We start from the raw sequence: 115,343 nt of genomic DNA, 5'->3' as shown, positions 1-115,343 counted from the left end.
AAATTTTAGCAGGAAATATTACTGAAAATACAAAACTGTTGAAAAGAAATGTATATATCCTTCAGGGAAATGTATATGTAACTAATAATGCAGTTCTCACTATTGAGCCTGGTACAGTAATTATTGGAGATGCTGTTTCAAAAGGTACTCTTGTAATCACAAAAGGGGCACAAATTATAGCCGCAGGACTGGAAACAGACCCTATTGTATTTACCTCAAACCAAAGCATGAAAAAAGCAGGAGATTGGGGAGGCGTTGTGATTCTTGGTGATGCTCCAATAAATAAATTTGGCAATGCCGGTTCTTATAATATGGACCTTGATGCGGCACTTACTGTATATGGTGGGAACAACCCCGCTTCAAATTCAGGAGTATTAAAATATGTGCGAATTGAATTTGCCGGTAAGAAAGTTAAAGGAATGGATAGTTTTAATGGATTGACGATTGCAGGAGTGGGCAATAAAACCATTTTAGAGAATATCATGGTAAGTTACTCAGGCGGTGATTCATTTGCTTTTTATGGAGGTGATGTGAACCCGGCTCAATTAGTATCCTACAAATCCATCAATGATGATTTTAAATTTACACAAGGGATCCAATGCCGATTATTTAATTCATTGGCCGTGAGATCCTCTTACTTATCGAGCAACAAAGATGGATCCAGATGTCTGGAGGTAAGAACCTATGAAAAGAAAAATGAAACTGACTTCACCAAAAAATCTACATTCGTTAGTGCTTCGAACATGACAATGCTAAACGATAGTGAAAATATTACAGCAGACATTCAGGCAGGTTTAGTTAAAGAAGCTGTTTATGTTGGTGAAAACGCATCTTTGGAATTAAAAAGAAGTGTAGTTTCTGGTTTTAATCCTGCGGTGCTTATAGACAGCAAAACTGAAATCAATGAGGTTACCCTGAAAAAAATCAAATTCGAAGAGATGTTCTTTAATCAATGCAGCGGCAATATCTTTACAGAAAACAAGACTGACAATACAGATTTAGAAAACTGGTACGGTAACAGCATCTTTTTTAATGTTTATTCCCACACGGACAACAAAGAAACTTTTGTTGACCTATATAATGCAAAAAGACCAGATTACAGACTTCAATTAGGAAAAATTACTGCCTCAAGCGGTAAATAAATCCCGATTATTTTGCATAAAAACCAATATAAAAGGAAACAGAAATTTACTCTGTTTCCTTTTATTATTTAGAATTCTTTTAAAATTCATTCTCTCTGGTGTGTGGATTGAAGTCAAGGTATTTTCAAAAACTCGACTATTTTGTTTTAATATACATAGTCATCAAGTTATAGAACAAACCGAATTGAATTGGAAAACTTTAAGGTAACCAAATTTAAATATAAGTACCACTTAAATTATGACAAAAGCATCTCCTGTAAAAAATTGCTTTTCTATTGTATATATTCCCTTAATAACTCAATTCTACATAAACAGGAAAATGGTCGGATGGATATCTTAAGTCTTTTGAATCGCTTAAAACAGCAAATTTTTCTACTTTAAAACCAGCATCTTTAGATATAAAAATATAATCCAGCAATCGTGTTACGGGTTCATTATGCTTAAAACCATTAAAGGTTCCAGAAGGACCAAAAGGTAGTATTTTTGAAATTGCTCAGGTATCTTTAATTTCTTTCTTTAGGAAAAAAATGCCCTCTGACTGCATATCGTAAATTATGCAGATTTTAATAATCCTGCAGGACAAAAAACCATACAGGGAATAAGAGGAGTTTCAGAGTCTGACAATGTATATATTGCAGGCAGCTTATTAGGGCAGAACGATATTGTTCAGGGATTAATTTATGAAGGATCACTGAAAGGAAACGGCAACGACGGAAAATGGTATGTTGTTAATTTTCCGGGTACAACAGAAGCCCCAGTTACCAACACTTCTTGCTATGGACCTAATAACGGACCTCATGGCACCATACAATTTGTGGGGTCCTATAAAATATCAGCCTCTACGGGTAAAGCACCAAGTGGAAATCTCGGATTTTATTACGAAGGGCCTGTTGATGGTTCAGGAACCTGGGTTCAGGTATCACCCAACGCAGGAAATACCAATAACGTATTTGTTCACAGTGTAATGGGCAGCCTTGCTGTTGGAAATTATGATGTTGGAAACGATAAAAATGGATACGCATTTCTGTATGATATTAAAAATAAACAATGTATAGAATTTAAATTACCCAATTCATTAACAACTACTTTATATGGTATTTGGCATAATGGTGGAGACAGTTATACAATGGCCGGAGGATATACCAGCCCTGAATTTGGAAAAATAAGCCAGGCCTTTCTGGTTGATTATAATGCTAAAACAAAACAACAACTTAAAGTCATTTAGTTACAAAAATGAAACCATTTTATCCATGATTACTCATTTTGAAGGTATTACTGTTGCTAAAAATGGTGGCTATAATATGCCATCAGACTGGCTTACTGTAAATGGAGAAAAAAACGGAGCATCATTTGTTACTGTAAACAGAAATTCTGACGGATCATTTGGAGAAGCCAATTGGATTGATATTGATTTTCCGGATTCAAGCGTTACAAGTGCCAATACAGTATATAGAAATAATATCTTAGGTATTTATCTAGTCGTAGATAGTGATGATACAAAAACAGTATCTTCTTTTGTTGCAAAAGTAAAAATTGAATAAAAAAAGTGTAATGTAATTTTAAGTCGCTCTCTCCCTTAAAGATAAGTTTTAAAATCTACATACCTTACTTTGCTCATCAAGCTTTAATTATTACAGGTAACTATTTTATAAAAAATGCATAAATATCTTGAGGCTTTGTGCATTTTTTGTTTTAACATATTTCACTGAGTATACAGTTGGTCCGGTGACTTATAATCTTGGTTTCGTGTCATTTTTTATAATTGATTTTGTACCTGCAGTAATTTAGATTCATGACAATGCTTATGTATTGTTCTAAATACAGGTCGGCGATTATGCCAGGTAAAAAAGGGAAGATTAATATAAAATACAAGAATATGGTTGCAGGCCCTATTCGTAAAACAATTACTAGAGAAAGAAACACTGTAAATTATCCTGACGGCATTAGTTGCCTTAAGAATTAAAGGGGAAGTCCTTTAAAAACAAAAGCTTAAAATAGTGAAAAGCAGTTCTGTAGCATTTAGGAATAACTTTTATATTTGGAATTAAACAACAAACTGCAAAAATTGACCTTTTTACGGCTGCTCTAAAGAAGCTAATACATTGATTAATATCTCACTAAAAATCAACAAATTAACATAACATTTACTACATTAGTACTATAACTTCAAATCCCTTTTAGATATGTATCCTATAAAACGAAAATTATTAGTTATGGCAATTTTACTGAGTTCATTTTATGGAATGGCTCAAAAAATAATTCTGATCAACGATGTTGAAATTTTTAATGGTAAGGATGAAAAAACAACTAAGGGAAATCTTTTGATTGTTAATAATCTGATTAGTAAAATTTCTACATCTCCAATACCAACTGATAGAAGCGCAAATACTACTATTATTGATGGCAAAGGGAAATTCTTAATGCCAGGTCTTATTGATGCCCACACACACATCATGATGGAGTCGATGGGTATTATGGAATTGATGAATAGCGATATAGAATACATTACTGCAAATGCTATTAAATCTGCAGAAAAAGACCTAATGCAGGGCTTTACAACTTTCAGAGACCTCGCTGGTCCTGCCGCAGGATTACAAAAGGCTATTGACAGAGGCTTGGTAATTGGTCCGCGTATTTATCCTTCAGGTGCTATGATTTCCCAAACCGGAGGTCATGGCGACTTTCTAACTCCCAATGCTGTTCCAAGAGATTTGGCAGCAAGCCTTGATTTTACCGAACGTAATAATTTTGGAGTCATAGCAGACGGTGCAGATCAAGTCCTAAAACGTTTACGGGAACAACTTCGCCTTGGTGCCACACAAATAAAACTAGCAGCAGGTGGTGGTGTTTCTTCAACTTACGATCCTTTAGATGTATCTCAATTTACAGAAGCAGAAATGAAAGCCGCCGTTGATGCAGCAGAAAACTGGGGTACGTATGTCACCGTTCACGCCTATACACCAAGAGCCATACAAACTGCTTTACGTGCAGGAGTGCTTTGTATAGATCATGCTCAACTTATTGATGATACAACAGCAAAAATGTTAGCCGATAAAAAGGCTTGGTTAAGTCTGCAACCTTTTATAGATGAAGGCAAAAGCCTTTATGCAGATGGTTCACCCAACCGTATAAAACAACAAACTATGATGAGCGGTACTGACAAAGCTTACCATTTTGCAAAAAAATATAATATTAAAACTGCCTTTGGAACGGATTGTCTTTTTGAGCCTGAGCACTCGGCAAAAAGAGCAGGAGATCTTGTAAAGTTGTTACGCTGGTACAAGCCATATGAAATATTAAAAATGGCTACATCTACAAATGCAGAATTACTTGCCATGAGTGGACCACGTAATCCCTATCCAAACAAATTGGGTGTTATAGAAGAAGGGGCTTATGCCGACCTTATCTTAATAGATGGAAATCCTATTGTAAATTTGAGCATAATGGAAGATTATGACAAAACATTATTGTTGATTATAAAAGATGGTGTCATTTATAAAAATATACTTGACAAATAATATCCTAGATGATAGATTATTTAATAACTTTTTCTATCAATCCCCTACAGGACATCCAAACCAATTTGTTTATGCCATACAAAGACAGGTATTACCAGTAGTGCGCCAATCTCTTCAAATCTTCCATAAAATTTATAGAAATTTGTCCCTTCGAAGTCACAAACAAGTCAAATGGCGCCAATTGAAGACAATTGGCGCTATTTTTTTATAACCTTGCTTATTTTTATTAGTCTAAAGAGCCGGGCTCCTCAGCAGCCCTAGCCCCGATTGCTTGCCAGTTCGCTTCGCTCGTGTGCAGTGAAATCCTTTTATGTCGGGGTTTGGCAAAAAAGATTGAAACCAATAGTGGGAAGAGCTGCTAAAAATAGCTTAAAGCAAATATTTAACCTAGAAACTAAGCGTTGGATCGTAGCATGATCCACAATCAATCCCCTTATCTTCATTATTTCTTCAACATCTCGATAACGTAAAGTAAATCTAAGCTTAAAATATACTGCCTGCAGAATAATAGACCTTGGATAACAATGAGCTTTGGTATTCATTTTTCGATGGGTTTAAAATTATAAAGTTATTCCCAAATGCGAGAGAACCGACATTTTTCATGATCTTCAAAATTAAAAAGTAATCGTCTTTTTCCTGAAAAAATTTCACCAAATAAAAATCTACTTTAAGCCAGATTAAGTTGTTCAAACTTAGTCTGTCATTTACTTTTATTCTAAATAAAAAACACTTATTACACTTTAAGAGACGAATCATTTTATTAGAAAAAATCCTATCCTCTCTTTAGGTTCTCTCATGACTAATAATTCCGGTTTGGTGTCATTTTTTCATAATTGATTTTGCATCTCCAGTAATTTAGATTAGTAAATTTCAATACAAAAGTCAAGGTTATTGTATTGAATCTTAGCATTTATAATACCCCGCGTCGCTGAAAACGGGATCAAAGAGTAAGCAATCCCTAAAAACAAATTCCTATGCAAACCGTGAATCCATTAACCATGTATGTTCCTATTTATCAGACTCCCGAAGCACAGGCTGCGGCTAAATATGCTCAAGCGAATTTTAACAATCCAGTGACTAAGGCTTCTTTAGATAATATGGCAATTGTTCATTATGCCAGAATTGCTCTTGTGCCCAATAGTGATAATAAGGGTATCGCCGGTATATTAGTAATAACCGAATTTGATGGTGATATGAATACGTATCTGAAGGCCTTTTTTGATAATTCGGATACGATTAAAGCTGCCTTTCTTGTTCTTATCAACTTATGGGCAAACAAGCCTGCTGACTTTCCAACCGACCCCAATAAAATTGACTTCGGTCTCTTTTCAAATTTCATTAACGACCGTAATATAAGCCAATCTAGTGATCTTTATTACGCTTATTCACAATCAGTAGAGCAGATTGTAGCTACATTTTCACAAGCAGAAGAAACTGCAGAATAGAACCCATAAAACACTACAGCTGAGTCAAATGACCCGGCTGTTTTTCTATAATTAAAAACTTAATCTCATGATTTATAAAGAATCTCCCCAAGCTGTTAAACCGGATTTACAGGATATACAAGGGCTTATTATTAATGGCTACACGCATCCTTGTTCTGTACATATGCTTTTTAAATTCAGCGATAAACCGAATAATTTAGATTCCATAAGAGGCTTTGTTAGGGATTTGCTTCCACATCTGCAAAGTGCAGAAGACTGGGGACCTTTAAAACCTGAAATAATGCTCAATATTGGTCTCACAGCCGCAGGAATTGCAATTGTGAAACCCGAACTCGATATCTACAATTCAAGTTTTCCACCAACCTTTAAAAAAGGCCCTTGGGATCCTAATGGTGCACAGCAGTCCTTATTCGATGTTGATAATAAAAGCGTTCCCGCTAAATGGTGGAATGAAAAATTCGCAAACACCGATGTACATTGTGTTGTACACGCTTATGCAATGAACCCTACTGCACAGGAAAGAATCGTTGACATTGTAGCTACAGCAGCCCAAAAAAGTAATAAAGCAGTTAGCGAGTTAAAACCAATAAATTCAGCATCAGGTCGATTAGAGCAATATTTGTTAGTACCATCTGATTATGTTCATTTCAGATATAGAGATTCTATTGATGAACCTGAACTTAATGACAATCCTCTTAGTAAAGACCAGCAAGATCTTAATAACTTTCTGATTGGTTACAGTACACTTGAAAATCCTACTCCCGGTCCTCTTTTTGGTCCTGAAGGTAAGTTTGCTAAAAACGGCTGTTATAATGCGTTTCGAATTCTCTACCAGGATGTTGAAACATTTAATGATTTTTTAGAACAACAGGCAGAACTGATCGCTCCAAAGATTAATCAAACAAAAGATTATACAGTTGAATGGCTTGCTGCCAAAATGTGCGGCCGTTGGCGAAATGGTTCTCCGTTAGTTCTTTCTGCGGATAATCCAAGCCACGACACTTCAAAAAGTACTGATTTTGGATATAAGGCAGATGATATGAAAGGCGCTAAATGTCCTTTTTCGGCACATACAAGAGTCTCAAATCCAAGGGATGAAGGCGTGAAAGTTGCCGGTTCAACCCTTGTACCACGCATTATAAGACGAGGAATGCCCTACGGAGCACCAATGTCTGTTGATCCAAAAGCAGACCGCGGTTTGATTGGTTTATTCTTGTGTGGCGACATCAGCAGCCAGTTTGAAACCATTTACGGATGGATTAACAAAAACAATTTTAGCCCTGTATTTAATCCAAGAGCCAAAATAGCTCAGGATCCTTTAATCGCCAACCGCATTAAAGATAACAGTTTTGATCCCAACTTCACCATTCCTATGGAAGACGGTACAAAAATAGTGGTTCGCGGCCCTTTACCTCAATTTGTGGTCACCCGCGGAACGGCTTATTTTCTCCTGCCTTCTATTTCATCTCTTAAAGAAATTGCAGGTGTTATTAACCAAATCCCTGCAGAATAATTTTCTGAATACCCTTTTTCTGAAAAAAAATAAACAAACAAATCTCTAACCCCTTAACACCAATGTAAATTATGGAACCCAATTCACATTCGAAGCTCTTTTTAAAAGTTTCGGCAATTCTTACTGGTTTCACTGAAACCGAACTCAAGGCAACCGGAATGCTGGAAAGTTATTACAACACCATTCGTCAGAATGTAAATAAAGTAGATATAGAATTCTTCTTTATTGATCTTCAAAAACTTTTTTCAGATCCCAAAGAAACGCCACAAAGTATCGAAAGCACTTTAGCTACACAATATTTGCCTGATTCGGCGTACGGCGGACTTACTAAAAACATCATTATACTTTGGTACACAGGAAACTGGAACGGTGATGTTATATCATCAGCATCATACATACAAGGTCTGATGTGGGATGCCGCACATGCACATCCGCCCGGAGCAAAACAACCCGGCTATGGTTCATGGGCAGATCTTCCTCTTTCGGTTAAACAATCACCCCTAAAAAGCAAACCAAATGGAAAATAACAATTATGATGTAGTAATTGTTGGCTCCGGAATTGCGGGGTCAATACTAGCTAAGGTTCTTACCAATGCAGGTAAAAAAGTTTTAATGCTCGAAGCCGGTCTTGCAGCTGGTATAGCAATGGATCAGGAAGCTAATTATAAAAATTATCAGGACTACCTGACCACTTTTTATAATGCTTCGGCAAAAGTACCCAACGCTCCTTATCCCAATATAAAAGATGCTCAATCTATAAACGTTCTGGATATAGAAGTAATCCAAAAAAATGTTCCTGCTACTAAAGGATATCTGGTACAAATGGGGCCAGTGCCTTTTGCAAGTGACAATACACGAGCTCCGGGAGGTACTACTTTGCACTGGCTTGGAACAACACTAAGAATGCTGCCAAATGATTTTAAAATGAAATCAAAATACGGCGTTGGTGTAGACTGGCCTATTAAGTATGAAGACATGTCGCGTTATTACCAAATGGCCGAAAATGAAATTGGTGTTTCCGGCGATGTTAAGGATCAGCACTATCCTATCGAAGAGAAAAACATCTTTGGTAAAGATTATGTATTTCCTATGAAAGCTATTCCGACCAGTTACATGGACGGGGTAATGAAAAAAGTGATCGATGCAAACAGCAAAATTATACTCAATGGCGAACCTTATAAATTGTATTGCATCAGTACGCCACAAGGACGAAATTCAATTCCTAATACAGAGTATGATATTACGGGTGTCAAATGGAACCTTGCTACAAAAACATTAGACATTACCAGAAATGATTTAAAAAACTACAATCCGGTTGGATCAAACTGGGATCCTTATACAGGACAACGCTGCGAAGGAAATGCAAGCTGTGTGCCTATTTGTCCGGTACAAGCCAAATACAACGCCCTAAAATCACTTCGAAAATGTGATATGGGAAATCTGGATATAAAAGTACAAGCCGTAGCTTCGAAATTATTGATCAATGAAACCTCAAACTGGATTAACGGAGTTGAATATAAGACTTATGTAAAAGGCAGTTCCAGCCAATATGAAACCCACCTAGCCAAAGGAACCATATATGTAATGGCCGCCAGCGCTATCGAAAATGCCAAGTTATTACTTGCCTCAGGAGCTGCAAACAGCAGCGATCAAGTGGGCCGTAACTTAATGGATCACATGACGGTTTTAAGATGGGGACTTTCTAAAGATCCTATTTATCCGTATCGTGGTCCAGGTTCTACTACTAATATTCCAACTTTCCGTGACGGGGAATTCCGTAAAAATCATGCGGCATGGATTCTTCCTCTTGATAACTGGGGTTGGGCGTGGCCTACAAATGCTCCGGCAACAAATGTTATTAATGCTGTTAATGAAGGACTTATTGGTAATGCATTACGTAGTCACATAGAAAATATCGTGACGCGTCAGTTCTTTACACATTTTGAGTGTGAGCAGGCGCCAGACCCAAATAACCGTGTTACTATTGATCCGGCTTATAAAGACAATATTGGCAACTACAGACCTGTAATACACTACAGGGCAACCGAATATATGCTAAAAGCTTTTGAAGCATCAGGAATTGTTTCTGAGCAAATGTTCAGCCAGTGCGATATTGAGGATTTCACATCCTATAACCCAACAGATCCTGACTATGTTACCTACAAAGGCAAGGGATACACTTTTGCCGGTGCGGGACATATCGTAGGAACTCACCGTATGGGATTTACTAAAGAAGATTCTGTAGTAGATGCTAATATGCGTACCTGGGACCACGAAAACCTGTTTCTGGTAGGCTGCGGTAATATGCCAACGCTGGGAACTTCTAATCCTACTCTAACAATGTCTGCCTTAACTTTTAAAGCAGCCGAAGCCATTCTTAAACAACTTGAACAATAACATCATGGAAAATAAATTCTTTCAGGAAAACAATCCAAACCGTCAAAAGCTAATTAAGCCACTTACCGATACAAGTATTGGTGCTGATGACATTACCTCATTTATTGCAGAAAATTTAGAAACAACTTCTACCATAAATGCTGCGTTGCTCAAAAGCGATTCTAAAGCTTTCAGTTTAAAAGCAATGCCTCAAAAAAAAGTAGAAAGTTACATCAAAAGCATTGATCACCTTCAGGAATGCCTTAGAACTGCATTGCAATTAGAACTTTCTACAATTCCTCCTTACTTGTGTGGACTTTATACCATCAAGGAAGGCAGTAATGTAGAGGCAGGCGCACTTATCAGGAGTGTTGTAGTTGAAGAAATGCTCCATATGGTTTTGGTTGCAAACATTCTTAACGCCATTACAGATCCAAAAAAGATAGAAGGAAAAAAACTTTTTAATGTAAAAGAAATTATTCCAAACTATCCAACTGCTCTTCCAGGTGGAATTGTTCCCGAAGTGCCAGAAGGATTTCCTGCTTTTAAAGTTCAGCTCCTTAAATTTTCAAGAGAAGCCCTTGATGAGTTTTCTACTATCGAGAGACCTTCTGATCCAAAAGCTCCAATTACCGGGCATTTTGACAGTATAGGTCAATTTTATGAAGCGATTCGTTATGGTTTACTTCGTTTGAATAAAGCAACTCCGGGCGGAATTTTTATTGGAGACCCAAAACGTCAGATAGGCCCTGAACATTATTACGGAAGCGGTGGCAAAATCAATAAAGTCACCAATTATGACGAAGCCGAAATTGCTATTGGAGAAATCGTTGGTCAAGGTGAAGGCATCGACGGAACTATCGCTACTGATCATGTGATGTTTGGTGAAGATATCGAATATGCTCATTACTTTAAATTTCAGGAAATATGCTACGGACGCATGTATAGTGCAAACGATACCAATTTCCAGATGCCGGTAAGAAGCGTTCCTACAGGCCGTCCTTTTACCGTAAGCTGGTCATCTGTTTATAATATGAAGGCAAACCCTAAAATGAAAGATTATGAAGGTAATCCGGAATTATTACAAAAAGCTATCGAATTCAATAAAGTATATGTAGCACTGCTTAACGGCATAAACGATGCAGTAAGCGGTGATCCTGACCTGCTTATAAAAGGAATTACAGTGATGTATGATCTTAAATACAAAGCCCTTGAATTACTAAATATTCCATTAGGAAACGGAGAATGTGCAGGTCCAACTTTTGAATATGTAGAATTATAACAACCCACTTCAATTTTAAATTTTTAACCAATAAAAAACAAAATTATGTATTATCCACTAGAAGCAAAATGGACTATCCTGCCCGGAAATGAAGAAAAAGCTACAGCAGCTTTAATACAACTGGCAAAAGATGTGCAGCAAAATGAGCCTGAAACATTACTCTATATGGTACATGTTCCCAACTTTAAAGAAAAAAGTTTGCCTACACCTGCTCAGGGCGAAGTTCTTTTCTGGGAAGTTTATCAAGACCAAAATGCATTTTTTAAACATGTTAATGGTCCAATATTTACAGCATTTGTAAAAACCTACGGAGACTTGTTTCTGAGTGATTTTAGTACGCCGCCACAAGTTTTCATGACCACTGAGGTACTTACTCAGATTCAAGGATTTAGTCGAAAAGCACTTTAAGGCAAAGCCTTCAAATATTTTTACCACATCAAAAACAAATCAATTTAAAAACAAATCAAATGGCATTAGAGCAAAATAATCCGTTAGCGAATCTAAACCTGTCAGGTTTAAATAAGCTAGAAGCAAAAATAGAAAACAAGGGGCCTCAATCAAAATTTAAAGCTTCGGCTTTAGAAGCTGCGCCTGTTAATCTGGGTGTATTAGAATCTCTTATAGGAACCTGGGTTGGTCCGGGTTTCAACCTGATCGAAGTACCCAACATGAATCAGGCTAAACCAGGTCCGCCACCCACAGACAAATTCAAAATTATATTAAATTCAACAGCAGAAACTTTTACATTCTCTAACATTGGAGGTGATATTATTAACCGCGGAAATGCACAATCAGATATTGCATTTCAGGGATTGCACTATTTACAACAAGTAGATGATGTTAATCTTCCAAGCGGTCAAAACGGAATTCACCTAGAAACGGGTTTATTCTTAAATCTTCCAGGCGGTTCTGATCCTTTGGTACAGCCTAGTATTGCGCGATTGGGTTCAATTCCCCATGGTGATTCACTTTTGGCACAAGGAACTTTTTTTACCGTTCCCGGACCTCCTGTCTTTGAGCTTGCCGATCCTACACCTTTTTTTATTATCGACGGCAAAAGAGTAAATGACGTAAGTGAAACGTATTTGTCACAATTAAAAAATGCCGTTCCGCCTGCGGGAATTCCTGCCGATGCAATCATGGATCCCAACATTCTTCTTAAAAATGCTATCGAGGGACAAAATATTATCGAAACGGTAGTTATTCTTTTAGATGCTAACCCAATAGAGGGAGTGGCTAATACCGGAGTTACAGCTCCTCTTGGTGGTATTACCAATATTCCTTTTGTAAATGTGAACGCCAATGCCAATAGTCTTTCGGCTATTTTTTGGATCGAAACAGTTCAAAATCTGGACAAAACTACTTTTCTTCAATTACAATACACACAAACTGTAATTCTGGATTTTCCTGTTTTTGCTCCTGACGGATCTATTGTCGAAATTAAATGGCCACATATTTCAGTGGCAACACTTCGCCTTCAGGCATAACCACTAAATAAAAAATCAAATGAATAATAATAATAATAATAATAAAGCCCCCATGTTGCTACACAGTACTTATTTTAATTTAGGTACAAGCAATACTGCCGATATTGTAGAGGCTTACATGGCCGAAGCCAGAGAGTACCTTTCTGAATCACAAGGAATGATTTCTTTTTGGATAGGGACAAGAGCCGATGATATGACCAGACCTGAAAATGATCTTAAATATGATATTGCCATGCACCAGCTCTTTAAAGATCAAGCCTCTTTTAATTTATACAATGCCAATGATCAAGCACACAATCAATTTGTCATAGATGTAAACAGATGGGTTCCCGGCACAACAAGACGTGTTATGGACGCAAATGTTAGCCATCTGATTATTGGAGGAAATTCATCTGAACCACAATCTATTGGTGCCGATGGTAATTATCCGCAAAGTTTGTTTCACGATCTGTATTTCTCCCTGAGGGATAAATCAGAAGAAAATATTAAAAAATTTACAGCGATCTGCAAAAAATATCTTTCTGGACATCCAGGCATCCAACAATTTGTAACAGGCGGACTTACTGATATCAAAAGAGATGTATCGGTACGAAATTTTCAAGTCGCTATTTCTATTGTTTACGAAAGCAAAAAAGCATACGACCATTATCTGAAAAGTAAAAAGCATGACGAATTTTTTGCTGCAACTGCCGGAATGATTGCCAATACTTACATTTTCGACTCTTATATCAAATACCAGTCAAAAGTGTATTGCCTTGCCAGATAATCTCTACTATTTCAAAAACATAACCTAAAAAATAAAATTATGATAGGTACAGCAATACAGGAACTAGCCCGTGAATTAAGCGGTTATGTAGTTCAGCCCGGTGATGCCGAATATGAACAAACCGTACATATAGATAACGGACGCATTCAGTTCAGACCTCGCCTTATTATTTTTCCTGCCGTAGTGGAAGACGTTAAGTTTGGGCTCAAATTTGCCATTAACCACAATCTTCCTCTGTCGATAAAAGGAGGCGGACACAGTGCTGCAGGATATTGTCTAAACCAAGGAGGTGTTGTAATTGCCATGAAAAATTTAAACAAAATTACCTTTAATCCTAAAAAGGAAACAGTCGTTGCCGAAATGGGCGTAATATGGTATGATGTTTATAAATTCATGCAAGCCACAGCTACAGGACTTATTCCTGTTGGCGGAGGCTGTCCCACTGTTGCCCCTCCGGGTTTCATGCTTGGCGGAGGATATAGTTTTGTTTCGCGTTCTTACGGAATGAGCATCGATAACCTTGAAAGTTTAAAAATTGTTACTCCCGATGGCGAATTAAGACACATTGGTGTACACAGCAAATCTCAGGATGATATGGATCTCTTCTGGGCATGCTGTGGCGGCGGTGGAGGAAATTTCGGAATTGTTGTCGAAATGGAAATGAAGGTCAGAAAACCATTAAAAAAAAAAATGCTGGTAGGACAAATTCGTTATCCACTAGAAATGGCCGAAGATGTACTGGGCTATTACAATGAATGGGTAGAAACCTTACCAAATGCAATGGCTGTATATGGTTTTATGGGAAATCAAAAAGACTTAATAGATAAAACTACAAATGTAAAAGTATTAGGTCTAACCCCTGTTTTTAATGGTGATGGTGCTGAGGGCATTGATCTTTTGCAAGGACTATTGAAATTAAAACCTATTAATGCCGACCTTTTTAACATGACACTTCCAGACTGGGAATTCTACAATGGTTATACCACAAGAGTTGACGGAAGAAGTTCATATATACGTTCTACTGTTTTACCAAAACACGGAATGAATAACAAAGTAGCCAAGGTAATTATTGAGTCAATGAACAAAGCTCCGTCTGCTGATAGCTTTGCTGTATGGACACATGCCGGAGGTGTTATCGAAAATGTTGCTGCAGATGCGACAGCTTATGTACACAGAAATAGCCGTTTTATTCCTGAAATTAAAGCTATATGGGATCTTAATAAACCAGGCGATACACTCAAAAATGTAGAATGGGCTTACGAATTTTTCGAAAGACTCTCTGATGCCGGAAATGCTACTGGTGCTTATGTAAACTATATAGATCCATTACAGCACAACTGGACAGAGAAGTATTACGGTATTAATTACAAACGACTCTTAGCTCTTAAAAAGAAATTTGATCCCAACAACTATTTTAATTTTCAGCAAAGTGTTGGTTCAACTTTCAACCCAACTAAAGAACTTACCGATATCAGTCCGATAAACAGGACGAGAGTATAATTTAGAGTGGAAACTTAAAATCCCTGATACTTTTGCAACAGCTGTCAGGGATTTAAAATAAAAATGTACTCTTTTGCAACATAAAGTCAACGTGGTTTAACTCTTTAAGTTTACCCCCTAATCTTCGCCACCATCAACACGATCAAATGTCTCTCGCTGCTTTGGTTTTGTAGTATATTTTACAGATACCATTGGGCCGTAGTAAATATCGAATTGAGTTCCATTTCTACCAAGCTGCATCTATCCACTAATTCCTGCTAGAAAAGGAATATTTGGAGTAATTCCTGCTGTACAATAAACAGATAACCTAAAAATATCAAAATTCTCCCCGGCGCAATCTTTAGAAAATTTCAGCATAAGCTCGGCGTAATAGCCTATACTTGGTGCCAGAAAAATCGGTTTGCTTTTACTTTGTAAAAAAAGTATTAATACCTTTCACTTTGATATAGGTTTTATCCAATCTCCAGCCCTTGAATCCCCAACAGGACATCCAAACCAAAATCCTGAAGACATATAAAGACAGTCTCTACATCCAGTAAGCCAATCTCTTGAAATCTTTCATAAAATGTATAGAAATTTGTGCTGTTTCTCTCACCAAAACCAAAAAGGAGCTGTCTTCTATTTGTTCTGAAGACAACTCCTTTTTTAAATTAGGTAATCAAATTCCATATTATTCTCAGCATATATTACTTTAAAAAAAAAGGTCTGTTAAGATTATTAAAAACTACAAGTTAAAATAAAAACAGCTTTAATACTTATCAATATAGCCCGCAACAGTATAGAAATAAATTTACTTTCCAAAAAAAAACAAAAACCTACACTAAAGTCAAAAAAATGGATTTTTAGTTTACAAAATCAAACTTATCCTCAAATATTTTTCCAACGACCGGAATTGGCTTCTTTTGTTCATTTGCTGCATTTATTATTCCGAAAATCCACAAAATTAGAATCGCATAACCCACATAAGACAAAAAAAATAATGCCGGAAGTATCGATACAACTACAGAAAGAATAATATTGGTGATCAATGAAATTAAAAAGATGCCGAAACCTTGTTTTAAATGATAGGTAACCAGATCGCTCTTTGGAGTTACATCTTTGTTCTTTACATAAGCTATTATCCAGCCAATAATGGTGATATAGCTCAGGATTGATAATGTTTTATTGTTCATCGTTTTATTTTATTTTATTTATATAAGTCAAAAGTAGACTCACCCAAACAAAATCACAATAAACACTTTGCCATTAGCTGCTTTCAATTGGTATTTGTCACACTTAAGGACATATATTGCAATTGGGCTTCAAGAAACTATTGATCTTTCATTAACTTAAAAAATTGTTCTTTTTTCCCTCTAGAAATAGGCACAACTGATTTATCATTCATATATATCATTCCTTCACGCGAATAACTCAAAATCGCATTTACATTGATTAGATGTGATTGATGGACACGAAAAAACTCAGGAGCCAATAGGATATCCTCATAATTTTTTAGTGATTTTGATACCATTATTTTTCTTGCATCAGTTAAAAAAAAGGTAGTATAAGATCCTGAAGTTTCGCATCTAATAATTTGATCTAACTTGACCACATACATTGCTTCCTGAGTTGGCAGTACAATGCGGTCAGGAGTTTTAGAAAGATTGTTTCTCAGTTCACTAATTTGTTCTTTTTGCAACACTCTTTGTTTTAAAACTGCAATGCGATCTATAGCCATTTTAAGTTCCTGTGGATCGATTGGTTTTAGCAGATAATCCACAGCGCTGTACTTAAACGCATCGACAGCATGCTCTTGATAAGCAGTTGTGAAAATCAGATTAAATGAGTCAAAGGAAATCTGCTGTAAAACATCAAAGCCAGTTCCGTCTTTGAGCATAATATCCATAAAAACTAAATCAGGTTGTAATCTCTCGATAATTTTTTTGGCTTCTTGAACACTCTCTGCATATCCTATGATCTGAACTGTATCTCCAGCCACCATTTCAAGCATAATAGATAAGGCTTCTCTGAGCCTGTATTCATCTTCAACGATTATTGTTTTATATATCATTAGAGTATGGGAATATTTAAAATTACGATACAGCCGTGCCCCTCTGCTAGAGCATCACGTTCTATAATCTGAAAACCAGCATCGGGATTTTCTTTTTGCATTTTACTTAATCTTTCATCGGTAATTGTTGTGGAAAGCGATTGGTGCGCATTGTCGGCTTTTAATTTTTTTGACGCGGCCAATCCTATTCCATTATCTTTAATGGTGCAAATTAAAATTTGCTGTTTTTCATCCAATTTAAAGTAAATTTCAATCAATCCCCTTGTAGTGCTTGGCATTGGTTTTATACCATGTTCTATTGCATTTTCTATAAAAGGCTGTAATAACAAGGGCGGAATAAGTATATCTTTTTGGATTGCATTATCGCATTGAATGGTATAATCAAAACCATTATTTAGACGAAGCTGCTGGAGTTCTATATAGTTTTTTAAGGTATTTATTTCCTCTTCGAGCCAGATGGTTTCTTCTCTGGACTGCTCTAATACCTGCCGGGTTAACTTTGCAAATTTATTGAGATACGAAACGGCAGGAGCGGTATCTTTCTGCAGGATCATACTTTGAATATTCCCCAAAGCATTAAAAATAAAATGCGGATCCATTTGAGAGCGAAGTAAGCGCCTCTCAAGGGATAATCGAGCCGATAAATTCTCCATTGTATCTTTCTCCATAAGCTGCATTTTCAGGGCGCTGTTAGTTTGCTCTTGCTTTAAGAAATCTTCCCTCTTTTGATAATATCGCTGTCGGTAATAATAAGAACGAAACATAAAAACAAGTCCAATTAGCAGTACTGCGGCAATGATGTAGCCCAATAATTTGTTCTTCTGCTGCAATTCATTCTCCAGTACAAGCTCTTTAATGCGCTCTGCTTTTTTAGATGATTCGTACCTGGCCTCGGAATTTTGCAGCATCGACTCGGCTGAGGCTTTATATTTTAACTGATTGTATTTTGTAAAAAGCGTGTCATAAGCATAGTAGGCCTTAAAATCATTTCGCTTGACAGAAAGATCTTTTAAACTATTATAAAAAGTGGCCAAAATATAATTATCGGTGTAAGGCAGACTTTTTTGGTATTTGATTCCCTCTGCAAATACAACTTGGGCCTGAGCATAATTCCCTTTTTGAGTCAGATAAAATCCTTTAAGGCCTATAGCACTTCGGTAAATAATTTTTATGTTATATTTTTTTGCGATAAGGGTTGCTTTTTCAAGATTCTCCAGAAATGACTTTTCATTAAGTGGCTTGGGCCCTTTTGTATAGAGATCTGCCAGATTGATATAGGCAATTCCCATATTGCTTTTACTGTCTATTTTATCTGCATTTCTCTGGGCGATCCAAACGGTTTGTTCAAAAAAAGCAACAGCATTTCTCCAATCTGTTTGCGTGCCGGTTTCCATTTTATCTATAAGATAACTTCCAAAGGCAAGTCTTGCATAAAGCTCACTTTCAGCATCCCCGGATTTCCTTGCATGTTCGATCGCTTCTCTGGCATACTTTTCAACTTTTGAAGGAGATTCAGGTGAAAAAAGATACGATATGTCTGATGCTATTCTAGCGCATTGATCATGCGCCTTTACTTTAGTAAATAATCTGTAAGCTTCTAATAAATAATTTAACGCCTCAGGCTGATCTTCTATATAAGATTTTAAAGATCCCATCGCAAGAGCAGCATGAGCCTTAACCCTTGTTTTATTCACTTTTTTAGAAAGATAATATGCCCTATCGGCATAATGAATATAGGCTTTTAAATTAATCAAACGTCTTTGAGTCAAAGCCAGATAAGAATAACAAATCACCTGGTCTTCTTTGCTTTTATTTTTTATTGCCAAGGCAAGGGCTTGTTTCTGAATTTTTAAACAAGCAATAGTATCATCAAAACGTTTTGCATACCCCTGACTTGCCATTTTTTCAATCAAAGAAATGTTTTGTGCCTGGATATTGGTGGTCAATAGTATCAAAAAAAACAAATATACCTTCTTAATTTTTTTCTGATTGAATATATAAAATGAGCTCATAAATGGGGTTAAATAATGGCAAAATACAAATTGTGATCAGACTGACCAAATATTTCACAAGGGATTACCTCTATATAAAACACTTAATTACAACCTATTAAAACACAAAAAAAGAACTGAATTTTATAATATAATTCAAAGTGGACCAAATAAAAACCCAAAGCTACCATTTACCAATTGGCAATTGTTATTAGCTTATCTATGGCGTAATCTTGTCTTTAATAAATAAATTTAAAAAACACACTATTATGAATAAGAAAAGTCTTTCATTACTAATAATAATCTTTTGTTTTGTAACCGGATTGTCATCTGCCCAGCAACTAGAAGAAAAACGCTTAAAAATAGAAATCACCGTAAAAGACGGCAATAAATCCATAACCTCTGGGGTTCGTACGGCTACCTTTTCTTTTACCAGGCCTGCTGCTGCTAGTGATACTTCACAAAAAAATTATTTTCTCTCAATTGATTTTGAAAAACAAGATCTCAATTTACTGCGCGCTTTTGCAAAGAGCAAAAATGGTCTTGACGGGCAATTAACAATGGTAGATATCTATGGAAAAGCACCTTCCAGGAAATTTGAATTTAAAGGCGCAACACTAGATGCCTTGAGCGATCAGCTTAATGGAGATTATTCGAGTAGTTATTTTTCCCTTAACTGCAGTCTGGTAATTATCGATGGTATAACAATAGAATAAAATTTTATGACAAAACTTAAATATTTTAAAAAAGATGCAAACCGATATGTCATGAAAAAGGAATATACTTTTGGTTTGATTGTCAGTTTTGGGCTTGCCGGCATTGCTGCTGCCGGCATCTGGATCAATGAACTTGGAATAGCCTGGATTTTGGGCATTTTATCGGTTCTTTGTTTTATTTCGATTTGGATCAAAGATGTAACTATAGATCTGGATAAAAAAGAGTTTATTTTAAAAAGCGGTCTTATTGTTCCTTCTATCCGCGTGAGATTACAAGATTTTCAAAACTTTGAACTCGTTAGAACCAAGCAGTACTTAATTACAACCAATACATCATTAAATATTTGTTATCTAAAAGACGGAAAAGAAAAATACGCGATTTTATCACAGGGTTTTACGACTCAAAAAATGCAAAATCTTGCCAATGAAATTGATGAAATACTACACAATCATGAAGCTCAGCGATAAATATAATTTTCATCAAAAACCAGATTCAATTTCGTTACAGCCTACAAAGTCATTGCAAAAATTATCTCAGTATTTTTTAATTGGCATTTTTATAGCTGCCCTTATTTTACCTTTTTTTAAAGATGTTATAGGAGAAGTGCTGTACTACTCTATCTATGTGCTGCTTGGATACTCTTGCATTCATAGCTTGTATGATATTCTAATCAGGGCCAAAATATGCTATACTTTTGATTTAAAAAATAATGCTGTTTTTAGAGACAGCCCTATTGGTTCAAAGAAAAAAATAATGACATTAGAAGAGGCCGTTATTTTTGTGAATTCAGAAATGGGAAGCTGGCATTATAGATTAGGAGCTAAAAAAAGTCATTTTATAAAAAGTTACACAATAAGTGAGAACTTTGGTTGTGGAAAAAAAAGTGATAACAGGCAAAAAGAATATGAAGATCAGATCCTGGCAAAAATTTATACAATAATAGAATCAGCCTGTAAAGTAAAAATTTAATTAAAAAGTAAAATAGACCTACTGTTTTAAAAAAAAACTAAACTCAAAAGTAAATTTCAAAACAAACTAAAACTATCAAATTCAATCATCTCAAAGCCATTAAAAACACAATTGGGTAGAACTGTAAAAAACAGAAAATATTTGTGCTTCTCAGTTGGCTGCTTTTTTTAATTTTTTAATATCTATTAAGAAAATCATCCTCCCTTTTAATTCAATGAGGCCCGCCTTTTTAAAATCAGACAGCAGTCGGATGCAGCTTTCGGTAGCCGTACCTATCATTCCGGCCAATTCTTCTCTTGACAGCTGGGCTTTTAATGATTGGTCCTGATTTACTCCAAAGGTGTCTTTAAGATATAATAACGTTTCAGCCAGTCTTTCTTTAACTCTTTTCTGGGTCATATCAACCGTATGATCGTCAGCGCGTTTCAAGTCATCAAAAACCAGCTGCATTAAATTCATGGAAAACTGATTGTTATTGTTGAAGAAATGAATAATATCTCCTTTTGGGATAAAACAAACTTCCATATCGGCAAGAGCTTTAGCACTTAAATTGGCCGGTTCATTGCTGATTATCGAACGTTGTCCTAATAGTTCTCCTGCTTTTACCAGTTTTACTATCTGATCTTTTCCGTTGGCACTTAATTTGGAAAGTTTTCCTATACCATCCTTTACACAGAAAACACCATTGGTGACTTCACCTTCCTCAAAAATAGCTTCGCCTTTTTTAATAGAGCGGGTTGTTTTACTATTAGCCAATTGAACCACTTCATCTCTACTGAGCGCCTTTAGGGAAGTAAGCTCCCTCACAATACACTGATCACATTTGTTCATAGTAAAATTATTTTTGTAAAACTTAGTTTGTTTCGAATCGTTACATCGAATGACAGCTCAGAAAGCAAAGAAGAAAATCGTTCTACATAGTGGCTTATAATGATAACTAAATGTCACATCTATAATCTTTGTAAAGTAAAAAACAATTTTATGAATGGGCAAAGTTGTTTTCATTAACCCTATAGAGAATTTTGATCAAATACAGTTTTCTTGCAATGGCTATAAGAGGGATTTTTTTTGATCTTATATTAATCTTAACAATAGAGTTTGCTCCTATCACAACAGTGATGGATGATAAAACAAGCTTACTGATCTTTTCCGCATTGCATTTGCAGAAAAAAACTCAAAGGAAAAATACTAAAAAAAGCAGAGTTAGAAATAGGTAGCTTATCTTTCAAAAAGCTGCTAATTGCTTTTCCTTTACTTAAAAGCAGCATTAGGTTTTTCATGATAATCAGAGTGGAATTTAAGCCGGGTGCAAGTCTTATCTTTTAGATACTTTATCTCATAAGAAAATACACAATATGCTTTTAATCAGTCAAATGTATCGTTTAATTAATAGGTTTAACACAAATGTTTATAAGTTTATTTCTTAAATCTTTCACAAAATAACATAAAACACTACATATCAATTGATTACACATTATCACATCAATCAGAATTAAAAATAAGCACTTAAGTTATTTAAAAATCAAACGGTTCATTTACAGAATGTTTTAAACCTAGTCCTACCTGGTCTAACCATCTGCCTCTTGTTCAGCCGATGCACAACTTCAATTCCACTAAAGGTTGTTTGGCCAATTCAAAACTTTTAAAGCTTAATTCGTTTTCTATACCCGCTTTATAAAACGATAATCCCGTTGCACAATATTGCTAGATATTTACATTGCCAAATTTTAATCTTTGAGAACTCACACTTGTTATAGACTTTGACTGCGCCAGTATTAGAACTACTTTTATCCTTGAGTGGATACATTTTCTGCCACAGAAAGTTAAGGCTGTTAATTTTTAATATTTCCAAATAATTATCAATGTAATAAACAATTCAACTTAATTACACTAAATTATTGAAACCTATTTATTTTAGTGTCATGGATTGATAATAATGTAATTTATTTATCCACTCTTTCCATAAATATTGAGCTTTTTGCTGCAGGTATTCTGATGCCATTTCAAATTCTGTTCGTGTATCAGATGTATTAGAATTGTACGCCGTGTAGAAACTGACATAAAAAGTACTGCGCTCCACTATTTTTTTTGATAGACCTAAAAATCCACTTTCTACATCTTTCCATTCTACAAGTTCATACCTTATACCCAAGTCTTCAGATTTTAAATGAATGTAAAAAAATGAATCGTAAATTTCCTCTGTCTCGCTTCGTTTTTCTCTAAACTCAAAACCAATATACATATCTTTCTCTACCCATGCAGAGGACGAAGGCATTTGATGGTTGGTTACTAAATTTAAAATCTGCTTTAGATATTTAACGTTTTCTTCTTTTGCTTTTAAAAGATAATCAAAAAGTCTTTCAGGCTCAGTTTCATAAAGTGAAACAATTATTTCATCGAAGTTTTGTCCCGCATTTATAATATTCAAATTACTTTTAGCATCGTTAACTACATCGCGTATATAACTTAACTGAGTGTTTGTAAATTTCTCGGTAATTAGTTTGAAATACTTTTGAGCCTCATCTTTATCATTTAACCCCAAATAGGCATGAGCCATAAAATAATAATTAAAAACTTCTGCTTTTTCACTTTGCATTTTTTGATAAGTGGGATTACTAAATAAATTCCGTACATCATTTATGCTTTGATTATGCAGCCCCTTAGCCATTAAAAAATTGAAGTATACAATAGCTGTATCCAGAACTATACTTACAATTGTTTTATGTTCATCTCCTTTTCCCTCAAATTTTTGGATCGTTTGCTCATAGACTTGTTTTGCCTCATCAAATCTTTCTAATTGTCGGTAAGCAGATATAAGATAAAACATCACCTGATACCATTTTTCAGCTTCTAGAATATTTTTGTAATAATCAAAATTAGATAGTACTTCCATACAGAAATTTTCCAGATTCAGTGCACTTTCATTTCTCCAGGAAATTTCCATTCCATTATCTAAGTTTTCCCAAAAAGCAGATATTTGGTAACCCTGCCAATGTATATCTGAAGCGAATTTACACTCGTCATTCAGGTAGCTTTTATGCTGATACCAAGATACTTGTTTTATTACAATACCAAGATTATTACAAAGCATTGCAAAAGTATGTGGTTCATTGTTAATTGATAATCCTTTATTTCCATTAAAGTAATCATCAAATGCATGATAGCCCACTAAACCATATTTTTTGGCCGTTTCATAATACATTTGTGCCGAAAAATGATCGTTTTTATCTTGTGCTTCATTGCCTTTTTCCAGATAGGTCGTTAGTACATGATAGCAAATTGCACCATTAGGATAAATTGGAAAATCGATACTTCGTAAATCAATATCTAAGTCCTCAGCAGTATCATAATATCTTTCAATCGCTAAATCTTTTACCTGCTGAACTATTTGGTAATACTTGGTCAAATTATCGAAACCTTTTTTTGCATTTTTATCATTAAAGTAATAGTTATTACTTAACATCCTCCAGGCTATAGCATTTGCTGGATTCTTTTCAGTTTCAATAATGACAATGGGCAGATATTTTGCTACAAATTCATCTCGGTTCTTGTATCCAAATTCTGTGGGTATTTCGAACGCTGTAGGATAAAATAAATTAAACAAATTCCAATGTTTATTTAACTTCCCTCTGTTAAATAGCACCTCTATCTTTTCTGCATAGTCTTTACACTCAACAGGATCAGCTTCTTCAAAATGCTCTGACAATAATTGTTCTGCCTCATCAAATCTTTCTAATTCAAGCAAAAGCAAACCGCCTTCATAATTTCTAGGCGTTATTTTTGGTGCATGTTTAAACGATTTCAGGTAATAATCAATCGCTGTGGTTTCATCTCCTGCTTGCTGATAGAGATAAGCCAATCGATAATAAGTATCGCCGAAGGCTTGGTCTTGCAAAGGGCAATTATCTTTTATTACACTAATATCAATTAATTTATCTTGTAAGGTTTCAATAGCAAGATCATTTAACGATAGTTTTTCCATGTATATGTAAATCAACCAATCATGCGCCTGAAGCTTATCGTTTATATCGCTACTGGCATTTAGTATAAGATTACAATCATCCTGTATATCAGATATATTGTTAAAAACGGGAAGATTATTTATTCTTATACGCCATAATAATGCTTCGGAATGATGTGGCTCTTTATTTAGTATAGTCTGAACTATTATCAGAATATTTTCGCAGGTTTTTTTATTTTCAATAGATAACAACAAATCATCTTCATTTGAAAAATCAAGGCTATTGTATAATTCTGTGATGTGATTAATCTCGTTTGAAAACTTTTTCATTGATGTGCATTTATTGGTAGACGAAATATAAAGAAATAAATAAAAAGTCTAAAACAAAATCCTGCTTAATTTTATTGCCTATGAAAACAATCAAAATATAATTCTCAATTAACTCCATACCATTTTATAATTTGGAACTGAAGGCGTTTCAATGTAAAACAATTCACGGTCTATCTCAAACTCTACTTCCAGGTTTTCAAGATTACTCGTCCATAACTTGGATAATAATTGTTTAAACTCTTCAAAAAGAAGCTTTAAGGCTCTTGCTTTAATGACAGCTATTGATTAATTTCTTAATGCCAATTCCTATGGCATAATTTGGGTCTAAATAACTATTTTTACCAACTTATATTGGATTTGTATCGATTCTGGTTATCAAAATGGGATGGTCAACCTTCTGTGAGTTTATATATATCGGCATGTGAATAATGCGAAAATACCTTAACAATGAAGACATTTAAATTCTTAAAAAACAAATATAATGTTGAGCTCCTAATTGATATAGGCACTTATAAAGACATTCCCTATTATTTTTTTGAAAGTGAGCTTCATCACACCGATTTTTATGAACTTATATTTTTCTCTAAAGGAAATGGCTATTTAGAACTCGATCAGCAAAGAATTGAAATTTCAGATCATACCGTGATTTTTATTTCTCCATTTCAAAAAAGAAGATGGTTTTTAGACAAGACAAAGGTGGAGTGTTATTTCTTGTTTTTCCAGGATAGCTTTCTCTCTAATTTCTTCTCGGATAAACTATTCTCTTTCAGGCTGCAGTTTTTCTACAACAAAACCAAACCGCTCTATCTAAAGGTTGATGATGACTTCTTCTCAAAGTTGGCCAATATAATTCAGGAGCTTCTGCGTGAGATCAAAACATTTAGATCAGATAGCCAACATATTATTCGGGCGCTGCTCTACTTTATATTAATCAAACTCAATCGAGTCTATTCAGAGCATTACCTTCTGTCCTCGGAAACAGAAAATAATAGCATTGCATTTATGTTCAAAGAGATTTTACAAAATCAGGTCCGCAAAACAAGAAGCATTGACCATTACGCAAAGCAGTTAGGTATTAGCCGAATAACACTAAATAAATGCATCAAAAAGCAGTTCGGGGTAACGGTTTCTGAAATGGTAAATGAATTTATTCTCTTTGAGATAAAGTCTCTGCTGTCTTATACCAAGCTTAATATAAATGAAATTTCATACCTCTTGCAATTCTCCCAGGCAAATCATTTAACGCGTTTCTTCAAAGCGCAAACAGGGCTCTCTCCAAAAGAATTCAGAAATGCTTATCAAAATGGTAGTTCTGTTATCTAACTGGTAATTTATTCTCCTTACAGGTGTGGTAGATTTGTAGCTGAGAATATTTTTATCAAAAGATAGAAAGGCATGCTTATCAAAATCACTGCTCAGTATAGTCTTTTCTCAGTAGGAATCATTTAAAGTATTAGATAATTAAAAAGAGCCTTTCAATGAAAAAGCAAACCAAATTTAGATATCTCTTTATTGTGATCTTGCTCCCATTCTTATTATTGGGGCAGAGACAACAAACCATTGAACTGGCCACTTTGTATAAAAAAGGAAAACTGAAATCTGTAAATAGAGAGATCAAAATCGTCTCGAGTGATAGTGGAGCTTATCTAAAAATATTGGAAAGTAAAAAGGAAGGTATTCTATGGCTGGCTGCTCGGGACTTTAAAAATGGCACAATTGAAATTGAAATGCGGGGAAAAGACGTTTTCCAACGAAGTTTTATTGGAATTGCCTTTCATGGTGTGGATGATATTCATTATGATGCTCTTTATTGTCGCCCTTTCAATTTTTTTGCCAAGGACTCTGTTCGCAGAATTCATGCTGTGCAATATATTTCTCATCCGGATTTTACCTGGGAAAAATTAAGAAATGAAAAAAATGCGGTTTTTGAAAAAGAAATCATTAATCCACCAAACCCCAATGACTGGTTTAGAATGAAACTAGTAATTGACAAGACAAATGTTAAAGCTTACATAAACAATACAACGCTGCCTTCGCTGATAGTGGAAAAACTAAGCAATCCAAACCCAGGAAAAATAGGGCTATTTACAGCAGATAGCAGCGGAGGAGACTTTAAAGTCATTAAGATAAATTATAAAAAATAAACCTATTTCTAAATCCTTAATGGCTTTAAAAGACCCTTTATAATCTTATTTTAGGTTTTAATTGAAAATAGGAGAATTTATATTTAATTTTTTGGAATGAGCTTATTGTGAAAAAGTTCTTGCTTGTGATATATGTGGCCCAACTAAATTGGTAAATAAGGAGTTCTTTAAAAGAGTGGGAAATTCTATGGGTAAGCGGTTATGAATATCATTCATAGCAGTTGTTGCCTTTACAATATCAGAAATAAGAGCGGCGCATCAAAAAAAAATTAAAAAACAGAAATATTAAATGTGAATTAAAAATAAGCAAACTTTACTATTATGACAAAAAGGATACTTTTAATTATCTTGCTTTCTATTCCTCTTTTTGCTGCTCAATCACCCAAGGAAACTTTTAGCATCTGGGGAAGGCTTGTAGATAACGGATTTAGTCCTATTGAATCATTTTCGATTAAGGTTTTCCATCTTAATACTTTTACAAATCAAAAAAAAATAATCCAGGATTTTAAAGTTAAAGATGATAATGGAGAATTTTTAATAAAAAACCTTCATCCGAAAACTTATCTTATTGAAATTACAGTTGAAAATTATACCAGGTACAGCATCATAAAAACGGTTGAAAATAAAAACCAATCAGTTGGAGAAATTGTTTTACAAAATACCTGGTAAAGAATTCCAACAATAGATTCCTATCTATTTTTGCAATGCATACCTTTTCTTGCACAAAAGCCAATATAAAATATTGCTCAATTAGCTGTCCTTTAATTAAAAGTCACCTAAATTTGTCCTTTAGTGGCAAATTAAAGCATTGCTTTACCAATTCTGGAAGCATAATCCCAAAAATCTGTCAGACTTGTATTGGATAATCAGGGATGTTTATCCTTTTAGGGGAAACTTTGGCAAATGACCCAAATGCAGTGGATACCTTTTTTGCCATAGAAAGTTAAGGCTGTTCATTTTTAATATTTATAAATAATTTATCCACTTAAAAAACTATTTCATCCAAAGCAACAGAGATCTTTTTCTTAAAACTAAAATTCTTCTATATGCTTTATGATACGCCTTAGTGTTTTAATGGCAATTTCCTTATCCCTGTCCTCAGGGGTATAGGATTTGCTTCTCATAGAATTATAGGATAAATCTTTTTTGTGTGAAGAAGAAAGATAAGGTACAATGGTTTTGAAAACGCAGTTCAGAGATCTGGCCTTTAATATTCTTGCCTCATCCCCTGCTCTTAATATGAGTCCCATCTGATCTATGGAAAGCGCGCACTCCACTTTATTATCTGGCCTTACATTTTGATCTGGCCCACTGATGCGCTGGGTCTCTGGCAATATTGAGATTTTTCTCTCGATGTAGACAATTTCAGACCTGAACCAGTTCTCCAGAACATATCTTATATTTTCCCTGGCAGGATCAAAGCTTATTTTTTCATTGAATAACAATTGGCTAAATTCTTTATGGTAAAGCAATAGGGCGTTTATTTTACCCTCTAAAGACTCCTGTAAATTAAGTTGGTTCTCAATTCGATGAGTAAAGTTGGTAATATAGGGATGATAGTTAAAGTTCATCTCAATGAGTAGCTGATCAACTGCTGAATAAAAGTTAGAGGAGTCAGATATATCTGCAAGGGCTTCTAAATATTTTAAAAGCTCTTTTTGATAGCATATTTCCCTATAAGTTATCTTGTTTTGCGGTTTATCTGCAATTGAATTATTAATAGCGGTAAACACTATTTCAATTAGAGAACCATCTGTAGTACTTTGCATTTTTTTATTTTGAAGCTCTTGGAGTCTGAGTAAGATTTCTTTTCTGCAAACTACCTGGTAGCGGAGAGGAACGCGCTCATCAAGACTTAAGTAATGCGCGTAACGGCACTGAATAAAAGACAACAATTCATACAAAGTATTAATTACTACATCTAAAATAGCTGCCAGAACTCCGCTAAGAGCAACATCACTTTTTTGGTATTGCATTACCTTATCGAGCAAATAAACAAAAGAAGCGTGGTACTTTTGAACCATTAGACGGATTTGCCTTTTTTGGTGTAAAGTAAATACTTCGTTTTTGAGTTGAATTTGAATCTTATGCGATTCTTTAGAAAGATTATCAGCAATAAAAGCTAAATCTTTCTCTGAGAGATCACCAATATTGGTTTTCTTTGGATCTAAGGTTTCCAATATCAATGAGTCTATCCATTCTAAGGGATATACAGTAATCATGATAGTATGGTTTAATGGACATAATGCAATAAAGTCTAAAGGTTTTTAAACCTTCCCACTGTAATGTTACGATACTGGGAAGGCGACATAGTGGTATATCTTTTAAAAAAGTTACTTAATTTGGAAAGACTGCTGAACTCAAAATCCTGAGCAATTAGTGTGATTGATGATGGTGAGTTTTCCAGCACATTTTTAATCTCGTTAATGATTGCCTGATCAATAAGACTTTTTGTAGTTTTCCCTGTTACCTTCCTCACTACATTATTCAGATAGCCCCTCGTTACAAATAAAGCCCCTGCATAAAACTTCACCCGGTGCTGTTTTTTGCAATGAATGGTCAGTATGGTCAGAAATTGAACCGTAAGGTTCTGGTGCCTGTTAATCTTAAATGGATTTCCTGTTGAATACCTGTTAAAAATAAATTTTAGTTCATGTAAAAACAAGTCAAAACCAATGCGCTGTAACTCTGAATCCTCAACACTTAGCCGGCTGTCTTTATTTACAAAATAAATCAGTTTATAAATCAGCGAGAGTACCTGAAAATCTTTGTCCTCAAGACTGATTTTAGATGAAGAGTCTCCAAGTAAAAAAGCAAAAGAGTCCACGAGTTCTTTTTTCAGGCAATTTTCAAATGCAAAACCTGATGTAAAGCAAATTAAAAACAATTGAAGTTTCCCCTTTACTTCAAATATGCTGCAATAAGAGTCTTTAGACAGGACCATCAGATCCCGTGCTCTAAGTTCACTGGTAAACTCTTTTATCCTGATTTTAAACTCTCCTGATTTTATTAAAACAACAGCATAATTGCGAACTAAAAAGGATTCATTTGAACTAGTTTTAACTACATATTTCTTGATGATGTATATATTGAGACCCTCTTTGGGAAAGTCCTTTAATTCTGTATTGATGAGATCCTTAATCATGTTATGATAATTTCATAAAAGAATAAAAAAGATAAAAGATGTATTGCATGGTTCTACAATTTATCACTAAAGGACTTTTCCATAAAATGATTTTAGAGTATCTGTGATGATTCTTAGTTCATTATATGGGTATTAGTGTTGCTTTCAAATAAAGTTTAGTTAAGCGTAGCGAGCATTGCTATTATGGAGATAACAGCAAGTTGATTTGTCTCCAAAAAAAGTTTAGTGTTTTTGTTTGCTCCTGATTTATCCCAGTCACGGTCCTTGCGCTCATCTGCCGAATAAAGTGAATACCGCGAAATCGATGTGACCGTTAATATCGTTTCTTTGTCATCCTCGCTAAAGGAGCTCTCAGCGATAACTGTATTCTCATAGTTCATTATGTAGCTGCAAGAAATGGAAAATTCTAACTCACGCTTCTCAATTAAAGACTGTAAAAAGTTAATGAGGCTTATTTTTGCAGCGCTGCTAAGTGCACTATTTTGCACCATCAAAATCATGCTCTGATCAGGATCGGCCATGATGGACTCGACAATTTCATCTGTAAAGTATATTAAATTTTTATTGGTACTTGGCCCTTTAAATTGCAATTCCAAAAAACTGACTAGCTGGGTAATCTCCTCCATAGAGTTAGGATACGGATTTTGCAGCCAGTAGAGTGTTAACTCATCATAGTAGCTTTTTCCTTTGAAGTCAAAAGGATTTGAGGGATTCTCTGGATTTGGTAAATTCCTTTTTGATTTAATTATCGAACTTTCCCTCTTATCAGATGCATTCAAATCTGAATCAGTGGAACAAGAAATTAAAAAACATAATAAAATGCTGCATAATGATAAACTTTTCATAATTAGGATTATTTGATGTGAATGAGAATTGCTTCTCAGTTCATTTCATCCGGATTAGCGGAACTTCATCGGGCACGATGCCAGATCTTTTCGCTATTGAATTCATGACAAAGCTATCTTCTGGAAAAATTCCCCGCAAGAGAACTAGTGCGGATTTATTGAATATTCAGTATGGATTTATAATAAATCCACACTACTTTTTCAACATATAAAAAACTACAATTCAAATGTTTGCATTAAATTTGAAACAGATTAAGATAAAAATTAGTGTAACGGCTGTTTTGAAGTGATACAGATGCGTACTACTTCAAAATAGCTCCCCCAAATTATCCTATTATGAATCAAAATCAAACACTTGCAATCTTCCTATTGCTTTGTCAGGCAATCTCAGCGCAAAAAGAGCATCAATTACCAGACTCACTACAAAATAAGAGTTATGATTATCTCGATGATAAAGCCTACCAACTTAAAAAAGACACCTCCAGAGCTATTGTTTATTTAAACTCCTATTTGTATAAGGCAAAAAAAGAACAGAACTGGAAAGAAATAGTGAATGGTTATCGCAATTTATCCAACCAAACTTCTGACAAAATCACTCTTATATACGCCGATAGCGCAATATATGCTGCAAAAAAAACAAACAATAACACTATAATAGGGTCTGCTTTCATATCCAAAGGCATCGCTTATTATGCCCTAAAACAGCATAATTATGCTCTGGATAATTATATTACTGCAAACCGTTATTTAGCTAATTCAACTGACAAATACCTTATACATAAATTAAAGTATCATATTGCGCTGGTCAAATACTACTTAGGCTATTATGATGAGGCCATTTCATTACTAAAACAGTGTATCTCTTATTTCAAGAATGAGAATCCCCAACCCTATTTGAATTCGTTACATTTCTTAGGAGTTTGTTATAACAGAATAGGAGAATATGGACTCTGCGGTGAAACCAATATATATGGGCTGGCAGAATGTAAAAAACTAAAAATTCCTGAAATGGAAGTTTATTTTATTCATTCCCAGGGAATCAACGATTACTTTAAATCAAACTACACCTCGTCCATTAAAAATATTGAATCTTCCATTGAGGGACTAAAAGAAAAAAATGACTTTGGAAATGAATCTGTTGGTTATTTCTACATTGGTAAAAGTTATTGGAAAATGGAAAAATACGAAAAGGCGCTACCCTATTTTGAAAAAGTAGATCAGCTTTTTATAACAAAAGGTTATCTGCGTCCTGATATAAGGGAAGTCTATGAGCTACTAATCGATTATTATAAGACTAAAGATAATCCTAAACTGCAATTGTATTACGTAGATCAATTACTCAAAGCCGATAGAATGCTCAATGAAACCTTTCATTATTTAGTTGGAAAAATAAACAAAGAATATAATACACAGGAATTGCTCATTGAAAAAGAAAATTTAAAAAAGGAGCTTTTTATAAAAAATCATAAGTATTCTGTTTTGATTGGTTTCACTACCTTTCTTTTTTCCGGCTTTATTTTTGTTAGCTATCGAAACTTTAGAAATAAAAAAAATTACAAGAAACGATTTGAGGAGTTGATGTTAGAGTTTAATAATTCGAAAGAGAGAATAAGAACAAAAGAAAAAAATGAGAAACCGGCAATGCCGGGTATTAATACTGAAACAGTTTCAATTATATTAAAACTTTTAGAGAAATTTGAAAATGAAAAAAAATATCTGGAGAGAGATTGGAAACTCTCTAGTCTGGCTGCTTTTTTTAATCACAATCCAACATATCTTTCTGCTATAATTCATCATTATAAAGAAAAAAGTTTCAACCGATATATAAATGATCTTAAAATAGAGTATATAATATCTTTACTCTCGAGTAATAAATTAATCCGTAATTATACCAACAAAGCACTGGCAGGGGAAGCTGGTTTTAGTAGTACTGAAAGATTTGTTAAAGCTTTTAAAGCTAAAACTGGAATTTCAACTGCTTATTTTATTGAGCAAATTAAAAAAGAAAACACTAATGCAAATTTATAGTTATTAGAAAAAAAAAGTAATTCTTTATTATTCTCAGTAATCCAATTATAAATTTCAACCTGGGCGCGTCTTGGTTGATCTATATTTAAAATTTGATCTTATTACAGTGCTTTCTTAACAATATATCTTTAGGTAAAAAATGTATCTTTGCAGCCATATATATTATCATTTATGCTGAAAGAGGAACGTTTTGCAAAGATTCTGGAAATACTCTTGAAAGATGGCAGGGTTCAATTTGATACTACCGCAGTATTATTGGAAGTCTCTGAAGATACGATTCGCAGGGACATCGAAGCTCTGCACAATAACGGATTGCTTTCAAAGGTTCGCGGAGGCGCTATACCGGTAATTAAAAACCCTTTGAGTTTTGTTGACAGAGCCGCTTACTTAACAGGTAAAAAAGAAGTTATTGCTTTAAAAGCGCAGCAGTTTATTGAGGATGACCAGACAATATTTATGGACGGAGGCACTACCAACTGCAGCATCGCCGCAAAACTCCCAATTAAATCCAGACTTACTATTGTAACCAATAATACGGCGCTCATACCTGTTTTAGAAAACCATAAAAATATAAAATTGATACTTCTGGGAGGGTCATACAACACTCAGACTCAAACTACCGAAGGAGTAAAAGCCTGCGATGAAATCAGCAACTATGTGGCAGACAGCTATTTTCTGGGAACCTGTGGTATTGACAGTACATTTGGTGTAACTGCTTCTTTTGCTGGTGATGCGGATGTTAAAACTGCTATGCATAAATTTTCAAGAAAAACTCTGGCACTTGCCGTGGAAGAAAAACTCAATACATCGGAGACTTTCAGAATTTGTCCAATACAAGAGATAGCAGTATTAATTACAGAACTTCCCAGTACAGATCCTCAGTTAGACTCTTACAGAAACAGCGGTCTTAAAATTGTATAATCTATTTACAACCGTAAAATTTTACTGCAGACCAAAGATCTGCAGCATCGTATCAGAAAACCAAATTAAATTCAGATAAAAGCACAATTCTTACTTTCTGAAGCATTATAGACAAGCTCTAGGATATTATACTCCGGATCCAATATTACACTTTCATAATAACCGTCTCCTGTCATACGAGGTTCTCCTTGAACCATATATCCGTTTTGGCGCAGCAGTTCTGTCATTTTATCAACTTCTTCACTGTTTTCCATTTCAAAAGCAAAATGGGCAAATCCCTGACGGCGCTCCAAATAATTTTGGGTCTCTAAAATAACATCGGGTCTGTTCATAATTTCAATTTGGGCTCCGCTTTTAAAACTTAAAAAATAAGTTTGGAGTCCCGTTTTTGGATTTCTATACTTATCATTTGAAACTGCTCCAAAATACTTTATGTAGAAATCTTTCATTTTTTCCAGATCAGCTGTCCAGAATGCTATATGTCCTATTTTCATTTTGTTTTGTTTTAAAATTTTAAACCCTTTATAATTTTTTTCCGGAAGAGAAATTCATCAAATACAAAGGCGCCGCCAAAAAAATCAGAAATGCACATACAGTCAATGCCTTTGAAAGCGATGATGCATGAGCTATGAATCCAATTCCTGCAGGCCCTAAGAGTTGTCCCGAATATCCCATTGTAGTTATAACTGCTACAGCTGCTGCTGTGCTAACATTTTTAAGTTTTCCTGCTTCATTAAAAAAAACAGGAACAATATTAGCTGCCCCGCAGCCTAAAAGAAAAAAGCCCAGTAAAGAAATGGACACCAGCGGCGAGAAAATCCCGAGTAAAAGCCCCGCGGATGCTAAAATTGCTCCTGCCAAAACTACTATTGATGCATTGTATTTTTCCACAATTCCGTCACCAAACAATCGCATACCCGCCATTGCAATAGAAAAAACAGCATAACCTACTCCGGCCAGACTTTCATCAAGTCCTTTATTTTCATGCAAAAAAAGAGCACTCCAATCCAGCATAGCTCCTTCGACCATAAAGACAATAAAACATAAAAATCCTAAAAAGAGAACGCTCCTATTGAGCCACGACCAACTCCATGCTGAAGATTCGCTATCGTTAGCAGGTATATTTTCAAACTCCTCAGAAGCGCTAAATAAATTATTGTATTGAAGAGAGAGTGTTACAATAACCAACAGCGAAATACAAATGGCCGCAACCAAAGGTGACAACCCAATTTTCATTAAAATTCCTAACCCCATTGAACCAAAAAGCCCGCCAACACTAAAAAGACCATGCAATGATGACATAATAGGTCTGCCATAGAGGTTCTGAAGATGAATACCAAAAGCATTCATTGCAACATCTATCGTTCCTATACCCGCACCAAAGAGCAAAAGAGACAGACTCATAAATACAATTCCATCAAAAAAAGCCAAAAGAGGAAGCGTAAAAGCAATAAGCACAGCAGAAATGGTGATAATAATTCTGTTTCCAAATTTTTGACTGAGATAACCGCTGATAGGCATCATAATAATTGCTCCGGTTCCTAAAAGAAGCAGCAGCATTCCGAGTGAAGCATCATCTAAATGTAATCGTGCTTTTGCAAAAGGAACCATAGGAGCCCAACTCGATAACGCCAGACCGCAAACAAAAAAAATACTTCTAATTGCCCAAACTGCTTTATTAACTTTTAAAGTCATACTATATAATCTTATTTTTTATTTTGCAAATTTATGCAAATTTGCAAAATAATGCAAATTATTTTTAAACAAAAAATAAGCCGCCCTAAAGGCAGCTTATTACTATTATTGAGAATTTTAAATATTATTGATATTTCTTTGAGAGCCATTTCCTGACCGGAATATCATATAATTTTAGAAAAATATAAGAAATTACAATGCAGAGAATTAAAACAAGCAATGCAACTCCTAGTGAATCTTCGAGTTGGATATTGTTATTGGATACCCAGGCATAATAGATGTATAAAATTGGAAAGTGTGTAATATAGATCGGGTAGGATATATCACCCAAAAAACTGCACAGACGTTTTGAAACAGCACTTTTAATACTTCCGCTGGCTCCTATATAAACCACTAAAGGGAATAATAGTATAATAGTAAGCGAATCATAAATTCCGTTCCACCATAAATAATCAGAACCTCCTACTCTTGGGAATGACATGATTGCAACAATAAGAAGACTGCTCCATAAAAATGCATTTTTAATGTTTCCTGATTTAAATAATCTGCGAAGCAATATACCCGCCAAAAAAGGAAAAGCTAATCTGGTAAATCCGATACGCAGCTGTTCAGGTTCCAGTGACCACCCTCCTATAATATCTCCGTGCGGACTAAAAACGGCTAACTGTATGAGTGCAAATGCTGAAACCAAAACCAGGATCCACATTATTGTATTGGAAACCTTGCGAAGTATTAATGCGTAGAAAATATTGGCAATATATTCAAAAAACAAAGACCAAGCAGGCCCATTTAAAGGATACATTTCACTCCATCCCCTAATATCCAAGGCTCCTGGTACAGGTATTAGAAACCAGCCCAGTACCATTACCAGAATAAGTTTCAAAAAAGAGGTTCCTTCTATTGCGGGGAACATGGAAGAGGCGGCATAATAAAAACAAACTGCCCCGAGTGTCATACCTACAATAATCATAGGATGCAGCCGTATTAGTCTTCTTTTGAAAAATCCACTTATAGACATTGTATTCCATCTGTCATCATATGCGTGAGCGATTACAAAACCTGAGAGAAGAAAGAAAAAATCAACTGCCAGATAGCCATGATTGATAAGCTGTTGGGTATGATCACCTCCTGAGAAAACTTCAAGAATATGAAAGGCAACCACCAGAATAGCAGCAACACCGCGAAGCCCGTCAAGAATTTCATAATGTTTTTTAGAATCCTTGAAAACGGTTCCTTTTCCTTGCGAAGAAATAATTTCCATTTATATTGTGTTTTTGATTAATAGTAATTGAATTATTTTAGACGGAAATTAATTTTGGCTCTGATATCTGCTGATGAAGCTCCTATTAAAGCCTGAAATTCGCCGGGTTCTGCCACCCATTGATGCTCTTTATCATTGAAAAAACTCAAAGCATCTTTCTCGATTGTGAAAGTCACCGTTTTTTCTTCACCGGCTTTTAGAGAAACTTTATCAAAACCTTTAAGTTCTTTTACAGGTCTTGGAAGAGAAGATTTCACATCAGTAATATATAACTGAACGATCTCTGCCCCATCACGTTTACCGGTGTTTTTTACCTTTACGGAGAATGAAATTGTATCATCCTGATTAATAATTGTTTTGTCTGCTTTTATATCACTGTATTGAAATGAAGTATAACTAAGCCCGTAGCCGAAAGGGAAAAGCGGTTTTATTTTTTCTTTCTCGTGCCATCTGTAGCCCACAAAAATGCTTTCTTTATAAGTAACCTCGTCTCCACCCGGAAAAGAGTTAAAAGCGTGGGCTGCATTATCTTTTAACGTAACAGGAAAAGTAAAAGTTAGTTTTCCCGATGGATTTACATCACCCAGTAATACTGCTGCCAGAGCGGTACCTGATTCAGATCCCAGAAACCATCCCTGTACAATAGCCGGAACTTCTTTCTCCCACGGCATAGCAACAGCATTACCTGAAATATTAATATAAATTAAATTACTATTGACTTTTGCCAGCGCATTTATAAGCTCATTCTGCCCGTATGGGAGTTCCAATTCTTTACGATCATTACCCTCACTATCCTGAAAATCACTTTTGTTAAGCCCTCCTACAAATAGTACAACATCAGCTTCTTTTGCAATTTTCAGCGCTTCATTTTTAAGTTCTTGAACGCTACGGTTTTCTGTAAGGTTTTGTCCGGAAACTACTCCGTTATAATTTCCGCTGGCATCTCCTACATAGCCTCTGGCGTAAATGATCTCAGCCTCAGAGCCAATTCTTTTCTGAAGTCCCTGAAGAGGCGAAATTTCATATTTTGCTTTAAGAGAAGAACTTCCCCCGCCTACTGTCATCATCTTTATAGCGTTCTCTCCAATAACGGCTATTTTTTTATATTTTTTAATATCCAGCGGTAATAGGGCACCTTTGTTTTTCAAAAGTACAATACCTTCTTCTGCAATACTTCGTGCTGCGGCGGCGTGTTCGGGTGTACCAAAAGATCCCCACGGCCTGTTTCTGTCCATATTGGTTCTGAAAATCAAACGCAAAATGTTTCTTATTTTTTCATCAAGTTCCTTGGTACCTACCTCGCCTGATTTTATTAAATCAAGATAAGGTTTTGCCAGATAATAATTGTCATAAGCATTACTTGCTCCCCATGTAAGACCATCAGTCCAGGTTCCAAATTCCATATCAAGACCATTATAAATAGACTCTTTTGTATTGTGAACACCGCCCCAGTCTGCTACTACAGCCCCATCAAAAGACCATTCTTTTCTAAGAATATCCTGCAGCAAAAAGTTATTATGACAACCTTGCAATCCCTTATATTTATTATAAGATCCCATAACGGCCCAGACGTTTCCTTTTTGAACAGCTGCTTTAAAAGCGGGAAGATAAATTTCATAAAGCGCACGATCATCTACAATTACATTTACCCCATGGCGATTGGTCTCCTGATTGTTTAATGCAAAATGTTTCACACAAGCTGCTACTCCATTTGACTGTACTCCTTCGATATAAGGCACGACCATTTGGCCGGCAAGAAAAGGATCCTCACCCATATACTCAAAATTTCGTCCGTTTAACGGGCTGCGGTAAATATTAATGCCGGGGCCCAGGATTACATTTTTATTTCTGTAACGCGCTTCTTCTCCGAGACTTTTTCCGTACAAAAGTGACATTTTCTTGTTCCATGTAGCAGATAATGCGGTAAGAGCAGGAAAAGCAATACAGGAATCATTCGTCCATTCTGCCTGCTGCCATTCATCCCATTTTACCTCAGGACGAATCCCATGAGGACCATCTGTCATCCAGTTTTCAGGAATTCCCAAACGAGGTACTCCCGGTGAACTAAATTTGGACTGTGCATGCACCATTGCGATTTTTTCTTCTAATGTCATTTTCGAAAGTGCATCTTCAATACGCTGGTCTACAGGCTTTGAATCGTCAAGATAAACGGGTAAACTTTTCTGTGCCGAGACATTCCACACGCACAGCATTATAAAAGCGGTAAATAATTTATATAGCATATTTTTAGTTTTTTATTTTAAATTAATCGAAGCGGTCTGCACATCATTACTGCTGCTTCCTATCATGATTTGAAACTCTCCGGGCTCACTTACAAAGTCCAGTGCAGTGTTATAGAATTTAAGCATCTCCTGTGTGATTACAAACTTTACCGTTTTTGACTCTCCTGCTTTAAGAAAAATCTTTTCAAAACCTTTAAGTTCTTTTACCGGTCGTGAGATAGTCGCTACATTATCACGTACATAAAGCTGCACTGTTTCTGCACCGTCTTTCGACCCTGTATTTTTTATATTTACTGAAGCTGTTACTGTTTCGTCACCCCTCATTTCAGTTGCGCTCAACCTTACAGGACTATACTGAAATGTAGTATAACTTAACCCAAAACCAAATGGATACAGCGGTGCATTCTTTTCATCCATATAATTGCTTCTAAATTTCTCAAAGCCTTTGTCAGATGCTGGTCTTCCTGTATTTAAATGATTATAATAAAGTGGAATTTGAGCCACGCTTCTGGGGAAAGTCGACACCAGTTTTCCGCCAGGGTTTACGTCTCCAAAAACAACATCACCAATCGCTTGGGCCGCTTCACTACCACCAAACCACACATTCAAAATAGCAGGCACATTTTCCTGCTCCCAGACAAGTGTCATGGGTCTTCCGGCAAATAACACCAGAACTACCGGTTTTCCTGTCGCTAAAAGTTTTTCTAAAACTCTTTTTTGCACCGGCGGAATTCCAATATCTGTACGACTGCTGGATTCTCCGCTCATTTCAGAAGATTCACCCATTGCTGCTACTATCACATCTGCTTTTGAAGCTGCATTAAGTGCCTCTTTAATAAGTTCTTCTTCGGATCTGTGATCCCAAGGGATATCTCTGCCAAACATTGTGGCATCTTTCTGCATTCTCTCGTTATCTAAAAGATTGGAACCCTTCGCATATATAATGTTGGCTTTACTGCCTGCAACCTCACGCAATCCTTCCACCAGAGTAAGCGGTTTATCCAATTTCGCAGCCACACTCCATGTACCTACCATATTTGACTTTGTCTCTCCCATAGGTCCCACTACGGCAATTGTTTTTGCTTTGGATAAAGGCAGAATATTTCCCTGATTTTTTAGCAGTACAAAACTTTCAGCAGCTGTTTTGCGGGCGATTGTTCTGTTATCATTGGTATATATTTCTTTCTGCGCTCTTTTAGTATCGCAAAATTTATAAGGGTCTTTGAATAATCCCAGTCTGTATTTTGCTTCAAGAACACGTCTGCAGGCCTGATCAATTTTTGCAATATCGACTTTACCTTCTTTTATAGAAACAGGCAATGTATTTAGAAATCCTTCTGAAACCATATCCATGTCCAGTCCTGCATTAAGCGCTGCGGCAGAAGACTCTTTCAAATTACCCAATCCATGATTGACAATCTCACCTACTCCTCCATAATCTGCTACTGTAAATCCTTCAAAACCCCACTCTTTTCTAAGCACATCGGTCAGCAGCCATTTATTAGCATGGGCAGGAACGGCATCTACAACATTAAAAGAAGCCATAACACTCGCTACTCCTTGTTCTACTGCCGCATTATACGGATAAAAATATTCGTTGTACATACGAATATGACTCATATCTGCAGTATTGTAATCTCTTCCGGCTTCTCCGGCTCCGTACAATGCAAAATGTTTGACACACGCCAGAATATTAAATTTTTCCGAAAATGTATTATCCTTTCCCTGATAGCCTCTTATCATGGCTTTGGCAATCTGCCCACCCAGATAAGGGTCTTCACCGCTTCCTTCAGAAACCCGTCCCCATCTGGGGTCTCTGGCAATATCAACCATAGGGCTGAATGTCCAGCTGATACCGTCGGCACTGGCTTCTTTGGCCGCGATTCTTGCCGACTCTTCAATCGCTTTCATATCCCAGGTACAAGCTATGCCCAAAGGAATAGGAAAAACAGTTTCATAACCATGAATGACATCCATACCAAAGAGCAACGGAATTTTTAATCTGCTTTCTTCGACAGCAATTTTCTGAATTTCTTTGATTTTCTCAACGCCCTTAATATTGAACATTCCTCCTACAAGACCTTTACGAATCTTTGCTGCAATGTTAGTATTGCTTCCCAGTCCTGTTATGATATCTCCTTCACTAGGCAGATTCATTTGTCCTATTTTTTCTTCAAGTGTCATCCGGTTCATCAAACTGCTGACAAACGCATCCATTTTTTGATCTTTTTGCTGCTGGGCATTCATTTGTAATGATGCTGCCAGAAACAATACTGCTGCTAATTGTTTTTTCATATGTGTTTATAATTTTATCCGCCTCGGTTTATTTTTTAAATCAATAAACCTTGGCGAGGTAAAACTATAACGATATAGTACACACGCTGCATTGCAAAATTAAAATGTAGAACAATAAAGAATACAAAACATTAAAAATCAAACACTTAAGTAAATATTTAGCTATTAAAAAGTAGTTGACACATTCAAAAAATGTAGCTCAAAAAAGAAAGCAAATCTGCCTGAAATACTACATCATTCCCTATACAGCTTTAGCTTTATAGTTTGCGACCTCTAGAAAAAGCAGGGATAAACAGAGATAATTATCCTTATTACAAACTGTGAAATCTACTGCCGGTTTTTTCGAGTTTTTTTGTAAACTCTTCTTTAGAATAAGTCGTTTTATTTCGAATTTTAGTTCTGTAATTATAAATGGTGCTCATAGAAATTCTTAAAAATGAAGCAATTTTCTCGCTGTCTTTAATACCAAGTCTTTCAAGGGCAAAAATGCGAAGTTCTGTAGTGAGTATTTCTCCTTCTTTGAGGGTGATTTTTTCTCCTTCGGCAAGAAGTGCGTTAAAATCTGTAGTAAACTCAGGATAAAGTTTAATGAAAACAGCATCAAATTTTCTATACAGGTCATAAAGTTCCTGATCTATGATATCATTTGATTTTAAAACATTCGTAAGATCAACAAATTGTCTGCTGACGGCTTTTTTGTAGAGTTTTATTCTGTAATCCTCCATTTTGTTAATATAAGAGGAGCAGATATCAAAAAACTGGGCGATGTATTCTTCTTTTATATTATTAGATTCATTAAGCTGTTCATTAAAAACTTTAAGCTGATCATTGGCCGCCTGAAATTCTGAATTTAATTCTTGAAGTTCCTGTGCTGACTCTGAAAGTTCTTTTTTAATTCTGGACAAACGTCTCATCTGACGATACACATAAAAAATCAAAACAATAAGAAAGCAACTGAGCACACTTACAGATACAATATAAATTTGAAGCTGTTTTTTATTTTTCTCTGCTTTTTTCTGATACGCTGCATTAATAATCGAATAAAACTCAGACATCATCAGGGTCCTGAATTTTACATTGCAGAACACCGCATCTTCCAGCGCCGACTTTGCATATTTATAGGCTAAATCAATCTTGTCATTGTAGTAATTGTATATGGCAAGATTCTGAATCGCTCCTTGATCTTTTGTCGCCGTTTCTATATCCGTAATTGCCGCCAGGGTAAAATAATTGATTCCTTGTTCGTATTTTTTACTGCGCATACTAATATTTCCTAAAAGATAGGCGCACATGGCATATTGAGATTTTTTAAGTTCCTGATTGTAAAACAAATCTTCGAGATTTTTTTTTGCAGCAGCGTAATCTTTATTATCAATTGAGCACAAAGCTAAATTTACTTTATATTCTGAAGACTGAGGATCTAAAACGGCCAGCAACGAATCTCTGTATATCCCAATTTGTTCATTGTAATACTTACTTGGATTGTTAGAAGCATAATGCTCGAAAAACTCAATATAAAATTCTAAATAGGTCTTTTTTTGATTGCTAGAAAGCGTTTGGGTATCAATTGATTTCAATAATTTTTCTGATTCCAGAAAACGTCCGCTTGCTGAATAGAGATTTGCCAATTGCAGCACAGCATCTGTCCTGAAACTACTTTGTTTAAGTAAATCTGAAAGTTTTACGTTTTTCGTAACAAAATACAAAGCCGAATCTATTTTATATTTTCTGTATTCTGTATATAATTTTTGATTCAGCAAATACTCGGTCTCAAGTGAGTTTTTTTCTTTAAGAGCTTTTCTTATTTTTGAAGTTCTTTTATCTTTTAGGGCAGCATAATCAGCTTTATGTTGTATCGCAAAATCAAGTTTGAGCCTTAATGAATCTTTTACATTTCCAGAGCAGATATTGATACACGAAATTAGTATAAGTGAGTATAGGACTTTCTTGAACAAAGCTTAATGATTTAAATTACTATATTCCAATTCTTATTGGGTATTTGCAAATATATGCAAATTTGCAAATTACTTGAATTATTATTTTTATAATTAAACTTAGAATAGTTTGTAATTTGTATAGTAAAGGTCATCGCTGCCAGATGGCGCTGCTTGAAGACAATGGTGCGAAATCTGTCCTTTAGGGATCACAAACAAGCCAAATGGCGCCAATTGACGCCATTTTTCATACAATCTTCTTGTTTTTATTAGTCAAAAAACAGGGCTCTCCGGCAGCCCTAGCCCCGATAGCAATGAAATCCTTTTGTGCCAGGGGTCGGCACAAAAGATTGCTTCGCCAGTTCGCTGAAGCTCGCGTGGAACGTATAGCGGGAAGAGCTCCTAAAAAATAATATTATATACAATTGACGATGATGACCACTCCAAATTAATTGCCTAATTTATCTACCGCCCTATATAAATAACACCAAAATACCTTTTACTTTAATATAAGTCTCATCCCATCTCCAACTCAACCCCACTCTGCCCTTTCTCTTTTTTCATCTCTGACGCAATCAAAGGTGCAAACTTATAAACCCAACGCTGAATCGTGGCGTGATCCACAAGCACTCCTCACATTTTCATGATCCCTTCTACTGTATATTTCTCTTAGAAGACAATTATTTACATATCAGCTTCTTCTCTTTACACAAATAAACTTCGATAATTCTTCTGTCGAAGTGTTTAGTGATTCAGCAGATTGAATAATCAAGAGTAAAACTTCTCTCAACTCATTATTTTCAAGATTTATATCTTCACACAACAATTTTGAAAGACCTAGAATATTAGCAACAGACTTTCTTACTTTGTGTGAAATCGAAAACATCATCTGTTCTAAATTGCTATTAAATTCTTCCATATTAAATTCTTTTTCCGTTTCCCGAATATTCAGATTTATAGTAGCAATTTTTAAATCGCTAGTACATTTTTCCAATTCTTCATGATTCAAAATAAGTTCTTGCTTCGCTTTTTTTAACTTATCTAATATACTATTTTGATCCATAATTTTCGATTATTAAAGTGAGATTCAAAGTACAACATTTAAAGTTACTTTAGAATGACAAAAATCATCTGTTTCTTATCTTAATATACTAAAGATCAATACGGATACCCCCTAAAATTTAGACACAAAAATTATTTGACAGGTATAAGTTTAAATTTAATATTGTCAATCAAAGTGCCTTCGGTACTGCTTAAAACAGTAAATTGAAATGAATTTGAATTGGTTGCTAATCCTATTTTTTCCAGCTTCTCTGTATTAATTTTTGCTGTATAATTACCCGGCAATAATCCCAAGTAAGAAAAATATCCATCAGCCTCAGAAGTTATTTCTGCAATCTTTTTAGATTTATCATTATAAATAGTGATCATGATACCTGCAATACCATTTTCATCTTGATTCTCGACTATAAAGACACGCCCCCCTACTTCTCCAAATACCGATACAGGCACTTCAATATTTTTTACAAAATTAGGCTCTACAACTACCGTATAGTTTTTTTTAAGCAGTCTCCATGCTACGCGTTCAAATCCGGAAGGATCCAATTCTATATTTAAGTTTCCATAAGCTTCAAGATCTTTTATAAGTATAGAACCATCTTTGGCTGATCGTTCTGTTCGTCCTGCGTTTACCATTACTTTTAAACCTTGTACATTGGGCTCATTCTGGTCTCTCCTCTTATTACCGTTCAGATCCAGATATGGAATCAATAGAACTGCTCCTTTGCCAATACTGGTATAATTATTAAAGTCTGTAATACCTGACCTGCCATCATGTATCAAACTTCCGTTAATGCTTTGCAGTGTACGGTAAACATCATTGGTTTTGCGCACAGAGAATCTTGTCTGGGCAAAAGAAAAATCATAACGCAGACCAAATTCAACATAGCTAATCTCACTAATGAAATTTTTCTCATAAGAAAGATTGGCGTATCCATTTAAGAAAATTCTTTTTTCTAATTCTGTTTTTATGGTCATTACCTTTTTACTGCTATACTCGTACTGGAGCTGCTGAGTAATGAGCATATTTCTAAAGGACCTGACCCCAACAGCGTAATTAGTATAAAGGTAAGAGGCCTTATCTGGGAAAAAAAGTCCAAAAGTATTAGCGCTGGCATTAACATTTCCTACAACGGTTGAAAGCATCCATTCTGTAGCGCTGTAACGTGTATTCTCTAAACGAATATCCTGCCATGACAAACGGGTATACGCGGCATAATGACGTCCTCTGAAGGGAAAAGAAAGAATTGCCTTGTGGTCCTCTATAAAGGTAGTATTGATCGCTGTTTGCCTTCTTTTGTACCAATAGTTGTACATCTCAAATTGTAGACCTGAAGCTAAATTATAACTCAATATTGCTTTGGACCTCACATTAAAATCATACTCTCCTGAGATGAGTAAATTTGGTAACAAACGAAAAGAAGTATTTACATAAGGGATTCCTGCTCCCGAAGTTATAGAAGACAAATATTCGAACCCGGCTCCTACAGTAATATTTTTATTAAATCCGTAATTGCTGCTAAATCGTGCAAATCTCGTATCTTGTCCATCTTCCACAATACCTGCACTGGCTGTATATTCGAATTCGCCTTTGGGTAAAAAATTAAACGGAATATTTATATTTTGTTCGGTGGAGCGTTCTTCTCCAAACGGACCGTAGAATCGTAACTTTACAGCAGTATTTCCATAAACAAGAGGTACTTTAAAAGTATAAAAACCAGCCGCATCGGCTTTAATGTAATTAATAAGCACACCGTTAACGTACAATTCTACAGTCCAATTTGGCTCTGTATAATTATTTATGGTATAGGTTCCAAACGAACGTCTGTAAGTTGTAGGAGCGTTAGTAACCTGCACACCAACTATAGGGGCATAAATAGACGAAATTGACTGTCCTCTTATTTTTCCGGCTAAAAACTGTCTGGCAAAAGTTTGGTCATTATCTACATAGCGCCACAAGTAATACTGCTGGCGATTAGAAAAAGCTATATTACTCTGATAATTCAGGATTACATTTGTTTCACCGCCAGCTACTACACCGCCAACGCCAAGACTTGCTCTGGTGTCTGTAGGAGTTTCTTTATTTCCAGCCGAAGTAACAAATGAATAATCTGCTGTCCCAAAATAAAAAGATGGATTTTTTCGTCCCACAAATTCATCTGTTTTAAAAACACCCTGCAATTTGTTTAGGTTATTTCTCATCTGCTCCAATCTCATTTCACGCATAATAGGCAGCTCTAAATCTGTGCTAATAACTACCGAAAGACTACGAAAATTAAACAGGCAATTCAACCCGAAAATCTCATAAAAATAATCAGAACGCAAATAGAGATTTGTTGTAGTTCTAATAAGACTATTGGGTTTTAGATCAAAATTCTTTCCCTGATAAACAATACGATTATTGGGTAGATCAAATAAAAATGCTGAACTTGGGTGGATGAATGTTCCGCTTAGGGCATCCAGATCCCTTGCTACTATATTGATCTTTAAAAAATCAAAGAGATCAACCACAGGAATGTACGCCGTTTGATTATATATAAGAGTCGACATTTCTGCTGTACCGATACGCTGAATATTGAATGATACTGAAATTTCATCATAATCAGTTATCGTCTGGGCTTTACATGTCATACCCGGTCCTACCATTATGATCCATAAAATGGTAATCTTAGCCCAAAAGCATTTATGTAAACTGACCTTAACTCTATGCATTGATTAGGGTTGAATAAATGTTACAGAAAAGGTACCGTTATAATTTCCCGGAGGATTAACTAGCGGATTACCTATAGTTAATGTACCACCTACTCTAATGAGGGTTCTTGAAGGAGAAGTGGCTGTCGCAATAAAGGGGCTTGGTGGATCTGCACTACCTATACTTAGAACTATTGTGCCTCCGTTACTTCCGGTAAGAATAACATCGGGTCCATTTACAATAGTAACCAATGTACCAGGTTCGGCCTCTACTTCAAATATTGCCGGAGAAAAGGAAAACCCCTGACTGGTTTGTATTACGCTGCCTGTTGTTGCTCTTGATCCGTTTGGATACACAATCACTGAACCTCCTGTACCTCCCTGATAAAAAGCTCCAAAATTCAATCCCTGTGCCGGATTTACATATATTACTACAGGTTTGGGAGGGTTCTCCGGACCTTGGGCATGGGCTGAAAAAGTGGTTAAAAAAAAGGCAATAGAAAAAACAATCACTATGGATATTTTGCTATTAAAAAAGTATTTTATTTTATTTTTCATCTTACTTCATTTTGATAATCATTCCAGTTATCATCATTTATCTTTATTTACCTCTCAGTAGTAATTATTTTAACGTTATACTTACTGCTTGAAGTAATAAAACTAACCAAGTACACTAAATTTGAAGTTAGTTGATTCAGTTTATATTCTCCGTTTCCACTTATTGAAGTACTTGAAATTTCCTGGCCTAAAACATTGTGAATAAATAGTGTACCACGCTGCTCCTTTACCAACTTAATTTTAATAAACATATCTGCACCTGACCCATAAGCAAAAAAAATGTTGTCATTATTTTCAATAACACCATCTGCAGGTGTGAAAATCAAAAAGAAACGATTTTCTATAGTTCCCTTTTTTAGATTTACGGTGTAGACAGGATCCTTCTGTAAATCTTTGTTGATACCTGTTTCAGTGTCTCTTAAATAGACATTAAGATTTATAGGCAAGTTTTCAAGATCCCGAAGATTAAAACTTATTTTACCCTCTCGTTCCGTTTTTATTCCCAGAGGAATTACTGTTGTAGCATCCATTTGGGAAAGCCCATTGATTACTAATTTTGATTTATCCTCTGCTATGGAGTATAAATTGGGCAGCTGATCATCTATATTCATCAGTTTTATAGCATCATAGCTCTTGTCAAAATTGGAAGTTGCCCCATTGGCCGAATAAACAACCAATGGATCGGCTGACTGGGTATGATTTGAAAAATTAGCACTTATTCTAATCATAATTCTATCAGAATCAGGCTTAGCTGTACGCATCGTAGATTTATGAAATATGGGTGAAAGATCATTTATTCGTGTCGTATTATTGATACCAAGAGTTCCGGTAACAGGATATATCCCATCACTAACGTGTACAAAGAAACCTTGCATAGAAGCAATAATTGGACTTGCAACCCCGTCGCTCGATACTCCATTGATATAAGTACTGTATGCTCCTGTATACTGACTTACTGATCCTGAATTAAAGAAATAAATAGCATTGTCTATGTTTGTCTTATTCCAACCTGTTGACGAATCCCAATTAATAGGAGATGGATATGGATTTCCAACTAGGTTAAAACCTTTGGTATACAGTTGATTGTTGTTGTATAACGTGGTCGAAAGACTACCATTATTTACAAGTCCTGTCATATTTACCGTCTTTTGTACTGTACTAGATCCAAAGTCTGCGGTATAACCCTGCAAAGGATATAAGAGATCTGAAGGATTAGTATATGAAGTAAAACCACTACTAACCTTATTTTCAATATAATTGTAAAAATTAGGAAAACTGGCATTTAAATCTACCGTTGATGCAAAACTGTTAACCGTTGCATTCTGGAAAGGAGGGCTAAAATATTTATAACCAAAACCGGCAACAAGGTAACGCTGCATGGTAACATTCCCTGATACTGCCCCAGCACCACTTCCATCAATTAGCGCCGTCTTATCGACTGTTGAAATCAATGTAAGATTACCTGCAGAACTTAAAGTACCAGTATTTACAAGCAATATTTCGGTCAGGTTTAATGCGCCTCCTAAACCAACACCAGCCGGGTTGGCAATGGTTAAGTTTCTAATCACATTTCCTGTAAAAGCGGATGCAGCGATAGTTTGTGGATTAGTTCCATTCATTTTAACAGTTCCCTCATCAACAATAAAACTTCCGCCATTACTGATGTTTCCTCCTATTGTGATTAGCTTTTCATTAATATCCAATATACCTGCGGTAACGGTAACATTATTCATAACTGTTAAATCATTATTGACCAAAGGAACCCTAACACCAGCGTTACTCACTTGTAAATTAAACAGCGGGTTAGTGGTATTAATAATCATTATCTGAGTTCCTACGGTAACAGAATTCCCCATTTGAAGTGTTCCTCCGGTAAATCCAGTACCACTTGTAGACAGATTTTGATAGCCCAGATTCTGTTCTGCAGTTCCTCCCGAATTTTGAATTATGATTGCCCCTCCTGAGACACTAAAATTGTCTGTAGTAACATCCATATTAAAAGGAGCAATACTGCTAACTGTACTGCCATACGTATTTACATTCATAATTCCTCCCTGCATATTAAAATTCCATGCTGTACCGGGGTTACTAATTGCTGAGGCTAAATTTAATGTTCCACCTGTGATAGAAAATTGAGCCTGATTCATAGGGATTACTATGTTATCTATAGTATCCCCCATATTCAAGGTTCCTCCGCTTACTTGTACAGATCCAGCAACAGTCCAATTCATTGTAGTTGAATTAACTGTACCGGCATTTACCGACAACCCGGCACTTGAAGGAATTAAATAAGGACTATTGCTAAGATCTAGTACAAATGGCGTTATACTCAAACTGGTATTATCGAGTTTAAATGTTCCATTACTTAAAGTCAAGAAACCGTCTGGAACAACAAAGCCGGGAGTAATTACATCTAGTGTATTGGTATTGCTGTATCCCTGATTTACTATAATTTTATAAAAAGAACTAATCCCCGATCCGGATATGGTCTGGTTTCCATTTCTTATAAAATTCATCGTCGCAAAACTATTTGAGTCGGTAGCCATATCCAGTACTCCGTTACTGATTATATCTCCTCCTATATTCACTGAATGTTTAGCATCTGAAGATGAGGATACAATCAATGTTGCTCCACTGGCAATAGTGATATCGTCGTAAACATTAATTTTATGCTCCTGATTCGTACTTCCAATATGAACATCTCCAAGGCTTACACTAAAGCCCCCCATAACAGTTACGTCTTCCAGAGTAACAATTCCTGATAGGTTTGAGGCATCAAGATTATAATAATTCATGTCAGTAATGGTTTGATCGGTTGTGCCGTTATAACTAATCGTACCCGCATTGGATATTGCATCGGAAGTAATTGTACTTGCATTGGTTAGACTTCCGGCAATACTGGTAATACCCGCAGCAAAGGTTTTTATTCCTGCATTATCCAATATCAGATTATGGTAAGGAGTTGCTGCTATTGTTTGTGCCCCAGTACCATTATAGCTTACAGTACTTCCTGTAACTGTATAGCTGTTTGTTCCTGGAATGAATGTGTTCGTAATGCCAATTGTACCAGTTGATGCAAAAACCCTGACACCACTTGAACTACTTTGAAGGTTATAATAATTATATGCTGGTATGGTTTGTGAGCCTGATCCGTTAAATCTGACGGTCCCTGCCGATACATCAACAAACCCTGTTATTGATGGGAATGCTCCAGCTATATTAAATGTTCCTGAGGCCAGGGTTAAATCTCCTGAAATCGTAAGTGTATTTCCTCCAACTGTACTTAAAACCAAACCAAGATCACTTAATAGCAAATTCTTAGTTGTAGCAGCAACATTGATATTAATAATGTAAGGTCCTGTTAATTGTACATTGTCGTTCACTGTGGGAACACCATCAACATTCCAGTTGGCTGCATCTCCCCAATTGGCAGTTCCTGCGCCGCCATCCCATGTTTTAATAGAAATAGTTAGCTGGCCAATTTGAAAATCTGCAAAATAGGTAATTCCTGTTGCTGTAAGACTTGTTGCTGTTAAAGTCGTCACCATTGGATAATTCCAGGAGCTACTATTGTATTCACCTAAAATAAAAGCGTTGTTAGCTGCCCCGGCATCCACGTCTGCTGCTGTGTAATTAAAAGTAACATTCGCAGAGCTGAAAATAATACCACTATTATTCATTGTCCAGTACCTGTTTACGCTTTTGTCCGGATTGATCAGTGAATTACTGATGTTTGGGTAATCACCTTCGCTAGTAGTCACAGTCAAATCTCCGGAAGTACTAATATTAGCAAATGCAACGGAAACAGGAAGATAACTAGTCGAATTTCCTATTTCGAATGTTTTAGTAATTACTCCGGTTCCTGTATTTTTCTGCAACCTGCCGTATATCCAACCCGTATTCTGTGCTGCTCCTGAAACTGAACCCGTAATTGGTTGGATAACTATATAATTGCCTGTTTGAATTTTTCCTGCTGTAAAACTCAGGGCATTATTAACAGTTATATTTGAGGATATAGTAACGGTTCCACCACTATTGTTTAAGATAAGCTGATATAAAGGAGAAATGGAGTACAGATCTTGAGTAGCACTTCCATTTACAGTAAAAATAGACGTTTGACTATTTAAAGTTCCATTATTTAATAGATTACCACCTAGTAAATAACCATAACTTCCAGCATTAAATAGGGAGCCATTATTAATGGTGAAATTGTTTGTAATTGTGAGATTAGAAACAGAAGTAATACCTGCTGCATTTGTATTTGAAATTAGCATGTTCTGTAATGAAGTGGGATTTCCAGCAAGTGTTGTAGCACCTGTACCTCCAAAAACCACAGTTCCTGTGCTTAAAAAATTAGTTCCCATATTTAGTGTAACAGCAGACGAAGGAATAAAGTTTAAAGTTCCCGCGCTGGTAATTGAACCATTATTTGTTAGTGTACCCAGTAAATTATGAGTTGACGCTCCTCCATTAAAAGATGCTCCAGAGCCCACAGTAAGTGCATAAGCAATGGTCCAGCCAACACTTGCATTAACACCTCCAGTATTATTGATATTCAGGTATCCGAATTGTGGAGCTGAGGTAGAATTTAATACTGGTGAAACAGTACCATTAAAATTAACAGTTACAGCTACTGTTGAAACAGCATTAATAAGGCTTAGGGTTTGTAAAACATTCCCTGTAAAAGAGGTTGTACCCAATGTATTTAATGTACCGCTATTGATCAAGTCGGCATTAAGGGTGGTGTTAATATTTACTCCACCATTAAGAGCTCCTGAACTAGTTATATTAAGTAACCCATTAAAAGTGACATTATTTAAAATGGTATAGCTTCCGGTAACTGTTACTTTATTAAAGGTTGTGTTACCTGTAATATTTTTTGTGCTACCTGTGAATAGCAGCGTACTGGTTGCAGGAACAAATGTTCCATTATTGAGCCAGTTTCCATTTAGAGTGATGGTATTTGCCCCTCCATTAAAAGCGGCTGTACTTTCTATAGCTAAATCATTTTTAACGGTAATTGGTGTATATAATATTTTTGTGCCCGCATTTCTAAAAATTATATTTCCATAAACAACCCCTGGCAATAGTAAATTTTGCGTGCCTGTTCCATTAAAAACTACCGTACTATTGACGCTCAAAGCATAATTGGCAAATTTATTTGGGGCATTATCTGCGGCGATAATTAAAGTACCGGCATCATTTAATGTTGCTGTCCCGCCCAAAACCTCTCTATTAAAGAAAAACGACTTGATATCAAGAGTTCCAGAAGTACCGTTAAGATTCCCTTTAATGGTTACATCGCCTATTAGTGTAGCAACAGTTCCTACTGGTTTATTGAATTCAAGATTATTAAAGGTTGTTGCTGATATTGTTTGTGTTCCAGTCCCATTAAAAATGACACTTGTTCCAGAATTGTTTGAGGTAAAAGAGCCGTTATTGTTCCAATTACCTCCAACATTTACGGTACTGTTATTCTGAAAAATAGTTCCAGAAGCGATAGTTACATTTCCAGTAATAACGGTAGTCCCATTACTATCAAATTCACCTGCTGTAATGCTCAGATCTCCTCCAATGGTTAAAGCACTAGTAGCAATTGCATTACCTGCCGTTTTATTAATCGTTAGGTTATTATAATTTACAATACCTACATTCTGATTTGAACTACCGGAATAGGTAACGGTACCGGATCCAGGTGTAAAAATGCCATTTACATAATCAAAATCACCTCCAATGTTTAGACTTCCTGTTCCTGTAAATACAATGTTGGCATGGCCATTTTCGGTTAGTGCTCCATTAATATTTACTATACCAGAGCCTATATTTAAATTAATGGCATGGCCACTTGTACCATCACTCAATGCCAAATCACCATTAACACTAATGGTCTGTCCATTTACATTAATCGTATGTACCGCATTGGTACTCCAGATTCCATTCATGTTGGATGAAACCAGCGATCCGCCTGCAGTCATTGACAAGTTTACGGCTTTTAGGCTACCAAAATTGATATTTTTGACTGTTACCGCAGTGCTTATAGTAGGCTGGTTAGTAAAAGTTGAAGTACCTAAATTTACTATATCAGTTGCAGCAGGAGGAGCCGAAGCTGCCCCTTGAGTAACCGTCCAATTAGCAGCAGTGTTCCAATCTGTACTAACACTGCCATTCCATTGTACTGCATTTGAATTATCAGATATGGTCCAGCGGTTTGTTATAGTGAGTAATAACGTTTGCTCAATATAATTACTCGCTGTATCATTTGATGTTTTACCACTATACCCCCACAAAGCCCCATTATATTTCCACAAAGCCATAGTACTTTCATTACTACCATTGAGTTCATTGTCTTCATAATGAAGTCGAAGTGTTGCATTATCATATGTTCCAGAAGGAATAGTAACAGTATAAGTACGGTTTATTGATCCATTAAATGGAAAATCGCTAACAGGGGCACTTATGGCAGTTATTGTTACACTATTAATAGCTGATGCAAGAGTAAAAGTAATCAAGTTGTTAGGTCCTTCAAAAGCATAAGATGTCCCCGATAAAAAGGAATGGTTTCTGGTTATCGTGCCCAATATAATACCATTTCCAGTTCTTGTGGTTGTAATAGTCAATGTATTGGCTTCTGTTAAGATAGTGCCGGTGGTCATATTAATGGTAGCTACCGAAATATTACTTAGCAAAGTAAGTGTTATTGCTGAGCTGGTATTATTAAGTGTTACAATATTAAAAGTAGTGGCGCCACTAATTACTGAATTTTGACTACCAAGAAACAGTACAGTACTTGTTCCGGCATTAAAACTACCGTTATTGTGCCAATTGTTATAAATAGAATGTGTATAGGTGCCAGCTATAAAAGTGGTACCTAATCCTATTGTTATATCATTATTTACTATTATTGCCCCGGCTGCAGTCTTATTACCTGCATTACTTGTTACTAAATTATTATAGGTAATTGCATTGATACTTTGTGCCCCATTACCATTAAAATTTACGGTGTTAGGTATTGAACTTACATTAAGCGTTCCCGCTGTAACAGTAAGTGCTCCGGCAATACCTAAGGTTGCATTTGCAGATAATTGAAGGGAGGTTCCATTGATTATTACATTAAATAAGTTAGCTATTCCACTCAAACTAGAAGTCCCGGTAAAAGTTACTGTTCCTGCTGATGCCGTTAAACTTCCATAAACAAGAAGACCTGAAGAAATGCTGAAATTCACACCAGTTGTAACTGTACCTGTTAGGGAAAGCACATTAAAAGTTTTTGTACCTGAACCCGATATAGCTTTAGAAGTTCCACTCATGGTAATAGTTCCCGCACTCGTAGTAAAGCTTCCGCTCACTGTTAAATTACCAGTTAAGGCAATTGATGAGGTAGTTGTTACCGATCCACTAATAGTAAGATTATCGACCGAAATTGAAACTCCACTAATAGTAGTACTTGTTCCAGTCATAGTCAATGTTCCGCCAGATGCCTGAGTAAATGACCCTGATCCAGTTGTAGCTAAATTTCCTGATAAACTAAGACCTTCTGCTGAAAAACTAACCAGTGATGCGGAAACTGTAAGGCTATTGAAATTTTGAGTACCTGAACCACTTACTGTAGTGCCCGAACCTGTAAAAATTATATTACTTGTATTGCCATTAAATGTGCCGGTATTTGTCCAGTTTCCGCCTATATTATGAATAAAATTACCACCATTAAACGTGGTCGAAGCTCCAATTACAATATTTCCATTTATCGTAATAGCCGAACCAGCTGTAAAGGTTACAGAAGTTCCGGCACCTATTGCACTGGTCAAATTACCAATTATGGTTAAAGCTGTAGCGGGGAAATTTTTTACTGCTACACCACCAGAACTGCTTAACTGTAAGTTTCCGTAAACCTGATTGGCAACAGTTTGATTAGTACCAGAATATTCAACAGTACTGGCCGTAACCAATGTATTAGTTGTGTAATTTGAAGGAAAAGTATTTGTACCTCCTATTTTTAGTTTAGCATTATTAGCAACGGTAAGTGTACCGCCAACTGCAGTTCGGTTAGCTGTAAAGCTTCCTAAATCAAAAGTTCCGGTATTTATAGAAAGATTTCCAATAATATTGGTATTGATGGCAAGGCTAATAGTGTTTCCAACATTTGCTATAGCGAGGTTATGAAAAGTGGTTGAAAAAGTTCCTCCAATGACTTTGGCTGTTACACTATTAAAGGTAACCGTACCTGTACCTGCTGTAAAGGCTATAACCGATGTATTGTTTGTCCAATTGCCCGCTATATTAATATTGAAATTATTTGCATTTAACGTACCCGAAGCAATTATTAGGTCATTATTAATAGTAATACCTAAGGGTAATAACAATCCGTTGCTATTACTTAGTGTTAGATTAAAAAATGAAGCAAGACCTGAAAAAGTCTGCTGACCAGTTGTTCCGTTAAAATTTATAGTTCCGGTATTTGTAAAAATACCATTGTTTATCAGGGTGCCCGTAATATTTAAAGTCCCTGTACCTGTCAATGTTAAACTTGCTCCATTATTTATGGTAAGACTTCGGCTATTCACACTTGTACTAATGTTAGGCATTCTGGTTGCGCCTGCCGTAATTACTACATCGGTAGTAGGTGTTGGTAAAGTTCCGCTACACCAATTAGCAGCATTAGCCCAATCAGTACTCACATTGCCAGTCCATTGTCCGCTCGCTGTAGTAGATACAACATTTGTATAGGCCGTTGTAGTTACAGCACATCCTGGTAAAGTTACCTGTACTGTATAAACACCTGCATTTGCTGCTGAATAAGTAAGACTTGGGTTTTGTAGCACCGAAGTAAAACCATTAGGGCCTGTCCATAAATAACTAGCTCCTGCTGTAGTAGAAGCAGCAAGATTAAGAGTGGCTCCGGCGCAAACGGGAGAATTACTTCCTGCACCATCTGGTGAATTGTATAGTACACTTACCTCAGAAGCAGATAATTCCCGATGGTAAATCAACATATCATCCAGAGTTCCCTGAAAGAAATGACTTGAAGATTCATTAGGCCATGTGGAAATATCGCTATATCCCAATCGCCAATATCCGGTTGTAGTCTCAGCAGTTGTTATCGTTAAATCACTAGCAGAAAGTACACCATCAACATATAATTTCATGCCTCCCCCTCCAAGCGTAGCAGTAACCATATGCCAGTTCCCATCATTGTAAGAAGTGGTTGTGTTGATGTATTTTTTAGCAGCACCAGGTGCTACACCAAAATATAATACACCTGTACTGGTCATATAAATAAATCGATCCCTTGTACCTCCTCCACCTGTCTGGATGCTTGAAAATCCCACTAACGCACCACCAATCGTGGTGGTTGTTTTAAACCAGGAAGAAACACTTACTGAGGCAGGGTTGACATATAAATTACTGGTAGAGATACAGTTAGTAGTTCCATTAAAGTTGTAGGCCTTTCCCGTATTATTGAACCGATCGGCAGATGGTGTAGGTGTAGCTCCTTGAAAAGTGCCGGAATTATTACCCGTTGCATCAACTGCATTTCCTTCAAACTTATAATAGGCGATTAAATTTGTTACTGGTAACTGAGAAATAATAGGCCCATTACAAGTGGTTGCCTGAGTTCCGCTAATGGGGCTACTCATTGCTCCTTCTGTAATGGCATTTACTCTCCAGTAATAAGTTGTTCCTGTCGTCAGCCCAGTTTGTGATGATAAAGTAGTTCCAGCTGCAGTCTGACTTACAAAAGAATAGTTAATTCCATCTGTAGAACGATAAATAACAAAGCCTCTTTCATTTGCAGAGAGGTCATTCCAGTTAAGTGTCATTGAAGAGAGCGTTATCGCTGAGAAACTAAGATTACCTGGGGCAATGGGTACTGGTGAGGTAAACCCATATGTTCTGCCTGTTACCCGTTTGGTTGTCACACTTGCTACAGTAGTAGAACTTACGCTGGTGCCTGCATTATTTACTGACAAATAATTTCCCGATCCGGTAGCTGTCGCAGTAATTCCAATAGAAGCTGAAGAGGCGTTTACAGCAGAAGTATCAGAACGATAAACAAATTCAATTTTTCCGGTTGTTTCATAAAGATTTACCTGAAAAGAGCATACTGCACCTGCAGCTAAATAATTCCATTTTGTATTAAGGTATTGTATCGTAAATATTCTGCTTCCTACTGTTCCCGTTGTCCTGTACGTAACATTGGCCGTAGAAACAATATCAAGATCATCCCACAAAGGTGCAATGACCGGCCTGGGTGACCCGGAAGCTGCTAAATTATTGTTATAAACAAAATCTGTTGCAACAGTTCCCAGAGTCAACCATCCATTGGTAGTTGCTCCAATATTGGTATAGCGTAAACCCATATACCAAAAGTCAAATCCTATTGGAATAAGTGCAGATACTGCATCATCTGTAGACCCTGTCCATGTTAATGTATTTCCGCCTGTAATTGGTGTAAAACCCGCCGCTGTAGTACCAACAAATGTATAATTATTTATTGATTGACTAAAGAGCTTTGTACTAACAGAGAGTAATAAAAAAATAACCAGTATACATCTACACGATAAAGTAAAAATAATTTTTCTTTTCATGTCCTGAAGGGCTAAATTAACGAGGATTGATTCGTTTGAAAGCTATTTCAAACTAAAGGAGATCAACTTGTAAAGAAGTGATTACTATTGGTTTTGTTTCTGATAAAGTAGTATATATAATATTGAGTTTTCCTTTATGATAATCTACTGCTGAATTCTTATCTAAATTAAGGGCAAAATTACGTACAGAATTAGGAGTGTAAATCGCAAAACCTTTTGCGATACCAACCTGCGTAGTTCTTCCAGTTGCCGAAACGTGTTCTACTTTTATATCACCGTAGACAGATATGTTACCAGTTCTCTTAAATACCATATTTAATTGAGGTATTCCATCTGTATTAATTGAAAACATTGATTTTTCAAGCTTAACATTTAAAGTTAAAGCACCACTTCTAATAATAACAGGGATAGCAATACCAAATGTGGGTACAAGTTGTACAGACATAGATTTTGGTGGCTTCGAAATTTCTGTATCTACAGGCAGATTTTTTGTAACTGCCCTAAAATAGAGATGCGACCTATATTCACCTGGCTGCAATTCATTTGTATTTATTGCTTGAATTTTAATTGTTTGCGATTCATTTGGGGCAAGTGTAACAGTACGTGGAAAAAATCTGAAATTCTTATCTGCAAAATGCTGCGCGGAATCAGGTTGAACAATCTGTTCAAAAGCACCATTTTCACGCATTCTATAATGTATAACAGAAATAAGATATTTTGTACTGTCAGATCCTGTATTAGCAACAGTCAATTCCTGAGTTCTTTTGTTTGCATCAAGAATTACTCTGCGTGGCATTATCATAAGGTCACCCTGACCAACACTATCATATGGGGCAATTAATTGCCCCGCCGTAAAAATAAATGATAGCGCAAGTAAAGTAACCCCAGCTTTCATAAAGAGGGAGTTATTCATAATACGATGATAAAATGTTAATAATCTAAAGTCGTAACTTTAAATTTAGATACAGTTTTTTTAATTCTAATTAACGTATTTATTAATTGTAATTAACAGTAACTGCGAAAGGAGCTGCAGAAGTATATGATCCCTCAGCTTGTGAAGCTACCAGATTTAAGGTTGCACCAATAGTTATGGTTTCTGAACCGGAACTTAATGTTCCTATTGTTTCCGGTGTACTGGTAAAATTATCAACAGTCATTTGGTCAGTACCACTTGCGATAATTACTGATGATGGCAAAGTTATGGCATAGGTATACGAACCAGAACCAGAAACTGTAAAAGCTGCTGCGGTTACTGTACCTGTAGCTGCAGGCAAGGTTACCCCCCCTGTAATCGCTCGGCTATTGTCAGGAGCTAAAACAACTGTACCAACAGTTCCATCCGTAGCTATGTTTCCAAAATTCATATCAGAAGCATTTGTAATACTTATCGGTGTGACTATTGTGGCCGAAGCTGTAGCTGTAGCAGTAGCCTGAGCAAAAACAGAAGAGGTAAACAAAATTCCTAAAAGGCACAAATTTGCTGGAGTAATTAAATTTTTCATAATGTAAGTAGTTGTAAAAATTATTAATGTTAGATTGGGAAATCAAAATTAGATGTAAAAAAACAGGGAATAAAAAACGACAATGAGGCTTATACGCGGGTAGATAAATAAATTATATAATTTTTAATTTTATTTATATTTTTATAATTTATTTTAGCAAATGTATAATAAATATATCTATAAACTGAAAATTATTAAATTTAACAGTTTAAATAATTATTTTGATCTGTTAAAATAGAAATTATTTTAAGTTAGCCCGTTTTTTACCCTCAAGAAACTCAATGACAGCAAGATAAGTTCTAAATTAGTCTAGCGAAAGTATAAAAATTACTTTTAAATTAATGCCGTGGCTTAATTCTTCCTTTTTTAAATTTAAGGCCTATTATCAAATCTTTTATCTACGATTTTAACCTACGAACGCTCGACAAAAGACGATTTTGATTAATTTTTTTGAGGAATTCCATTTTAGATTTAAAGGGTTATTAAAAGATGAAAAAAAATGACAGTAAAGGAGAATTTATCCTTTTCTTGACAACATTCCAACAGAAATTCGCTTACTAAACTTATTGTAGGTTCTGTCGCATCTGTCAGAATCAAATATAAGACTTTAAGTAATTTTAAAGTTAGTCCGCCAATTTACAGAATGATTTAAACATAGATATTCCTGGTCTACCATCTGATTCTTTCCTAGCATATCTACAACTTCAATTCCGCTCAATGTTCGTCTGGCCGATTCAAAACTTTTAAAACCTAATCCATTTTGTATTCGTCACTTGATAAAACGATGATCCTGTTCTACAATATTATTAGATCCGCTTTTATCAATGTTTATTACTCTTGCCCGGCAGTTATTACTAATTGCTTTAATTAGAAATGACTGAGCGCACATTCTCTGTCTTTTTCTGGTCAATAGAAAGTCTACTGTATTGCCTAATTTATCTGCTGCTCTATATAAATAACACCAAATGCCTTTTACTTTGATATAGGTCTCATTTAATCTCCAGCTCGCCCCCACTCTGCCTTTTCTCTTCTTCATCTCTGATTCAAGCAAAGGTGTAAACTTATAAACCCAGCGCTGAATTGTAGCATGATCCACAAGCACTCCTCTAATTTTCATTATTTCCTCAACATCAAAGGTAACTAAGTGTAAATCTTAATTTAAAATACACTGCCTGAAGAATGATATATTTTGGATAACAATGACCTTTAGTATTCATTTTTTGATGGGTTTAAAATTATAACGATAAAGTTATTCCCAAATGCGACAGGACCAGAAATTCAGTTAGACGCACAAATTCGCATACTATTAAAAAGATAAATTTTAATTGACCCGAAAATGATATCGGTATTGTTCTTTTTGTGTAGTATTGCAAAAGTATTTAGCATGACAGTGCAGTGTTTGTATATCATAAAAAAAGGCAGATATACTGTATAGATTAGAGGAGTTGGCAGTTAAACAACATCAGAGTGATAATGAAAATTGATAACATAAAACCATTTGACGGACAACATTGCGAAACAACAGCGACAGGAACTTTGTTGCGACAACTCGACATTGAACTTTCCGAGCCTATGCTTTTCGGTTTGGGCCAGGGACTTGGATTTATATTTTGGAATATGAAATCAATGAGTTTTCCATTTATTGGCGGACGCGTAAAACCGGACATTCTAACTGAAAATATTGCAAGAAATCTAAATCTTGTATTGTCAGTTAAAGAAACTGCATCAACCCATAAGGCTTGGAACAACGTAAAAGAATTAGTTGACAAAGGACAAGCAGTGGGCTTAAAATTAGACTGTTTTCATTTGCAATACTTTTCAAGTCCATTTCATTTTGCAGGACATTATACTGCAATTTATGGCTATGACAATGAAAATGCTTTTTTGGTGGACACAAAACAGCAAGGAGGACAAGTGATGACAAGTTTAAAGAGTTTGTCGATAGCAAGAGCAGAAAAAGGTCCAATGTCATCTAAAAATTTGTATTACATTTTGTGTAAAAATGACGATAAATTTGACTTAAAAACTGCAATATTAACTGCAGTTAAAAATAACGCCGCTGACTATATAAATCCACCAATAACAAATATTGGCTATAAAGGAATTTTAAAAGCAAGTACAGAAATAATTAAATGGTTTAAGAGAAGTAAAGACATTGAAAACGACTTTAGAACATCTGCAATGCTTATGGAAAAAGCAGGAACAGGCGGAGCATTATTTAGAAACTTGTATCGCGATTTTTTAAAAGAAAGTTACGACTTGTTGAAATTGGACAAACTGAAATCGGGACACGAGGCTTTTATAGAAATTGCAGAACTTTGGACTTCGGTTTCACATTTATTTGAAAGAGTTAGCCAGACCAATGACTTTAAGTATATTCAACAAGCATCAGACATTTTAAAAACCATATCAGACAAAGAAAAAAAAACAATGGAAATGTTAGCAACAATATAGCCGGACCATTAACACTGTAATATACTCATATAAATAACTAAGCCTTCTGTGTGGTGGTGTTTTATAGCAATAATCAGAAACTAAACCACTCTGCACTGAAATTGCAAAGGTTTGTTTTACGAGGGACTGAAAGTCCTCTTTTTATCTCATTGAAGAATGAAATTTGAATTATCATCTCCTTCTTTTCTTTTGTGATATTCTAGGTAATCATTTACCATTTCAGCGGTAATATTTCCTGTACTCCAAACTCCATAACCACTTGCCCAAAATGCTGACCCCAATAGTGAGCTTGAAGTTACGGAAATTCCCTTGTTCTATTATTAAGTACAATTTCTATTTATTAATCTGAAAATTTAAAAAAGATAAAACTTAATTTTAATGCGACAGAGTCCAAATAAACAATAACAAAAAAACCAATAATTAATTGGGTCCAAATGTTTATTTATCAAGGAGTTCTTCATTGCCAGAAAATATCATCCCATTCTTGATTATAAAATTCATGAGAAAGTAGTTCATTATTTAATAAAATTTGATATGTCGGAAAAATGTTTCTAATTGCATTAAATATATTTTTCTCTTCGAAGCGTATTAATGTTTCAAGATCATCTTCAATTCTACTTAAAGATTTTTCGACTTCATTTTTTTTAATAAAATGTTTTGCTAATCTGCGATGCTGTATTAAAACTTTATGTACAAATACATTTTCCATTCCTAAATTTGGAAAAATATACTCCTTTTCAATTTGAAAATGTGGTATTAATTTATTGGTATAATACCAATCCGCATAATTTTTAATTCTATTTAGATCAATATTTCGTCTAATACCCATACGAATTATCGAACATAATTCTAATGATTGCACGTGGTGACAATGCAAAAAACTAAGTGTTTTTTCTAGATTTATTTTATTCTCTTCATTAATTATGGTGATATGTGAATTCATTTTTATTTAGTATTAGGATGGGAGGGTCTAAAAACTTATAAAGAATATAGATTTGATATTTATTTACTGTAAAGTTCTAATTACTATCCACTTGATTATAGATGTTGGAGTTGAGACCTAAATTTCGAATATTCCTATCGTTGGTACATTAAAGTATATAGTTGTCAAAATTAATTGTCACACAATAAAAACAATAATAGATAGGATAAGCCTGTTTGATGCAGGATAAACAAAAACCACTCAAATTGAGTGGTTACTTAGAAAAACCTAAATTGGGTTACAAAATCAGTATTGGGGCAATAATTCCAAAGCTTAATCTTCCTGTATTTGCGTCTTTCAAACCATAAACTCTTTCAGCATAAGAAGTGTAATCATATCTTCTGGCTATATAACCCAAATAAAATTTCAGGTTCAAATCTTTGAAAGGATAGTATTCAACAGTTGGGATCAGACCATAGCTAGTAAACAATTTGTTGCATGCATTGACATCAGGATTACCATTCCAATAAGAATTATGATTCATAAGAGTTAATACTAAATTTACTTGTGGTTTAACTCTATACTCTGCTCTTAACCAATTTTCGACGTATACCACATCTTTTGATGCCTCTTCTCCCTTAAGAAGTTTTTGAACAATACCTCTACGGTCTAAATCTTCTGCACTATACTTAAAATCATAATACAACAATAATTTATTGCTTTTAAACTTATTTCCAAGAGCAATATAATTCATGCTTGTGTTTTTGGCCTCATTAAAGAAACCATAGCTGTACGACGTTTCAAGTTTACCTCCAAAAAAGCTTCCTTCCCAATTACTTACAAATGCCAAAGCCGTTTTCGACTCTACTGTTCCATCTGGTACACTATTATCATATTGCTCTTTTAAAATATTTGTTCTTGAATCTAATATTTGAAACTTTAATGTGTTCCTGCCATCCTTAAACTTATGGGATATACCCGCACCGGTTAGATTGTGATCAGAGTTATTCAAAATATCATTATACTCCAAAATATAAATTGCATTCATATCAAATTCATACCCTCCCAAATCAGCCAATAGTTTTCCCATAGAAAATTTGGTTCTGGGTGTAAAATCAATAAATAAAGCAGCAATATCAGTAGTTCTGTTTATATTATCCTGACTACCTATTTTAGGTGTTCTGGTGTATCTGTCACGAAATCTAAAACTTACTTTTTCATGAATCTTTCCTTTTATTTCAAGCCTGAACTGACTAACTGAAAATACTGATTTTGAATAATCCCCATCTTTAAATTCAGAATTAAATCCAAAACGAGTATTAAAAATAACATCAATATCTCTCAATAAAGACTGTTTTGAAGTAGGAATTATCGACTGATACAACTGAGTGTCTTCGCTTTGTTTTTGCGCAAGAATACAAATTGGGATAAATAAAACAATGAAACAAAACAATCTATTTTTTATATTACTTATAGTTTCCATGATCATTTTATAAAATAATTGAACCGATTAGAAAACCAACAGCAACAGCAACAATAGTAGCGACAATACCTGGCAGGTTAAAACTGTGATTGATAACATATTTACCGATCTTTGTACTTCCCGTTCTGTCAAAACTGATAGCTGCTAATAGCGTTGGATAACCTGGTAATACAAAGAAGCTATTTACCGTGGGAAAGGAAGCTATCAAAACTAAAGGGGAAAGCCCTAAAGCTATACCTAATGGTATCATCGTCTTAACAGCAGCTGCTTGGCTAAACATTATGATTCCTAAAAGAAATAAAGCTATAGCAAATGTCCAGGGATAAGCAGTAACAACGCTTCCTAAAGACTCTTTGATGACAACCGAATTATTTTCCATGAAAGTAGAAGCCATCCAGACTACTCCAAAAACCGATATAACTGCTGAGGCCATAGAACTGAATAAACTAACTTGGGTAACACTAACAGCGCTAGTTTTTGTAATTAGCATCATGGCAGCTGAAGCAGACAAGGTGATTAAACAAATAACAGCTACCATTGAAACAGTACCATCATCTTTTAGAACTAAATTTTTTGTTCCAGGTCCAAAATTGGGCAATAAATCAGGAAAGGCTCCAGCAATTACAATTAGTAGAATTGCAACACTAAAAATCATAACCGCAGTTTTAGCTCCGGTTTTTACTTTTGTTCCATTGCCTTCTGTACTGGAATCAATACTTTTAGCAAACTCAGGGTCTTTCATTTTCTCAATAAATATTGGGTCCTGATTTAATTCTACCCCTCTTTTTCTAATAACAAAACAAGCAACTAGTGTCCCTATAAGACCTGAAGGAATAGCTATGATCATGACATCAAAAAGAGCACCCGGGTAACCTAATAATACTACCAAAGCTGCGGTACACGCACTAATAGGGCTGCCTGTTAATGCTAAGTGAGAGGCAATAACCGATATACTAAGAGGACGCTCAGGGCGTATTCTTTTCTTTGTAGCCACTTCGGAAATGATGGGTAATATAGAATACACTATATGAGAAGTCCCAGCAAACAAGCACAAAAAATAAGTCGCAAAAGGAGCGATAAAAGTAACATTTGAAGGATTATTTCGAATTACTTTTTCGGCTAAACTTACCAAGTAATCCAGACCTCCTGACGCCTGAAGGGTTGCGGCAGTGGTTACAATAGCAATAATAATTAACATAACATCCATAGGCGGTTCCGTTGGTTTCATATGAAATCCTAATACGAAAATCACTAAGCCGAAAATCCCCATTACACCGAGACCTATACCTTTCATTCGTGATCCGATAAGAATCGCGATTATAAGGATTGAAAATTCTATCCAGAACATAATAATTGTTTTAAATTGGTTTGATTTAGTCTCAATTATACCAGGAGGCACCTAAAAACAGGGCTTCTTCCAATCATAATTGAATACTATTCTAAAAATATTTTTTGATTTTTTGTTCTATCATCAGTTCTCAAAAAGGAAACAGCAATAAAACGTTATCATTTGAGGATTAAGATTATCCCCAACAATAAAAAAGGGTAGTTTTATCTTCATTAAGTAAAGTAAACCACTTGAATCTGCTGTATTGGAGTATTATACAACAATATCTTTTCAGGATGTGTTCCAAGTGAATTACTTACAGAAGTATTAATATAACAGATTATCAAACCATTGCAAACTATTCATCTAACATTTTTGTTTGCTAAAAACGTTAACGATAACAGGGTAGAAATCTGAAGATTCATAACAATTTATGAATTTATGAATTTAGGGTTTATTAAATTTTCTAATGAATAAATTTCATTCCATTTCTCTTGAGTAATTTCCTTACGTTCTATTACTACGATCTGGTGTATACTTTTGTTTGTTTTAAGTGCTTCTCCAGCAATACCGGCGCATACTTCATATCCAAGAATTGGATTCAATTGTGTAACAATTCCAATACTATTCATTACCATATTAAAACAATGATCTGTATTTGCTGTAATTCCCACAATACATTTATCCACTAAGGTTTGGATTGCATTACCCAGATAGTCTAATGAAGTAAACATAGCAAAAGCAATTACCGGTTCCATAACATTTAATTGTAACTGACCTGCTGATGCTGCCAAGGTCACTGTTAAATCCTGACCAATAACATAAAAACAAGTCTGATTTACTACTTCTGGAATTACAGGATTTACTTTTCCCGGCATAATTGAAGATCCTGGTTGACGTGCCGGCAAATTAATTTCGTTAAATCCTGTTCTTGGGCCTGAACTTAACAAACGTAAATCGTTACAGATTTTAGTAATTTTAACTGCTGTTCTTTTTAGAGTACCCATAATTTGAACATACGCACCTGTATCAACCGTTGCTTCAATTAAATCTGGAGACAATGTTAGAGGAATACCTACTTCTTTTGCTAAATAATCCACACAAATTTCTGGATAACCCTCTGGAGCATTTACTTTAGTTCCAATGGCAGTTGCTCCCATATTAATTTCTAACAATAAACTTTGCGCCTCTTTTAATCTCTTAATATCTTCTCCAATTGTAGTGGCATAGGCATGAAACTCTTGACCCAAAGTCATCGGCACTGCATCTTGCAATTGTGTACGTCCCATTTTTAATACACTTTTAAACTCTACTCCTTTTTCAGAAAAAGCATTTTCTAAACCTCCTAAAATAGTAATAAAGTGTTCCATCTTTAGATAAAGTGCAATTCTAAATGCTGATGGATAAGCATCATTTGTAGACTGAGAACAGTTTACATGATTGTTCGGGTGAAGAAAATCATACTCTCCTTTTTTATGACCTAAATATTCCAGACCAATATTTGCGATTACTTCATTTGCATTCATGTTTACTGAAGTTCCAGCGCCACCTTGAATCAAATCACTAACAAACTCCTGATCAAATTTACCTGCAATAAGCTGATCACTTCCATAACAAATAGCTTCAGTTATTTTTGCGTCTAAAACACCACAATCTTTATTTGCTAATGCAGCAGCTTTTTTTACATATCCTAAAGCTTTGATAAATAAAGGCTCTTTTGAGATTGAGATACCAGTAATATTAAAATTTTCTACGGCTCTAAAAGTCTGTATTCCGTAATATAAATGATTCGGGATTTCTAATTCTCCTAAAAAATCATGTTCTTTTCTTGTAGTTTTCATAATAAAATTAATTTCTAATTATTTGATAAGTTCTTATAAGTATTTCTAATACTTTTTTGAAAGGATTGTTACTTAATTCTGCAAAGCTTGCAAGTATATTTGCTTAGGAGTAATCATTATTCTGATGTAAATATGCGCTTGCTATGGTAGTAAAGGGATGATAATTATCATGACGATTCAGTTTTTTTTTTAAAAAGCAGTTGCAAATTTTATTTGCACATATCAGTAACCTGTTTTATTTTGTAATTGTAGTTACTGTCACTGGCTTTACACCATTTGTACCATAACCTCAGGGAGCTGGTACAAATTAATATTGAAATTGTAAGAAGTAGATTTTCTCCAAAATAATACTATGCAAGCATAAGATTTTTATTATAATTTATTTTGGAGGTGTCAGACACGTATTCAAAAATCCTGAAATTTACTGTAACTTGATTTTTGTAATATTCATACATAAGCTTATCATATGTTCTTTGCCTTAAATCACTACTTTTTGATATCTAAAATTATTTAAAAACAAATTGTAGTATTGACCAATTGATCGATTTCATCCGTGGTCTTTCTATAAAAAAGATACAGTTTCTGTAGTATTTATGATCTTGCAATGCAGAGATTAGCCGACCCGGCAGAAATCGCGAAAAGAGTATTATTTCTTTCGTCAGATGATGCAAGTTTTATTACTGGAACAGAGCTGTTAGCAGATGGGGGCTATATAGATTATGCTCTAAAATAAATTCATTACCTGCCACTAAATGACCAGATCGCTCGGATTTGTAATCGATGCCCGCAAAGAATTTTCCGCGCGATCATTGTGCATATCCGCGCGATCGGATAAAGAATTCAAATGTTACATGCTCTCATATCAAAAAAACATTAAAAATTTGAACCGAATTTACATCAACCCCCAACAGGACATCCAAACCAAAATATTGAAGACATAAAAAGACAGCCTCTACTTCCAGTAAGCCAATCTCTTCAAATCCTTCATAAATTTTATAGAAATTTGTCCCGTCGAGGTCACAAACAAGCCAAATGGCGACAATTGAAGACAATTGGCGCCTTTTTTTTTATAACCTTACTTATTTTATTTGTCTAAAGAGCCGGGCTCCTCAGCAGCAGCCCCGATTGCTTCGCCAGTTCGCTTCGCTCGTCTGCACTGAAATCCTTTTGTGCCAGGGTTCGGCACAAAAGATTGGAACAAATAGCGGGAAGAGCTGCTAAAAACAGCTTTAAGCAAAGGTGTAAACTTATAAACCCAGCACTGAATAGTAGCATAATCAACAGAAACTCCTCGCATTTTCACAATCTCTTCAACATCCCCTTAGCTTAATGTATACCTAAGCTTAAAATATACTGCCTTCAGTATAATAGACTTCGGATAGCAATGACCTTTAGTATTCATAAGTTTAAGAATTTAAAAAAGACAAAGATAAAACGTAGTTATAGATGCGACAGAACCTAAAATGGTTAATAATAACCAATTATTAGTTAATTTCGTTTTCTAAATTTGCAAGTAGAAGAAAAAGTGCTATTTTTAGGTTCAGCATATAGCTGTTATCGAGCTATTAGTTCAAAGCCTAAATTCATAATTTCGAGTTTAATCTATAACCCCAATAAAATTATGAAAAAAGCTATTCTGAAATACTTTGCTATTCTTCTTCTTTTTGTATCTTGCAAAACACCGCAAATGAATAATGAACCTGCTAACTCTTTTTTACCGATGCAAATCGGAAATCAGTGGAGAATTGATTCACAAAATTATACCGAAATACAAGATACCGTAAGGATGGATGGTAAATTGTACTACAAATTCTACTCTTTAATAGGCGGTGATGCTGTTTCGACAGTGTATCTTCGAATCGATGAGAATAATCAATTAATGGAATCATGGCCAGATTCAACAGGTAAGCAATATACCAGAGCAAAGTTTAACAGCAAAGTTGGCGATAGTTTCTTTACCCTTAATGACGGAACCACTAATGATTACAAAGTTACTGTAATAGAAAAAACTGATAAAAAAATAACCTTTTCTTTTGAAATGATTTACCATGATAATATGAAAGGTGAATCACATCAGGTAACGTATGTTAAAGGACAAGGTTTAGATGATGATTGGAAAAGTATTAAGATTGACGGGAAGATGGTAAAGTAGTGATAATATTGGTTCTGTCGCATCTGTCAGAATCAAATATAAGAATTTAAGTAATTTAAAAGTTAGCCTGCTAATTTAGAGAATGATTTAAACATAGTTGTCCCATGTCCAATAATCTGATTCTTTCTCAGCATATGCACAACTTCAATTCCACTCAATGTTCGTCTTGCTGATTCAAAGCTTTTAAAGCCTAACCCGTTTTGTATCCTCCATTTTATAAATCGATGGTCCTGTTCTACAATATTGTTGAGATATTTACACTGCCGAATTTTAATCTTTGAGAACGAACGCTTGTTATAGACTTTGATCGCTGCGGTATTAGAACCGCTTTTATCAATGTTTATTACTCTTGGTATGCAGTTATTACTAATTACTTTAATTAGAAAAGACTGAGCGCTCATTCTTTGTCTTCTTCTGGTCAAAAGAAAGTCTACTGTATTGCCTAGTTTATCTACTGCTCTATATAAATAACACCAAATACCTTTTACTTTGATATAGGTTTCATCCAATCTCCAACTTGTACCTACTTTACCTTTTCTCTTCTTCATCTCTGACTCAATGAAAGGTGTAAACTTAAAAACCCAGCGCTGAATAGTAGCATGATCAACATGAACTCCTCGCATTTTCATGATCTCTTCAACATCCCGATAGCTTAACGTAAACCTAAGCTTAAAATATACGGCCTGCAGTATAATAGATTTCGGATAGCAATGACCTTTCGTATTCATGAGTTTAACAATTTAAAAAAGGCAAAGTTAAAACGTAGGTAGATGCGACAGAACCAAAAATTACGATCATGAAGACGGTAATTCTCAAAACCAAAACAAAGCCCCAAAAACCACAGGTCCAAAGAGCAACCCCTATGACTCGGGGAACCTTGACCAGAAACCCGACAGCGACCCCAAAGACATAACCGGGGAGGACATAGAAAAAGACCTTATAGATAATGACCCATCGGAGGGGTCTCAAACTGATTCTAAAAAGTAAAAATAAATTCGGCATAGTAATTTGATGACTGCCAGTATAGTTGGAACAAAAGCAGAGAAGATAACTTAAATTGTAAGCCAACAAACCCCCTCACCCCTTGACAGGCCTGAAATTTTCACCTATTTTTGCCCCATGACCCCAGAAGAAATAAAACGTTATTTTGAAGCCACTCCCCCGCCTGAGGAAGTGGAGTTAAAGCCATGGGCTAAAATCACAGATTCCCAGCTTTTCCTTAAAAGCTGTTTTCTAACTATATACCATTATAAAGGAGACCTGGAGACGTGCCCAGCCTGGTGGCATTTAAAAGAGTTCTATACACTTGTAAGACGAGGTTCAAAGGAAATGAAAAGCGAGAATCAATCCGAATAAACTTTAAATTTGCAGCCCTGCTTTAAGCGTATTGCAAGGAACTACTACGGATAAACAGTATTTCAAACTTACTACATTTTTAAATACTTTTTCTTTAGGTTCATTGCTCACCATAATCTTATCATTAAATATTTATTACGTTTTCACATATTCTACTTTCAATGTAATAACTTTGTTTAGATGAAAATTTTAGTAATAGAAGATGATCAAAGAGTAGCAGAACTCATTCAAAGAGGGCTGACAGAGCATGGGTTTATTCCAACACTAGCTTATGATGGTTTATCCGGGAAAAAACTAGCACTGAATAATCAATATGATTTGATTATTACAGATATTATCCTACCTAAACTTGACGGACTTGATCTATGTAAAGAGATACGACAAATTAAACCCGATTTACCTATAATAATGCTAACTGCATTGGGTACAACCAATGATAAAGTAGAGGGTTTTGATGCCGGAGCAGATGATTATCTGACAAAACCTTTTGAAATGAGAGAACTTTTAGTTCGTATAAGAGCCTTGTTAAAAAGAAGTAATACTACTATAAACAACATTGGTTTTATTTTAAAATACGCAGATCTTGAAATGAATCTGCAAACCAAAAATGTAATAAGAAACAAAACTGAAATAAACCTTACTCCAAAAGAATTTAAGCTCTTAGAATATATGCTCCAAAATTCGGAACGTGTTTTATCCCGAACAGAAATTGCAGAAAAAGTATGGGATACTCTTTTTGATACCGGCACAAATTTTATTGATGTTTATATTAATTATCTAAGAAAAAAAATAGATAAAAAATTTGATAAAAAACTCATTCATACCCGATCCGGAATGGGATTTATTTTGAAAGCAGAATGAAAATCAGAACTCGTCTAACCATATTGTTTACTTTTATAACAGCTGCTATTTTATTAGTATTTGCTGCTATTATTCTGGTTTCTGCAAGAGAAAACAGAGAAAAAGAATTTTATGCATTATTAAAAAAAGAAGCAATTACCAAAGCAAATTTATTTTTTAATGCCAAAGTAAACAGTAAAACACTACAAGACATTTATAAAAACAATCGCGCTACATTAAATGAAGTGGAAGTGGCCATTTATACAACTTCATTTCAATTATTATATCATGATGCTGTTGATATAGATGTTGTAAAAGAAACAAAGCCAATGATTGATAAAATCGTCCAGAAAGGCGAGATACAATTTTATCAGAATGATTGGCAGGTAATTGGAATGAAATATAAATTTCAAGAAAAAGAATATTTAATTACAGCTGCAGCATATGACGGATTTGGCTATATAAAATTAGATAATTTGCTTAAAACCTGCATTATTGTTTTCATCATATCTATTTTACTGCTCTATATAGCAGGCCGTTTTTTTTCAAGAAAAGCATTTGAACCTATCGTTAGAATGACAAGCAAAGCAAAAAACATCTCTGCTACAAATCTTGACCTGCGATTAGACACAAACCAAAGTAAAGATGAAATATCAGAACTTGCAGCTACTTTTAATAAAATGCTAGACCGTCTGGAGAATTCCTTTGATTCACAAAAACAATTTGTTTCTAATATTTCTCACGAATTACGAACACCTCTTTCTGCTATTATTACAGAACTTGAACTATCCACTAATAAAGAACGAAATAAAGAAGAATATAAAGTCATTATCTCAAACACATTACAAGATGCTAGAAAAATAACAAAATTATCTAATAGCTTACTTGATCTTGCTAAAGCTAACTATGATCCTGCAGAAATTGCATTCAAACAAATACGTATTGATGAGGTTTTACTTGATGCCCAGCTACAAGTTCAAAAATCAAATCCAAATTATAATATTGCCATTCATTTTGAAAATGATTTTGAAGATGATGATCAAATCACCATTCATGGAAATGAATATCTACTAAAAGTAGCCTTTGTAAACTTGTTTGAAAATGGTTGCAAATTCTCTCAAAGCAAACAAAGTAAAGTTGTCATCTCGTTTAAAAAAGAGGCCGTTATTTTGCGATTTTCCGATAATGGCATTGGAATTTCAGAAGAAGACTTAAAACATATCTTTAAACCATTTTACCGGGGATCAAATAAAATTTATGCCGATGGAAATGGTATTGGATTGTCTTTGACTCAAAAAATCATCTTACTTCATAAAGGTACTATCTCGGTTTTATCCGATAAAAAATCAGGTACGGTATTTACTGTTGAACTTTATCATAGCACAAAATCCACTATAGATTAAGTCTTTCTAATAAAATTCTAATTTTTTTCTAAAACATCTCTAACAGCCCCTCTTAAGGGGTTGTTCTATTTTTGCACCATTATAAAAGGAAGCTGTTTTGTTTAATAAAAATAGTTCTCGCCTAAACTTCAACATAAACCTAACAGCTTTTAATAACATGTTAGGTTTACATAAAAACAAACCATTATGATGCACAAAAGAAACTCCAAGAACAAACTCTTAATATTTAAAACTCTAAATCAAAATAGTATTCTTTTTTTAATTGCAATGACCATTCTTATTGCCTGTAATGATAAAAAAACTACAATAGAGAAAGATAATTATTCCGTACAAAACGATACTATTCTTGTTCCCGAAACATCTACAATTGCACCTAAATTAAAATTGGAAACTGTTAAATCCGAGCTGTATCAATCAGAATTAATAACAGCCGGAACAGTAAAAGCGATTCCTAATTTTTATGCAGAAATTGCTCCTCCATTCTCTGGCAGAGTAACCAAAGTATATTTAAAACTAGGCATGAAAACTCAGGCTGGAACACCTCTTTTCGAAATGGTTTCCCCTGATTTCATTGATGCACAGAAAAACTTCTTTCAGGCAAAATCTGCCTATCAGGTTGCTAAACTTTCATTAAAACGCCAGCAGGATTTAAAAATTAATGGCGTAGGTTCTCAAAAAGATTTAGAAGAGACGCAAACCAACTTTCAGGTCAATGAAAAAGAATATCAAAATGCTGTTGCGAGCCTGAAAATATTTGGGGTAAATGTGAACAAACTTGTTTTTGGCCAACCCTTAATAATTACCTCTCCTATTGCAGGAGAAATCATAACAAACGAAGTGGTCATGGGGCAATATATAAAAGCTGATGATGCTCCCAAGGCTAAAGTTGCAGATTTAAAAAAGGTCTGGGTCTCTGGACAAATTAAAGAAAAAGACATTCGTTTTATACATGAATTAGATGGCGCAGAAATTCAGGTTGACTCTTATCCTGATAAAAAAATCACAGGTAAAATATACCATGTTGACGAAATGGTTGATGAGGCCACCCGCAGTGTACAAGTATTAATTGACTGCCTTAATAATGATCATACACTTAAACCAGGGATGTATGTAACTGTAAAATTTATTGATACACCTGAAAATACATTGTTTGTTCCGGCCAAAGCTGTTTTACAGTTTAACGATAAAAGTTTTGTATTTGTTCAATTCGCAAAAGGAAAATATATCAGGCGTACTGTTGAAACTGGAATTTCCAAAAAAGGAAAAATAGCAATCCTATCCGGATTAAAATCAAATGAAACAATCATAAGCGAAGGAGCTTTTTATCTCCTTGAAGCAAAATAATACCGAGATATGAAACAAAATATATTTGAAACAACAATAGTAAAGCGCTGGCTTATTCTGGCTTTATTTTTACTCCTTTCCTTATTTGGCTATTATTCCTGGACACAACTCTCGGTAGAGGCTTACCCTGATATTGGCGATGTAACTTCTCAAGTTGTAACACAGGTTCCCGGACTTGCAGCCGAAGAGATAGAACAACAAATCACCATCCCCATAGAACGTGCCATAAATGGTTTACCGGGCATGCATGTGATGCGAAGCAAAAGCACCTTTGGATTATCTATGGTAACCATTGTTTTTGATGATGGCATTGAAGATTACTTTGGCAGAACAAGAATTCAGGAACGTTTAAATGATGTGGAATTACCATATGGAGCAACCCCGGGTTTAGACCCGCTTACCTCTCCTACCGGCGAAATATATCGCTACATCATTGAAAGCAAAAGCCATGACTTACGAGAATTAAGCCAATTACAGCAATACACAATTATTCCCCGAATCAAGCAGGTTTCAGGCGTTGCTGATGTGACCAATTTTGGCGGAATCACAACGCAGTATCAAGTTGAGCTTGACCCGCGTAAAATAGAACAATATGGTTTATCACTAAGCGGAATAACCGAAACTATCGGAAAAAACAATGCTAATGTAGGGGGAAGTGTCATCAATCGTGGGGATCAGTCGTATGTTGTACGCGGAATAGGTTTAGTGAAAAATCTGGAAGATATGGGGCATATTGTAGTGAAATCAGTAAACGGTATTCCTATTTATCTAAATGATATTGGTAAACTAAAATACGGAAATCTGGAGCGAAAAGGCGCATTGGGATATACAGACAAACGTGGTGTCGACTATTCGGATAATATCGAAGGGATCGTGCTTTTGCTAAAAAACCAAAACCCATCAGTCGTTTTAAAAGGTGTAAACGAAGCTGTTGCCGATTTAAATAAAAATTATCTTCCCGAGGGAGTTCAGATCCATGCTTTTTTAGACAGAACCAGTTTGGTAGAGACAACACTTTCTACTGTTTCTCACACCTTACTCGAAGGAATGGCATTGGTAATTATTGTATTAATTGTTTTTCTGGGCAGCTGGAGAGGCGCTTTACTAGTGGCAATTACAATTCCTATTTCGCTTTTAATCGCTTTTATCTTAATGAAACTCACTAATATTCCTGCCAATTTGCTTTCGCTTGGGGCAATTGATTTTGGAATTATTGTAGATGGCGCAATTGTAATGATGGAAACTATCCTGAAAAAACGAGAAGATAATGAATGCGTAGAACTCACTGAAAAAAGCATTGCAGAGCAAGTAAAAAGTGTTGCTCGTCCTATCTTTTTTTCTACTCTGATAATTATAACGGCTTACCTGCCCTTATTTGCCTTTGAACGTGTAGAGAAAAAACTATTCACCCCGATGGCATTTACTGTAGGATATGCACTTTTTGGGGCATTATTAGTTGCTTTACTGCTTATCCCCGGATTGGCTTATTTTATCTATCGCAAGCCACAAAAAATGTATCACAATAAATGGCTGGACAAACTCACGAGCTCTTATCATAATCGCATTCAAAAAATAATGCAGGCACCAAAAAAAGTGTTTGCACCTTTAATTGCAGTATTAGTCCTTGCATTTGCGCTTACTATATTGGTAGGAAAAGATTTTTTACCACCTCTCGATGAAGGCTCAATTTGGCTGCAGGTTTCATTACCGCCAGGTATTACTTTAGAGAAATCAAAAGAAATGAGTGATACGCTACGTCATCGAACTTTAAAACATGATGAAGTAACTTATATGATGGTACAGGCAGGGCGTAATGATGATGGAACAGATGCCTGGACGCCTTCTCATTACGAGTGTAGTATTGGTTTAAAACCATATAGCGAGTGGAAATCGGGCAAAACCAAAGCAGATTTAATCAAAGAACTTGCTGCCGAATATGCAACTATGCCCGGATATAATGTTGGTTTTTCGCAACCCATGATCGATGGTGTAATGGATAAAATCTCTGGAGCGCACAGCGAATTGGTTGTAAAAGTTTATGGTGAAGATTATAAGGAAACCCGTCGAATTGCCGAAGATATTATTAAAACGCTTAAAAATGTAAAAGGGGCTGTAGACTTAGCCATTGATCAGGAACCTCCTTTACCACAAATACAGGTTATTGCCGATCGCCAGAAAATTGCTCAATACGGATTGAATGTCGATGATGTATCGGAATTAATCGAAGTTGCTATGGGAGGAAAAGCCGTTTCTCAAATTTTTGTAGGCAATAAAGTTTATGATATTACAACTCGCTACAACGAAGAAAGCCGTGATAATGCTGAAAAAATAGGAAACCTAATGCTAACCAATTCCGAAGGAATAAAAATACCATTATCACAAGTATGCGATATCAAACTCAATACCGGAGAAAGCACAATTGCCAGAGAAATGAACAAGCGCCATCTTACTGTTCGGTTAAATTTAAGAGACACTGATTTGAGTTCGTTCCTGAGTGAAGCACAATCCAAAATTGAAGAAAAAGTAAAATATGATCATGAACAATTTAAAATAAAATGGGGAGGGCAATTTGAAAATCAAGAGCGCGCCTATAGCCACTTGTCCATAATAGTTCCTCTTGCTCTGGCGCTGATGTTTGTGTTATTATATGGTGCATTTGGGAAATTTCGTCAGGCAGGATTATTAATGAGTATAGTTCCGCTGGCATTATTTGGAGGAATGTTGGCGCTTAATATACGGGGCATGACACTCAATGTCTCTTCGGCAGTTGGTTTTATCGCCTTGTTTGGCGTTGCGATACAAAACGGAGTTATTATGATTTCACACATTAATCAGCTTCAAGAAAACGGAATGAATTTGATTGATGCTGTAACAAATGGTGCTAAACAACGCTTCCGACCAGTATTAATGACTGCAACTGTTGCCGTATTAGGATTATTACCTGCTTCACTGGCAACAGGTATAGGCAGCGATGTACAAAGACCTCTGGCAACTGTAATTGTTTACGGACTGATGTTCTCTACAATCCTGACACTTTTTGTGTTACCATCTCTTTACTATCTTATCGAGAAAAAATTTGGTAATAAAAACGAAGCAATTCAACATAAAATCGACAATCAATAAAATCATGCATTATGATTAAAAATATAAAATATAAATGGGTGACACTTTTGCTACTGCTGAATATTTCAACAGTAGCAAATGCTCAGATTGATACCACATTTACACGAGTAAAAATGAATTACCCCGATTTCTTATCATTAGTAAACAAAAATAATCTAGGATTTGCAGCCGAAAAATTCAATGTCAATATAGCTGAAGCTAACATTGAAGCTTCAAAAGTATTCCCGGATCCAGAAATAGCAATTGGAGCCAGCGATAATGGTCAACGAAGAATGCAGATGGGATATGGTTTTTCGACTGAATTAAGCTGGACATTGGAACTTGGCGGAAAACGAAAAGCCAGAATAAATGTAGCAAAAAGAAATAATGAACTAATCAAAGCTTTACTTGAAGATTATTTTCGGAACCTGCGTGCTGATGCAACTTTAAATTATCTAACCAGTCTAAAGCAAAAGGAAATTTTCAAGGTACAATTAACCTCCTACACTATTCTTAAGAATATAGCTATAGCAGATAGTATTCGTTTTAAACTGGGCAGTATTGCCGAAATCGACGCTCGTCAAAGTAAACTCGAAGCTAACGCTATGCTTAATAACGTTTACCAAAGTGAAGCCGACTGGAAAACTGCCTTATTAGAACTGGGTACTATGACAGGAAATCAAAAAGCTGATACTTTATATTTACCTATTGGTGATTTAAAAAAGTTTGATCGCGTATTTGATTTAAACGAGCTTATCGTTTCTGCCCAAAATAATCGGGCTGATTTATTAGCTGCACTACAAAATAAAAATGTATTACAAGATGTTTTAAAATTAGCTAAAGCAAATAGAGTTTTAGATTTAGGGTTAAATATGGGAGTAGAAAGCGCCTCTGTAGTAACCAATATTGTTGCTCCTACTCCATCTTCAAATACGGTCTCGATGGGTATTAGTATTCCGCTAAAATTTTCAAATCGCTATAGAGGAGAGTTAAAAGCTGCTGAATATAGTGTGCAGCAAGCTGATGTTCTATACAAACAAACAGAATTACAAATCCAGGTAGAAGTAAGAAAAGCATGGCTTAACTATCTCACTACACAAAAACAGGTTCGCCAGTTTAAGACTGATTTACTAGCAGATGCACAACGATTACTCGATGGGAAAGTATATAGTTACAAACGTGGAGAAACCAATTTACTGGAGGTATTAAATGCACAACGAACCTATAATGAAACTCAACTTAATTATTATGAAACCCTGTACAATTATTCCGCAGCTCTGGTTGAACTAGAAAAGACAGCTGGCATATGGGATATTAACTTTTAAAATAATCTAAAAAACTATGAAAAACATCTATACAACTTGCTTGACCCTCTTTTTTATATTAAAAATCAGCGCGCAACAGCAAGGGCTTACTTTTGGAGTAAGCAGTGGTATAAACTGGACATTATTAACGGGCAAAAATATCAATAATTTATCTAACGATGGGTATCAAAAAAGTTCTATAGGACAAACAATTGGAATTACCCTCGACAATAAAACATCTAAATCCTTTGGCTTAAAACACGAATTGTTTTACAGCCAACGATTTATGTCAATCAAAATCGATGATGGAATAAATACAGAATTTACAAGCAAATTTACACGTCAGTATATTGATATATTTCCTGCCAGTCCCAGTTTTTATTACAAAGGGGTTCAGGTTTATGCAGGACCTTATCTGGGTATGCTATTAAATGCTTCTGTACAACATAAAGATGCCAACGGAAATACATATACTGATAAATCAATTTATGGAACCGGTGAAGCCACTAGTAATTATAGTCAAAAAATGGATGCAGGTTTTGTTGCAGGTTTAAATTATGAATTACCAAACGGTCTTAGTTTTGGTACAAGATTTATCCGTGGTTTTGTACCATTATTAGAAAATGCAAATACCAAACAGCAATGGAAAATTTATAATGAAAGTCTTTTTGTTACCGTGGGGTATACTTTTAAACATCCTTAATCTTCAAGAATTAACCATAAAAAAAAGAAACTGAAGCTAAATAGATATAGTAAGTTCTTCATATAAAGCTTCTAAAGTCAACAATTTTAGAAGCTTGCTCTTTGTAGCTGTCCTTGCGAACTATTCACGTAAGCTTTGAATAAAACTGTAATTAAATAGTACTGTAGAGTTGGGAAGGGATATCTTTTTTACCACAAAAAGTTAAGGCTGTCTCTTTTTAGAATTGCAAAATCATATACAAAACTAATTACATTTTTGCATCAATCCCCAACAGGACATCCAAACCAAATTGCTCAAGCCAATCAAAGACATGCTCTACCAGTAGTAAGCCAATCTCTTCAAATCTTCCATAAAATTTATAGAAATTTGTCCCTTCGAAGTCACAAACAAGTCAAATGGCGCCAATTGAAGACAATTGACGCTATTTTTTTATAACCTTGCTTATTTTTTATTAGTCTAAAGAGCCGGGCTCCTCAGCAGCCCTAGCCCCGATTGCTTCGCCAGTTCGCTCCGCTCGTGTGCAGTGAAATCCTTTTGTGCCAGGGCTGGGCAAAAAAGATTGCTTCGCCAGTTCGCTGAGGCTCGGGTGGAACGTATAGTGGCAAAAAGCTCCTAAAACAAAAATACTGCTGATCAGTAAATTATATAACCAAATAACGCAGTAATCCCCTAATTTTACCTTTTGCAATTCAGAAGTAAAAACAGCCTAAAACAACACTAGCCTCTAAGCGGCCTGAAACTGAAGAAGAGACGATGAGAAATGAAGAAGTTTGAAATTAAAAAAACAGGAGAACAATTTTTGAACCAGCCCAATGTAATACAACAACAATTCAATAAATAAAATGAATTCAAAACTTGACACCATAATCCTATATGTACTCTTGTCAGCTTTTCTTTCATTTTATAAAGTTAAGAAAATCAAATATAATAATAGTATTAAAACAATAAAGGGGTCTTCTGCGCATAGAAGTCCCCCTTAGTATATATTGGCTAATCTATAAGGTTTTAACTATGGGACAAGAATTATTTTTCCCACTGCATTTTTGGTCTGAATAATCTCGTGCGCTTTGGCCATATCCGTCAAAGGAAACAAATGTGAAATGTGAGTCTTGATTTTACCATCAGATAAAAGCTGAGCAATAGCTTCCATGTCTTTGAGATAACTATCATTAGGTGTTACATTTACCCGCTGAACTGTTACGTTCTTATCTGCTTTTGCCTTATCTATAAATGCCTGGTCAGGATAAACGACAATACTTGACAGAATCCCCCCTTCTTTTAGTGTTTTGAGTGAACGCTGCAAATGCGTATCTTCTGTGCTGTTCACCTCTGCTTCTACCCAGACAGCATCGTGAACGATATCGGCATCATTGATAAAATCTTCTACCGCCTGTATTTTATAATCAAAGAATTCGTCAGCGCCAAGACCCAAAACAAAATCTTTATTCTCACCCGAAGCTACACCAATCACATACGCTCCGAAATGCTTGGCAATCTGCACAGCATAATGACCCACACCGCCTGAGGCACCGTAAATAATGATCTTGTCGCCTTTTTTTAATTTGGCAAATTTCACCAAAGATGCCCAGGCTGTCAAGGCGGCCATTGTTGCGCCTGCCGCTTGTTCAAAACTTACATTGGCCGGTTTTATGGTCAACTCGTTCTGTGGAGCAGCTACAAATTCAGCATAAGCATTGGCCTGACCGATGAAGTTGAAATTCCCGAAGACTTCATCGCCAGCTGTGAATCTTCTCACGGCGCTGCCTGTCTCAATTACAATACCTGCTACATCCCAGCCAAGAATGATATTTTCTTCATCGCCTTTCATTGCATATATCATCTCCAAAGCTGGTTGGTTTCTTCTCACAAATGCATCTACGGGATTAATTGCTACTGCTTTAACTCGAACCAATACTTCGTTGTCTTTGATTTTTGGAACAGGAACTTCAGTTAAAATAAGGTTTTGAGCTTCACCTACTTCTTTTAAAACTATTGCTTTCATTATTTTCTTTATTTAGAATGATTTGTCAAAGGTAGATTAGGTTCTAATTTATCGTTTTGTTCAAATTGTCAAATTTGCTTTGCTGAAATTGTCAAAACTGCCAAGAAAATTTATTGCAATGGCATTTTAAACAATGTTTTTTTGACATTTTAAACAAAAACATCTATAGTGTTTCTATGCTAAATTTGTACATAAATTATTAATTAAAAACATTTAAAATGTCAGAACAATCAATTTTGCGACTTATGATGTCTGCAACAGTAAGTTCCAATGAGTGGGAGAAATTAGAAGAATTTATGGCAGCAGCAAGAATAGCAGTGCAAAAAGAAGGAGATGGTGTTTTAATACACGAATGCCATTACAATCCGCAGACCCTTGAAATTATTTTCCTGGAATCTTATGCTGACCAAAATGAATTAATGAAACATGCACAGTCATTTGCTACTGTAATGAATGAGCACAAAGTGGAGTGGATAATAAACAGGATAGACCTGCTGGGTAACTATTCGGAAGAGCTTTTTGCAATGATGAAGGGACTATCAGATGGCGCCCAGGTAAACCTTTACAAGAAAGTTTTTAAGAACAAATAATAATCCGTAATGGATTATTATTTGTTTAGAATTACCCTAAATCTATTGTAGATCAGAGGGCGAATAGCCAAACTGTTTTTTAAAGGCAAATGAAAAATGGGAGAGATTTTCAAAACCGATTTCCAGATAAATGTCTCCCGCTTTTTTGTCTTTTTTGGAAAGTTGAAAATGCGCCAGCTCTAGGCGTTTTCTTGTAAGCCAGCGTTGTGGTGTGATTTTAAACGCTTTCTTAAAATCTCTTATAAATGTTGAAAGACTGCGCCCTGTGAGGTAGGCAAATTTTTCGAGAGGCATATTGAATTTGTAATGCTGCTCCATAAAATCAACGAGGTTTATTTTCCCCGGTTCTGAGAAATCCGCCAAAATGCCATCTATATGTGGGTCAATGTACCGAAGTATGGAAATTGCCTCTTCAAATTTAAGTTTTGCAATATTCTCAGGAAGTTTCTGCTCCAGTTCAAAATAAGGAATGATGGAGGAAAAAAAACTTTTCAATAGTGGCTGTTCACTTAAAATCTGAACTGACAACTCTGGTGACACGCTCAATATTGGTTTTTCTTTTGCATAAAATTCCTTCAGTCTTTCTACCGTCAACCCGAATACTACAGCTTTATAAGGTCTCTCGTCTTTGGGCTGCTTTATTACTGCGGAGATTTGATTTCTGGGGAAAAGCAGCATACTGCCTGCACCAAATACATATGATCTGTTTGCCTGAATAATTTTCATTTCTCCCGAAATGATCAGTACAAAAGAGTGAAAATCAAGACTAAGGTCGTCTTTGTAAATTCCTTCTTCTGTAACATTCCATACAAGGTCTGTAAACTGGTTAAAATTTTGTTTTGCCATTGATCTTGATTTATTTTTAGCTTTTATAACAGCTGGATCGAAATATCAAAAATACAAATATTAAGATAAAATTAGTTTGTTCATATTGTCATATTTAGTTTGTTTAAAATGTCAAATCTAAATTTCCTTAATTATTTAAATCGCAAAATTGGTTCTGTCGCATGTGTCAAAATCAAATGTAAGAATGGAGTGCCTCCAATTTTGCCCCAAAAAGCTAAGGCAGTTTTAATAAAAAGAGGTTAACGATTTGTTTTTTACGCTACATTTTCACTAAATCCCCAACAGGACATCCAAACCAAATTCCTAAAGCCAATTAAAGACAGCCTTTACCAGTAATAAACCAATTTCCTTAAATCATCCATAAAATATGTTGAAATTTGTCCAGTCGAGCTCGCCACACTGCCAAAAGGCGCCAATTGAAGATAATTGGCGCTTTTTTTTATTTATAAATCTGATCTCATCAGGAAAATAGTTTATAATTTCATTAATTAAAATCTTCTGCTCATATCTGCAATTATTAATTGCTATTCAGGCGAGTCTAAACATTGGTTAGTCCCCCTATAATGAACAGATTTCTATTTATTTTTGGCAATTCTAAATCCGAACCCATCATTTCGTGTCCCTTTTGGTGATTGATATCTTACTTCTGGCATATGAATTCCATGTTCTAGTGGTCTTCCTCTCTCGTCTTGTGTTTCGTAAAACCAACTGACTCCTTTTGAAATTTTATACTGTCCTTCTATAGGTCCTTGAGGGTTTCTTTTATTAACCAAGCTATCCTTTTCGGGGTTATACCAATCAAAAACCCATTCGCCAACATTCCCAGTCATATCATATATACCAAGCTCATTCGGTTTAAGAAGTCCTACTTTATGAAATGTGCTGTTTGAGTTTTCTTTAACCCAGCCAACTTCAATTGCATTATTACTGCCGCTATAATTATATTTTTTTGTTTTCATTCCACCTTTAGCCGCGTATTCCCATTCTGCTTCTGTTGGAAGTCTTGCTCCTGCCCATTTTGCAAATTCATTTGCTTCGTCCCAAGTTGCAAGCATCGGGTTTTGGTCTATCCACTTGTAATAAACTTTAATACCATGTGCATTTTCAATAGGTGGATCAGGCATTTTTCTGCCTGTTTCTTCACAAAATTCTTTAAATTGTTTAACCGTTACTTCATATTTACCAATGTAAAAATCATTAAGTTCAACTACTCTATGCGGACTAGTAAATCCTTTTATAGAGTCACCCTTCGGACTTACAACAATCTGGTTTTTGCCTTGTTCAAAAGTTCCGCCTTCCACAAAAATCCATTCAATTTTCTCATCACTTTTCTTGCAAGAATTGAGAAATAAAAATCCAATTAAGAATATAAATGTTCGTAAAGTCATTTAAATATTAGTTAATGTTTATAAAATTACTGCCAGCTCATGTATATAACCTAACAAAGGTTTGCAATTATTTACTCAGCAACCCCCTTTGCGAGGTGCACGTTTATAAATTATCTTACTATCACGTTCTACATAGTCGCCAGATATAATTGGATATAAATACTTGGGCGCGTGGGATACACTATGGCTTTTTATAATTATTGTGTCGTTAACTTTCAAGCTTTTTAACTTCTGAAATTCATTGCTACCAGACTTTTCCAATCCAAAACTAAGTATATAATCATCACTATTAATCTTTACCATAATTCCAAAACCTAATCTTGACCCTGACGCAAGAGAAAGAGAGGTTACAACTCCCTTCATATTGACATAATCTTTAATAGGTTTTCTTATTTTAGCTTCACTAGCATACACTTTTTTACCTGCGGGAGATGCTTCCCATTTTTTAAAAATTATGCCATCAGGGGTAGCCTCCCATTTCTTCAGTACATCTTTCTTTTCAGTATTAGAAAGTTTTTTGACTACTGACTTTTTAGAAATTTCATTTTTAATTTCATGATTAGCAAATACCAACCCACTTACTACAACCAAGAATAAGACTAGCACATAAATGATTTTTTTCATACTTTTTACAGCTTTAATTAATAACATAGTTTACCTTCTTTTTAGAGTTTGTAACAAAATTACTTTGATATATTTCGGCTTGAGAGATAAAAATTGTAAATAAAAATGTAAACTTTGTAAATAAATTATTGACAATATGCTTCTTAGTCGAAATCTGATCTCCGGAAAAAGTAAATATCTATTTCTATTGACATTTATCTTGTTTTCTGCTATAATCTACGCAGCCTTTCCTGCGCAAGATAGTGACGGCTTTGACTTTGCTAGAAGAGAAATTTTACTTCGAAAAATCGGACATGAATTGCTTTTACAATCAGGCGACAGTACATCAAGAGTATTGCCTGTGAAAAAAATTTCAGAAAATGAATATCAAATTAGGTTTGAGAATGATTTTAGCTTTCAACCCGATTCATTGGTAAATATTACAAGTGCTTTATTAGTCAAAGACCCGTTGGCAAGTTATTTTATCGTTAAGGTTCTGAATTGTAGTAACTCCAGTGTTGCTTATGGATATGTTATATCCAAAAATGAAAAAGATGATATTGTAGCCTGCATAGGAAGAAGACAGCCTAAAGCCTGCTACATGATTAACATTAAATTCAAACCAACAGAAATAATTACAGCAGACAGCAAATATCTTCTGGGAAGTCTGTCAATTTTAGCATTCGTCGGTTTAATTTTTATAAAATCTTTTAAGTCACGAAAAGAAATACCTGATAATCAAAACACTGGTACTTATTCTTTAGGATCAGTGCTCTTCGATGCAAATAGTCGAAAGCTCATTATAAATGGAAATACAATAGACCTGACCGCAACAGAAACACGAGTATTGCTTGTTTTCGCTTCCTCTCCAAACAAAACAGTAGAAAGAAACCGATTACAAAAAGAGATATGGGAAGATGATGGTGTAATTGTAGGGCGTAGTTTAGATATGTTTATATCTAAGCTTAGGAAAAAACTTGAATCTGATCCAAATATCAACATTGTTGTTGTACGCAGCAAAGGCTATAAACTTGAAATTAACTAGTAGGTAATATTTTACCCACAAAAGATCTTTCAATACTTTTATTTTTGAAGATTACATCTATAGAATAAATAGGTTAATTTTTTTTTATTGCATTTTCCATCAACCCTCAACAGGACATCCAAACCAAATTCTTTACGCCAGTGAAAGCAAGACACTACCAGTAGTAAGCCAATTTCTTCAAATCTTCCATAAATTTTATAGAAATTTGTCCTGTCGAGGTCACAAACAAGCCAAATGGCGCCAATTGAAGATAATTGGCGCTATTTTTTTATAACCTTGCTTATTTTTTATTAGTCTAAAGAGCCGGGCTCCTAAGTAGCCCTAGCCCCGATTGCTTCGCCAGTTCGCTCCGCTCGTGTGCAGTGAAATCCTTTTGTGCCGGGGTTCGACACAAAAGATTGGAACGAATAGCGTGAAGAGCTGCTAAAAATAGCTTCAAGGAAAGATTTAACTTTTAAACCCAGCGTTGGATAATGGAATGATCACAATCGCAGCCCTTATCTTCATTATTTATCCAACATCCCGATAACTTAAAGTAAGTCTAAGCTTAAAATATACTGCCTGCAGAATAACAGACTTTGAACAACAATGATCTTTGGTATTCATTTTTAGATGGGTTTAAAATTATAAAGATAAAGTTATTCCCAGATGCGACAGAACCCAACTTCATAACTATTATAAAAAAAGAAGAGCCAAATAAGATTTGCCTGCTTGCTATGCGAAATATTATTCTTAACCAAGATATGAACATTACTGAAACGCAGAAGCGGGGAATGCCTTGCTTCTGCTACAATAAAAAATGTTTTGTTATTTGTGTATAGATAAAAAAACAGATAACCTCGTTTACTTTGTGACAGAAAACAAACGAAATAAAAAAACCTCTAAAATCACTTGATTTTAGAGGTTATAAATTAACTTGAATAAGTAGATAGAATTAAAACTATAATAGTCTGCTAAATTCTTCTTTACTACTTACGCAGATATTTCTACATCTATATATTTCCCCTAAAATAATAAAAGCCTTACACTCTATTGAATCGGCCAATTACTTTTTATAATCCACTTTTTTTTATAAAAAATATAGCACAAAAAAGCAAGAGGATTTACAAAACACAAGCCATGCCAATTCATAGTCTTGTAAAAGTGCCTTAGGTTGTTGGTGATTTTTTATGTAAAAATTGGTCAATACTATATTTGTTCTGTCCGTTTTCTAACCACATTACTAGTAGAACAAAGGCTAAATTATTAAATCCGTACATACTAATGGAACCCGAAGTTTCAAAAGGATCGTCCAATAAATGTCCAAATACAATACTTACCATAAAAAACGACAACAAATAGGCAGTCCACTTTGTTTTTAGGCCAAGTGTTAGCAAAGCCCCACAGATGCACAAAATCCACGGATTAGAAAGTCCCATAAACCACAATAAAGACGTTGGTATAAATGTTGTATCATACGATTTTACATATACATTTTCAGCAAAGCTCATTAAAGTTGCTTTTCCTGTCAGTAATTCCAATCCTTGTGCAAAAAATAGTACTCCAATGAAAATTCGTGCAATGAAAAATACTATTTCATCTTTTGTCTTCGAACTCAATTCATTCTTATTTTTTAAGAATTTGTCTATCGAAAAGTCTTTTTTTGTCGATAAAGCATATAAAAGGACAATCGCAAAACCAATAAATGGAACAGAATGATGAAATGAATTATAAAATGGCCCGCTGAATGCTTGGTTTGCAGGTTTAGCAAATAATAAAGCAATATGATTTATTAATAAAAATGCAATTGAAGCAATTGTTGCCCAAATTGTTTTGTAACCTAACAACAGGAAAAAAGAGGATACCAAAAGTCCAAGAGCAATACAATTTCCTAAAACGAAATTATTTGTAATCCATGAGGTTATTTTTGATGATTCTTCTACATAAAATTCCCACAAATTCAGGTGTACAAGAGAAGCAAATAAAAAATTCAATCCTAATACCAATCGTAATGTCAAACTTATAATATGTCTATTCATTTTTGTCTATTTTGTTTTTACTTTTTGTCTGTTGGATTTAAAACTTTCCAAGAGAAACTTTTGTGAATAATTTTCCATTGGTCTTCATATTTTAATAATAAAAAATAGTCGGTATAATTACGCTGTTTTTCTGGCAGGAGAATCTCTACTTTTGCAATAGCCGCGTCATTTTCAATATCAATAAAGAGGATACGTCCAATACGGTTTGATTTTTTGCCATCTTTGAAGTTTCCGATATACTCCTGCCCTTTCCAAATTCTCAGACTATCTTTTGCAACAGAATAAAGGTTGAAATCGGGATGAAAAGCTTTTTGCAGCCTTTCAGGTTCTGCATTTGCAGTCCCTTCAATGTAGTGCATCAAAATTTCTTCAATCTGTCGTTTTTCAGATTTATTATTTGCTGATTGTGCAAAGCCAGTACTTTGGAAAATCATCGTTAATAGTATCAATACAATTTTAGAGAATTTCATAGCTTTAAATTGTTACAATTATTTTTAGATTTTTTCGAAAAGTAAATTCTTAATCCTATCAGAGTTTATATAAAATCCTGTGATTTTTTGTTGCTTATCGCGAACAAACCGAATGCTACCCAAATTTCTGGCGCTACTCAGAAACAAATCTGACTCAATGGGAGTAAAATTGATGATGGGTTGACTCTTATTACTTGTCATTAAACCTTTTTCGCTTTGAGCCAATGTATAGCTTGCTCCTAAGGCTTTGCAATAATAGGTACCTGAAAACTCATTTAAATCTGTTGTAGAATAGGCTTTTGGGGTGTAGTATTCATAGGCATACTCGTCGCTTTCACCAGAAGTATAAATCATTTTAAAATGGTCACCTTCCTTACGAAATTCTACCATAATGACAGTGTCTCCATCAACCACCATTTGAAATTTTTTCTCTGTAATAGGTATTAATAAACTTTCAGTCGTACTGCCCAACACCTGATAGCGTAAAGTGTCATTTTTTACAAAAACCCTACGCACTGACATTCTTTCATTATCCCAATAAAAGCCATTGTACGCTCCTAATTGTTGGGGTGTCATTTTTATACTTTTAAGCTTACTATAGTCAATACTTGCTGGTTTTGGAAAAACATTTCCAAGTACTTCAATAGCCATGTCCATAGCAAGACTACCGTTATATCTGTTGTTATTTCCAAGCACAAACGAAGTAACATTTTGATTGGGGAATATGAAAATATTGCTTGCATAACCGCCTTCTAAACCATACGTCCAGATTTTTGGAACGCCACGTTTTGCATGTACGTACTGTTGCCCATACAAAAGTCTTCCTGAGGTTGGATTAAAAGTAGTTTTACCATCATTTAAAGTAACCGCAGAACCCAGTTTTTCTATCAATTTTTTACTGCCTACTTTGGGTTTCTCAAAATTGAGATACCAACGGCTCAAATCTGCCGCCGAAGTATAAAGATTAGTAGTCCCGAAAATAGAATAATTGATCAGATTGTTCTTGAATCCGTTCTTAGATACTTGATACGAAATAGCGACATTAGGTATTATCATTTCATTATCATCGCAAAACAAGGTATTGGTCATGCCCAAAGGTTGAAAAATAAATTCCTTGGAAAATTCAGCAAGTGTCTGACCTGTAACTTGTTTGACTACTTCAGCTAATAAAATAAGCCCTGATGAAGTCTGCGAAAATTTTGTTCCTGGCTCATAATCCAATTCTTTTTGTCGAAAAATTAAATCCAAAGCGTCTTTTTGTGTAAAAACATCTTTTTCTTGCCAACCTGCAATTTCTTTTAGAGCCAAAAAGTCGTGCAAACCACTGGATTGACTTAGTAAATGTTTTATGGTAATTTTAGAACCAAAATCAGGAAGTTGTGGAATATATTTGCGCACATCATCAGACAAAGACAGTTTCCCTTGTTCTTCTAGCAATAAAATAGAAAAGGCCGTAAATTGCTTAGCCATAGCCCCTATTTGAAATTTGGTATCTGCATTGATGGGAATTTCGTTGGTAATATTTGCACTACCAAAACCTTTTACATAGACAATTTGACCGTCTTTTAGAAGACCTGCCGCTACGCCCGGTTTAGTTTTAGCATTATCCCACTCAGAGAATACTTTATCCAAATCTCTAATGGATTGTTGTTTTACAACGGGGTTGTTTTTTTCTATAAGAGTGATTATTTCGAAAGCCATCTTTGAGGCAGCACTAGGGTCTTGCCCTGTTACAAACCGGCCATCTACCACATAAAAACCTTCTCCTAATTTATCAGAATGCACAAAGTTGCCTTCATTCTTTTTAATAGCCTCGTTAATGGAAAAAGGAAATGTTTTGTAATATTCCTCTTGTTTGTCTTCAAATTTATCTGCAAAACCGGTTATTTTTTTGTCTTTGTAGAGTGATTTACCTGCATCGTCTTTCAAATACGCTAAGCCTGCCGTACCGTGGCAAATAGCCGAAACCACCCCGTTATTTACAAAAATCTGTCTTGCAAGGTTTTGAATAACAACGTTTTCTGCTACGCCATACATAGCTGCTCCCCCGCCGCCATAAAAAATCGCACTATAATTTTCAGCAACAACTTCGGTAGGCTTCATGGTAGTTTTGAGTTTATTCATAAAAAAATTATTGTATAGGAATTTTTTATGAATACTATCCGAAGCATTAATATAGCCAATTGGAACAGCTCCGCCTTTTGGACTTACAAAATCTACAGTAAATCCCGATTTTGAAAATACGTCGTAGGGCACAACAATCTCCCCAAAGTGATTAGCAGTTCTAATCTGTGAAGTTCCATAGTAGTCCTGATTTGAAACTACAAATAGGATTTTGTTTTGCGAAAAAACAATAGTAGAGAATAAGCATAAACAAGTGCTTATTAAAAGCGGTAACCTGAACTTTGATATTACTTTGTACATATTTGCGTTTTTTAATTTTTAAATACATGCAAATATGTGACGAAGAAATAGCTTAGAGGTTTTGGTTTGTAATATAGGAGTTCGATGTTATAAAAACGAACTCATTTTACAGGCATTTTTTGGTATTCGGTTGGGGTTTTTCCTGTGATTTTTTTAAATGTGGTAAAAAAAGTTGATTTTGAATTAAAACCACTTTCATATCCAATACCTTCCACAGTAAGGTTGTTTTCAGTTTCCAATAACTTTTTTGCTTTTTCAATCCTATACTCATTTATGAGATTGGTGAAGGATTTGCCAAGTATCACATTGAGATATTGAGATAATAGATGTTTTGTTACATTGAGTTCTTTTGCCGCTTGGTCAAGAGTGAAATTAGGTTTTAAGTATAACTCTTTATTGACAATAATAGAAAGATTATGACCAATCAGATTCAATGTATCCATGTCAATTTCTTTGTTTTTGTATTTCTCTTTTTCCTGAAAAAAAGTAGATTCTTTGCTGCTTCTAAAAATCAAAAGCAAAGCTATTAAGTACAAAATAAATGTGAATGATAAAGCCCCAACAATATAAGAGGTATATGCTGCTATATTGTATGCCAACCAAATAAGAAATGTTCCTAAATAAATACTAAGATGCCAAAGATCTATTTTTTTTAGACTTTCTTTAGTTTTTATTTTTTTTAGTATTGGTAGGATATATTTAAAAGATAAAACAATATAAATGAACCATTGCCAATAAATAGCTTTTACAATCCATTTACTCCAAGCAGCACGATGATCAACATAAGGATACAAAATACCTCCTATACTAATAATTGTTATGTAAGGTAAAATATGAATAAGCCAATTTGATTTTTTATTATCTAAATTTGATTTTAGAAATAAATAAAGAAATGGACCAATAACTATGCAGGCTGAAAGTCCAATCTGAATAAAAATATTTGACAGATGAGCATTAAAATAGAAAAATACAGATTTTATAACCCGAATACTTAATACCAAAAACAGAAATGATAAGAAATAATTTGAAAATTTTTTCTTTTTAGCATTGTAGGCAAAATAACCTGAAAGTAGTAAACCATTAAAAGCTCCTAAAGCGCTAAAAAAAAATATAAATTGGTTGGACATATTGTTTATGTGTCAATATTATGATTTGTGTCTTAAAAATATCCGTTAAAGGTTTACGGCTTGGCGATCATGGGACTAAATTAAGCGCATTATTTGGATTTGCCAAATCTCCCAAATACAAAAAATCCCAAAATTCACCTGCTGCTTTGAAGATAGAAAATTCAACTATGAAAGGACCATTACAGGACTTACCAATCCAACAGGGGACCTGAATGAAATTAAATTACTGCAGAAAATGGAAAAATGGCTAAAGCAGTATCATAAGGAAAAAATAAACGGATGACACTGGAAAATGAAACAGCGGTATTGAATTCTGTAAATACTTCTTTACAATTACTCCATCGCGGATCTATAGCATTAGATACCCACTCAAACTACCCATCAATTATACCTGCTGCAAGGATAAAGTTTGTCCAATTAAAATATGCAGAGAGAAAAGCGGATTATTTAATCCTTGTGAGATATATTCTTTTCCGAAACAAAAAATAAACTTATAACTGGTCTCAATAAAGCTTTGGCCCAGTGCAGAAGAAAGACTTTCTTTAGTACCAGCACAAAGCCGGCAAAAGAATTTGGCTTCTGGACATAGAGGTCCGCCCCCTTATCAAAGGTATCTTCAATATCCGAAGGATGGTCCCAGGTGGAGAGCATAACGGTGGGAATGTCCCTAAGCTCTTTATCGCCCTTTATTTCAGCGAGCGCCTGTCTGCCTCCTTTAACGGGCATATTGATATCGATAAAAATAATATCCGGATCGGGCTGGGACTTATCTTTTAAGGTATCCAAGAGCTGCTGCCCGTTCTCAACGGTAGTTACCTCAGAGGGAAGATCAGCCGCATCCAGGGCATCGATGAATAATTCCTGGTCGTCTTTATCATCTTCGGCCAATATAATCTTTACCGGCTCCTTTTCTTCTGATTCATTAGTGGTTAGGGCTGGATTTTCAGAACTTATCATCTTGAAGGGGGTTTAGAATTGTCAAAAGTACTATATAAAAACGTAATAAAATTTGCTACAAATCAATAATCTTACAATTAGTACCAAATTCAGCAGTTACCCCCCCCCGTTATAACTTAGAAAGGATTTTCGAACCATAAAAAGCCTGCGAAGATAGATTCTCAAGCTTTTGCTTTTTTAAGACCCTGGCAGTGCAGAATTCGAACCTTTATTGGAAAATTTCCAAATTTTTCCTTTAGAGCGGGCACAATTGGCAATTGAAACCACTTCGGGCTCTTTAATCTAAATTAAAGTCAAAATATATCCGACTAATGAACCTCCAAAAACGATAAAAGCACTATTAATTTTCTTGTAATTAAATAGTATGACAATACTCAATAGAGCAATTAAAATAGTTCGCCAATCTGTAATAGTCTCCTTTCCCATTTCTAAGCAAATACAAATTATAATTGCTATTGAGGAAACATTTACAGCGTCTAAAAATGTAGAAAACAATTTAGAATTCCGCATTTTTTTACCAGTGGATTTAATACTGCAACAAAATAAATGATGGTAAAAAAACAGCAATTGTTGAAATGATTGCTCCTGAAAATCCATTGATCTGATAACCAATAAAAGTTACCGATGAAAAAACAGGACCTGGTGTAAATTGTCCCACTGCGATTGCATCAATTAACTGTGTCCTTGACAAAAATCCTGCTGCAACTAATTCTGCATCAAGAAAAGCGAAAAGCACATAGCCGCTTCCATATAAAATGGCTCCAATTTTCAAGAAAATCAAGAATAAATTTAAGTTTGCCTCTGAAGTGAAATTACTATTTGAAACTTGAGAAAGTGTAAGCGGAATAAACGGTTCTGTCTCATCTATCAAAATCAAATATAAGAATTTAGGTGATTAAAAGTTAGCCAGCCAATTTACAGAATGATTTAAACATAGTTATCCCTGGTCTAACCATCTGATTCTTTCTTAGCATATGCACAACTTCAATTCCGCTCAATGTTCGTCTGGCCGATTCAAAACTTTTAAAACCTAATCCGTTTTGTATGCGCCACTTGATAAAACGATGATCTTGTTCTACAATATTGTTGAGATATTTACACTGCCGGATTTTAATCTTTGAGAACGAACGCTTGTTATAGACCTTGATAGCGGCAATACTAGAACCACTTTTATCAATGTTTATTACACTTGGCCGGCAATTATTACCAATTGCTTTAATTAGAAATGACTTAGCACTCATTCTCTGTCTTTTTCTGGTCAAAAGAAAGTCAACCGTATTACCTAATTTATCCACTGCCCTGTACAAATAACACCAAATACCTTTTACTTTTATATAAGTTTCATCCAATCTCCAGCTTGCCCCCACTCTACCTTTTCTGTTCTTCATCTCTGCTTCAATGAAAGGCGTAAATTTATAAACCCACCGTTGGATCGTGGCATGATCCACAAGCACTCCTCTAATTTTCATTATTTCCTCAACATCTCGATAGCTAAGGGTAAATCTTAATTTAAAATACACTGCCTGAAGGATTACATATTTTGGATAAGAATGACCTTTAGTATTCATTTTTTATTAGTTTTGAAAAACCAAAGATAACTTAGTAATAGATGCGACAGAACCCCTATTAAGGTTAAATAAGCTATCAACCTGTTGGGCGTTGGGAGTAATTCAAAAAAAATAATTTAACACATAGAAACATAGGTTTTGGATGTTTAAGATTTGAATTATGTCAAAGAACTATTATCAAAATCTTGTCTTCCAATAATGGTAATAATATCTATCCTTTTATGCCCATTGATTTGATAGTAAATAGTATCAACACCACATACACAAAACCGATATCCTTTCTTTATGTGATCCGCTGATGGAAATAAAAAAGGATTTGCCTGTATTCTATCAAAACAATCATAAAACATATTAAAATAGTTGTCCGCTTGATTAACGCCAAACTTACCAACCCCATAATAATAAATTCTTCTTAAATCTTCTTTGGCTTCGCTACTTAAATAATAGCTATACATTATGCAGATCTTTCTTGAATTCTGCTAACATTTCCTCTTTAGTTTGTTTTTTCACAAAGCCGCTTTTTTCTCCCTTATCTATTTTAGTCCTCACAAATTCATAATATTGCTCTTGCGAACGTGCCTGCTTAATCAAATAGTTAATAGCTTCACTTTTACTACTGAATTCTTCTGTGCTAACCTGATTTTTCAACCACTCTTCATTCGGTGCAGTTAAGGATATACTTTGTCGTGTCATAACAATAATTTTAATTGGTGTAAATTTACACCAAATTTTTAAAGTAAAATTATATTTTTGAAATTTTTCCTGAAACTGAAATTTTTACTTTTATTGGATTGTGAGTTAACCAACCTCCTATTCCTTCTCCATAACCTGTGATTCTTCTGTAAAATGGCAAATAAGGGGCAAATGTTTTCAAAAATTGGATTATCACTCCAAAGCTATAGACGATTAAGATAAAACTTTAGAAGTCAATCATTTATACCTATGTCACTATTATAGCAGGGCCGTTTCTAAAAAAGCCATTTTTGATATTCGCGGACAAATAGAAGATCTTCATAACGCTATTTATTATTACAAAAAGACAGCATTGAAGAAAATAGTTTATTTAAAACCTTAAAAATGATCTACTTACAACTAAAACCTATATTGAAAGTCTAAAGGAAAATATCAATGAATTATAAAATGGTTCGTATCTTGAAATAAAAGATTCACTACACCCATCAAAAAAGTAAAACCAAAACGAACTAACGTTTATAAGTAATTTTAAAAAGAGCAAGTAACGCCCTAAGTGGGAATTTTTTTATTTTCTATATTTAACTTTCTGATATTTTTATGCAGAATACTGCGAGTTGCTCTTTTTTTACTTTCATAATCTCTGGTACATCTTTGCAGTTCAGCAAGTAGTAACTTAAAATTGTTATACAATACGGTAAGTTCTGCCATATCAGTTCGTATTTTGGCATCTTCTTCACATTCTGTTTTAACAGTAATTAGTGACATATTTTCGTATTTCTGAAAAATATCTAACAAATTTAAATGTTCTCTCTTATCAATTCCCTGCATAATAAGTTTCTCAAATATTTTATAAAAATCAGCATTAAGGAGTAAAGGGTAATAAAGGATCTACATCTGTATAAATTGTAGAAAGAGGCAATGAGCGCAATGTGGCCGTCTTCATTTTACTTGTATTTCCGGATATGGCATTTAATGCCTGTTTTAACAAAACTTCTGAAGTACTCCCTAAGGGAAAAACTTCTGGCTCTTGCAATTCATTTGCGGCCATTACCGGATTTATTCCTTTGGAGTAATTACCTTCATGTCTGGCATTAAACAATTTATAGATTGACAGATACAATACCCAACCTCTTTTTCCCGAAATTCGATCATCTTCTATAGGAAAACCCGCAACGTCTTTACCAAAGGTTTTCTCGCCTATTGTAATTACATCCATATAAGGCTTTAAGTTGTTGATAATAAGCTCAGATGCTGATGCTGTTCGGTTTCCACAAAGTACATATATTCTGTTAATAAAGGGATGTGCATTGCGCAATGCCTCAAAACTTACTTTAGACTCATTGCTTTGTAAGGCTTGTAAAAAAGACTGATCCACATTGCCTCCGTTGGCATTTCCTTCAAATTTTATAAACAAATTATTGGACTGAATATTTGGCGCCACAATAATACTTAATGCTGTTGCAGATGAGATATCTCCCCCTCCGTTATATCTTAAATCCAAAACAAGTTCTCTTATCGATTTACTTTTTAATTCCTGTAATATTTGTAAAAACAATTGGGCCTGACCCACATCAAAATGCGGAATTTCGATATATCCTATTTTAGTGCTTTTTTCCTCGATTACTTTGTAATTTATGGGTTGTCCAAAAGTATATCCCTGCAATAAGGAAATTTCTTTTGAATCGGAAAAACCTGATTGAGCTGAATAAGAAATAATTTCTAAATCTAAATTAGATGATGCTATTATACTCTTATAGAGATTATTATAATTAACAACATTCAATTCAGAACCATTAATTTTTGTGATTAATTGTCCTCTTGATAAGCCATTATTTTTGGCTGGAGAATCATATAACACATATAGAATAACGCCATAAAACTTGCCCTGAAATTCAATAAAAGACAGATCAAATCCGTATTTTGTTCTGATGCTCTGCGGTGCTGTTTGGGGTAATTCAGGATGAATGGCGTAGGAATAAATATCATCTTTTTGTAATAACCTGCTAAAATATTCTTTTGAGTTTAAAGATAAATCTCCCTTATCAGGCAGTGTCTCATTCCATTTATAATATTTTTTCATTTGCTTGTAGATCCAATCGTTTGTGTATTTATTGGAACCTTCTTCATAAACTTCAGGTTTATTATCCCCTTCACAGGAAGTTATTAAAAGGCTGTAAAAAAGAAAAAAAAAGATTCTGATAAGAGAAGAATATTTCATTTTAAATCTTTAAAATTAACGCGCAAAAACTCTTAAAACAATTCGATTAGAAATCAAAAAAGTCCACCAAATTCAAGGTTGCATCAATGCTTGAAAATTGACCATTATCCGCCTTTTTTTCATCCAGTACAATCAATCTTGATTTGTCTTGGGTCATTAACATAGTTACAAAAACTTGCTTTCCTGCTATGTAAGATTCTGTTGTACCCTGTTTTACCAATTCCATTTTAATAATGGGAGGCAAAGAAGCAGGAAATTCAACAAAACTGCTGTATTGCTCTTTTCCTATGTTTTTTGCTATACCTACTATCTGGCCGTCTAATTTTCGTATAATTCCGTCCAAATTTCCTTTATATCCAGAGTTGGAGTACTTATTTAATGTTGGAAAAATAAATTTGAATCCGGTATTTCCACCCTTTGTTAATACTCCGGGTTTTGTCGATAAGACGTTGTCAACCCATAAATCTTTTTTGTGATAAAACGAAATTGTATCAATGCTTTTACCTCCTGTTATGTGGTAGGAATGCAAAATTTCTTTGCTTCTTTTATTTGTAATCACAACATTTTTGGGCTGGTTTTCATAGATCACAAAATCATAATCTTTGACTATATTTTTAACAAATGCATTCTTATTTCCAATTTTTATTACTTTGCCATTAACAGCAATCTGAATAGAATCCGCCCGTGCATTATAACCTCTAATAACCAACTTACCGGGTTTTTGCTCTTGGTAATAAGGAACCAATTCATCATTTGCGCAAGACCCTAAAAAGAGAATTGCCATTAAAGAAAAAAGTGCTTTTACAATCTTATTTTTCATTTTATATATGTAATTAGCTACTGTTTTTTGCTCTTTGGCATAAACAATTACTGATTTATTTTTAGTTTTTGATAAATTTTATTTTTTTTGAAAAGGCGGCATTTGTTTTAGTTTAACTTAGGTGCTTTTTTCGAAATATTCTCTAAAAGCCCTTGGGCAGTGATCCATATTTTGTCAATTTCATAGCCAACAAAGTTTGTATTTTCATTTAAAAATGAAATATAAACTTTATCATTGCCTTTAAATTTTGAAATATCTAATGTATAATCCGCAAAATATGCAGCATCTAGCGTGGATCCCCTGGTCAACAATATTGTCCCTAAAAGAGTGGCTTCGGCCGGATCTGTTGATGTAGATCCATAAATTAAAATATTGTGATTTCCATCGTAAATAGAAGGCTGTGCTGTAATATTGAGTACAATTTTTCCGTCGTAATAAGTTAAATCTATTGGAGGCATGATGGCCCAATTTTGCTCTATTTGTTCAAGAGGTGCACCAGTACTAAGATCTATATTATAAGTCCCTAATATATTAACGGTTCCATTTATAATTGCTCCGGATTGATCAACCTGAATGTTTTTTCGGGCAGTCCAGTTGCTGTTATTTCCATCTTTATCGAGTAAAACCCAATCAGATACATCACCATCTTCAAAATTATCTTCCCATATTGTAAAACTACCTTGTACAGGTTCTTCAGGAGACTCAGGTTCAGGATCTACCACCACTGGAGCAGAAGAATTAATGGGATCATCATTTTGGCAAGAACTCACAATCAGAGCTATAATGGCAAATAAAAAAAAGTTTTTCATATTTTCTTTGTAAAAAGCATGGGCAGAATTTCTACCCATGCTGAATTAAATTTTTGTTAACCTAAAAGTATTAGAAGTTTGTAAACTTTGTCCAAGTGTTAGTCCAGTTCGCTTCTGTTTTGAAAGCTCCTGTAGCACCTGTAAAGTTTAATGCACCATTATTGAAGAATGGTTGTGAGAGTGCCCAACTTGTAGCTGGATTTACTGTTGAAGTTGTGTTACCAAGACCTAAACTTGTTGTTGCAGGCAATACTGGATTAACAAATCCGTGAATAGATAATGCTGACCAAGTAGATGCAGATGGCAATGAAGGAGACTCCCAGTTGATTCCTTTGTTATACCCTGTAACGGTAACGTTAGTCAAACTGATTTGTCCTAATCTACGAACGTGGATTGCATTTTCATATAAATTAGCAACAGTAGGAGAGCTAACACCTATGATAGACAATTGAGAAATAACAGGACGAGTAATTAAAGCTGTTGCAGTACCTGTCGCGTTGTTATCTAATTCGATACCGTTAGAATCCGGGCTTCCACCACTTAAACTGTGAGTAGAATTACTATCAGCAATTGCAATAGCTTTTGTAATTGTTCCTGTATAACCAAAATCGAAATCAAAATTGTCATCATCCGGAGCAAAAGAAACTAAATGCGAAGCATTTACTGTTCCTCCAAAAAACTCAAATGAGTCATCTCTTCCGTATGATACCTGAACGTGGTCAACAACTGTACCTGAACCAACACCACCAAAAGTTAATCCGTTGATTTCTACATCAGGTGAAGTAACCAAAATACGTCCTGCAAATTCGATACGAACATAATTTAAAGCTCCACCATTATGAGCATTGTTAGCTCCTCCGTAATAAAAATCAGAAACATTAGGCTGATCTCCCAATCCTTCGATAATGTTAGTAATTGATCCGTTATTTACCTGAGCATCACCCAAAATAACTACACCTCCAAAATCTCCTGGAGTAGCTGTTGTAGCAGCACCATCTAATAAATTGTAACTTGTAAAAATAACCGGTGCAGTTGCAGTTCCCTGGGCATTAATTTTACCAGTTTTAGTAATTACAAGAACTCCTGTCGCAACTCCCGCTGCTAAAGGTTTAGCTTTAATAAATGTACCTGCCTGAATGGTTAATGTAGCACCAGATTTTACACGTACAACTCCATTAATTTCCCAAACTCTGTCGCTGGTCCAAGTTGTGTTTGTTGTAATATCACCACTTACAGTTTGTACTGCTGCAGGATATCCTGTGTAGTCAGCACCAGAGGCTTTCATAGAAAAAGAAGAATCAGCAGATGAATCATCATTTTGGCAAGAGCTCACAGCCAGAGCAATCATTGCACATAGAAAAATTTTTTTCATAATAATTTAATTAATGCTATATTTGCTGCTATTACAAACTAGGCCTTTGGAGAGAGCAGCAAAATATCTTTCCTTAGGTCTTTCTCTTTTTGGTAAAGATCTTTTCTATAAACCATCCCGCTTTACCATCGGGGTTTACACCTGCAATTCCATCTTTTACTCACAGGTTTTTTTTAACGCAGTAAAAGGTTCGCTTTCCATTCTTTTTAAAATTCTTATCTAAAAAAAGAATATCTCATTTGTTCATAATTTTAAAAGAACATCTTAAAGTATTTTTTTACATTTTTGTTTAATGCACTAAACAAAAAAAGAAATCTAATACTTAGAACTACTTACATTAGATTTTGAAAAATCAAAATATCATGTCTAATTTTATTGTTAATGGTTTCTTAATATTACATAGTAGATAATCAACCGTATGTTTTAAAAAGTTTATTAAAAACGTATTTTCCTTCATTTTTATTAACTTAAAAAGACTAGAAATTTATAAACTTAGTCCAGTTATTTGTCCAGTCAGCCTCTGTTTTAAATGCTCCTGTGGCTCCGATAAGATTTAATGCTCCATCGTTAAAAAAAGGCTGTGTTATTCCCCATTTTGTTGCGGGGGCTACAGTTGAAATACTACTGCCTATACCTAAACTTGTACCAACTGGAAAAACTGCATTAATATATCCGTGAATTGATAATGCTGACCAAGCAGAAGAAGATGGTAATGAAGGAGACTCCCAGTTGATTCCTTTGTTATATCCGGTAACAGTAACGTTAGTAAGTTTGATTTGTCCTAATCTACGAACGTGGATTGCATTTTCGTATAAATTAGCAACTGTAGCAGAGCTAACTCCTATGATAGACATTTGAGAAATAACGGGACGCGTGATGATTAATGTACTAGTTCCTGTACCGTTATTATCTATTTCAATACCATTAGAGTCTGGAGTTGCTCCGCTAAAACTATGAATAGAATTACTATCAGCAATTGCAATAGCTTTTGTAATTGTTCCGGTATAACCTACATTAAAATCAAAATTGTCATCGTCTGGTGCAAAAGAAACTAAGTGACTTGCATTTACTTTACCTCCTATAAACTCAAATGAATCCTCTCCACTATAAGATACCTGAATGTGATCTATAGATGTTCCACTACCCACTCCCGCAAATGTTAAACCATTTAACTCAGTCCAATATGCACCATCAAATGAGGAAACTCCTGCAAATTCAATACGTACATAATTTAAAGATCCGGCATTATGTGTATTATTTGTTCCTCCAAAATAAAAATCAGACAGATTAGGCTGGTCTTCTAATCCTTTAACAACATTTGTAAACTGACTATTGTTTACTTCAGCATCTCCTAAAAGTACTACACCTCCAAAATCTCCTGGAGTAGCTGTTGTAGCAGCACCATCTAATAAATTGTAACTTGTAAAAATAACCGGTGCAGTTGCAGTTCCCTGAGCATCAATTTTACCTGTTTTACTAATTACAAGTACTCCCGTGGCAAATCCAGCAGCTAACGGTTTTGCTTTAATAAATGTACCCGCCTGAATGGTTAAAGTTGCTCCTGCCTTTACAAGCACCACACCATCAATTTCCCAAACCCTGTCATTTGTCCAGGTCGTATTTGTTGTAATGTATCCGCTTACTGTTTGTACTGCGGCTGGGTATCCTGAATAATCCGCACCAGAAGCTTTCATAGAAAAAGAAGAATCTGCAGATGAAGCATCTTCATTTTGGCAAGAACCCATAAACAAGGCTACTATTGCGAACATTAAAATTTTTTTCATAATCATACTATTTTAATTATTGCTAAAATTGCTGCCATTACACAATACCTTCAGAAAGAGCAGCAAATCTCTTTCCTTAGATTTTAATTCTTCTTATTATAAATGCTGTATACTTATTAAAGCTTCTATTTAAAATGAATAATTAAGCGATAAACTAAAAGTCCTGCCATTTTTAGCTTTAAATATTTCCTGATCAAGGTCTTCATCGTATTTATCAGTAGCATGAGCTCCAAGGCTATATCTCTCTCTTGGGTTAGATCCTGTAGGAACGTCCTCAATTTTACTGTAACTATTGGCGTTGTTATAGGTTTCTATACCTACATCAAACATATTTTTCAGGCTGCATTTTACTTCCAGATTTTTTTCTTTAAAAAATTTATAACTTACCTGGGCATCTGTTATTGCGTAAGGTTTACGAATTTCCTCAGCACCATAATCAAACCCTACAAGTATGTATTGATCACCAATGCCAGTGTTTCTAAGACTAAAGCCCAAGCGATCCCCCACGTAGTCAAGACCAAAATTATAGCTGTAGGGCGATTGCCCATACAAAGGTCTATTGGCCTGATAAAGCCCACCTGTTGCGTCTATACGTTCATATGATATTACTTTTGTAGAATTTACAGTAGCGTTTCCGTAAATAAAAAGATCTTTTAGAGTTTCTCCTTCTCCTAAAAAAGAAAGACTTTTATAAAATTCTAATTCAAAACCCCAAAGTTTAGCATTATAGGAATTTATATTGTAGACATTCATCTCATTAGATGTATTTAGAGCACCAACACTTTCAATAGGATCGTCTATATTTTTATGATAGACACCAAAGGACAAAATTTCGCCACCCGATGGAAACCATTCCATTTTAAAATCATAATTGTTGGCTACACTCGAAACGATTCCACCTGTATAATTATATATAAAATAAGAACGAATGGGGTCAAAATATGGAATATTCAAGCGTTCTGCAAATTGAGGACGTAAAACCGATTTGTTATACCCTAAACGTATATTCATTTTGTTGGTAGGACTAATGATTAAACTCGCTGAGGGTAGAAATTGCCATAGCTTATCATCTTTTTGTTCCTGATTAAAATTACCCGCATCTATAGATTGACTCTCAATTTGTGTGTAGAGATAACTTTCTGCTCTTACTCCCCAAATCAATCTTAGAAAACGTCCCATTTTATTGTCCAGCATTAAAAATGGCGAATGCACTTTTATATCTCCAACATACTGCTTGCCATATTTAAAACCTCCAAACCAGCCATAACCCCCATAGTAGTAATTTGATCCGTCTAAAAATTTTGATAATGGTTCGTAAATAAATTCCCGGTCAGATGCCCGACCAAAGGTTTCTAATTTGACTGATACCTGCTCGTTGGTTGCTTTTTTATAGGTGCCGAAATAACCGGCTTTGATATCGTTTGTAAAAGTATCACCAAAATTAAAGGAGTATTTAAAATTAATGGCTGCATTATAATCAATCTCATCATTTTTAAAATTACTTCTTTTAATATTCTGACCCTGATTATAAACATCATAATAAACTAGTTCATCGTCTCCAACTTTTCTTCTATTAACATTTAGAAATGTTGCGTCTTTGGTATCTTTTGTAACATTTCCATAAGCGCCATACCAATTGATTTCAAGTTTTTCAAATTGATGATTTCCTTCTATTTTATTTTGAATAAAAGTCGTGTAAACAGGATAATTAGTCTCAGCTGTTCTGGCTAGTAAACTCCCATTTAATATATCAACAGTCGCATCTCCATTATCCCAGCCTGTAATTTGCGTCAATTGATTGTTATAGATATGCATGACTGTATTGCGGCTGGTAATTTTATGGTTACCAAGCTGAATTGCGGCATTAAACATCCCCCCTAAAGTTGAATTATAATTATAATTGGCTCCAGAATTATTAAATCCATATTTTGCAAAAGTGGAATATGGCGCTGTTTCGTTTTCAGCTGAAAACTCCGAATTACTTTTATATTTACCTCTCTGAGTGTGCTCTATATCTAATTTTTCTTGTGTATTTTTAAAAATTAATGATCCTACAAATCCCCATTTGTTATTGTCTCTTAATTTATAGGCCCGCCCTATACCAAATTGAAGGGTGGTTCCCGGCGCACCATAGGTTGTATAAGTGGTAAAATTGTCCTGGGTAAATTGCTTTGACTCCCCAATAGAAATATTTGGGTCTGCCGCATCACTTTTGACATTTTGCGCTGTAAGATTATCAGCACTGGGAAAATCACGTCTTCCATCATCAAAACCAAGATAATCATAATCACCTTGCTGCTTTGTAAGGCGCTCTTTAAATGCGCTTCTGCTATTATAAGAAGTACTTATAGAGAAATTGGTGAAATTTTCTTTTGGAATGTCTTTGGTTTTAACCTCTACATATCCCCCGGCAAAATTGGCGTACATATCCGGAGTTGCAGATTTGCTCACTACAATACTCTCTACAATGGAAGTAGGAATAATATCAAAAGAAAAATTTTGCTGATAAGCGTCCGTACTTGGCAAAGCAATTGCGTCCATAACAGCCTGATTCCATCTTTCTCCCATAGAACGTACCACAACATATTTATCGCCAACTGTAGTTACTCCTGTAATACGCTTTAAAGAACTCGCCACATCCCTGTCCGGGGTTCTGGCAATTTGCTCTGAGGAGATTCCATCGGAAAATTGTGCTGCCTTTTTTTGCTGTAATAGCATTCCCTCAACGGAGGCGGTTGCTTTTTTATAATCCTGAATAATGATTACTTCATTGAGCGATTGCGCATCTTCTTTTAAAGAAACTACAAGGGGAGTTTCGCCGCCTTCCAGCACTTTAACACCCGTAATTTTTTGGGTTTGAAAAGAAATAGCGCTAATCTCAATGGTGTATTCCCCTGGTTCTAACTCTAAAACATAATTGCCATCAATGTCTGATTGTGCGCCCATGGCTAGTTCTGTCACTTTTATGTTTACCCCGGGTAAGGAAAGCCCATTGACATCTACAACTTTACCTGTAATTTTTCCCTTCCTTTTTTTTTTCTCGCCCTCTTTACTATTTACGGCTATATTATTTTCATTTCGTCTGAAATTTAAATTGGTCAGATTTTGTAAATCCCTTAAAATTTCATCTATTGAAACATTATCTTTTTTTAAAGTAATTAAAGGTAGGGTCAGATCTAAATCTTTTTGATAAACAAATTGATAAGGCGTGCGGGATTTTAAATTATCAATAACTTTTTGAGGTGGAGCATTTTTAAAATCCACCGACACTGTTCCGCTTTGTGCATAAATTGTATTTGTTCTGAGGAAGACCCCGAGAAATAAAATCCATAAGGCAATGGCAAATCGCCTGGAAAATTCATTGTTCATAATTGATAATTGTTAGTTTATAGAATTAATTTTAATATGATATTTTGGGTTAATATTTTTTAGCAGCATCCACAGGCCTGCTAACAACTGGCATTAAATCATTTTTTTTAAAGATTTAATGCAGTGGCAATTCATTACATCAAAATGTTTTGATCGTATTATCTACTAATGAGATAGGTATTGTTTCCCGTAGATTGGATTCTGATTTCCAGAGCAAAAGCAATACTTTGAAGCATTTGGTAAAAACCTTGCCTGGTATCAAGAGTTCCCTGTATCTTGAGATTTTTTAAATCGTTATCCAAATAGGTCATCGAGAATTGATGATCTGCTTTTAATTTCTCAAGAACCTCCTCTAAGGTTAATCCATCAACATAGATTAAAACTTTTTTCCATTCAGGTTCTAATACAAGGGATTTTTCTTTATTTAATATAGAAGTTGCTACTTCATAAATTGCTTTATCTCCTCTTTGCAGTAATACTGTATTTTGCGCGCTTTCAACTCTTACCCTACCGGTTCTCACGTTTACCTCAGGCTTATTATTATCGTAAGCTTTAACAGTAAAAGAAGTTCCCAAAACAGTCGTTTTTATAGCCCCCGAGCTAATCACAAAGGGATGTGAAACATCACGCTTTACTTCAAAGAAAGCTTCTCCCTTTAGGGTAACGGTTCTTTCTTTTCCAGAAAAACTTTTAGGATATTCAATCTCAGAATTTTCGTTTAACCAAACTCTGGTTCCATCGGGTAAATTTAAAAGTCGGATATCTTGATTAAATGTTACAGTTGAAGTAATTTCGGGTTTAGCAACACCAGACTGAATAAAAGCATGATAGCAACTTATAGAAAGAATAATCACAGCGCTTGCCGCAGCGCTCCAGTTATAAAAGTTTTTATACCTATCAATTGTTGTTTTGCGTATCGTATTCCACATACGGGTTGTACTTTCATTTGGCAGCATACCTCTATTGGGTATCGCATCCCACTCTTCTTTTAATTTTCTGGATTTCATTAAATAGCATTTAGTATTTGGAAAATTATACACGAATCTGCTGGATTCAACTATATTAGATTTCCAATGATTTAAATATCACGGGTACTTATCACTATTAATGTTTTCTTAATCTAAAAGACCAATTGCTTAACTTTGATCTGAGTGAAAAAAAAAGAAATATTGGTGGTTTTCAGAAAGAATTAGCCCAATACCATTAATTTAAAAGTAAAAAGCAGAGTTGTTTTTTTAAGATATAAATTCAGCCTGACTTACAAAGAACAAAGCAAACCAATAAAGCTCATGATTTTGTACCGAGTTCTTTTTAAGAAACTGTAAGGTTTTAGAAATTTGGTTGGCCACAGCACTTGGTGACATATCCATCTCTGCAGCTATCTCTTTGTAACTGCGGTCTTCAAACTTATGGAGATTGAAAATTTTTCTTCTCTTTGCAGGTATTTTATTGAGCAGGTATTCTATTTTCTCCAATTTAACGCTTATATCCTCATCTACTTCCTGGACATAATCCAGCTCCTTTATCAACTGGTCGTTTTCTACCGAAAAAATTCTGTTTTGCTTTTTATACCACTTTGAGATTTCCTGCTTTGAACTTTTAAACAATATCGCTTCGAGTTCTACATTTGGATCTAATTTTGCTCTGTATTTCCAAAGATGAATAAATACATTTTGAGTCACATCTTCTGAATCTGCCAGTTGCGCTGTATATTTTTTTACAAAACAAAATACTTTAAAATGATACATATCGTAGATTTCCTTAAAACAAGAATCATCTCCGGCACGTAACCTTATTACCAAATTAGAGCTCATATTGTAGTTTTAAATTGTTAAAGAAGACCCTTACAAAAGTATAATAAACCTGTAGTGATATTTTTTGCTATTGGGTCATTTAATAATTTATTAATATTGCAATATGTTTTTTTGATTTAAGCTCTTTACATATATCCCCGAGCATCGGTTTTGGTTAATTTTAAAAAAGTAAAGCTAGATAAAATAATGAAAATGAACAGTATAACAAACGTATATTGAAATACAATAAACCCTGCCTCCTATCAAATGATTTTTATAAATTTGATTCAACCACTGCATTAATGTGTTTTAAAAAAAAGATGTTATTACGGTTTAATAAAATTCTTCATTCTTTTTAAAAAAAAGGATAAGTTTGTTTGTTTTGTTTCGTATTATTTTGTTCAGATTTGTATCTTAATTGTACCTCTATATCTGTAAACCTCAGTAAATACTGGAATGCTAATTTCTGTATTGTAATTTAGAAATTTATGTTATAAATTTATTATATAGAGAAAAATATTTAAATTTTAGCTTTTAAATGGATAACGTTTCTAAAGAAATAAGAAGCAAATAATGCGAGCTATTAAAAGTAAAGATACAAAGGAAGAAATTCTTTTGTCTAAAGCTTTATGGAAGAAGGGGCATCGATATAGAAAAAATAATAAGAAAGTTTTCGGTACTCCTGATTTAACATTCAAAAAAAATAAAATAGCAATATTTGTTGATGGCGAATTCTTCCATGGGTTCAATTGGGAAGAAAAGCAACATCAAATTAATTCAAATCGTGAGTTTTGGATTTCTAAAATTGAACGCAATATAGAAAGGGATAAAATAGTCAATAAATTTCTTATTGAAAACGGTTGGAAAGTAATTAGATTTTGGATCACTTTTGTAAAAAAAAATTTGCAAGATTGCGTTCTAATAATTGAAAAGGAAATAGAAAATTCAAAAAAATGAAATGGCTAAAAATAATTATTTTATAATATTAATTGTCGAGATTGATATATTGAAGTCTAAGAACAATGAAAATTTTGAAAGATAATCGATACTGAAATTAAACTTACCATTTTCAATTTTAGAAATAGTGGTTCTGCTTACTTTCATAATATCGGCTAATTGCCCTTGACTATAACCTTTTTCTTCACGAATATTCCTGATCTCCTCACCAATTCTTATTCGACTATCATGAAGATAATTCTCCACATTCTCACTTGTTACTTCTTTAGCATTTTTACTAATCATTATTATGCTTCTGTAATTTGTCTTAAGATTATCTCAATTGCTTCTTCTTTACTTACTATGTTGCCAAATTCTCGCAAAGAATCTTCATCTCTGTAGACACCATTACGGTCATTCCAGCAAAGCCAATCCACCAAATTTAATCGAGACCAAGAATTTAATTCAGCTTCTAAAACATCTCCTCTTAATTCCATAAGCTTATAATATGGATGATTCAACTTTTTTTCTTCATTTATAATTATGCTCATAATGATAGTTTAATTAATTTAAAAAATTATTCCTGATCAATAAATAACATTCCCAGATGTTCAATACCATCATTATCAACAACAGTCACGAAAACATTTGTTTCTACACCTTTTACTGTAACAGATAAATTTAATTCTGTTTTTTGTTCGCTGACTTTGATTACTCTTCCTCGAACTTGTGAATAGTCGGATTTATTTATAGTTACTTTATGACCTATCAGATCGTTATTGTCAACTTCAGCTATTTCTAAATCTGTCAATCTTACCGTATTCACTGGAGCAAAATTCAACCCAGTATTAAGTGCCTGAATTTTTGCTCTAGACCTTCCTTCATCTTCCAAAACTTCCAAAACCACATATAATTGGTTTGGGGTTTCATCTGGTAAAGGAGTATGAAATTTTACAATTTTTCCTTCCTGAATTCTTTTCATAATTGCCAATTTTGTTTTGTAATTTAGTTTAAAAGATTTAGTTCAAAGATAATAAAAGGGTTTTAAATGTGCAATATATTGAACATATTTTCTTTGCATTATAATTTAAAGATTTGAATCATTTAGTTAAACCTTTTTTATGATAATTCCCAACCATTAAAAAGTTCTTAAACATATAGAAAGTGGAGATTTATGATCCTTGCGACTCATAATCAATGTTGCAATTCTGAATTAAAATAGTTCCTTTTTGGAATTAATAAACCCCGATATTACCAAATAGCCATTCTGATTTCTTGTCTTACAGAGTATTAGAGTATTTTCTTAAATACATCATTTTTAAAATTATTTATAAATTATTTTTCTGTACATTTGGTATATTAATTTAGTTTCGCATTAGAAAATGAACCAAGATAATTTTTACTCTGTTGAAGATGCCGCTGAGGCAATGAATTTTTCTCCTCAATACGTTCGCAAATTATTACGTGATGATAAATTAGCAGGTATGCAGATTGGCAAAACTTGGGTTATTCCAATAGAAAATGTAGATTCGTTTGACAAAAGCGAACATCATATTCACAACACCGAAATTGACAGAAAGAGCAGTCTAAAAGTAAAAAATGGTGTACCAAAAGTACTTTCATTTTTTTCTGGCGCAATGGGACTAGATCTAGGGCTAGAAAAGGCGGGATTTCAAACATTGTTGGCTTGTGAAATTGACAAGGCTAGCAGAAAAACCATTATTGCGAATAATCCTAAAATTGGACTTATAGGAGATATCAGAAATTATACTGCAGACCAAGTTTTAAATTTCTCGGGGCTTACTAAAAATGACTCTATCGAACTTATGGCAGGTGGGCCTCCTTGTCAAGCATTTAGCACCGCGGGAAATCGAAAAGGTTTTGAGGACGAACGTGGTAACGTATTTTTGAAATATCTAACTCTTATTGAAGAGTTAAAACCACGATTTATAGTTTTAGAAAATGTTCGCGGAATTCTTTCTACAAAATTTTCTATTAATTCTGAGGATGAGATTGCAGAATCATTTTCTTCAGAATTAAAAAATACTCCAGGCTCGGCACTTTATTATATTACGAAAAGACTAGAGCGTGCCGGTTATACAATTAATTTTAATTTATATAATTCGGCAAATTTTGGGGCGCCACAAATTCGTGAGCGTGTGATTATCATTGGCTCCCTGGAAGGCGTAACGGTACCTTTTCTCAATCCGACGCATAGCGAAACAGGTGAGTTTGGTTTAAAAAAATGGAAAACCTTTAAGCAAGCTTCCGTAAATCTTGAAAATAAATGTGACTTTGTAAAATTTCCTGAGAAAAGGTTGAAATTTTACCGTCTACTTAAAGCTGGTCAAAATTGGAAAGATTTATCTATAGACCTGCAAAAAGAAGCTTTAGGAAAGTCCTATTTTCTAGGAGGTGGAAAAACAGGCTTTTTTAGACGTATTTCATGGGATAGACCTGCACCAACTGTTGTTACACATCCTGCGATGCCCGCTACAGATCTAGCACACCCTGTTGAGGATAGACCATTATCTGTTCAGGAATATAAACGTATACAGGAATTTCCAGATTATTACAGTATTGAAGGATCAATCCTTGAAAAATATCGCCAAATTGGTAACGCTGTTCCAGTCAGCTTAGGAGAAGCAGTTGGTAAACTAATTTATTCTGCACTTAAGGGATCTATTATTCAACCAATAAACAATTACAAATATTCAAGATACAAGAATACGTCTAATGAACTTTGGTTAAAAGAATTCCTAAAACAAGTAAAAAATTCGGAAACGTCAGCCGTCACTTCACTGATTTCGGAGGAGTTAGCGAATTAAATTTTAATAATTTATCCCAATTTATAGAACCTTCATCGGTAACAAAATCGATTAGAAATTCTTTTTCCATCCTATTTTTTACCTTGCTGTAAGATTCTGAGAACTCCAAATTATTTTTTTCAGCTTGAAATCCAATAGGCTCTATTATATCGACATATAAATTGGGCTCTCCAGATATTAGCTCCCAAAACCTTTGTCCGCACATTTTGTAGTAACCTTTTGCTTTATATTCGCTGCTAGGATTGGATCGTCCATAGCAACATCCATTTACGCAAATTATTTCTTCTTTTCCACCAGAAGTCGCTGACCTCTTTTTTGCAGTATTGAATTGATCTACAAGTTTTTTATATTGGCTGTCATTTCCCCAGTTAGGCCCAGACTTAATCGCAACTAAATAACGTTTTCCATCTTTTAGGAAATCGAGATCAATTCCATCCACAACTGCTTTTTGTCCGCCGTAAACAGAATTATTAACAAACACAGCTAATCGCTCTAGCCAGTTTCCAAAAATACCTTCTTCACTGGATGATAAGAATGCAGATAAAATGCCATCGATAATTTCACTTGCAGTATTTACATTCTTAGCTTTAAATAGATAAGGATTTTTGGCTTTTAGCACATCAGAAAGTTTTATTGAATTAACTTTTGCTAAGCGCTTTTCATGAAAGTCCCCAATGTTTTGCTCAACGTATTTTGTAACATCAGCTAAGTTCAATTTATTCATTAATTTTAGTATTTTAAAATTACCATTTGTTTACAGATCGATTTTTTTTACTTAATAAAAAATCGCCAATTTATTAAAGCAACAGAATATATTATGTTTGGAATAGTAATATCGTTAGTACTGAAATTATTTAATCCGGCGTTAATATTACCTTGATAAAGGTAATTAATTAGTTTTTAATTAGACCTTTTATTTCATCAATGGACAAGGCTTCTTTTTTTCTATGAATTATTGCATGACAATTTGCACATACAGGAATTAAATCTTTGGTTGGATTTAAAGAGTACTCTTTTTTTATTTTATACAATGGAATTATGTGGTGGACATGAATAAAATCTTTTCCAAACTCACCATAAACTTTATAAAAATCAAAATTGCATATTTTACAAATTGTCCCATGATATTCTATACATAATCTTCTTGCTAGTGGATTTCTCTCGTATTTATTAACAACAACCTTCTTTATTGTTCCTTCATAAATTTCTGTCTCTTCATTAACTAAATCAAAAACAACATCGTTGATATTATTATTTCTTTCCTCCTGCTTCCAACAAATTTTCACAGGCTTATCTTGCAATACATTTTTGCAGACAATACTACCTTCAAAAGTAAAGGGAAGGGAATTATCAATTCGGGTAAAAAGGTAAATATTATTAACTCCTTGCCTTGAAATCATTTTTTTTATCAGAGGTTGATCTCTGTTTGAATTTGTTTTAGCCTCCCAAACAAAAAGTTCTCCATCCCAATAATTATTATAATCGCTTCCGGTCCTTCCAGGAACTCCTATATTTGAGAAAATAAATATATTATCATCGTATGATCTATAACCCGTATCCCAAGAACCTTTCTGTTGCTCCACAGGCACATCTAAAATTCTATAAATATCTTTCTTCGTGTATAAATAATTTATTTTGAACATTTGCATCAGGGCTATATTTTTATGAAATCGACAACAATTCTAACCGGATATGAAAAAGCATGATTAGCAATTCTTTGGGCATAGTTTGGGCGAATTGTTCCCAAATAATTTATCTCTTTAGATTTTCAAAAACTTCTTTGATCAAATAATTAATAATTTATTTATTGTCCTCAATCAATAATGTTTGATTCTCCAAAATTTTATACTGAACAGGTTTAATATAACGGGATTCAATTTGTTTTTTTGCAAGTCATCATCGACACTAATCTCAGACCACTATAATAATAATAATAATAATAATAATAATAATTTTACCATTTAAGTAACTTACAAAAACAGTATCACCAATTCTTAAAGCAATGTCTAATTTAATATTGTATCCTTCCTCAAAATAAGAATTACCTTTTTTACCATGAGGCCTCAAACAATCACACGAAGGTGTAATACAAATTAAATATTTATCTTCTCCAATTTTAAAGACATCTCCAAAATTTAATATTTTATACTTTTTGTCTGTTCAAAACTTAAAGCGGAAGTTAAAAACTATTTTTAGGCAAAAAGATAACTACCTACAACAGCCCTTACAAAATATTTGGCCATTTGGCTAAATTTAAAAATAGTTACAAATCAATTAATTTTTCATTTTTATCTCCGTAAATTTTTATTTCCTTTTTGAAATCATAAATATAATTTGCAATTATTTTTCTTTCACTTATTTTTTTTTGATTGACTAAATAATCACTTATTCTTTGATTGGAAATAAAATGAATTAAATTTAATAATTCTACGAAAGAGTAATTATTAACAATTCCTATCTCAATACTTTTTTTTATTACGTAATTAACCTCGGTTTTAATAGCTTGTTCAACAGTTGAAAGTGAAATACCTGTTTTGCTTTCTTCTCCTTTATCTTCCAGTTCTCCAACAGAAGTTGGTAAGTCACCAAATCCCAAAAAAACTTTTGCTCCGAACTCTATCGCTTTTCTACCAATTTGACCATTAGAATTACAAGATAGACAAATAACTTTTTTACCTTTAAAAATATTTACGTTTTCCTCAGTAATAAAATTATCTTCATAAAAGTATTTTTCAGGATTTTCCTCTTTGACGAGTTCATTTTCTAAAGTTCCATAATAATCACCTTTTGCGCCGTATAAGGAATTACTTTTTCCGTGGCCCATAAAAAGAATTAATCCATCTTCAGAAAAGTTATTAATTTCAGATAAACATTGTTTATGTGAAGCAATTTGAGGTTTTATATTAAAATATTGGCAATCTTCTATAAATTTATTTTGTAAATGACTTTTTATTCTATCTAAAAAAGTAGTTGACTTATCATATGGATGAACAATTAAAATTTTTTTGCTCATAATTAAATCTTTACAGTAAGATAGGCAATGACTTGCTGAATTATTTCTCTTTTAAATTCAACCCCAATTACGTCATCATTATCTAAGATGTCTGCCACTTCAGAATATGACATTCCATTAAATTTAGCGTTGACAAAATTTTGTTCAAAAATAAAATCAGGGTAGAGTCTTAATGCCTGTGTTACAATCAATTCTGTAGATTGAATATCATCTTTTAGAAATTTAATAATTATAGAATCACGGTCGTCTCTATCTAGATATTCATGAACGCTATATTTAATTAAGGATTTTATTTTTGCTAAACCATCTTGCTTAATTATCGCTCTATCAGGTTCATTCTTTATTTTAAGTATTCCTAAATTAGGTTCAATAATATTTTTAAGCACTTGATCCAATACTCCCGAATAAACCAATTTAGGTGTGCGCTTAAATAATCTCCTGTTATTGAAATTTCGCAAAAGTTCTACTCCATTAATTTCATCATC

General features: G+C 34.6%; 88 protein-coding genes and 4 pseudogenes (2 of these 92 running past the window's edge). 34 read left to right on the top strand and 58 right to left on the bottom strand.

Annotated elements, in window-relative coordinates; all coding sequences use genetic code 11:
- Positions 1-1,142, top strand: the 3' portion of a protein-coding gene (locus GIY83_RS05280; protein ID WP_194617499.1) for a hypothetical protein. The gene continues 148 nt to the left of window position 1, outside the view; the window shows 1,142 of its 1,290 coding nt (coding positions 149-1,290); its start codon lies off the left edge, out of view; the stop codon is at positions 1,140-1,142.
- 289 nt (positions 1,143-1,431) lie between these two features.
- Here GIY83_RS05280 and GIY83_RS24865 read toward each other — a convergent pair.
- Positions 1,432-1,620: pseudogene (locus GIY83_RS24865) on the bottom strand (endonuclease/exonuclease/phosphatase); the annotation flags it as partial.
- 336 nt (positions 1,621-1,956) lie between these two features.
- Between GIY83_RS24865 and GIY83_RS24860 the strand changes: the two are divergent.
- From GIY83_RS24860 to GIY83_RS05220, 12 genes are all read left to right on the top strand, one after another.
- Positions 1,957-2,367, top strand: coding sequence for a hypothetical protein (locus tag GIY83_RS24860; protein ID WP_229029221.1), 411 nt, complete (start codon positions 1,957-1,959; stop codon positions 2,365-2,367).
- A 25-nt stretch (positions 2,368-2,392) separates the two neighbouring features.
- A complete protein-coding gene (locus GIY83_RS24855) occupies positions 2,393-2,683 on the top strand; it encodes a hypothetical protein (RefSeq protein ID WP_229029220.1) in 291 nt (96 codons plus the stop codon).
- A 642-nt stretch (positions 2,684-3,325) separates the two neighbouring features.
- Positions 3,326-4,660 (top strand): amidohydrolase family protein, encoded by a 1,335-nt coding sequence (locus tag GIY83_RS05270; protein WP_208685380.1) that lies wholly within the window; start codon positions 3,326-3,328, stop codon positions 4,658-4,660.
- A 974-nt stretch (positions 4,661-5,634) separates the two neighbouring features.
- Positions 5,635-6,105 (top strand): hypothetical protein, encoded by a 471-nt coding sequence (locus GIY83_RS05260; protein ID WP_208685376.1) that lies wholly within the window; start codon positions 5,635-5,637, stop codon positions 6,103-6,105.
- Positions 6,106-6,172: 67 nt separating this feature from the next.
- On the top strand, positions 6,173-7,618 hold the full coding sequence (locus GIY83_RS05255) for a hypothetical protein (RefSeq protein WP_208685374.1): 1,446 nt from the start codon (positions 6,173-6,175) through the stop codon (positions 7,616-7,618).
- A 71-nt stretch (positions 7,619-7,689) separates the two neighbouring features.
- Positions 7,690-8,145 carry a hypothetical protein gene (locus tag GIY83_RS05250; protein ID WP_194617488.1) on the top strand — a complete coding sequence of 152 codons (456 nt, stop codon included), beginning with the start codon at positions 7,690-7,692 and terminating at the stop codon, positions 8,143-8,145.
- Complete coding sequence (locus tag GIY83_RS05245; protein WP_208685372.1) at positions 8,135-10,015, top strand: GMC family oxidoreductase; 1,881 nt, start codon at positions 8,135-8,137, stop codon at positions 10,013-10,015. The genes GIY83_RS05250 and GIY83_RS05245 overlap by 11 nt, the downstream gene beginning before the upstream one ends.
- A 4-nt stretch (positions 10,016-10,019) precedes the next feature.
- A complete protein-coding gene (locus GIY83_RS05240; protein ID WP_208685370.1) occupies positions 10,020-11,276 on the top strand; it encodes a ferritin-like protein in 1,257 nt (418 codons plus the stop codon).
- A gap of 45 nt (positions 11,277-11,321) precedes the next feature.
- On the top strand, positions 11,322-11,684 hold the full coding sequence (locus tag GIY83_RS05235) for a putative quinol monooxygenase (protein WP_194617485.1): 363 nt from the start codon (positions 11,322-11,324) through the stop codon (positions 11,682-11,684).
- Between the two features lie 59 nt (positions 11,685-11,743).
- Positions 11,744-12,763, top strand: coding sequence for a heme-binding protein (locus tag GIY83_RS05230; protein ID WP_208685368.1), 1,020 nt, complete (start codon positions 11,744-11,746; stop codon positions 12,761-12,763).
- A 19-nt stretch (positions 12,764-12,782) separates the two neighbouring features.
- Positions 12,783-13,529: a Dabb family protein gene (locus tag GIY83_RS05225; protein ID WP_208685366.1), complete on the top strand. Its 747-nt coding sequence runs from the start codon at positions 12,783-12,785 to the stop codon at positions 13,527-13,529.
- Between the two features lie 39 nt (positions 13,530-13,568).
- A complete protein-coding gene (locus tag GIY83_RS05220; RefSeq protein ID WP_208685364.1) occupies positions 13,569-15,029 on the top strand; it encodes an FAD-binding oxidoreductase in 1,461 nt (486 codons plus the stop codon).
- 842 nt (positions 15,030-15,871) lie between these two features.
- Here the strand turns inward: GIY83_RS05220 and GIY83_RS05215 are convergent.
- From GIY83_RS05215 to GIY83_RS05205, 3 genes are all read right to left on the bottom strand, one after another.
- The gene (locus tag GIY83_RS05215) at positions 15,872-16,201 is read right to left on the bottom strand and encodes a DUF4870 domain-containing protein (RefSeq protein WP_208685362.1); all 330 of its coding nucleotides are present in this window, start codon (positions 16,199-16,201) and stop codon (positions 15,872-15,874) included.
- 137 nt (positions 16,202-16,338) lie between these two features.
- A complete protein-coding gene (locus tag GIY83_RS05210) occupies positions 16,339-17,079 on the bottom strand; it encodes a LytTR family DNA-binding domain-containing protein (RefSeq protein ID WP_208685360.1) in 741 nt (246 codons plus the stop codon).
- Positions 17,079-19,034: a sensor histidine kinase gene (locus GIY83_RS05205; protein ID WP_229029219.1), complete on the bottom strand. Its 1,956-nt coding sequence runs from the start codon at positions 19,032-19,034 to the stop codon at positions 17,079-17,081. Before GIY83_RS05205 ends, GIY83_RS05210 begins: the two co-directional genes overlap by 1 nt.
- Positions 19,035-19,339: 305 nt before the next feature.
- Here GIY83_RS05205 and GIY83_RS05200 point away from each other — a divergent pair, with 305 nt between their 5' ends.
- Genes GIY83_RS05200 through GIY83_RS05190 form a run of 3 tightly spaced genes read left to right on the top strand, consistent with a single transcriptional unit; the run spans position 19,340 to position 20,756 of the window.
- Positions 19,340-19,786 (top strand): hypothetical protein, encoded by a 447-nt coding sequence (locus GIY83_RS05200; protein ID WP_208685356.1) that lies wholly within the window; start codon positions 19,340-19,342, stop codon positions 19,784-19,786.
- Between the two features lie 6 nt (positions 19,787-19,792).
- Positions 19,793-20,254 carry a hypothetical protein gene (locus tag GIY83_RS05195; protein WP_208685354.1) on the top strand — a complete coding sequence of 154 codons (462 nt, stop codon included), beginning with the start codon at positions 19,793-19,795 and terminating at the stop codon, positions 20,252-20,254.
- On the top strand, positions 20,211-20,756 hold the full coding sequence (locus GIY83_RS05190; RefSeq protein WP_229029218.1) for a hypothetical protein: 546 nt from the start codon (positions 20,211-20,213) through the stop codon (positions 20,754-20,756). The genes GIY83_RS05195 and GIY83_RS05190 overlap by 44 nt, the downstream gene beginning before the upstream one ends.
- A 150-nt stretch (positions 20,757-20,906) precedes the next feature.
- Here the strand turns inward: GIY83_RS05190 and GIY83_RS05185 are convergent, their stop codons facing one another.
- Both GIY83_RS05185 and GIY83_RS05180 read right to left on the bottom strand, forming a co-directional pair.
- Positions 20,907-21,587: a Crp/Fnr family transcriptional regulator gene (locus GIY83_RS05185; RefSeq protein WP_208685351.1), complete on the bottom strand. Its 681-nt coding sequence runs from the start codon at positions 21,585-21,587 to the stop codon at positions 20,907-20,909.
- 1,078 nt (positions 21,588-22,665) lie between these two features.
- Entirely contained in the window at positions 22,666-25,047 is a 2,382-nt protein-coding gene (locus tag GIY83_RS05180; RefSeq protein WP_208685349.1) for a tetratricopeptide repeat protein, read from the bottom strand.
- A 447-nt stretch (positions 25,048-25,494) separates the two neighbouring features.
- Between GIY83_RS05180 and GIY83_RS05175 the strand changes: the two genes are divergently transcribed.
- From GIY83_RS05175 to GIY83_RS05165, 3 genes are all read left to right on the top strand, one after another.
- The gene (locus tag GIY83_RS05175) at positions 25,495-26,370 is read left to right on the top strand and encodes an AraC family transcriptional regulator (protein WP_208685347.1); all 876 of its coding nucleotides are present in this window, start codon (positions 25,495-25,497) and stop codon (positions 26,368-26,370) included.
- Positions 26,371-26,525: 155 nt separating this feature from the next.
- Entirely contained in the window at positions 26,526-27,191 is a 666-nt protein-coding gene (locus tag GIY83_RS05170; RefSeq protein WP_208685345.1) for a hypothetical protein, read from the top strand.
- Positions 27,192-27,512: 321 nt separating this feature from the next.
- Positions 27,513-27,860 (top strand): hypothetical protein, encoded by a 348-nt coding sequence (locus GIY83_RS05165; protein WP_208685343.1) that lies wholly within the window; start codon positions 27,513-27,515, stop codon positions 27,858-27,860.
- A 362-nt stretch (positions 27,861-28,222) separates the two neighbouring features.
- Here GIY83_RS05165 and GIY83_RS05160 read toward each other — a convergent pair whose 3' ends face one another.
- The 3 genes from GIY83_RS05160 to GIY83_RS05150 all read right to left on the bottom strand — a co-directional run bounded on the left by GIY83_RS05160 (position 28,223) and on the right by GIY83_RS05150 (position 31,181).
- A complete protein-coding gene (locus tag GIY83_RS05160) occupies positions 28,223-29,413 on the bottom strand; it encodes a hypothetical protein (RefSeq protein WP_208685342.1) in 1,191 nt (396 codons plus the stop codon).
- Between the two features lie 35 nt (positions 29,414-29,448).
- On the bottom strand, positions 29,449-30,336 hold the full coding sequence (locus GIY83_RS05155) for an AraC family transcriptional regulator (protein ID WP_208685340.1): 888 nt from the start codon (positions 30,334-30,336) through the stop codon (positions 29,449-29,451).
- A gap of 155 nt (positions 30,337-30,491) precedes the next feature.
- Entirely contained in the window at positions 30,492-31,181 is a 690-nt protein-coding gene (locus tag GIY83_RS05150) for a hypothetical protein (protein ID WP_208685338.1), read from the bottom strand.
- A gap of 336 nt (positions 31,182-31,517) precedes the next feature.
- On the opposite strand from GIY83_RS05150, the gene GIY83_RS05145 reads away from it, so the two are divergent.
- On the top strand, positions 31,518-33,209 hold the full coding sequence (locus GIY83_RS05145) for a helix-turn-helix domain-containing protein (RefSeq protein WP_208685336.1): 1,692 nt from the start codon (positions 31,518-31,520) through the stop codon (positions 33,207-33,209).
- A gap of 171 nt (positions 33,210-33,380) precedes the next feature.
- Positions 33,381-34,130, top strand: a complete 750-nt coding sequence (locus tag GIY83_RS05140; protein ID WP_208687099.1) for a DeoR/GlpR family DNA-binding transcription regulator — start codon at positions 33,381-33,383, stop codon at positions 34,128-34,130.
- Between the two features lie 71 nt (positions 34,131-34,201).
- Here GIY83_RS05140 and GIY83_RS05135 read toward each other — a convergent pair whose 3' ends face one another.
- The 14 genes and pseudogenes from GIY83_RS05135 to GIY83_RS05070 all read right to left on the bottom strand — a co-directional run bounded on the left by GIY83_RS05135 (position 34,202) and on the right by GIY83_RS05070 (position 61,171).
- Complete coding sequence (locus GIY83_RS05135) at positions 34,202-34,624, bottom strand: VOC family protein (RefSeq protein WP_208685334.1); 423 nt, start codon at positions 34,622-34,624, stop codon at positions 34,202-34,204.
- Positions 34,625-34,652: 28 nt separating this feature from the next.
- Complete coding sequence (locus tag GIY83_RS05130; protein ID WP_208685332.1) at positions 34,653-35,825, bottom strand: MFS transporter; 1,173 nt, start codon at positions 35,823-35,825, stop codon at positions 34,653-34,655.
- Between the two features lie 124 nt (positions 35,826-35,949).
- Positions 35,950-37,086, bottom strand: a complete 1,137-nt coding sequence (locus GIY83_RS05125; RefSeq protein ID WP_208685330.1) for an acyltransferase — start codon at positions 37,084-37,086, stop codon at positions 35,950-35,952.
- Between the two features lie 32 nt (positions 37,087-37,118).
- Entirely contained in the window at positions 37,119-39,329 is a 2,211-nt protein-coding gene (locus tag GIY83_RS05120) for a glycoside hydrolase family 3 C-terminal domain-containing protein (protein WP_208685328.1), read from the bottom strand.
- 12 nt (positions 39,330-39,341) lie between these two features.
- Positions 39,342-41,624 carry a beta-glucosidase BglX gene (gene bglX / locus GIY83_RS05115; RefSeq protein ID WP_208685325.1) on the bottom strand — a complete coding sequence of 761 codons (2,283 nt, stop codon included), beginning with the start codon at positions 41,622-41,624 and terminating at the stop codon, positions 39,342-39,344.
- 311 nt (positions 41,625-41,935) lie between these two features.
- Positions 41,936-43,579: a DUF6377 domain-containing protein gene (locus GIY83_RS05110; protein ID WP_208685324.1), complete on the bottom strand. Its 1,644-nt coding sequence runs from the start codon at positions 43,577-43,579 to the stop codon at positions 41,936-41,938.
- A 433-nt stretch (positions 43,580-44,012) separates the two neighbouring features.
- Positions 44,013-44,191, bottom strand: a pseudogene (locus GIY83_RS05105) (DDE-type integrase/transposase/recombinase); the annotation flags it as partial.
- Between the two features lie 58 nt (positions 44,192-44,249).
- On the bottom strand, positions 44,250-44,621 hold the full coding sequence (locus GIY83_RS05100) for a hypothetical protein (protein WP_208685321.1): 372 nt from the start codon (positions 44,619-44,621) through the stop codon (positions 44,250-44,252).
- Positions 44,622-44,752: 131 nt separating this feature from the next.
- Complete coding sequence (locus GIY83_RS05095; RefSeq protein ID WP_208685319.1) at positions 44,753-47,248, bottom strand: collagen binding domain-containing protein; 2,496 nt, start codon at positions 47,246-47,248, stop codon at positions 44,753-44,755.
- 84 nt (positions 47,249-47,332) lie between these two features.
- Entirely contained in the window at positions 47,333-47,866 is a 534-nt protein-coding gene (locus GIY83_RS05090) for a DUF4402 domain-containing protein (protein ID WP_208685317.1), read from the bottom strand.
- A 47-nt stretch (positions 47,867-47,913) separates the two neighbouring features.
- Positions 47,914-58,452, bottom strand: a complete 10,539-nt coding sequence (locus GIY83_RS05085) for an S-layer family protein (protein ID WP_208685314.1) — start codon at positions 58,450-58,452, stop codon at positions 47,914-47,916.
- A gap of 52 nt (positions 58,453-58,504) precedes the next feature.
- Positions 58,505-59,365, bottom strand: coding sequence for a fimbria/pilus periplasmic chaperone (locus tag GIY83_RS05080; RefSeq protein ID WP_208685312.1), 861 nt, complete (start codon positions 59,363-59,365; stop codon positions 58,505-58,507).
- 82 nt (positions 59,366-59,447) lie between these two features.
- The gene (locus tag GIY83_RS05075; RefSeq protein ID WP_208685310.1) at positions 59,448-59,954 is read right to left on the bottom strand and encodes a DUF4402 domain-containing protein; all 507 of its coding nucleotides are present in this window, start codon (positions 59,952-59,954) and stop codon (positions 59,448-59,450) included.
- 623 nt (positions 59,955-60,577) lie between these two features.
- Positions 60,578-61,171: pseudogene (locus GIY83_RS05070) on the bottom strand (IS6 family transposase).
- A 256-nt stretch (positions 61,172-61,427) separates the two neighbouring features.
- On the opposite strand from GIY83_RS05070, the gene GIY83_RS05065 reads away from it, so the two are divergent.
- Positions 61,428-62,408, top strand: a complete 981-nt coding sequence (locus GIY83_RS05065) for a BtrH N-terminal domain-containing protein (RefSeq protein ID WP_208685308.1) — start codon at positions 61,428-61,430, stop codon at positions 62,406-62,408.
- A 457-nt stretch (positions 62,409-62,865) separates the two neighbouring features.
- Here the strand turns inward: GIY83_RS05065 and GIY83_RS05060 are convergent, their stop codons facing one another.
- The 4 genes from GIY83_RS05060 to aspA form a co-directional block, all read right to left on the bottom strand.
- Positions 62,866-63,351, bottom strand: coding sequence for a hemerythrin domain-containing protein (locus GIY83_RS05060; RefSeq protein ID WP_208685306.1), 486 nt, complete (start codon positions 63,349-63,351; stop codon positions 62,866-62,868).
- A gap of 277 nt (positions 63,352-63,628) precedes the next feature.
- Entirely contained in the window at positions 63,629-64,813 is a 1,185-nt protein-coding gene (locus GIY83_RS05055) for a porin (RefSeq protein WP_208685304.1), read from the bottom strand.
- A 7-nt stretch (positions 64,814-64,820) separates the two neighbouring features.
- A complete protein-coding gene (locus GIY83_RS05050) occupies positions 64,821-66,161 on the bottom strand; it encodes an anaerobic C4-dicarboxylate transporter (protein ID WP_208685302.1) in 1,341 nt (446 codons plus the stop codon).
- A 410-nt stretch (positions 66,162-66,571) separates the two neighbouring features.
- Positions 66,572-67,981, bottom strand: a complete 1,410-nt coding sequence (gene aspA, locus GIY83_RS05045; RefSeq protein ID WP_208685300.1) for an aspartate ammonia-lyase — start codon at positions 67,979-67,981, stop codon at positions 66,572-66,574.
- 604 nt (positions 67,982-68,585) lie between these two features.
- On the opposite strand from aspA, the gene GIY83_RS05040 reads away from it, so the two are divergent.
- Positions 68,586-68,714 carry an SDR family oxidoreductase gene (locus tag GIY83_RS05040; RefSeq protein ID WP_208685298.1) on the top strand — a complete coding sequence of 43 codons (129 nt, stop codon included), beginning with the start codon at positions 68,586-68,588 and terminating at the stop codon, positions 68,712-68,714.
- Positions 68,715-69,602: 888 nt separating this feature from the next.
- Positions 69,603-70,133 carry a hypothetical protein gene (locus tag GIY83_RS05035; RefSeq protein ID WP_208685296.1) on the top strand — a complete coding sequence of 177 codons (531 nt, stop codon included), beginning with the start codon at positions 69,603-69,605 and terminating at the stop codon, positions 70,131-70,133.
- A 62-nt stretch (positions 70,134-70,195) separates the two neighbouring features.
- Here GIY83_RS05035 and GIY83_RS05030 read toward each other — a convergent pair whose 3' ends face one another.
- The gene (locus GIY83_RS05030) at positions 70,196-70,861 is read right to left on the bottom strand and encodes an IS6 family transposase (protein WP_208685294.1); all 666 of its coding nucleotides are present in this window, start codon (positions 70,859-70,861) and stop codon (positions 70,196-70,198) included.
- Positions 70,862-71,669: 808 nt separating this feature from the next.
- Here GIY83_RS05030 and GIY83_RS05025 point away from each other — a divergent pair.
- From GIY83_RS05025 to GIY83_RS05000, 6 genes are all read left to right on the top strand, one after another.
- Positions 71,670-72,350 (top strand): response regulator transcription factor, encoded by a 681-nt coding sequence (locus GIY83_RS05025; protein ID WP_208685292.1) that lies wholly within the window; start codon positions 71,670-71,672, stop codon positions 72,348-72,350.
- Positions 72,347-73,732 carry a HAMP domain-containing sensor histidine kinase gene (locus GIY83_RS05020; RefSeq protein WP_208685290.1) on the top strand — a complete coding sequence of 462 codons (1,386 nt, stop codon included), beginning with the start codon at positions 72,347-72,349 and terminating at the stop codon, positions 73,730-73,732. The genes GIY83_RS05025 and GIY83_RS05020 overlap by 4 nt, the downstream gene beginning before the upstream one ends.
- Before the next feature lie 267 nt (positions 73,733-73,999).
- Positions 74,000-75,076 carry an efflux RND transporter periplasmic adaptor subunit gene (locus GIY83_RS05015; protein WP_229029217.1) on the top strand — a complete coding sequence of 359 codons (1,077 nt, stop codon included), beginning with the start codon at positions 74,000-74,002 and terminating at the stop codon, positions 75,074-75,076.
- A 9-nt stretch (positions 75,077-75,085) separates the two neighbouring features.
- On the top strand, positions 75,086-78,199 hold the full coding sequence (locus tag GIY83_RS05010; protein ID WP_208685287.1) for an efflux RND transporter permease subunit: 3,114 nt from the start codon (positions 75,086-75,088) through the stop codon (positions 78,197-78,199).
- 11 nt (positions 78,200-78,210) lie between these two features.
- Positions 78,211-79,503 (top strand): TolC family protein, encoded by a 1,293-nt coding sequence (locus GIY83_RS05005; RefSeq protein WP_208685285.1) that lies wholly within the window; start codon positions 78,211-78,213, stop codon positions 79,501-79,503.
- A 16-nt stretch (positions 79,504-79,519) separates the two neighbouring features.
- A complete protein-coding gene (locus tag GIY83_RS05000) occupies positions 79,520-80,185 on the top strand; it encodes an outer membrane beta-barrel protein (RefSeq protein WP_208685283.1) in 666 nt (221 codons plus the stop codon).
- A gap of 1,009 nt (positions 80,186-81,194) precedes the next feature.
- Here GIY83_RS05000 and GIY83_RS04995 read toward each other — a convergent pair.
- The gene (locus GIY83_RS04995; RefSeq protein ID WP_208685281.1) at positions 81,195-82,187 is read right to left on the bottom strand and encodes an NADP-dependent oxidoreductase; all 993 of its coding nucleotides are present in this window, start codon (positions 82,185-82,187) and stop codon (positions 81,195-81,197) included.
- A 218-nt stretch (positions 82,188-82,405) separates the two neighbouring features.
- Between GIY83_RS04995 and GIY83_RS04990 the strand changes: the two genes are divergently transcribed.
- A complete protein-coding gene (locus GIY83_RS04990) occupies positions 82,406-82,777 on the top strand; it encodes a hypothetical protein (RefSeq protein WP_208685279.1) in 372 nt (123 codons plus the stop codon).
- Positions 82,778-82,819: 42 nt separating this feature from the next.
- Here the strand turns inward: GIY83_RS04990 and GIY83_RS04985 are convergent, their stop codons facing one another.
- The 3 genes from GIY83_RS04985 to GIY83_RS04975 form a co-directional block, all read right to left on the bottom strand.
- On the bottom strand, positions 82,820-83,623 hold the full coding sequence (locus GIY83_RS04985) for an AraC family transcriptional regulator (RefSeq protein WP_208685277.1): 804 nt from the start codon (positions 83,621-83,623) through the stop codon (positions 82,820-82,822).
- 575 nt (positions 83,624-84,198) lie between these two features.
- Complete coding sequence (locus GIY83_RS04980; RefSeq protein WP_208685275.1) at positions 84,199-85,011, bottom strand: SUMF1/EgtB/PvdO family nonheme iron enzyme; 813 nt, start codon at positions 85,009-85,011, stop codon at positions 84,199-84,201.
- 75 nt (positions 85,012-85,086) lie between these two features.
- Positions 85,087-85,635, bottom strand: coding sequence for a hypothetical protein (locus GIY83_RS04975; RefSeq protein WP_208685266.1), 549 nt, complete (start codon positions 85,633-85,635; stop codon positions 85,087-85,089).
- Positions 85,636-85,822: 187 nt separating this feature from the next.
- On the opposite strand from GIY83_RS04975, the gene GIY83_RS04970 reads away from it, so the two are divergent.
- Positions 85,823-86,659 carry a winged helix-turn-helix domain-containing protein gene (locus GIY83_RS04970; RefSeq protein ID WP_229029216.1) on the top strand — a complete coding sequence of 279 codons (837 nt, stop codon included), beginning with the start codon at positions 85,823-85,825 and terminating at the stop codon, positions 86,657-86,659.
- Positions 86,660-87,807: 1,148 nt separating this feature from the next.
- Here the strand turns inward: GIY83_RS04970 and GIY83_RS04965 are convergent.
- From GIY83_RS04965 to GIY83_RS04880, 19 genes and pseudogenes are all read right to left on the bottom strand, one after another.
- Positions 87,808-88,677, bottom strand: coding sequence for a DoxX family protein (locus GIY83_RS04965; protein WP_208685262.1), 870 nt, complete (start codon positions 88,675-88,677; stop codon positions 87,808-87,810).
- 17 nt (positions 88,678-88,694) lie between these two features.
- Positions 88,695-89,147 carry a nuclear transport factor 2 family protein gene (locus GIY83_RS04960; protein WP_229029215.1) on the bottom strand — a complete coding sequence of 151 codons (453 nt, stop codon included), beginning with the start codon at positions 89,145-89,147 and terminating at the stop codon, positions 88,695-88,697.
- A gap of 24 nt (positions 89,148-89,171) precedes the next feature.
- Positions 89,172-91,571, bottom strand: a complete 2,400-nt coding sequence (locus GIY83_RS04955; protein WP_208685260.1) for a serine hydrolase — start codon at positions 91,569-91,571, stop codon at positions 89,172-89,174.
- A 101-nt stretch (positions 91,572-91,672) separates the two neighbouring features.
- On the bottom strand, positions 91,673-92,698 hold the full coding sequence (locus GIY83_RS04950; protein ID WP_208685258.1) for an AraC family transcriptional regulator: 1,026 nt from the start codon (positions 92,696-92,698) through the stop codon (positions 91,673-91,675).
- Between the two features lie 447 nt (positions 92,699-93,145).
- Positions 93,146-93,655, bottom strand: coding sequence for a response regulator (locus GIY83_RS04945; protein ID WP_208685256.1), 510 nt, complete (start codon positions 93,653-93,655; stop codon positions 93,146-93,148).
- 282 nt (positions 93,656-93,937) lie between these two features.
- Positions 93,938-94,391 (bottom strand): annotated as a pseudogene (locus GIY83_RS25155) (chromate transporter).
- Between the two features lie 166 nt (positions 94,392-94,557).
- The gene (locus GIY83_RS04935; RefSeq protein ID WP_208685254.1) at positions 94,558-95,223 is read right to left on the bottom strand and encodes an IS6 family transposase; all 666 of its coding nucleotides are present in this window, start codon (positions 95,221-95,223) and stop codon (positions 94,558-94,560) included.
- A 158-nt stretch (positions 95,224-95,381) separates the two neighbouring features.
- Positions 95,382-95,678, bottom strand: a complete 297-nt coding sequence (locus tag GIY83_RS04930; protein WP_208685252.1) for a type II toxin-antitoxin system RelE/ParE family toxin — start codon at positions 95,676-95,678, stop codon at positions 95,382-95,384.
- Positions 95,671-95,916, bottom strand: coding sequence for a CopG family transcriptional regulator (locus tag GIY83_RS04925; protein WP_208685250.1), 246 nt, complete (start codon positions 95,914-95,916; stop codon positions 95,671-95,673). Before GIY83_RS04925 ends, GIY83_RS04930 begins: the two co-directional genes overlap by 8 nt.
- Positions 95,917-95,965: 49 nt before the next feature.
- Positions 95,966-96,097: a hypothetical protein gene (locus GIY83_RS25080; RefSeq protein ID WP_255474393.1), complete on the bottom strand. Its 132-nt coding sequence runs from the start codon at positions 96,095-96,097 to the stop codon at positions 95,966-95,968.
- A gap of 368 nt (positions 96,098-96,465) precedes the next feature.
- Positions 96,466-96,681 (bottom strand): hypothetical protein, encoded by a 216-nt coding sequence (locus tag GIY83_RS04920; RefSeq protein WP_229029213.1) that lies wholly within the window; start codon positions 96,679-96,681, stop codon positions 96,466-96,468.
- 97 nt (positions 96,682-96,778) lie between these two features.
- Entirely contained in the window at positions 96,779-98,134 is a 1,356-nt protein-coding gene (locus GIY83_RS04915; RefSeq protein WP_208685246.1) for a S41 family peptidase, read from the bottom strand.
- A 46-nt stretch (positions 98,135-98,180) separates the two neighbouring features.
- A complete protein-coding gene (locus tag GIY83_RS04910; protein ID WP_208685244.1) occupies positions 98,181-98,954 on the bottom strand; it encodes a hypothetical protein in 774 nt (257 codons plus the stop codon).
- 107 nt (positions 98,955-99,061) lie between these two features.
- A complete protein-coding gene (locus GIY83_RS04905; RefSeq protein WP_208685242.1) occupies positions 99,062-99,802 on the bottom strand; it encodes a hypothetical protein in 741 nt (246 codons plus the stop codon).
- A 31-nt stretch (positions 99,803-99,833) separates the two neighbouring features.
- The gene (locus GIY83_RS04900; RefSeq protein WP_208685241.1) at positions 99,834-101,135 is read right to left on the bottom strand and encodes a hypothetical protein; all 1,302 of its coding nucleotides are present in this window, start codon (positions 101,133-101,135) and stop codon (positions 99,834-99,836) included.
- A 476-nt stretch (positions 101,136-101,611) separates the two neighbouring features.
- The gene (locus GIY83_RS04895) at positions 101,612-102,919 is read right to left on the bottom strand and encodes a hypothetical protein (RefSeq protein ID WP_208685239.1); all 1,308 of its coding nucleotides are present in this window, start codon (positions 102,917-102,919) and stop codon (positions 101,612-101,614) included.
- Between the two features lie 129 nt (positions 102,920-103,048).
- Positions 103,049-106,288, bottom strand: a complete 3,240-nt coding sequence (locus tag GIY83_RS04890; RefSeq protein WP_208685237.1) for a TonB-dependent receptor — start codon at positions 106,286-106,288, stop codon at positions 103,049-103,051.
- 158 nt (positions 106,289-106,446) lie between these two features.
- A complete protein-coding gene (locus tag GIY83_RS04885) occupies positions 106,447-107,295 on the bottom strand; it encodes a FecR family protein (RefSeq protein ID WP_208685235.1) in 849 nt (282 codons plus the stop codon).
- Positions 107,296-107,523: 228 nt separating this feature from the next.
- On the bottom strand, positions 107,524-108,102 hold the full coding sequence (locus GIY83_RS04880) for an RNA polymerase sigma factor (protein WP_208685233.1): 579 nt from the start codon (positions 108,100-108,102) through the stop codon (positions 107,524-107,526).
- Between the two features lie 552 nt (positions 108,103-108,654).
- On the opposite strand from GIY83_RS04880, the gene GIY83_RS04875 reads away from it, so the two are divergent.
- Positions 108,655-109,038, top strand: a complete 384-nt coding sequence (locus GIY83_RS04875; protein ID WP_208685231.1) for a very short patch repair endonuclease — start codon at positions 108,655-108,657, stop codon at positions 109,036-109,038.
- 15 nt (positions 109,039-109,053) lie between these two features.
- Here the strand turns inward: GIY83_RS04875 and GIY83_RS04870 are convergent, their stop codons facing one another.
- Genes GIY83_RS04870 through GIY83_RS04860 form a run of 3 tightly spaced genes read right to left on the bottom strand, consistent with a single transcriptional unit; the run spans position 109,054 to position 109,999 of the window.
- Positions 109,054-109,323: a helix-turn-helix domain-containing protein gene (locus GIY83_RS04870; RefSeq protein WP_208685230.1), complete on the bottom strand. Its 270-nt coding sequence runs from the start codon at positions 109,321-109,323 to the stop codon at positions 109,054-109,056.
- Positions 109,324-109,325: 2 nt separating this feature from the next.
- A complete protein-coding gene (locus tag GIY83_RS04865; protein WP_208685228.1) occupies positions 109,326-109,568 on the bottom strand; it encodes a hypothetical protein in 243 nt (80 codons plus the stop codon).
- 26 nt (positions 109,569-109,594) lie between these two features.
- Entirely contained in the window at positions 109,595-109,999 is a 405-nt protein-coding gene (locus tag GIY83_RS04860) for a hypothetical protein (RefSeq protein WP_208685226.1), read from the bottom strand.
- A gap of 400 nt (positions 110,000-110,399) precedes the next feature.
- On the opposite strand from GIY83_RS04860, the gene GIY83_RS04855 reads away from it, so the two are divergent.
- Positions 110,400-111,845 (top strand): DNA cytosine methyltransferase, encoded by a 1,446-nt coding sequence (locus GIY83_RS04855; protein WP_208685224.1) that lies wholly within the window; start codon positions 110,400-110,402, stop codon positions 111,843-111,845.
- Here the strand turns inward: GIY83_RS04855 and GIY83_RS04850 are convergent.
- From GIY83_RS04850 to GIY83_RS04835, 4 genes are all read right to left on the bottom strand, one after another.
- Positions 111,811-112,569 (bottom strand): PmeII family type II restriction endonuclease, encoded by a 759-nt coding sequence (locus GIY83_RS04850; protein ID WP_208685222.1) that lies wholly within the window; start codon positions 112,567-112,569, stop codon positions 111,811-111,813. The two genes, GIY83_RS04855 and GIY83_RS04850, sit on opposite strands and share 35 nt — an antisense overlap.
- Before the next feature lie 169 nt (positions 112,570-112,738).
- On the bottom strand, positions 112,739-113,494 hold the full coding sequence (locus GIY83_RS04845) for an HNH endonuclease (protein WP_208685220.1): 756 nt from the start codon (positions 113,492-113,494) through the stop codon (positions 112,739-112,741).
- Between the two features lie 614 nt (positions 113,495-114,108).
- Positions 114,109-114,858 carry a hypothetical protein gene (locus GIY83_RS04840; protein ID WP_208685217.1) on the bottom strand — a complete coding sequence of 250 codons (750 nt, stop codon included), beginning with the start codon at positions 114,856-114,858 and terminating at the stop codon, positions 114,109-114,111.
- A 2-nt stretch (positions 114,859-114,860) separates the two neighbouring features.
- Positions 114,861-115,343, bottom strand: the 3' portion of a protein-coding gene (locus GIY83_RS04835; RefSeq protein ID WP_208685215.1) for a hypothetical protein. Its footprint extends 243 nt past the window's final position; 483 of the gene's 726 nt are visible here — the last part of the coding sequence; the start codon falls outside the window, past its right edge — the gene reads right to left on this strand; it ends in the stop codon at positions 114,861-114,863.

The organism is Flavobacterium sp. SLB02 (genome assembly GCF_009664855.1).
Taxonomy (GTDB): Bacteria; Bacteroidota; Bacteroidia; order Flavobacteriales; family Flavobacteriaceae; genus Flavobacterium.
This window is presented reverse-complemented; position numbering and strand designations above follow the sequence as displayed.

Coding starts and splice junctions, on each gene's coding strand:
- GIY83_RS05170 (WP_208685345.1), top strand. CDS start 26,526: ATGAAAAAGCAAACCAAATTTAGATATCTCTTTATTGTGATCTTGCTC.
- GIY83_RS04925 (WP_208685250.1), bottom strand. CDS start 95,916: ATGACACGACAAAGTATATCCTTAACTGCACCGAATGAAGAGTGGTTG.
- GIY83_RS05255 (WP_208685374.1), top strand. CDS start 6,173: ATGATTTATAAAGAATCTCCCCAAGCTGTTAAACCGGATTTACAGGAT.
- aspA (WP_208685300.1), bottom strand. CDS start 67,981: ATGAAAACTACAAGAAAAGAACATGATTTTTTAGGAGAATTAGAAATC.
- GIY83_RS05240 (WP_208685370.1), top strand. CDS start 10,020: ATGGAAAATAAATTCTTTCAGGAAAACAATCCAAACCGTCAAAAGCTA.
- GIY83_RS05000 (WP_208685283.1), top strand. CDS start 79,520: ATGAAAAACATCTATACAACTTGCTTGACCCTCTTTTTTATATTAAAA.
- GIY83_RS05075 (WP_208685310.1), bottom strand. CDS start 59,954: ATGAAAAATTTAATTACTCCAGCAAATTTGTGCCTTTTAGGAATTTTG.
- GIY83_RS05015 (WP_229029217.1), top strand. CDS start 74,000: ATGACCATTCTTATTGCCTGTAATGATAAAAAAACTACAATAGAGAAA.
- GIY83_RS05125 (WP_208685330.1), bottom strand. CDS start 37,086: ATGGAAATTATTTCTTCGCAAGGAAAAGGAACCGTTTTCAAGGATTCT.
- GIY83_RS05210 (WP_208685360.1), bottom strand. CDS start 17,079: ATGATATATAAAACAATAATCGTTGAAGATGAATACAGGCTCAGAGAA.
- GIY83_RS05185 (WP_208685351.1), bottom strand. CDS start 21,587: ATGAACAAATGTGATCAGTGTATTGTGAGGGAGCTTACTTCCCTAAAG.
- GIY83_RS05270 (WP_208685380.1), top strand. CDS start 3,326: ATGTATCCTATAAAACGAAAATTATTAGTTATGGCAATTTTACTGAGT.
- GIY83_RS04935 (WP_208685254.1), bottom strand. CDS start 95,223: ATGAATACTAAAGGTCATTCTTATCCAAAATATGTAATCCTTCAGGCA.
- GIY83_RS04980 (WP_208685275.1), bottom strand. CDS start 85,011: ATGACTTTACGAACATTTATATTCTTAATTGGATTTTTATTTCTCAAT.
- GIY83_RS05030 (WP_208685294.1), bottom strand. CDS start 70,861: ATGAATACGAAAGGTCATTGCTATCCGAAATCTATTATACTGCAGGCC.
- GIY83_RS04950 (WP_208685258.1), bottom strand. CDS start 92,698: ATGTCCAACCAATTTATATTTTTTTTTAGCGCTTTAGGAGCTTTTAAT.
- GIY83_RS24855 (WP_229029220.1), top strand. CDS start 2,393: ATGATTACTCATTTTGAAGGTATTACTGTTGCTAAAAATGGTGGCTAT.
- GIY83_RS04885 (WP_208685235.1), bottom strand. CDS start 107,295: ATGAAATCCAGAAAATTAAAAGAAGAGTGGGATGCGATACCCAATAGA.
- GIY83_RS04855 (WP_208685224.1), top strand. CDS start 110,400: ATGAACCAAGATAATTTTTACTCTGTTGAAGATGCCGCTGAGGCAATG.
- GIY83_RS05230 (WP_208685368.1), top strand. CDS start 11,744: ATGGCATTAGAGCAAAATAATCCGTTAGCGAATCTAAACCTGTCAGGT.
- GIY83_RS05140 (WP_208687099.1), top strand. CDS start 33,381: ATGCTGAAAGAGGAACGTTTTGCAAAGATTCTGGAAATACTCTTGAAA.
- GIY83_RS05215 (WP_208685362.1), bottom strand. CDS start 16,201: ATGAACAATAAAACATTATCAATCCTGAGCTATATCACCATTATTGGC.
- GIY83_RS05095 (WP_208685319.1), bottom strand. CDS start 47,248: ATGACATGTAAAGCCCAGACGATAACTGATTATGATGAAATTTCAGTA.
- GIY83_RS04960 (WP_229029215.1), bottom strand. CDS start 89,147: ATGAAATTCTCTAAAATTGTATTGATACTATTAACGATGATTTTCCAA.
- GIY83_RS05055 (WP_208685304.1), bottom strand. CDS start 64,813: ATGGAAACTATAAGTAATATAAAAAATAGATTGTTTTGTTTCATTGTT.
- GIY83_RS05100 (WP_208685321.1), bottom strand. CDS start 44,621: ATGGATCAAAATAGTATATTAGATAAGTTAAAAAAAGCGAAGCAAGAA.
- GIY83_RS05180 (WP_208685349.1), bottom strand. CDS start 25,047: ATGAAAAAGTTTTCAAACGAGATTAATCACATCACAGAATTATACAAT.
- GIY83_RS05225 (WP_208685366.1), top strand. CDS start 12,783: ATGAATAATAATAATAATAATAATAAAGCCCCCATGTTGCTACACAGT.
- GIY83_RS04895 (WP_208685239.1), bottom strand. CDS start 102,919: ATGAAAAAAATTTTAATGTTCGCAATAGTAGCCTTGTTTATGGGTTCT.
- GIY83_RS05260 (WP_208685376.1), top strand. CDS start 5,635: ATGCAAACCGTGAATCCATTAACCATGTATGTTCCTATTTATCAGACT.
- GIY83_RS04985 (WP_208685277.1), bottom strand. CDS start 83,623: ATGGCAAAACAAAATTTTAACCAGTTTACAGACCTTGTATGGAATGTT.
- GIY83_RS05190 (WP_229029218.1), top strand. CDS start 20,211: ATGAAATTGATGAAATACTACACAATCATGAAGCTCAGCGATAAATAT.
- GIY83_RS05005 (WP_208685285.1), top strand. CDS start 78,211: ATGATTAAAAATATAAAATATAAATGGGTGACACTTTTGCTACTGCTG.
- GIY83_RS05145 (WP_208685336.1), top strand. CDS start 31,518: ATGAATCAAAATCAAACACTTGCAATCTTCCTATTGCTTTGTCAGGCA.
- GIY83_RS05245 (WP_208685372.1), top strand. CDS start 8,135: ATGGAAAATAACAATTATGATGTAGTAATTGTTGGCTCCGGAATTGCG.
- GIY83_RS05235 (WP_194617485.1), top strand. CDS start 11,322: ATGTATTATCCACTAGAAGCAAAATGGACTATCCTGCCCGGAAATGAA.
- GIY83_RS05200 (WP_208685356.1), top strand. CDS start 19,340: ATGAATAAGAAAAGTCTTTCATTACTAATAATAATCTTTTGTTTTGTA.
- GIY83_RS04845 (WP_208685220.1), bottom strand. CDS start 113,494: ATGCAAATGTTCAAAATAAATTATTTATACACGAAGAAAGATATTTAT.
- GIY83_RS05085 (WP_208685314.1), bottom strand. CDS start 58,452: ATGAAAAGAAAAATTATTTTTACTTTATCGTGTAGATGTATACTGGTT.
- GIY83_RS04905 (WP_208685242.1), bottom strand. CDS start 99,802: ATGGGTAGAAATTCTGCCCATGCTTTTTACAAAGAAAATATGAAAAAC.
- GIY83_RS05020 (WP_208685290.1), top strand. CDS start 72,347: ATGAAAATCAGAACTCGTCTAACCATATTGTTTACTTTTATAACAGCT.
- GIY83_RS04850 (WP_208685222.1), bottom strand. CDS start 112,569: ATGAATAAATTGAACTTAGCTGATGTTACAAAATACGTTGAGCAAAAC.
- GIY83_RS04965 (WP_208685262.1), bottom strand. CDS start 88,677: ATGAATAGACATATTATAAGTTTGACATTACGATTGGTATTAGGATTG.
- GIY83_RS04840 (WP_208685217.1), bottom strand. CDS start 114,858: ATGAGCAAAAAAATTTTAATTGTTCATCCATATGATAAGTCAACTACT.
- GIY83_RS04870 (WP_208685230.1), bottom strand. CDS start 109,323: ATGATTAGTAAAAATGCTAAAGAAGTAACAAGTGAGAATGTGGAGAAT.
- GIY83_RS05040 (WP_208685298.1), top strand. CDS start 68,586: ATGCAGAGATTAGCCGACCCGGCAGAAATCGCGAAAAGAGTATTATTT.
- GIY83_RS04880 (WP_208685233.1), bottom strand. CDS start 108,102: ATGAGCTCTAATTTGGTAATAAGGTTACGTGCCGGAGATGATTCTTGT.
- GIY83_RS05025 (WP_208685292.1), top strand. CDS start 71,670: ATGAAAATTTTAGTAATAGAAGATGATCAAAGAGTAGCAGAACTCATT.
- GIY83_RS04865 (WP_208685228.1), bottom strand. CDS start 109,568: ATGAGCATAATTATAAATGAAGAAAAAAAGTTGAATCATCCATATTAT.
- GIY83_RS05060 (WP_208685306.1), bottom strand. CDS start 63,351: ATGAATTCACATATCACCATAATTAATGAAGAGAATAAAATAAATCTA.
- GIY83_RS05175 (WP_208685347.1), top strand. CDS start 25,495: ATGAAGACATTTAAATTCTTAAAAAACAAATATAATGTTGAGCTCCTA.
- GIY83_RS05050 (WP_208685302.1), bottom strand. CDS start 66,161: ATGTTCTGGATAGAATTTTCAATCCTTATAATCGCGATTCTTATCGGA.
- GIY83_RS05065 (WP_208685308.1), top strand. CDS start 61,428: ATGAAAATTGATAACATAAAACCATTTGACGGACAACATTGCGAAACA.
- GIY83_RS05250 (WP_194617488.1), top strand. CDS start 7,690: ATGGAACCCAATTCACATTCGAAGCTCTTTTTAAAAGTTTCGGCAATT.
- GIY83_RS04860 (WP_208685226.1), bottom strand. CDS start 109,999: ATGAAAAGAATTCAGGAAGGAAAAATTGTAAAATTTCATACTCCTTTA.
- GIY83_RS05165 (WP_208685343.1), top strand. CDS start 27,513: ATGACAAAAAGGATACTTTTAATTATCTTGCTTTCTATTCCTCTTTTT.
- GIY83_RS04900 (WP_208685241.1), bottom strand. CDS start 101,135: ATGAAAAAAATTTTTCTATGTGCAATGATTGCTCTGGCTGTGAGCTCT.
- GIY83_RS05155 (WP_208685340.1), bottom strand. CDS start 30,336: ATGATTAAGGATCTCATCAATACAGAATTAAAGGACTTTCCCAAAGAG.
- GIY83_RS05150 (WP_208685338.1), bottom strand. CDS start 31,181: ATGAAAAGTTTATCATTATGCAGCATTTTATTATGTTTTTTAATTTCT.
- GIY83_RS04915 (WP_208685246.1), bottom strand. CDS start 98,134: ATGAAATATTCTTCTCTTATCAGAATCTTTTTTTTTCTTTTTTACAGC.
- GIY83_RS05010 (WP_208685287.1), top strand. CDS start 75,086: ATGAAACAAAATATATTTGAAACAACAATAGTAAAGCGCTGGCTTATT.
- GIY83_RS04990 (WP_208685279.1), top strand. CDS start 82,406: ATGTCAGAACAATCAATTTTGCGACTTATGATGTCTGCAACAGTAAGT.
- bglX (WP_208685325.1), bottom strand. CDS start 41,624: ATGAAAAAACAATTAGCAGCAGTATTGTTTCTGGCAGCATCATTACAA.
- GIY83_RS05035 (WP_208685296.1), top strand. CDS start 69,603: ATGAAAAAAGCTATTCTGAAATACTTTGCTATTCTTCTTCTTTTTGTA.
- GIY83_RS05135 (WP_208685334.1), bottom strand. CDS start 34,624: ATGAAAATAGGACATATAGCATTCTGGACAGCTGATCTGGAAAAAATG.
- GIY83_RS05080 (WP_208685312.1), bottom strand. CDS start 59,365: ATGAATAACTCCCTCTTTATGAAAGCTGGGGTTACTTTACTTGCGCTA.
- GIY83_RS04945 (WP_208685256.1), bottom strand. CDS start 93,655: ATGATAAGTTCTGAAAATCCAGCCCTAACCACTAATGAATCAGAAGAA.
- GIY83_RS04995 (WP_208685281.1), bottom strand. CDS start 82,187: ATGAAAGCAATAGTTTTAAAAGAAGTAGGTGAAGCTCAAAACCTTATT.
- GIY83_RS05160 (WP_208685342.1), bottom strand. CDS start 29,413: ATGATTACTGTATATCCCTTAGAATGGATAGACTCATTGATATTGGAA.
- GIY83_RS04955 (WP_208685260.1), bottom strand. CDS start 91,571: ATGTACAAAGTAATATCAAAGTTCAGGTTACCGCTTTTAATAAGCACT.
- GIY83_RS04920 (WP_229029213.1), bottom strand. CDS start 96,681: ATGTCACTAATTACTGTTAAAACAGAATGTGAAGAAGATGCCAAAATA.
- GIY83_RS04930 (WP_208685252.1), bottom strand. CDS start 95,678: ATGTATAGCTATTATTTAAGTAGCGAAGCCAAAGAAGATTTAAGAAGA.
- GIY83_RS04890 (WP_208685237.1), bottom strand. CDS start 106,288: ATGAACAATGAATTTTCCAGGCGATTTGCCATTGCCTTATGGATTTTA.
- GIY83_RS04910 (WP_208685244.1), bottom strand. CDS start 98,954: ATGAAAAATAAGATTGTAAAAGCACTTTTTTCTTTAATGGCAATTCTC.
- GIY83_RS05120 (WP_208685328.1), bottom strand. CDS start 39,329: ATGCTATATAAATTATTTACCGCTTTTATAATGCTGTGCGTGTGGAAT.
- GIY83_RS04975 (WP_208685266.1), bottom strand. CDS start 85,635: ATGAAAAAAATCATTTATGTGCTAGTCTTATTCTTGGTTGTAGTAAGT.
- GIY83_RS05195 (WP_208685354.1), top strand. CDS start 19,793: ATGACAAAACTTAAATATTTTAAAAAAGATGCAAACCGATATGTCATG.
- GIY83_RS05090 (WP_208685317.1), bottom strand. CDS start 47,866: ATGAAAAATAAAATAAAATACTTTTTTAATAGCAAAATATCCATAGTG.
- GIY83_RS05220 (WP_208685364.1), top strand. CDS start 13,569: ATGATAGGTACAGCAATACAGGAACTAGCCCGTGAATTAAGCGGTTAT.
- GIY83_RS04875 (WP_208685231.1), top strand. CDS start 108,655: ATGCGAGCTATTAAAAGTAAAGATACAAAGGAAGAAATTCTTTTGTCT.
- GIY83_RS05130 (WP_208685332.1), bottom strand. CDS start 35,825: ATGACTTTAAAAGTTAATAAAGCAGTTTGGGCAATTAGAAGTATTTTT.